Raw genomic sequence first — 83,717 nt, 5'->3', positions numbered from 1 at the left:
CGGCTTCTGGTCGCGCTCGATCTGTGCCGGGCGGCGCTGGTCCTGCTGCTGCCCTTCGTCACCGAAATCTGGCAGATCTATGCGCTGGTCTTCCTGTTCCAGTCCTTCTCCGCCGCCTTCACGCCGGCCTTCCAGGCGACCATTCCCGACATCCTGCCCGAGGAGCGCGACTATACCAGGGCGCTCTCGCTGTCGCGGCTGGCCTATGACCTCGAATCGCTGCTGAGCCCGCTGCTGGCCGGGCTGCTACTCACCCTCATCAGCTTCCACTGGCTGTTCCTCGGCACGACGCTCGGCTTCCTCGCCTCCGCCGTGCTGGTGGTCTCGGTGCGGCTGCCCTCGCCGCAGCCGGCAGCGGAACAGGCGAGCTTCGGCCAGCGCCTCACGCGCGGCTGGCGGCTCTATCTCGCTACGCCCCGGTTACGCGGGCTGCTGGCGCTCAACCTTGCGGTGGCGGCGGCCGGCGCCATGGTGATCGTCAACACTGTCATTCTGGTGCGCGAGACGCTCGGCGGCAGCGACCGCGATGTCGCGCTGTTCTTCGCCGCCTACGGGCTGGGATCGATGATCGTGGCGCTGACCCTGCCGCGCCTGCTGGAAAGTCTGTCCGCGCGGCTGGTGATGCTGGCGGGCGGCGTCGGCCTTGCGGCCCTGCTGCCTGTCGCGGCGATAAGCCAGGGTTACGCCGCTGCGCTGGCCCTCTGGCTGCTGCTGGGCGCGGCCTCGGCGCTGGTGCAGACGCCGGGCGGGCTGCTGCTGAAACGTTCCTCCCATGCCGAGGACCGGCCGGCGCTGTTCGCCGCGCAGTTCGCCCTGTCGCATGCCTGCTGGCTGCTGACCTATCCGCTGGCCGGCTGGCTCGGTGCCGTGTTCGGGTTAGAGGCCGCTTTCTATAGTCTGGCAGCGATCGCGGCGGTGGGAACAATGATCGCCGCGCTGGTCTGGCCGGCGGGCGATCCCAGCGTGCTGCCGCACGATCATCCCGAACAGGCGCATACCCATGCGCATGTCCATGACGCGCACCACCAGCATGATCATGAAGGCTGGGAAGGGCCGGAGCCGCACAGCCACCCGCACCGGCACGCACCGCTGCGGCACAGCCATGAACTGGTGATCGACGATCATCACCCGGTCTGGCCACGGTGATTTCCGGGAAACAGACAGGCCTGTGACCCAGGCGAAACTGCCCGGGCCACGGGTCGTCGCATGCCGTCACGGAGCGGTCAGGACAAATCCGCCTTTCGCTGCAGATAATCGTCGCGGTCGATCTCCCCGTGAGCATAGCGTGCCTTGAGGATGTCTAGCGCGCTGTTATGAGACGGTGTTGCCGAATGCGTCCGATGCCCTACCCCCAGCCATCGGAACAGCAGGCTGAGGACCACCGCCAGCACGGCGATGAACAGGATGGCCGAGAGGCCGTGGAAGGCCATTCCCCAGAACCATCCGCCACCGTCATAGCCCATCATCGCACCGGGCTGGTGCCAGTTCTGCCACATGGCGTTCTCCTTTCCTTCAATCGACCTGGCGCAGGGCGCCGGTCCGGCGGTCGATCGCCAGCCGCTGGACCAGCGAGCCCTCCCGGGTGACGATATCGGCCAGAATCTCGCCATGCTCGGTCGGCTTGATCTCGCCGAGCTTCAGCCGCGGATTGCCGTGCCAGTCGAGGCGGCGCTGCAGCATCTCCCTGACCTGTTCCGGCGCGATCTCCTGCTCGTAACGGCCCGGCATGCCATAGATCATGCCCGGATGCATCATGCCCTGGCCCATCATTCCGGGGCCCATCATTCCGGGGCCCCTCATGCCCGGATGCAACATGCCCTGGCCCATCATGCCCGGCATGCCTTGCCCCTGCATCATGCCTTGTCCCTGCATCATGCCTTGTCCCTGCATCATGCCTTGTCCCTGCATAATGCCGGGGCCCATACCCATCCCAGAACCCATTCCGGGTCCCATGCCGGAACCCATGCCGGAACCGGGCATGCGCTGACCCGGAACAGCGGTGTCCGCCTGATTGCCTTGCCCGCTTCCCGTGCTTTGCGCCGAGGCAGTCCGGGTCACGTCAGCGCCATGGACGGCAAAGAGAAACGCCATTGAAGCCGCGCCGATGAGAGCGGGCCGGATTAACTTCCTCATGATCTTGTTCCTTTTCTGAGATCGTTCATTTGCCATCGCCATGACCGCCATGGCCCCGATGCATGAAGAAATGCAGGCCGATGCAGATCAGCAGGGGCAGGAAGAGAGGCAGCGCATCGGCGACCTGAAGCCGATATTCGACCCACAGAAAGATCGCCAGCGCCGCCAGCATGAGGCAAACCGCATAGCCTGCCGGCGTATTCAGAAAGCCCGATTGTTTGGTCTTCATGTGATTGCTCGCTTGTCGATGAGGGAAACGCCGTCCGCTTAAAGGCGGCGCCAAGGCCTCGCGACAAACGCGAGGCGCCATCAGACGAGAGCGAGCGACCTGGGAGGATGTTTGGCGGGGGAGAGCCCCGCACGCGCGACCCGGTAAGGTCTGGCGGAAATAGTGCCCGCCTTCCCGGCATCATCAATGCCTATCGCCGCCGGCAGCACGCCAAAAACAAGGCAGAGTTGAGTGCATCCGCAGTCGAGAAGATTTGCGGCGGTGGCCCTGTCACAAGGATGGGCAACGCTCCGCACGGAAACCGCATCCTCCGCCCCATAAGACTGCGTGGCCTGCCGCATGCCATCGCCCGGGCCAACATCCACAGCGAACGCGTGCGGGGCAAACACCAGCAGCAGGCAGCACAGGGCCGCCATCCGCACGATATTTGCCAGTCCGCGTTTCATACCGTCACGCCTATCCTTTTCCAGCACCGGCATCTTGCTTGCAATCCAGCGCCAGCACATTGATGCAGATCAACCGCCATCCTGGGCACAACACCCGCCTGCATGCCCCTTCGCCCGCGATTTCTGGATCGGCGGGCAAGGCGTGTCGCCATAGGAGCAGAACACGCAACAATCACCAGGCAGGGGCCGAAGCAGGCTTTTGCAGCCCCCGCACTCGTAGAAATACTGGCAAGCATTCTCCAGCATCGTCTCCACCGAGACATGCCCACATGTCGGACAGGTGATCGTCGATTGCAGCACCGTCATCTTGCATGTCCTCAATCGCGCAGCCTGACGGCACGCAACCGCAAGGCATTGCCGATGACGCTGACCGAGGACAGCGCCATGGCGGCGGCGGCGACGATCGGTGACAGCAGGATGCCCAGGAACGGATAGAGGATGCCCGCCGCGACCGGCACGCCGGCCGCATTGTAGATGAAGGCAAAGAACAGGTTTTGCCGGATGTTCCGCATCGTCGCCTCGGACAGGCGCCGTGCCCTGACAATGCCCATCAGATCGCCACGCAGCAGCGTCACGCCAGCGCTCTCGATGGCGACATCGGTGCCGGTGCCCATGGCGATGCCGACATCCGCCGCGGCCAGCGCCGGGGCATCGTTCACGCCATCGCCGGCCATGGCGACCACCCGTCCCTCGTCGCGCAGCTGCTTGACGATTGCCGCCTTCTGTTCGGGCAGCACCTCGGCCTCCACCCTGTCGATGCCGAGCTTCTTGGCAACCGCCTGTGCCGTGGTCTTGTTGTCGCCCGTCAGCATGACAACGGCGATGCCATCGGCGTGCAGCGCTTTTATGGCTGCCGGCGTCGATTCCTTTACCGGGTCGGCGATCGCGACGACTCCGGCAGGTTTACCGTCAACTGCCGCCAGAATCGCCGTCGCACCGTCCTGGCGCAGCGTGTCGGCGATTTCTTCAAGCGGACCGGTTTCGACTTCGTGCTCGGCGAGGAACCGGGCATTGCCCACCACGAGCTTTCGTCCATCGACCGTACCCAGCACGCCCTTGCCGGTCGGCGAATCGAAGTCGCCGGCCTGCAGCAGATCGAGCGAACGCTCCCTGGCGGCGGCCACGATGGCGGCGGCGAGAGGGTGCTCGCTGCCCTGTTCGAGGCTGGCGAGCAGGCGGAGCAGATCATCTTCCGCGAACCCGCTGAGGGTCTTGATCGCGGTGACCTTCGGCCGGCCTTCCGTCAGGGTGCCGGTCTTGTCCACGATGACGGTATCGACCTTCTCCATGCGTTCCAGCGCTTCGGCATTCTTGATCAGGACGCCCTCCTGGGCACCCCGGCCGACGCCCACCATGATCGACATCGGCGTTGCCAGTCCGAGCGCGCAGGGACAGGCAATGATCAGTACGCTGACCGCGGCGATCAGCGCATAACCCATTGCCGGCGCAGGGCCCCAAAGGGTCCAGGCTGCGAAGGCCAGCAGCGCGGTCAGGATGACCGCCGGCACGAACCACGACGAGACCACATCCGCCAGCCGCTGGATCGGTGCTCGCGAGCGCTGCGCCTCGGACACCATGCGCACGATCTGCGCCAGCATCGTGTCGCGGCCGACCTTTTCCGCCCGCATGATGAAGCTGCCCTGGCCGTTGATCGTCCCGCCGATGACCTTGTCATCCGGCTGTTTGCGGACCGGCATGGATTCGCCGGTCACCATCGATTCATCGACGCTGGAGCCGCCTTCGGTGACCATCCCATCGACCGGCACCCGGTCTCCCGGGCGGACCCTGAGCCGGTCGCCGGCCTCGACGCGATCCAGATCGACTTCCGCTTCCGTACCATCATCCGACAGCCGGCGCGCCGTCGTCGGCGACATGCCGAGCAGCGCCTTGATCGCCCCGGAGGTCGTCTCCCGCGCCCGCAGTTCCAGCACCTGCCCCAACAGCACCAGAACGGTGATGACCGCCGCCGCCTCGAAATAGACGGCCACCGCCCCCTCTGCATTGCGAAACGCCTCGGGGAAGATGCCTGGCGCCAGAGTGGCGACGATGCTGTACAGCCAGGCAACGCCGGTTCCCATGGCGATCAGGGTGAACATGTTGAGCGACCGGTTCACCACCGACCGCCAGCCCCTGACGAAGAACGGCCATCCCGCCCAGAGCACGACCGGCGTGGCCAGGACGAGCTGGACCCAGTTCGATATCTGCGCCGGAAGCAGATGCGACAATCCCGTCAGATGGCCGCCCATTTCCAGCAGGAAGACGGGTGCGGCCAGTGCGAGACCGATCCAGAACCGCTTGGACATGTCGGCAAGTTCCGGGTTCGGGCCTTCGTCCAGCGAAGCCTCCGCCGGCTCCAGCGCCATGCCGCAGATCGGGCAGTTGCCGGGGCCGATTTGGCGGATTTCAGGGTGCATCGGGCAGATGTAGATGGCCCCCGTATCCGGCTCCTTGCCGGAAGGCTGCTCTTCAAGATAGCGCTCCGGCGCCGCCACGAACTTGTCGTGACAACCTGTGGAGCAGAAGTAGTAGGTGCGCCCGGAGAAAGCGGCACGGTGTTTCGTCGTGTGCGGATCGACACGCATGCCGCACACAGGATCGATTGCGGTCAGGGCGCCATTGTCTTTAGCACGCGCATGGTCGCCGTGATCCTGATGGCCGTGATGGTCCATGTCAGTTCCTCTTGGGGGAATGGCATATTGCCACGCCGCAGAGTTTCCGGGCTGCGAATGGCCGCAGTTCACCGGGCATCGCACGCGCTACCGTCAAGATAGGGCTTCCAGTGCCGGGAAGGTCAAGCCTATCTATCGGCAATTCATGAAAGTCAGGGTTGCACCTCACGGATAGTGCGCTGGAAATGGAAAGTTAGCGTCCGCGGAAGTGGTGTAATTTCATCGGCGCTGCCGATGTAATCCGGGTGACCATCGAGGTGTATGGTCGAGGTGGAGTCTCGCGTCGGGACATAGTGGGACTCCTTCTTGCCCATTATGCCCGCCCACACACGAAATTCCTGACAGTCCCGACCGTCTGTTCGCGCAGAAATGACGAGTGGCTGATCTCCAGCCGCTACATGATGGTTGAGGCCTTCGCAGACATCAACAAAGAGGAGATTGACCCTATTCTCAGCATAACCACCAAAGCCGCCTGATCATGACCTCAGGCCATCCGTAAAATTACAACACCTTGACGGACGTGACCCCGGGAAGCGCGCGAATCAGGTCTGCCGGCTCAATATCCTCTCTGTAGGCTAGCCGACGCTCACCCGCCTTTCTCAGCCAATATTCATAAACGAAGCGGGTCAGCTCCGGGCAGCTGTCCAGAAAACCTGCGCCGATGAAGATACGGTCCAAATTGCTGCCCCACGGTCTGCAGGCCCAGTTGGTCACAACGATACCCTACAATGCATTCTAATATTAGCTCGATTGCATCCCCGATGATCGACTATCCGGACACCCTTCAGCAGATAAAATCCGGAACGGCTGGTTCCAGCGGAACTCCGCGACACAGAAATGGCCGTCCGCGCAGGGCGGACGGCCATCGTCTCTGTCGGACGGTAAATTATTATCCGATGATCTCGAAATTATCGGCGGTCAAGCTGCCCTCTGCCACCCCCATAAGGGTTACAGAGTCGCCGTCGGAAAACTCGATGACAGCGCCTTCGTCGGTATAGAGCACTGCATCCAGCAGCGATGCGGCATCATACAACATATCCCCATATTCAGCCTGAAGGAGCAGGCGGTCAGACATCTGGAAATCCAGAATGACGTCCTCGCCCTGTCCTTCCAGATGCAGGAATCTGTCGGCACCATCACCGCCGGTCATCGTATCGTTGCCGCGCCCACCCACGAGGTAGTCATCACCGGCGCCGCCCTGGATGGAATCATCGCCGCTGCCACCGCGCAATACGTCCGCTCCATCGCCGCCGGTGAGGGTGTCATTGCCGGCCGCACCGAACAAGGTCTCGGCACCTTCGGCACCTTCGAGAAGGTCATCCCCTTCGGTTCCGACCGAAACCTCGGGCTCGGGTGTTTCTCCGGAACCGTCATCGCTCTCGTCATCGTCGGTGAAGACGATGAAGTTATCTGCAGTCAGGGAATCAGCCGCCACGCCCTCCAGGGTGATGCGATTGCTTCCGCCCAGGTCGAGCATGGCATTGCCATCGGCATAGGTGACCAAGGCAAGAACGTCAGCCCCCGTCGCAATCCCGGTACCGTTGAAGTCGCTAACGACCTTGATGAAATCCGCGGAAGCGTCGAAATCGGTGATGATATCCGCCCCGCTCTCCTCATAGAAAACGAAGGTATCGGCGCCGTCACCGCCGGTCATGATATCTTTGCCTTTGCCGCCGATAATGATGTCGTCGCCAGCGCCGCCATCGATGGAATCATGCCCCTGGCCGCCGCCAAGGGTCTCGCTGCCACCTCCACCGAAAATCGTGTCGCCCTGCTTGCCACCCTGGACCTCATTCGCGCCGGAACTGTCCGCGCGGAGATCGATGAAGTCGAACCCGATGCCGGTGGAGATCGTGTCGTTGCCTGCGGCGCCGATTACCGTGTCGAAGCCGACACCGGTTTCGATGAGATTGTCGCCATCATCATCGAAGATCTCTTCACCCTGGCCATTCGCCTGGTTCATCATTGCCATTGTCCCAACTCCTGATTCTTGTACACTTTGCGGGCCGCCTGACGCGTGCACCCAATGAGTAACGAAGCATGTTGGAGTTTGTTGCAGGCACTGAATCAATCAGGCGAAATGAATTTGACATCGCTTCGATCATCGCGCGGGCGCCGTGCCCGAGACGGCCACCAGCACGCTGCATGGCGCATGGGCGAGCAGCGAAGCGCCGACGGAACCGCCCCACCACCGGGCAAGCGCGCTCTGTTCGCGGTGCCCGACGACGACCAGGTCCGCGCCGATCTCGCGGGCCATTCGGCCGATCTCCTCGGCGGGGTTGCCCGCGCAGAGACGCGTTTCGACGGAGAGGCCTACCCGCCGCAGCTCTTCCGCGCCCGCCGTTAGCACGCGGCGCACTTCCTGATATTCACGCTCTGGCAAGTCTGAGGGGGCCGCCGCCTCAGCGAGTGCGACACCCAACTCGTGTGCGACGACGGCGAGGAGATAGACACGAGCCTGGCAAAGCGAGGTCAGTTCGGCCCCTTGATCCAGTGCCTCACGACCGTGCTGGCTGCCGTCATAGGCCAAGAGGATCGTCCGGTACATTGTGGTTCTCCTTCAATGAGTGCCGTGGAATGCCTTTTCCGAGCCAGGCTGCGGACAGAGCAGGTGGGAGGACTTTAATCTCTACCTCTGGACATTCAATAGGTAGCCACCTATTAGTGTAACCAAAGAGAACCATGCAGGCAATGAGATGATGAATCCTCTCAACGATCAGGAACAATTCGGCCTTCGCCTCGGGCTGGTCGCCCGGCTGTGGCGCGCCGAGATCGACCGGCGGCTGGCCACCTTTGGCCTCACCGAGTCCCGCTGGTTGACCCTGTTACATCTCTCTCGCCTGCCCCAAGCGGCAACCCAGCGTGAATTGGCTGAGGCGGTCGGGGTGCGGGGGCCGACCCTGGTGCGCACGCTGGACCGGCTTGAAGCCGAGGGGCTGATCGAACGCCGGACAGAAGCTAGCGACCGCCGCACCAAATCGGTTCATCTGCGCGCGGAGGCCGCCCCTGTCCTGGAACGGATCGAAGCAACCGCAGCGGCGGTGCGCGCGGAAATCTTCTCCGACATATCCCATCCCGAGGTAACGACTTGCCTGAAGGTCTTGGAGCAGATCGCCGGCAAGTTGGGCGGCGTGCCAAGGGCGATGTGGCCTACGGACGAAGACCGATGAGGGGTAGGCCGTGGACCAGCATGTGACCCGTCTCGAACGCCAGGGCGACGATCCAGAAACCGATCTGCGCACAGCCCCCGACAAGGAGACGGGGGCTGGGTCAGAGGCGGCTTCACCTCCTGCCCGCACCCGGCCATGGCGACTGTATGGCGCGATCCTGGCGGCGCTGATCGTTCTCGGAGGCGGCGGCTGGTGGCTGTATCAGCAGTTCACCCATGTCTTTGTGACGGACGCCCGTGTCGCCGCCGACATCGTTGCCATGAGCAGCCGGGTTCCCGGTTGGGTGACGGCGCTCGAAGTGACCGAGGGCGATGCCACGCAGAGAGGCAGGGTTTTGATCCGGATCGACGACCGGGAAAGCCGCCTCCGCGTCGAGGAGCTTGACGCGCAACTCGCCGGGATTGCCCGCCGCCGCGAGGGAATCGAAGCGCGCATCGCACTCACCGACCGTCAGACGCAAAGTCGTATTACCGCCAAACAGGCAGCGGTGAGGGCTGCGGAGGCCGCGTTGGCAGGAGCGACGGCGCAACGCGATCTAGCCAGACAGGACAATGACCGGGCGGAGAAGCTGGCGCCGAGCGGCGCCATTACCCGTGCGCGCCTGGATCAGACGCGGGCGGCGCTGGAGACGGCAAAACAACAGGCGTTGAGCGCCCAGGCGGACTTGGAAAATGCCCGCGCCGCCCTTGCCGAGGCTGAAGCCGCGCGCGGGGAACTCACGGTGCTCCGCACCCAGCTCGCCGAACTCGGCCCGGAGGAACAGCGGCTGCGTGCACAAAAGGCCCGGGCGGCGCTCGACCTTGAAGACCGCACCATCGTCATGCCATTCGACGGCGTTGTGGACCGGGTCTTCGTGGACAAGGGCGAATACGTCACCCCCGGCCAGCGCTTGCTGATGGTGCATGACCCGCAGCGGGTGCGCGTCGAGGCGAACGTCAAAGAGACCGACATCCGCTTCTTCCGGCCGGGAAAGACCGTGACGATCACTGTCGATGCCCTGCCGGGGCGGCGCTTCGAGGGCGCGGTCACGCGCGTTGGGCAGTCCGCCACCAGCGAGTTCGCCCTGCTGCCCAACCCCAACCCGAGCGGCAATTTCACCAAGATCACTCAAAGGCTACCGATACGCATTGCCGTTGAACAAGAGAGCGGCGAACTCAAGCCGGGTATGATGGTGGAGCTGGAGGCCAAAGCCGGTGACTAGCGCGCCCCGGCCGGACAGTATCGAGGGGCTGTTTGCCCGTTTCGGCCCGTCCTATCGCTGGCTGGTCACGGCGACGGTCATGATGGGCACGATCGCCACCATCCTGACCGCCACCATCGTCAATGTAGCCCTGCCGGATATCATGGGCGCTTTCGGCATGGGCCAGGACAAGGCGCAACTTCTCTCCACCGGCTTCCTCGCCGCGATGACCGGGACCATGCTGCTGAATGCCTGGATGGTCGAGACCCTCGGCCAGCGCGCGACCTTTATGCTGGCGCTAACAGTCTTTATCGCCGCCTCCGTCATGGGCGGGCTCGCCCCCGCCGAGGGCGTGCTGATCCTGGCCCGCGTCCTTCAGGGCGGGGCGGCCGGCATCCTTCAGCCGCTCGCCATGCAGGTGATCTTCCAGGTCTTCCCACCGGAAAAACGCGGCTCGGCCATGGGCATCTACGGCATCGGCGTGGTGCTGGCCCCGGCGCTCGGCCCCACGCTGGGCGGCATCATGGTGGATAGCTTCAGCTGGCGCTATGTGTTCTTCATGGCCGTGCCGTTCTGCCTTGTCGGACTGTTCCTCGCCACCCTCTTCATGCCGGGACGGACAACATCGGGACCGCCGCGCAAATTCGACTGGATCGGGTTCGGACTGATGACGGTGTTCCTCGTGACCTTGCTCAACGGCCTGTCGAATGGACAACGTGACGGATGGTTCGCCGATTCCATCCTGCGCGACTTCGCCGTCGCCTTTATCTCGGGCATCGGCTTCATCGTCTGGGAACTGCGCACGCCCGCGCCCATGCTCAATCTCAAGCTCTTCACGAACCGGGTCTATGCGGGCGCGTCCGTGGTGGCCTTCATCTTCGGGGCGGGAATCTACGGTTCGACCTTCTTGATTCCGCTGTTCGCGCAGACGATCCAGGGCTACACGCCGACCCGCTCCGGCCTGCTGCTGATGCCGGCGGGGCTCATCCTGGCGCTCGTCTTCCCGATAGCCGGGCGTCTCACCGACAAGACGCCGGCCTATGTCACGGTCATGTTCGGCTTGGTGGTCTTCGCGCTGTCATCGTTTCTAATGACTGGCGTGGATACTAATACCTCGTTCTGGCTATTCGCCTGGTGGATCATGCTGGGGCGTATCGGCCTTGGTTTCATCATGCCGAGCCTGAACGCCGGCGCCCTCAAGGCGCTGCCGATGACGCTGCTCGGTCAGGGCTCCGGGGCGATCAACTTCGTGCGCCAACTCGGCGGCGCCTTCGGCGTCAACCTGCTTTCAATTGCCCTCGAAAGACGCTCGCAGCTTTACGTGGATAGCTTCACGGCGGCGCAGCACGCGGGCAACAGCGCGACGACCGGCTTGTTGCGCGATGTGACCGGCTTGCTCGCGCAGGCCGGGGTACCGGAAGCGATTCTTCAGGCCGGGGCGATGAACTATCTCGGCCGCGTGATCTACGCCCAAGGCAATATGCTGGGATATCGCGACAGCTTCTTTATCGTCGGCGCGATCTTTCTGGCCGCGCTTCTTCCGACGCTGATGATGCGCCGAAGGTCCACGCCTCCGGCGCTACAGGCAAGTGACGCCATGCGTCACCCGCCATCGTCGCAGAACGCGATCCAGCAGGGCCGGTGAAGCCCGGGATTTGGCGTAGATGTTGGCAAGCCCAACATCTAGCAATACTTTGTCAGATCTAGTTTGATGGGGTGGTTCAGAGCGATCCGTTGGGATTGCTCCAGAGAGGGGCGGGCCATCCCATAATCACAGATCCACCGACGCCAGAATTCCCTTATTGAGTACCTACCCTAAGGTAGCAACCCAGCGGCAGGGTCAACAACGACAGGGACGACGAGATGCGCAAACCGATTAGAACTTGGCTGTGGCGAATCGCCCTTATCGCGCTTGCTGGTGGCGCTGCTGTCGCTGCTTGGTGGCATTTTCAACCGCAGGACTTGCCGGACGGGTTTGCTGGCGGAAACGGTCGGATCGAGGCGGTCGAGATCGATATCGCGGCCAAGACCGCGGGCCGGATTCGGGATATCCTGGTTAACGAGGGCGACTTCGTCCGTGCCGGCCAGATCTTGGCGAAAATGGACACGGCCGTCCTGGAGGCGCAGTTCCGGGAGGCCGAAGCGCATCTGCGGCGGGCGCTCATCGGCATCGAGACCGCGCAAAGCCGGGTGACCCAGCGCGAAGCCGAGAAGCAGGCCGCCGAGGCGCTCATAGCCCAGAGGAAGGCCGAATTCGACGCCGCGCAAAGGAGGGTCGCGCGCTCGGAGGAGCTCTCCCCGAAAGGCGCCGTCCCCGTCTCGAAGCTGGACGACGACCGCGCCGCCTTTCAGGCGGCGAAGGCTGCGGTCGGCGCCGCGGAGGCGCAGGCGGCGGCCGCGCAAGCCGCCATAGGGGAAGCCAAGTCGGATGTCATTGCCGCGGAGGCCTCGGTGGAAGCGGCGCGGGCCACCATCCAGCGCATCCAGGCCGATATCGACGACAGCGTGCTGAAATCGCCGCGTGACGGGCGTGTCCAGTACCGCGTCGCTCAGCCCGGCGAGGTCCTCTCCCCGGGCGGCGTGGTGCTGAACATGGTCGATCTCACCGATGTCTACATGACCTTCTTCCTGCCGACGGAACAGGCCGGGCGGGCCGCGCTGGGAGCCGAGGCACGGCTCGTGCTCGACGCCGCCCCACAATACGTGGTCCCGGCCGAAATCTCCTTCGTGGCGGACGTCGCGCAGTTCACGCCCAAGACGGTGGAGACGGAAGAAGAACGCCAGAAGCTGATGTTCCGCATCAAGGCGCGGATCGCCCCGGACCTGCTCAGAGAGCACCTCCTCCAGGTCAAGACCGGCCTGCCGGGCATGGCCTATGTGCGGCTCGACCCGCGGGTGGATTGGCCGCCTGAACTGCAGACGAGGCTGCCGCAATGAGCCGGGATGTACATGCACAGATCGAGGATGGCGGGGACGGTACCCCGCCGGTTGCCCGCCTGCGGGATGTGTCCCTGCGCTACGGCAAGGTGCGTGCGCTCGACGAGGTCACGATCGACATCCCGGCGGGCTGCATGGCCGGGCTGATCGGCCCGGACGGGGTCGGCAAGTCGAGTCTGCTGGCGCTGATCGCGGGCGCCCGCGCGGTCCAGACGGGACAGGTCGAGGTGTTCGGCGGCGATATGGCCGATGCGCGTCATCGCCGCGGAGTCGGCCCGCGGATCGCCTACATGCCGCAGGGTCTGGGGCGCAACCTCTATCCGACGCTCACGGTGTTCGAGAACCTCGACTTCTTCGGCCGTCTGTTCGGGCATGATGGCGGCGAACGGGCGCGCCGCATCGAGGCGCTGACCCAGGCCACCGGGCTCAAGCCGTTTCTCGATCGGGCGGCAGGCAAGCTATCCGGCGGCATGAAGCAGAAGCTCGGCCTCTGCTGCGCGCTGATCCACGATCCGGACCTGCTCATCCTCGACGAGCCGACCACCGGCGTCGATCCGCTCTCACGGCGGCAGTTCTGGGATCTGATCGCCGGCATCCGTCGTTCCCGGCCCGGCATGAGCGTGCTGGTGGCCACGGCCTATATGGAGGAGGCGGCGCGCTTCGACTGGCTGGCGGCAATGGACGGTGGGCGGGTGCTGGCCAGCGACACGCCCCAAGGCCTGCTGCGGAGCACGGGGGCGGATTCGCTGGAGGCGGCCTTCATCCGGCTGCTGCCGGAAGACAAGCGCCGGGATTATCGGGCGGTCGAGATTCCGCCGCGGCCGGCAGACGATGGCGATACCGCGATCGAGGCCCGGGATCTGACCATGCGCTTCGGCGAGTTCACCGCGGTCGATCATGTGAACCTGCGTGTCCCACGGGGTGAGATCTTCGGTTTTCTCGGCTCCAACGGCTGCGGCAAGACCACGACGATGAAGATGCTGACCGGCCTCCTGCCGCCGAGCGAAGGCCGGGCCTGGCTGTTCGGACACGAGGTGGACCCGCACGACCTCGCGACCCGCCGCCGCGTCGGCTACATGTCGCAGTTTTTCTCGCTCTACACCGAGCTGACGGTACGGCAGAACCTGGAGCTGCATGCCCGGCTGTTCCACGTGCCCGCTGCCGAGATTTCAGGGCGGGTGGACGAAATGGTCGAGCGATTCGATCTGGCCGCGGTGATCGACACCCTGCCGGACAAGCTGCCGCTGGGCATCCGCCAGCGCCTGTCGCTGGCGGTCGCCATGATCCACGAGCCGCAGATGCTGATCCTGGACGAGCCCACCTCGGGCGTCGACCCGGTGGCGCGCGACGCCTTCTGGCGCAGGCTGGTCGAACTGTCGCGCCGCGACGGGGTGACCATCTTCATCTCGACCCATTTCATGAACGAGGCCGAGCGCTGCGACCGCATCTCGCTGATGCATGCGGGCCGGGTGCTGGTCACCGACACGCCGGCGAATATCGTGCAGCAGCGGGGCGCGGAGACCCTGGAAGAGGCATTCGTGGCGCATCTGGAGGAGGCGTCGCAGGAAGGCGGAGCCGCCGAAAGGCAACCAGGTGGGGCAGCTTCGCTCGGTTTGGTTGGCGCGTCGGCAGGCCATGTCGAACCGCAGGGCTGGCGGCGCCAGTTCGACCCCCGACGCATGATCAGCTATGCCCGGCGCGAAGCGCTGGAGCTGCGCCGCGATCCCATCCGGCTGACGCTGGCGCTGCTCGGCAGCGTCATCCTGATGTTCGTGATGGGCTATGGGATCAACCTCGATGTCGAGGATCTCACCTTCGCGGTGCTGGATCGCGACCAGACCACCGTCAGCCGCGACTATACGCTCAACCTCGCCGGCTCCCGGTACTTCGTCGAGCGGGCGCCGATTACCGGTTATGGCGATCTCGACCGGCGAATGCGCGAAGGCGACATCAGTCTGGCGATCGAGATCCCGCCGGGCTTCGCGCGCGACATCGCCCGCGGCCGGCGGGTCCAGATCGGCGCCTGGATCGACGGCGCCATGCCGACACGGGCAGAGACCGTCCGCGGCTATGTGCAGGGGATTCACGCCCACTGGCTGGCGACCAGGGCGCGCGAGGCCGGCTACGGCGAGGCCTTGGCGGGGCTGGTCAATATCGAGACCCGGTTCCGCTATAACCCTGACGTCGAGAGCCTGGTGGCGATGGTGCCGGCGGTGATCCCGCTGCTGCTCATGCTGATCCCGGCCATGCTCGCGGCGCTCAGCGTGGTGCAAGAGAAGGAGCTCGGCTCGATCACCAACTTCTACGTCACGCCGACCACGCGGCTCGAATTCCTGCTCGGCAAGCAGTTGCCCTATGTGGTGCTGTCCTTCCTGAGCTTCCTGCTGCTCACGCTGCTGGCGGTGACCGTCTTCGGCGTGCCGCTGAAGGGCAGCTTCCTGACGTTGGCGGCGGGCGCGCTGCTCTATGTCGGCGCCGCGACGGCCGTGGGGCTGCTGATCTCAACCTTCATGCGCAGCCAGATCGCGGCGATCTTCGGCACGGCGGTGCTCACCATCCTGCCCGCGGCGAACTTCTCGGGCATGATCGACCCGGTCTCGTCCCTCGAAGGGGTGGGCCGAGTGATCGGCGAGATCTACCCGACCACGCATTTCCTGACCATCGCGCGCGGCACCTTCTCGAAGGCCCTCAACTTCTCCGACCTGCATGCCGCCTTTGTGCCGCTGGCGCTGGCGGTGCCGATCCTGATCGGGCTGTCCGCGGCGCTGCTCAAGAAGCAGGAGCGGTAGTCCATGCGCCCGGCCAATATTCTCCATCTCGGTGTCAAGGAACTGCGCAGCCTGGTCCGCGACCCGATCATGCTGGTGCTGATCGTCTACGCCTTCACCCTGTCGGTCTACACGGCGGCCACGGCCATGCCGGAGACCCTCAACAAGGCGCCGATCGCGGTGGTGAACGAGGATCGCTCGCCGCTGTCATGGCGCATCGTCAGCGCCTTTTACCCGCCGTACTTCGTTCTCCCCGAGGTGATCGACCAGGCCGAGATGGACGCCCGCATGGATGCCGGCGTCGACACCTTCGCCCTCGACATCCCGCCTAACTTCCAGCGCGACCTGCTGGCGGGGCGGCGGCCAACGGTCCAGCTCAACGTCGATGCCACGCGCATGAGCCAGGCTTTCACCGGCAGCGGCTATATCCAGACCATCGTGAGCGACGAGGTGCGCGCCTTCGCGCAGCGTTATCGCGAGGTTCCGGAGTTGCCGGTCGATCTGGCGCTCCGGGTGCGCTTCAATCCCCAGCTGAACAAGTCGTGGTTCGGTGCCATCATGCAGGTCATCAATAACGTGACCATGCTCTCTATCGTCCTCACCGGCGCGGCGCTGATCCGCGAGCGCGAGCACGGCACCGTCGAGCATCTGCTGGTCATGCCGGTCACGCCGTTCGAGATCATGACGAGCAAGGTGTGGTCGATGGGGCTCGTCGTCCTTGCCGCCACCGCCTTCGCGCTCACCGCCGTCGTGCAGGGCTGGCTGTCCGTGCCGATTCAAGGCTCGCTCGCGCTATTCCTGGCCGGGGCGGCGCTGCATCTGTTCGCGACCACCTCGATGGGCATCTTCCTCGGCACCGTCGCCCGCTCCATGCCGCAGTTCGGCCTGCTGCTCATGCTGGTGCTGCTGCCCTTGCAGATGCTCTCCGGCGGCTCGACGCCGCGCGAGAGCATGCCGGAGGCGGTGCAGTACCTCATGCTCGCCGCGCCCAACACACACTTCGTGATGCTGGCCCAGGCGATCCTCTATCGCGGCGCGGGCTTCGCGGCGGTCTGGCCGCAGTTCCTCGCCATCGCCGCGATCGGAGCCGCCCTGTTCAGCCTCGCCCTGATCCGCTTCCGACGTACCATCAGCACCATGGCTTGAGGATGCAAATGAGACAGGGACAAAAGGTCAGGACACCCTCGCCATTGAGAAGATGGTTATCCACCTTGGTGGTGGCTGCCGCGGGTTCTGTAGGGTCTCATCCGGCTGTTGCGGCCGACGAGACGGAACCCGGCACCCTGAGCCTGGTCTTCGAGAACGATCTCTTCTACGACACGGACCGCAACTACACGAACGGTGTGCGCGCCTCCTGGCTGTCCAATCCGGACGGGACGCCCGACTGGGCGCTGGGCGCGGCCCGCTGGTTCCCCTTGTTCCCGGAGGGCGGCACCGTGCGGACGAGCTATGCGATGGGCCAGAACATGTACACGCCGGAGGACATCGCGCTGCGCGATCCGCCCCTCGACGACCGCCCCTATGCCGGCTGGCTGTACGGCTCGGTCGGGCTGATCGCCGAGACCGGCCGTCGGCTCGACCAGCTGGAGCTCACGCTCGGGGTCGTCGGACCGGCCTCGCTCGCCGAGCAGACGCAGACGCTTATCCACGAGATCACGGGCTCGCAGGAGCCGCGCGGATGGGATACCCAGCTTAAGAACGAGCCCGGTGTCGTCCTGACCTACCAGCGCAGCTGGCGCGGCTTCATCTCGCAGCCGGTCTCCGGCTTCGGTTTCGACGTGACGCCGCATGCCGGCGGTGCCCTCGGCAACGTCTTTACCTACGCCAACGCCGGGATGATGCTGCGCTTGGGCCAGCGCCTGCCGCTCGACTATGGGCCGCCGCGCATCCAGCCCAGCTTGCCGGGCTCGGGCTTCTTCGTGCCGCAGGACGGCTTCGGCTGGTACCTGTTCGCCGGCGTGGAGGGGAGGGCGGTCGCGCGCAACATCTTCCTCGACGGCAACACGTTCCGCGACAGCCGCAGCGTGGACAAGGAGCCGCTGGTCGGCGACCTCCAGTTCGGCATCGCCCTGACCTGGAGGAACGTGCGCCTCAGTTATACACACGTGCTGCGCACGCGGGAGTTCGAGACCCAGGACGAGGCCGACAATTTCGGAGCCTTCAGCCTCTCGGTACGGTTTTGATGTCTGATCTTCGGCGCGCGTCGGTGAGTTTTCCCGGAAGTCACAGAAGCGTATCTCATATTCCTCGGCGATGCGGTTCAGCCGGAGTCGCAACATCAAGTGCTGCGGAACACCTTTGCATGGTCGCGTGCAAATTCCTGAAACGTGCGGACGGGGCGACCGGTGATCTGCTCGACCGTATCGAGCACACCTTCCAGATGCCCGGCAGAGGAGCGGCGTATAATTCGTTCATCGCATCAGCCAGCATCTCCGTCATTCCCATGGCGGTCATCGCTTGCTTGGCCTGGTCCGGTGAGGTGAGGACATAGTGACTGAACCGCGCCAGGCCGCCTCGGATACCGGGGCGGCGTCGAACCAACTGCTCTCCTCCTCCAGCGATCTTTGGCGCGGGGCGGATGCGTTACGCGCCCAGGTCGCCCAGTTCCTGGCCAGCATCCGCGGCGATACCAGGAAAGCGTAATCCAGAGCGCCCCTGCCGGTCCGTCGGCCGGCAGGGGGTGCACCGATTTCCATTGGGTGTATTTTATGTGCGCCTCGTGTCTTGTGCGGGTGGACTATGTTGGATAGTGTCGGTAGATAAATAAAAAAGACCGAATAAGTCGTGCGGTCAGATTCCGGAAACCGGGGCATTTCGACGGGCAGAGAAATTTGCCGGCCGAAGCAGCACGAGAAGGTCAGGGAAGCAAGGTCCGGGTCATTCTCAGTGCCGCCGATTTCGGGGGCACACCGCCATCGCGTGGCAAGGAATGTCCGGGCGCGCAGGGAGCGAAACGGGAATGGCGTCAGGCGAATTCGTCCTGGAGACGGACGACCTCAGCAAGGAATTCAAGGGTTTCTTCGCGGTGCGCGGCGTGAGCCTGCGTGTCCGGAAGGGCGATGTTCATGCCCTGATCGGTCCGAATGGCGCCGGCAAGACCACTGTGTTCAACCTGCTGACGAAATTCCTGACACCGTCATCGGGGCGCATCCTCTACAAGGGCGAGGACATCACGCGAACCAGCCCGGCCGATATTGCGCGCAAGGGCATGGTGCGGTCCTTCCAGATTTCCGCCGTCTTCCCGCATCTGTCGCTGCTGGAGAATGTGCGCATCGCTTTGCAGCGCGAATTGGGCACCTCCTTCCATTTCTGGAAATCCGACGCCAGCCTGGCGGCGCTGAACGACCGGGCGGAGGTACTGCTGGAGGCGGTCGGACTGACCGAATTCCGCAGCCATATGGCCGGCGACCTTCCCTATGGCCGCAAGCGGGCGCTGGAGATCGCCACCACCCTGGCGCTGGACCCGGAGATGCTGCTGCTCGACGAGCCGACGGCCGGCATGACGCATGAGGATATCGTGCGGATCACCGACCTGATCGGCAAGGTGGCGCAGAACCGCACGGTGCTGATGGTCGAGCATAATCTCAGCGTCGTCTCCAATCTGTCGAATGTCATCACGGTGCTGCAGCGCGGCGAGATTCTGGCCGAGGGATCGTATGATGAGGTGTCGAAAATGCCCGAGGTGATCAGCGCCTATCTGGGGACCGGCAATGGCTGAGGCGCTGCTGAAAGTCACGGATATGCAGGCCTTCTATGGCGAATCGCATATCCTGCATGGCATGAACCTGGAGGTCGGACAGGGCGAGGTCGTCACCCTGCTGGGCCGCAATGGTGCGGGCAAGACCACGACCTTGCGGGCGATCATGGGCATGGTCGCGCAGCGCAGCGGCTCCATCGCCTTCGAGGGCACGGAGACCATCGGCCTGCCATCGAACAGGATCGCCCGGCTGGGCGTCGCGCTCTGCCCGGAAGAGCGCGGCATCTTCGCCAGCCTGAATGTCGAAGAGAATTTGCTGCTGCCGCCGGTGGTGAAGCCCGGCGGCATGCCGCTTGAGGAAATCTTCGATCTGTTCCCCAATCTGAAGACCCGGCTGAAAAGCCAGGGCACCAAGCTTTCCGGCGGCGAGCAGCAGATGCTGGCGATTGGCCGCATCCTGCGCACCGGCGCCAATCTTCTGCTGCTCGACGAACCGACCGAAGGCCTGGCCCCGGTGATCGTGCAGCAGATCGGCGCGGTCATCCGCAAGCTGAAGGAAAAGGGGCTGACGATCCTGCTGGTCGAACAGAATTTCCATTTCGCAGCCACAGTGTCCGACCGGCACTACATCGTCGAACATGGCAGGGTGATCGACATGATCCCCAACGCCGAAGTCGAGACACAACTCGACAAATTGCACACCTATCTGGGTGTCTGATAACCAAGGGAGGTTACGATGAAACATAGTACAGCGTTGCTTGCGGGCGTTGCGGCTCTGGCGCTTTCGGCCGGTTCGGCCCTGGCGCAGGTTTCCGATGATGTGGTGAAGATCGGCGTGCTGAATGACCAGTCCGGCACCTATGCCGATCTGGCCGGCCCCGGTTCCACCCTGGCCGCGCAGATGGCAGTCGATGATTTCGGCGGCACCGTGCTCGGCAAGAAGATTGAGGTGGTCTTCGCCGACCACCAGAACAAGCCGGATGTCGGCTCCAGCATCGTCAATCGCTGGATCGATGCCGAACAGGTCGATGTCGTGGTTGACGTGCCAACCTCCTCGGTGGCGCTCGCCGTTCAGGAAATCACCAACCGCAAGGGCAAGGTGCATCTGAATTCCACGGCAGCCACCTCCGACCTGACCGGCAAGGCCTGCTCGCCGACCGGTGTACACTGGACCTACTCCACCACGGCGCTGGCCAATGGCACCGGCAAGGCCATCGTGGCCCAGGGCGGCAAGAACTGGTTCTTCCTGACCGCCGACTACGCCTTCGGCCATGCGCTGGAGCGAGACGTTTCCAAGGTGGTGAAGGAGGCCGGCGGCGAGGTGAAGGGCGTTGTGCGCCATCCCTTCCCGAACCAGGACTTCTCCTCCTTCCTGCTGCAGGCTCAGGCCTCGGGCGCGCAGGTCATCGGCCTGGCCAATGCGGGCGCCGATACCATCAACTCGATCAAGCAGGCCGGCGAATTCGGCATCACCCAGGCCGGGCAGAAGCTGGCCGGGCTGCTGGTCTTCCTGTCCGACATCCACAGCCTCGGCCTGGACACCGCGCAGGGCCTGCAACTAACCACCGGCTTCTACTGGGACATGGATGACGAGGCCCGCGCCTGGTCGAAGAAATTCGCCGCCAGGCATAATGGCGCCATGCCCACCATGGCCCAGGCCGGCGTCTATTCCGCCGTCGCACATTATCTGAAAGCGATCAAGGAAGCCGGTACCGATGACGGCAAGAAGGTCGTCGACAAGATGAAGGAATTGCCGGTGAAGGATTTCTTCGCCCGCAATGCCAGCCTGCGCGCCGATGGCCGCATGGTGCACGACATGTATCTGGTCGAGGTGAAGAAGCCGTCCGAATCCAAGGGTCCGTGGGATTACTACAAGGTCCTGCGTACTATTTCGGGCGAGGATGCCTATGGCCCGATGAGCCCCGCCTGCCCGCTCGTCAAGGGCTGAGCGTCACCTGAACGGACCGACGGGGATTGGGATGTTCGAACTGCTCGGCATACCGCCGCAAGTGTTGTTCGGCCAGCTGCTGCTGGGGCTCATCAATGGCGCGTTCTACGCCACGCTGAGCCTTGGCCTGGCCCTTATTTTCGGGCTGCTGAACATCATCAACTTCGCCCATGGGGCGTTGTACATGATGGGGGCCTTCGTGGCCTGGCTGCTGCTCAACATGCTCGGCATCGGCTACTGGCCGTCGCTGTTCCTCGCCCCTGTTCTCGTCGGTCTTTTCGGCATCCTGCTTGAAAAGACGATGCTCAGCCGGCTGTACAAGCTGGATCACCTCTACGGGCTGCTGCTGACCTTCGGCCTGGCATTGATGATCGAAGGCCTGTTTCGGCAGATGTATGGCGTCTCCGGCCTGCCTTATCCGATCCCGGATGCGCTGAAGGGCGGGCAGAATCTGGGCTTCATGTTCCTGCCCAATTACCGGGGCTGGGTGGTGGTGGCCTCGCTGCTGATCTGCTTTGCCACCTGGTTCCTGATCGAGCGTACGAAGCTCGGTTCCTACCTACGGGCCGCCACGGAAAATCCGGCGCTGGTGCAAGCCTTCGGCATCAATGTGCCGCGCATGATCACGCTGACCTATGGCTTCGGCGTGGCGCTGGCCGGTTTTGCCGGGGTGCTGGCGGCGCCGATCTATTCGGTCAATCCTCTGATGGGCTCCAACCTGATCATCGTCGTCTTCGCCGTGGTGGTGATCGGCGGCATGGGATCGATCATGGGCGCGATCCTGACGGGATTCGGCCTCGGCATGGTCGAGGGCCTGACCAAGGTCTTCTATCCCGAGGCCTCGAACACAGTGATCTTCATCATCATGGCGATCGTGCTGGTATTGAAGCCGGCCGGCCTGTTCGGCCGCGCACGGTAAGAGGAGCCGCCGCATGATCCGCATACTCGGTCTCGTCGTGCTGGTGGCCGCCTCCTTGGCGGCCCCCTATTTCTTCTACCCGATCTTCCTGATGAAGGCGTTGTGCTTCGCGCTGTTCGCCTGTGCCTTCAACCTGCTGCTGGGCTATGTCGGGCTGCTGTCTTTCGGGCATGCCGCCTTTCTAGGGACGGCGGCCTATATCACCGGTCATTCGATGAAGGTGCTGGGGCTGCCCCCGGAGCTGGGCATCTTGGCCGGCACCGCGGCGGCGGCACTGGTCGGGCTGGTCTTCGGCTGGCTGGCGATCCGCCGACAGGGCATCTATTTCGCGATGATCACGCTGGCACTGTCGCAGATGATCTTCTTCTACGCCCTGCAGGCGCCGTTCACCGGCGGCGAGGACGGCATCCAGGCCATTCCGCGCGGTCATCTGCTGGGCTTCATCGATCTGACCAGCGAGATTGCGCTGTATCACTTCGTTCTGGCGATCTTTGTGTTCGGCTGGCTGGTGATCTACCGCACTATCCATTCGCCCTTCGGCCAGGTGCTGAAGGCAATCCGCGAGAATGAGCCGCGCGCCATCTCGCTCGGCTACCGCACCGATCACTACAAGCTGGTGGCCTTCGTGCTGTCGGCGGCGCTATCGGGCATGGCAGGATCGACCAAGACGCTGGTGTTCCAGCTGGCCTCGCTGACCGATGTGCACTGGCACATGTCGGGCGAGGTGGTGCTGATGACCCTGCTGGGCGGTATGGGCACCGTGTTTGGCCCGGTCGTCGGCGCCTTCCTGGTGGTCAGCATCCAGAATTATCTGGCGCAGATGGGGTCCTGGGTGACGATCATCCAGGGCGGCATCTTCGTGGTCTGCGTACTGCTGTTTCGCCGAGGCATCGTCGGCGAAGTGCTGGCGCTGATCCGCAAGCTGCGCGAGAAGCAGGCCCGGACCGGCTGATCTGGAGAGTGACGCGGCGGGGACAGACTCCCCGCCGCCGATAGCGCCGCCGTGGCCGGGATCGCCTTCGCCGCCGGGGACGCGCCGCATCCTCGGCGATGGCGGTGCGGCGGTGAGCGGCATGCCGGGCGCCATTTCCATGCGCACATGCAGCCCCTTCAGCCAGCTGCTGCTCAGCGCCAGAACTAGCAGCCTGTCGGACTTGAGCCGAGGGCCGGGATGAGATTCACTTTCATTGATTGATTCTTTCGGAGTTGAGGGGGGCGACGATGAGCAATTTCCGCCAGGTGGACAGGGAGACCGGCTTTTTGCTGCCGCCGTCGGTTGACGAGTGGCTTCCCGAGCGACATCTGGCGCGCTTCGTTGTGGAGGTGATCGAGCGACTGGACGTGTCGGCGATGGTCAAGGCCTATCGCGGCTCGGGCTCGGCGTCGTATCACCCGAGCATGTTGCTGGGGCTTCTGGTCTACGGCTACGCGACGGGGGTGTTTTCGAGCCGCAAGCTGGAGCGGGCGACCTACGACTCGGTTGCGTTCCGTTTCATCGCCGCTAACGACCATCCCGACCACGACACCATCGCCACGTTCCGGCGGCGCTTTCTGGCGCAGATCGAGGAGCTGTTCGTTCAGGTTCTGGCTGTGGCGCGCGAGGTGGGGATGCTGCAGCTGGGCACGGTGGCGCTGGACGGCACCAAGGTGCACGCCAATGCCAGCCGGCACAGCGCGTTGTCGTGGGAGCATGCCAACAGGATCGAGGCGCAGCTGAAGGCCGAGGTGGCCGAGCTGCTGGCGCTGGCGGAAGCGGCCGATCGGGCCGACGTGCCGGACGGCATGTCGGTGCCGGAGGAACTGGCCCTGCGCGAGGCCCGGCTGGCCCGCATTGCCGAGGCCAAGGCGAAGATCGAGGCGCGCGAGGAAAAGGCGAAGCGGACGGGCAAGAAGCCGGGCGGCAAGCCGCCGGCGCCGGAGAACCCGACCGCCTTGCGGGCGATGATGCATCGCCTGGCAACGCCCGAGGGCCGCAAAGCCTATGGCCTGCGCAAGCAGACCCCGGAACCGGTGTTCGGCATCATCAAATCGGTGATGGGCTTCCGGCAGTTCTCCCTGCGCGGCCTCGACAAGGTCAAAGGCGAGTGGAGCCTCGTCACCATGGCCTGGAACATGAAGCGCATGTTCGCTCTCAGCCCAACCTGAACGCGCAGTTTCACTGCGCCGTCGCATCGAAAGTGCCGGAACCATGATAACTTCACTTCTCACAGCCTTCGAACCTCGTTTCGTCAACCCGAGTCCGACAGGCTGCTAGGAAGCTTCGCTTGGCGAGGTCGGTCGTCAGGATATGCACGTTAGACATGGTCTCTCCTCCTTCGACAGCGCCACAACGGCGCAGCTGGCATCATACTATGCCCGGTGAAGGTGGCAGCCACCCCATCAGCTCACCGGAATTTACAATGCATCATCAGCGTCACACAGGCTTGAGGGGGACGAAGCGAAGAGCCTTGCTGGGTTAGAAAATATAAAAACCGTAAAAGCGGCCATTCGGGAGGATGTAACGATGCAGCGAATACCGATGGAAAGCTACGAGGCCGCCCGCGACGCCTTCCGCTGGGACGTGCCCGAGAGCTTCAATTTCGGCGCCGATGTGATCGACGCCTGGGCGCGCGAGCGGCCCGATCATCCGGCGCTGATCTGGTGCGACGACCGGGGGTGCGAGCGGCGTTTCAGCTATGCCGACATAGCCGAACTATCGAACCGGGTCGCCAACGCGCTGGCGGTGCGCGGGGTAAAGCGCGGCGACCGCGTCATCATCATGCTGCCGCGCATCCCGGAATGGCAGATGGCGATGGTCGGCTGCCTGAAGCTGGGCGCGATCCCGATCCCCTGCATCGACATGCTGACCGAGCGCGACATCGCCTATCGCCTGAAGAATTCGCAAGCATCGGGTGCCATCACCACCCTGCCCAATATCGGCAAGTTCGCTTCCGGCGAGCATCTGCTGGCCTGCCTGTCGGTCGGGGCGGCAGAGGGCGATTGGGAGGATTTCGACGCGGTGCTGGCCGATGCGTCGGACCAGTTCGAACCAGCCCGGCTGGCCGCCGACGAGCCAGCGATCATGTACTATACGTCGGGATCGACCGGGCATCCCAAGGGTGTGCTGCATGCCAGCCGGGGCATTTTCGCCTGGCGCGTCTCGGCCTGGTACTGGCTGACGCTGACGCCCGACGATGTGATGTGGTGCACGGCGGATACCGGCTGGAGCAAGGCCGGCACCTCGATCATCTTTGGGCCGTGGAGCTGTGGATCGACCGTGGTTTTCTATAATGGCCGCTACGACCCGAAGCTCCGGCTTGAAACGCTGGCGCGGCACCGGGTGTCGGTGTTCTGCGCGGCGGCGACCGAGCTGCGCCGGCTGGTGCAGGAGGATGTGTCGGGCCATGATCTGTCGGCGCTGCGTCTCACCGTTTCGGCCGGCGAAAGCGTGAATCCCGAGATTGTGCGCGGCTGGAAGCGGCTGACCGGCGTCGATTTGCTGGACGGCTACGGCCAGACCGAAACGCTGATGACGGTGCTGAACTATCCGCCGTTGGCGGTGAAGCCCGGCTCCATGGGCAAGCCGCTGCCGGGCACCGAGGCGGCAGTAATCGACATGGAGGGAAGATTCGCCCCCGCTGGTACACCCGGCCGGCTGGCGATCCGCGCCGATAACCCGCAGATCATGCTGGGCTACTGGAAGGAGCCGGAGCGCACGGCGGCCAATTACATGAAGATCGGCGGCGCGGACTGGTTCCTGACCGGCGATCTCGCCCGCATGGACGAGGATGGCTATCTGTTCTACGAGGGACGCTCGGATGATGTCATCAACTCCGCCGGCTACCGCATCGGCCCGATGGAGGTGGAGAATGTGCTGATGGAGCATGAATGCGTCGCCGAATGCGCCGTCGTCGCCAGCCCGCATGAGGAACGCGGCGAGGTGGTGAAGGCGTTCATCGTGCTGAAGGCCGGACATGTCGGCGAGGATACCCTCGTGAAGCTGCTGCAGGATCACTGCAAGCGTCTGACCGGCCCGTACAAATATCCGCGCCGCATCGAATTCACCGCCGACCTGCCGAAGACCGCATCAGGCAAGATCAGGCGGCGCGCGCTGCGTGACCGTGAATTTGCAGCGCAGAGCTTCTTGGCGAAGAAAGAAGAGGCATGAAACTCGGTAAATTTGACTGTGCTCGGCTGCCGGATTCTCGCCGAGACCGTGAATCAGGAAATCCTAGCGGCTGGTGAGTTTCGCATTCGCGAAGGTGCATTGCACAAAAAATGATTTATGACTCGCAGTTCATTTTTTATTGACGACGTTGCTTTCCCAACCCCAAACTCCTGTTGCCCGTCAGGCGTAGCGGCGGGCTACCCAAACAAGAGGGGCCGGCGTGCGAACCTCCTTTCGCCCGAACGGCCTGAGGGAGGAAATCAATGGCCAGTAAAAAGAGCGGCGTGTCGCGTCGCACGATTCTGAAAGGCGCCGGCTCCGCCGCAGCGGCCGGCGCCTTTGCCACCACCATCACAGGCTTTCCGCATATCGCCGGCGCCCAGGCGAAGGTGATCCGCGTGGGCATGCCAACCATCCTGTCCGGTCGCGTCGCCATCCTCGGCACCTCCAGCCGCGCCGCCGTGCAGCTGGCGGTGCAGGAATTTAACGCCGCCGGCGGCGTGAACGGCCGCACGGTCGAACTGATCGACCGCGATTCCAAGGGCCGCCCGGACGAGGCCGCCAAGGTCACGCGCGACCTGATCAACAATGACGGTTGCGAGATCATCATTGACGGCGAGGCCTCCTCCGGCTCCTTCGCGGTGCATGAGGTGATTCGCGATTTGTCGGTGCTCTGCCTGCATACCTGCTCGGAATCCTCGACCCTCACGGCCGATCCGAAGCTGCATGTGAAGACTGCCTTCCGCAGTGCGCGCCAGGGCATCCACGACGCGGTGGCGGGCGGCAAGTATGCCTCCGTCATCTCCAAAGCCAAGGGCCTGAAGAAGTGGATGACCTGTTCGCCGGATTACGCCTATGGCCGCGATAACACGGCGGAGTTCCTGGAATACCTGAAGGTCTTCGATCCCAATGTCGAGGTTGTCGATCAGGTCTGGCCGAAGCTGTTCCAGCCAGACTACACCGAGAACATCACCAAGATCCTGCAGGTGAAGCCGCAGGCGATGTATTCGGCGCTTTGGGGGGGCGATCTCGTTGCCTTCATTGAGCAGTCGAACCTCTACAGCCTGTTCAACAACATCACCTTCTTCTCTGGCGGGCTCGGTGATCCGCCCGTGCTGACCGCGATCAAGAACCTGCCAGCCGGGCTGAACACGGTCTATCGCTACAACCGGTTCTACCCGGACAAGCCGGGCAATCAGGCCTTCGCCGAGGGCTATAACGGCATCGCCAAACAGGAGCCGACCAACTGGTCCTGGCAGAACCGCCTGGCCTGTCATTTCATCTTCGAAGCCCTGAAACGGACCAACGGCAAGACTGACGGTGCGGCGCTGGCGGCCGAGGTGAAAGGCATGGAGCTGGATTCGCCCTTCGCGGTGGAAGATAAGATCACCATGCGGGCGGACGATCACACCATCATCGGCTATCCGGCCGCCTGGGGTGTGACGAGCAGCAAGTTCCCGTATGTTGAGAACTTCACCGCGCCTGCGTGGTCGGAAATCATCCAGCTCGAAACCGAGTGGAAAAAGCGGAAAGGGTACGCCTGACGCACCTTGCGGCACCCGGGGAAGGGATTCCCCGGGTGCCGCTCCTTTTTTCCACGGAATTTACGGGAGAACGGCCTTGGAGTTGGAAGCACTCGCGGGCTGCCTGTCATCAATGTCCTGTGCGGTTACACAGGTATCGACCGGGCTGATCATCGGTATGTTGTTGTTCCTGGTGGCATCGGGCCTGTCGCTGATCTTCGGAGTGCTCGGCGTCATCAATTTCGCCCATGGCTCGTTCTATATGATCGGGGCGTATTTCGCCTTCAGCGCCTATCAGCTGACCGACAGTTTCACCCTGGCAATCCTGTCCGGCGCGCTGGGCGTCGGCATTTTCGGCATGGCCTTCGAACGGCTGTTCATGAGCAAGGTTTATGGCCGTGACGTGCTGATGCAGCTGCTGGTCTGCTATGCCTTCATCCTGATCCTGGATGACATGGTTAAGATCCTCTACGGTGCCGAATACAAGCTGATGGGCATGCCGCAGGCCTTTGCTTTGCCGCCGTTGCAGATCGCCGGCGGGTATATCCCCTCCTATTATGTGTTCATGATCGGCATTTCGGCGGTCGTCGGGCTGGTGCTCTGGATCGGCATCGCCAAGACCCGTTTCGGCAAGGTGGTGCGCGCTGCCGCGATCAATCCCACCATGGTCGGCGCGCTCGGCATCAACACCACGCTGCTCTATGCGTGCGTCTTCGGCATCGGCAGCCTGCTGGCCGGCACCGCCGGTGCGCTGGCCGCGCCGATCCGCACGCTGACGCCGGGCATGGGGCTGTCGATCCTGATTGAAAGCTTCATCGTCACCGTGATCGGCGGCATGGGCTCCATCGCGGGCGCCTTCGTCGCGGCATTGCTGATCGGCCTGACGCGCTCCTTCGGCTCAATGGGCTTCCCGCTGTTCGTCGATGGCATGATGTTCGGCATCATGGCCCTGGTCCTTATCGTGAAGCCGAGTGGCCTGTTCGGCCGGCCGGTGCAGTGATGCTGGGCCGGTCTTCCTTGCGTGACCTCGCCTGGGCCGGCTTGCTGCTGGCCGGGCTGCTGGTGCTGCCCATTCTGGTGCCGCACCCGGCGATGCGCGATTTCGTCATCTATGTCATTGCCTATGGCCTGCTGGCGATGTCCTTGAATCTGCTGGTCGGTTTCACCGGGCTGGTGTCCTTCGGCCATGCCGCCTATTTCGCCTCCGGCGCCTATATCTTCGGCCTGCTGATGCAGTCGGGCGACGTGTCGATCCCGGTGGCGATGCTGGCGGCGGTCGGCGGCACGGCGCTGCTGGCGCTGGTCATCGGCGCGATCTGCGTGCGGTTGAAGGATATCTATTTCACGTTCCTGACGCTTGCCTTCCAGATGTTCATCCACTCGATCATCCTGACCTGGGTGTCGCTGACCGGTGGCGACCAGGGGCTGATGGGCGGCATCCCGCGCCCCGCCTTCCTGGGGATCGACCTGAACGACAGCATGACGCTCTATATGTTCTGCTCGGTGGTCTTCGTCGCCTGCATGGTGATCATGCGGCAGATCGTGCAATCGCCCTTCGGCTATACACTGCGGATGATCCGCGACAACCCGCTGCGCGCCAATTTTCTGGGCGTGAACGTGGTGCGCATGAAGCTGGCGATCTTTGTTGTTGCCGGGACCATGGCTTCGGTCGGCGGAATCATCCTGGCGCTGTTCGTCTCCGGCGCCTACCCGGAATTCGCCTTCTGGACCATGTCCGGCGAGGCGATCTTCATGATCATGCTGGGTGGCACGCAGCTTTTCCTGGGCCCCTTCGTCGGCGCCATTCTGCTGCAGACCCTCAACCATTTCGTGACGATCTATACCGAACATCACGGGTTGGTGCTGGGCGCCGTCATTCTGGTCTTCGTACTGGGGTTGCGGCGCGGCCTGGCCGACTTCGTCTTCCACTGGTTGCTGGATCGCCGGACCCGGCGTAGCGAGAAGGAGGGAGGCCGATGAACCGAGCGCTCGACGGCAGGGTCGCCGTGGTCACCGGCGGTGCCAGCGGCATCGGCGAAGCCTGCGCCCGCGACATGGCGGCGCGCGGCGCGCGGCTGGTCATCGCCGACATCAATGAAGAGCTGGCGCAACGGGTGGCGGCCGATCTGAAGGGCGCCATCCACGCCCGGCTGGACGTGACCAGCGTGGAGGAGACCGAGGTACTGGCCGAACGGGTTGCCCGCGAGATCGGGCCGGTCGATATCCTGGTCGCCTCGGCCGGCGTGCTGCAGCCGCCCTTGCCGCCGGAGGAACTGCCGATGGCGGTCTGGGACCGCGTCGTCGCGGTCGATCAACGCGGCGTCTATGTCAGCAATGTCGCCTTCGGCAAGCGCATGGCGCAGCGGGGGCAGGGCGCCATCGTCAACATCGCCTCGGTGACGACCTTCCGTTCGACACCGCTGCATGCCTACGGGCCGGCGAAGGCGGCGGTCGCCTCGATCACCGCAGGCCTGGCCGCCGAATGGGGCCGTTCCGGCGTACGGGTAAACGCCATCGCCCCCGGCTATGTGGCGACGCCCGCCCTGCAGGCGGCAATCGACGATGGCAAGCGCGACCCGGCGGCGCTGATGGAGAACTCCGCCTTCGGCCGGCTGGTCGGCGTGGAGGAGGTGGCGAAGGCGTGCAGCTTCCTGGTTTCCGACGATGCCTCGGGGATCACCGGCGTCACCCTGCCGGTCGATGCCGGCTGGCTGGTGGCGACGCCATGGAACACCTATGGCGGCGTGCCGCCGAAGCGGAGTTAGCCGCGATGCTGAAAGTCGAGAATCTATACAAGGCCTTCGGCGGCGTCGTGGCGATGAACGATGTCTCGCTGGACTTCCCGACCGGCTCGCTGACTGCGATCATCGGGCCGAACGGGGCCGGCAAGACGACCTTTTTCAACCTGATTTCCGGCCATATCCGTCCGGATCGCGGGCGCGTGCTGTTCGATGGCGAGGATATCGTCGGCCGCTCCAGCCTGGAAATCGTGCGCAAGGGCATTGGCCGCGCCTTCCAGGTAGCTTCGATCTTCCCGAGTCTCACCCTGCACGAGAGTCTGATGGCGGCCGTCATTTCGCACCGCCGGCAATCCACGCAGGTGCTGACTCGCTTCCCGCTGCAGAGCGCCGAGGCGCGGGTGGAGGAGATCATGGCGCTGCTGGGGCTTTCGGCGAAGGCGGCGGTGCTGTCGCGCAACCTGTCGCATGGCGACCAGAAGCTGCTCGATATCGCGCTGGCGCTGGCGATGGAGCCGAAGGTGCTGCTGCTCGACGAGCCGACGGCGGGCATGGGGCCGGAAGAGCGCTGGCAGATGATCGACAAGGTCTATCGCCTGTGGGAGGCGGAGAAGATGACCCTCATCTTCATCGAGCACGATATGGATATCGTCTTCAAGATCGCCCAGACCATCCGCGTGCTGAAGTACGGCGCAGTCCTGGCCGAGGGCACGCCCGACGACATCCGCCGCAACAAGGATGTGATCGACGCCTATCTCGGCACCGACCATCACATCACCGAATCCGTCGGGGAGGACTGAGGGATGGCCGAGATCATGCTGGAAGTGAAGGGCATCGACGTGTTCTACGGCGCCAGCCAGATTCTGTTCGGCCTCGACCTGACGGTGGAGAAGGGCCAGACCATGGCGCTGCTTGGCCGCAACGGCGCGGGCAAGAGCACGACCTTCAAGGCCATCGCCGGGATCGCCCCGCCACGCCGGGGCGAGATCAATCTGGCCGGCGTGACAGTCTCGGGCCGCAAACCTTTCCGCATCGCCCGCGCCGGCATCGGCTACGTACCGGAAGACCGGCAGGTGTTCCCGGAACACAGCATCGAGGACAATCTCGTCATTGGCACCAAGAAAGGTCCGAATGGCGAGGATTACTGGACTCTGGAGCGGGTCTATGAGGCGTTCCCGATCCTCGCCGGCATGCGCCACCGCATGGCCGGCCGCCTGTCCGGCGGCGAGCAGCAGATGCTGACCATCGCCCGCACCCTGATGGGCAATCCGGAAATCCTGCTGCTGGACGAGCCGTCCGAGGGGCTGGCACCAATCATCGTCCAGGCCATCGGCGATCTGATCCGGCGATTGCGGGACATGGGGGCGACCATCCTGCTGGCCGAACAGAACATGCATTTCTGCCTCGGCATCGCCACTCATGCGACCGTGGTCGATAAGGGGCAGATCGTCTATCGCGATACAATCGAGGGGTTGAGGGCGAACGATGCCATCAAGCAGCGCTATCTCGCCATCTAAAGCCCGGAATGGGGCCCGGAAAGGCAGCAACACGCCGGAGGCGCTGCTGGCGCTGTACCGGCAGATGCTGCTGATCCGGCGCACCGAGGAGAGGCTGTCCCAGCTTTTCGCCGATGGCGAGGTGCCGGGCTTCATCCATCTCTCCATCGGGCAGGAGGCGATTGCCGCCGGGCTGGGATCGGTGCTGGAGCGCAAGGACACCATCGCCTCGACCCATCGCGGCCACGGCCACGCCTTGGCCAAGGGCGTCGAACTGAATGGCTTCTTCCAGGAAGTGATGGGAAGGGAGACCGGCGTGTGCAAGGGGCGGGGCGGCTCGATGCATGTTGCCGACATGTCGGCCGGCATGCTGGGCGCGAACGGTATCGTCGGCGCCGGCATGCCGATCGCCGTCGGCAGTGCGCTGGCCCATCAGGTGCGCAAGACCGGCGGCGTCGGCGTGGTCTTCTTCGGCGATGGCGCGCTGGCCGAAGGCGTGCTGCATGAGAGCCTGAACCTGTCCGCCCTGTGGAAGCTGCCGGTGCTGTTCGTGTGCGAGAATAATGGCTGGTCGGAATTCTCGCCGACATCGAAGCAGTTCGTCGCTCCGCTGGCGAAGCTGGCTGACGCCTTCGGCATCCCGGCCGAGACCATCGACGGCAATGATGTCGAGATCGTCGCCGAAACGGCGGGCCGGCTTGTCACCGAAATCCGCAAGGGTGGCGGGCCGCGTGTGCTGGAATGCATCACCCAGCGCGTGCGCGGTCACTATGAGGGCGACGCGCAGAAATACCGCGATCCGGCAGAATTGCACGACCGCGACAGGCTCGATCCGCTGCAGCGTGCCACCCGCCGGCTCGTCTCCCTGGGCGTGGAGCAGGCAATGCTGCTGCGGATCGAGAGCGATATCATGGCCGAGATCGACGCCGCGACCGCGGCGGCGCGCGCCGCACCCCTGCCGGAATTCGCGGCAGCGCAGGCCGATGTCTATACCCCGGCAGGAGCGTAGCGATGGCAGAGCTTCGCTACGTCCGTGCGCTGAACCAGGCCCTGTCGGACGCCATGGCGGCCGATCCGTCCGTGATCGTGTTCGGCGAGGATATCGCAGCCGCCGGCGGCCCCTTCGGCGTGACGCGCGGCTTGCTGGAAGCTTATGGCGAGGACCGGGTGCGCGACACGCCGATCTCGGAAGCCACCATCGTCGGTGCCGCCGTGGGCGCGGCGATGACCGGGCTGAGGCCGGTGGTCGAAATCATGTTCATGGATTTCGTCGCCATTGCGATGGATGCCATCGTCAATCAGGCGGCCAAGGCGCGCTTCATGTTCGGTGGCCAGGGCAGCGTGCCGATGGTGGTGCGCCTGCCGCATGGCGGCGGCGTTTCCGCCGGGCCACAGCATTCGCAATGCCTGGAGGCGTGGTTCGCGCATATCCCTGGCCTGAAGGTGGTGTGCCCGGCCAGCGTCGCCGATGCCTATGGGCTGATGCGCGCCGCCATCAACGATCCCGATCCGGTGATCATGGTGGAGAACAAGGCGCTCTATGCCCGCAAGGAGGATGTGCCCGACGATCTGCCTGCCGTGGAGATCGGCAAGGCCCGCATCGCCCGGCCCGGCCGGGATGCGACCATCGTGACCTATGGCGCGGCGGTTCACACCGCGCTGGACGCCGCCGACACACTGGCGGGCGAGGGGGTGGAGGCCGAGGTGCTGGACCTGCGCTCGCTGCAGCCCTGGGACGAGGCGGCGGTACTGGAGTCCCTGTCGCGCACCCACCGGCTGGTGGTCGCGCATGAGGCGGTGGAGGCCTTCGGCATCGGCGCGGAGATCGCGGCGCGCATGGCGGATATCGGCTTCGACGAGTTGGACGGCCCGATTGTCCGTGTCGGCGCGCCCTTCATGCCCGTGCCGTTCGCCAAGACCCTGGAGCAGGGCTATCTGCCGGATGCCGGCCGAATCGCCGATGCCGTCCGCAAGACCCTGGCCTGAAACCGTAACGAGGATCATTCCCGATGAGCGAGCAGACAGTCCTGACCGAAGTGAAGGGGGCAATCGGCATCATCACGGTGAACCGGCCGGCGGTGATGAACGCGCTCGACGTGCCGACCGTGCTGGCGCTGGAACAGGCGCTGGACGGGCTGGAGAAGAATGCGGATGTGCGCGTTATCGTGGTCACCGGCGCAGGCGAGAAGGCCTTTGTGGCCGGCGGCGACATCGCCGACCTGAATTCCCGGCAGGGGCTGCCGCATTATCAGGAATTCGCCGAGATCATTCACCGCGTATTCCGCCGCTTCGAGACCAGCGACAAGCCGACCATCGCCGCGATCAATGGCTGGGCGCTGGGCGGCGGGACGGAGTTTCTGCTGTCGCTGGATATCCGGATCGCCGCCGATACTGCGCGGCTGGGCCTGCCGGAGATCACGCTGGGCCTGTTCCCCGGCGCAGGCGGCACCCAGCGCATGATCCGCCAGGTGCCGCTGTGCAAGGCGAAAGAACTGATGTTCGCGGGAACGCATGTGACCGCCGCAGAGGCGGCGGCGATGGGTCTCATCAACCGCGCCGTTCCGAAGGAAAATCTGATGGAGGAGGTGATGGCGCTGGCCGAGCGCATCGCCCACAAATCCCCGCTGGTGCTGAAGATGCTGAAGCGCACGCTGAACAACGGCGCCGACATGGCGCTGCCCTCCGCGCTGGCGCATGAGCAGGCGATGGTCAGCCTGGTGTTGGACAGCGCCGACGCGCATGAGGGATGCACCGCCTTTGTGGAGAAGCGGAATGCCGTCTTCACCGGCAAATAACGCGCCCGTGCTGACCGATCTGGTGATGCCGAAGCTGGGCCTCACCATGACGGAAGGCGTGCTGGCGGACTGGAAGGTGAAGCCCGGCGACAATGTGCCAGCCGGGGCGGTGATCTTCGTCGTCGAGACCGACAAGATCGCCAATGAGGTCGAAGCGCCCAGCGCCGGCACAATCGCCGAGATTCTGGTCCAGGCCGGCGAGACGGTACCGGTCGGCACGCCTGTCGCCCGCTGGACCGGGAAAGGGTTCATCGCCGAGGCGCCAGATGCGCCCGGGCCGGCTGTGGAAGCGCCAAAGCCGCGGGCCAGAGGGGAAAATCTGCCGGTAGCCTCTGGCGAGCGCATCCGCGCGACCCCGCTCGCGCGCCGCATCGCCAGGGCGCAGGGCGTCGATCTGACGGGCATCATCGGCAGTGGGCCGGATGGGCGCATCAAGGCGGCCGATGTCGAGGCGGCGGCGAAAACGGCTCCAGCCGCTCCACCGTCTGCCGAGGGCGAGCGTATCGCGCTGCCGGCCAGATACCTGTCGATGGTGCGCCGGGTCGTGACGGCCAGGCGCGAGATTCCGGATTTCCAGGTGGTCCGCGCCGCCGATATCGGCGCGCTGCTGGATCTGCGCGGGCAGCTGAACCAGTCCGGCGGTCGGAAGATCAGCGTCAACGACATGGTGCTGAAGGCGGTCGGCCGGGCGCTGCTCGCCGTGCCACGGGCCAACCGCATCTGGGATCACGACGCCCATATTGCCTTCGCCGCCACCGATGTCGGCATGGTGGTGAACAGCGAGGACGGGCTGTTCATCCCCATCCTGCGCGATGCCGGGCGCTTGCCGCTTGACCGGCTGGCGGGCGCCAGCGCCGCCGCTGCCGCCAAGGCGCGCGAGGGCCGGCTGAACGCTGCCGACATGACGGGCGGGGCAATCAGCGTCTCCAACCTCGGCATGTTCGGCGCGAAGGCACTGACGCCGATCATCAGCCCGCCGCAATCCGCCATTCTGGGGGTCGGCGCGGTGGAGCAGATCTTCCGCCCGGACAGTATGGGCAGGCCGGTGCTGCGCCAGGAAATGACGCTCACCCTGTCCTGCGATCACCGCGTCTATGACGGCGTTCTGGCGGCCCGGCTGTTGCAGGCCGTTGCCGAGGCGCTGGAGGCCCCGCATTCGCTTCTTCTCACCGAAGGTTGAGGCACTGACCATGGATTTCCTGCTTAACGAGCAGCAGAAGATGATCATCGAGACCGCCCGCAAGGTGGGCGGGGAATATGGTCTGGAATACTGGCGCGAGATTGACGCCAAGAAGCAGTTCCCCACTGAAATCTGGAAGGCGATCTGTTCTTCCGGCCTCGCCGCCGCGGCCCTGCCGGAAGAACATGGCGGCAGCGGCCTGGGCATGCTGGAACTGGCGATGATCGTCGAGACGCTGGCTGCCAGCGGCGCTGGCTCGACCGTCGGGCAGCTGTTCATGAACAACCCGATCTTTGGCGGCGTCGGCATCTCGCGCTTCGGCACGGCGCAGATGAAGCGCGACTACCTGCCGAAGCTGGTCAGCGGCGAGATGCTGTTCTGCATGGCGCTGACGGAACCCGATGCCGGCTCCAACAGCCTGGAAATCCAGACCTTCGCCAGGCGGGAGGGCAATGGCTTCCGCATCAATGGCCGCAAGATCTGGATTACCGGCGTGCCTCAGGCCGACAAGGTGCTGGTGATCGCCCGCACCCAGAAGGCCGAGGATGTGAAGCGCCGCACCGACGGCATCACCATGTTCCTGCTCGACCGCGACCGCGAGGGGCTGAGCCACACGCCGATCGAGAAGGTGGGCACCAACACGCTGACCTCCTCCATGGTGTTTCTGGACGATGTCTGGGCCGGGCCGGACGAGATCGTCGGCACCCTCGACATGGGCTGGCATGAGTTGCTGGACGTGCTGAACACGGAGCGCATCGTCACCACCGCCTGCCTGGTCGGCACGGCGCAACTGGCCATCGAGCTGGCGGTGAAATATGCCGGCGAGCGCAAGGTGTTCCGCGGCGCGCCCATCGGTTCCTACCAGGGCCTGCAGTTCCCGCTGGCCGAGGCTTATGCCCAGACCGAGACCGCGCGGCTGATGAACTACAAGGCGGCCAGCCTGTTCGACAGCGGCCTGCCCTATGGCAGCGAGGCGAATATCGCCAAGCTGATTGCCGGCCATGCCAGCGCCCAGGCGACAGACCGCGCGATGCAGACCATGGGCGGCATGGGTTATGCCAAGGAAAGCTATGTCGAGCGGCTGTGGCGCGACGCCAGGCTGTTCCGCATCGCGCCGATCTCGGAAGAGATGATCCTGAATTTCATCTCCATCCATAACCTCAAGATGCCCCGTTCCTACTGAGCAGACGGCCATGGTCAATCTCAGCGCCTTCATCCGCTTCCATGCCACCCGTACCCCGGACCAGCTGGCGCTGATCTATGAGGACCAGCGCATCACCTATGCCGATCTGTGGGCACGCATCCAGGCGCTGGCGGCGTGGATGGACGGGCAGGGTATTGGCGCGGGCGACGTGGTGGCGGTGTTCATGAAGAACTCGTCTTCCTTCATTGAGATCGCCTTCGCCACCTCCTATCTGGGCGGCGTCTTCCTGCCGGTGAATTTCCGGCTGGCGGCGGATGAGGTCGCCTATATCACCGGCAATGCCGAGGCAAAGCTGGTCTTCGCCGACGCGGAATTCCAGCCGGTGGTGCGCGATCTGCCGAAAACAGTGCTGCTGGACGCGGCGGCACAGAAGGATATCCGCGCGCTGACCGGCATACCGTCCGTCATCCCGCCGCAGCGGCCGCGCCAGCCGGGCGATCTGTTCCGGCTGATGTACACGTCGGGCACGACCGACCGTCCCAAGGGGGTGATGCACAGCTACGACAATTACTATTGGAAGAACATGGAGCAGGCGATCTTCCTGGGATTGACCCGGGATGACCGCATCCTGACCGTTGGACCGCTCTACCATGTCGGCGCCTTCGACCTGCCGGGCACGGCGGTGCTGTGGGTTGGCGGAACCATGTGCATCCTGCGCGATTTCGATCCGGCCTGGATGCTGGCCGCTATCGAGCGCGAGAGGCTGACCTGCGCCTGGATGGCCCCGGTCATGCTGGGCCGCGCGCTGACTCTGGACGGGCGGCAGAAATACGACCTCACCAGCCTGCGCTGGACCATCGGCGGCGGCGAGAAGACGCCGGAATCCCGCATCCGCGCCTTTACTGAGCTGTTCCCCAATGGCCGCTATATCGATGGCTATGGCCTGACCGAGACCTGCAGCGGCGACACGCTGATGGAGGCTGGCATGGAGATCGCCAAGATCGGTTCCACCGGCCGGCCGACGCCGCATTGCGAAATCCGCATCACTGATGATGAGGGCCGGGAGGTTCCGGCGGGCCAGCAGGGCGAAATCTGCGTGCGCGGACCGAAGGTCACCAAGGGTTACTGGAAAGACCCGGAGAAGACCGAGGCCAGCTTCTACCCCGTGGGCTGGTTCCGCAGCGGCGATGTCGGCTATGTCGATGCCGACGGCTTCCTCTACATCACGGATCGCAAGAAGGACATGATCCTGTCCGGCGGCGAGAACATCGCCTCGTCGGAGGTGGAGCGCGTGATCTACCAGATGCCGCAGGTCAGCGAGGTCGCCGTGATCGGTGTGCCGGACGAGCACTGGGGCGAGAAGCCGGTGGCCGTGATCGTGCCGAAGCCGGGCCAGACCCTGGCCTATGAGGTGATGCGCGACCATTGCCGCCAGCATCTGGCCAGCTTCAAGGTGCCGAAAGAACTGCATCTGCGCGAGGCACTGCCGCGCAACCCGTCCGGCAAGATTCTGAAGCGCGTGCTGCGCGACGAATTTATGCCGGACCAGGCTGACCGGCAACAAGCCGAATAGGAGGAGGACGCCATGACACTCTCCCGCACACTCGCCGATTTCGTTGTCTCCCTCGAGCTTGCGACGCTGCCGCCGGAAGTGGTGGAGAAGGCGCGGGTCTGCCTGCTGAATGGCTACGGTATCGGCCTTGGTTGTCACAACACGCCTTATGCCCCGGTCGCGCGCCGGGCGGCGCTGGCAATGGATGGCGAGCGGGCCGATGGCGCGACGCTGCTGGGCGACGGCCGCAAGACCTCTATCACCGGCGCGGCGCTGGCTAATTCTGCGTTGTTCCATGGAAGAGCGCAGGAGGATACCTGCGGTGCGGCGCATCTGGGCGCGATCATGATCCCGCTGCTGACGGCGATCACCGAGGCGCGCAACTACCCCGTCGCCCGGCTGCTACCGGCGCTGATCGCCGGCTATGAGGTTGGCGGACTGCTGGAAAAGGCCTATGCCGGCAAGACCACGCCGGCCGGGCTGCGCGCCTCGCCGATCTACGGCACGCTGGCGGCAGCGGCGGCGTCGGCGAAGCTGATGGGCCTCGATGCGGCGCAGACCCAGGCGGCCATCGCCAATGCGGCCAGCTTCGCCGGCGGCATATTGCAGAGCTTCGCCGACGGCACGGACGAATGGCGCTATCAGGTGGGCATGGCCGGCCGAAACGGGTTCGTTGCTGCTGAGCTGGCGCGCGCCGGTTCCGTCTCCGCGCCACATGCCATCGAGGGCAAGGCGGGCTTCGTGCGCGCCTTCGCCCGTACCGACTGCGACGTCGATGCGCTGGCGGCGGCGCTTGGCACGGATTGGGCGATCCTGCGCGTGACCTTCAAGCCTTTCCCGGTCTGCGCCTTCAACCAGACTCCGGTAACGGCGGCGCTGGAAATGAAGCAGGAAATTGCCGGCCGGAAGATCAAATCGGTGACGGTGACGATGAATCCTTACGAGACGGGCTATGCCGGTATGGATTCGGCGGGGCCGTTCACCTCCATCTCCGGCACGCTGATGAGCATCCCGTTCTGCATCGCCGCCACGCTGGAGCGCGGCACGCCGACCATGCGGATGATGACGACCTATGACGATGCCACCGTGAACGCGCTGGTCGGGCGTGTCACGCTGGTCAGCGACGAGGCCGTGCCGACGCTGTGCTGCCGCATTGCGGTGACGCTGGAGGATGGCGCGATAATCGAACGGTACGAGAGCAAGACCACCGACGATTTCGCCTATGACCGGGCGACCGATTCGGCGCTGATCCGCCGGGTCGGGGCGGAGACGGATATCCCGTCCGCCGTGTATGATCGGCTGGAGGCTTTTGTCTGGGGGCTGCCGGATGGCGATATCGGCGAGGTGCTGCGCTGCTTTGCCGCGCTGCCCGGCCTGCGCAAGGCGGCCTGATGTATGCGCAAACGCTTGATCTTCGGCGCGTGGAATATATGGTCGCACGCCATCGCGTAAATGGCGGTGCAGCGGCTTTCAACGAGGGGTATGCGTGAGCGCGACCAAGGAAAAGGAACAGCAAACGGACAAGCCGCGGCGCCGTTCGCGCGCCGAACGCAGCGAGGAAACACGCCAGGCGCTGTTCCAGGCGGCGGCCGAAATGGTCGGCGAGCATGGGTATGCCGAGGCGTCGATTTCCCGCATCACGGCGCGGGCCAAGGTGGCGCAAGGTACCTTCTACAATTATTTCGACTCGCGGCAGGATCTGTTCGACCAGTTGCTGCCGGCGCTCGGCGATAAGATGCTCGCCTATATTCGCAGCCGGATGGGCGAGGCGACCGGTCCGGAACGCGAGGAGCGGCGCATCCGCGCCTATTTCGACTTCCTGCGCGACTATCCGGAATTCTACCGCATCCTGTATGAGGCTGAGACGCTGGCGCCGAAGGCGCACCGCCAGCATATCGACGCGATCGCCGGTGGCTATGCCCGCGCGCTTTCGCGCAGCTGGGAACGCGGCGAGATGCCGGGCTACGAAAAGCGCGAGCTGGAGGTGGTCGCCTTCATGCTGCTGGCGGCGCGCGGCTATCTGTCCATGCGCTACGGCTTTAGCGGGGATCGCCCCGGCGCAATGCCGGACTGGGTGATCGAGGCCTATATGAAGTTCGTGCGGCACGGCCTGTACCACGTGCAAGCGCCGGACAGCAACCGGTGTAAATAGCTGAAACCATCACGAAGAAAACCTTCTGCGCAATCTGACTGACAGCCTGGCTATTTTACCTGCGAGGGCAACCAGAGCAGGATTTCCGAGTAAAAACAGCTCAGCGTCAGGAAGCCGAAGGGTTGATCCGCTTGAGCGGGAGATGGCGGCGCTGAGCAGGAGGCCTTAGGTGTTTAGTCCCACAATGTGATGGCGTATCATTATCTCCGTTGGAGAGGGAGATGCTATGGGCCAGATTCTTCACGGGAGCGCCAAGATCAATCTGACTGGACCGATGGCGGGCCACTTTGCGGAAGGGGGCGGAATCCTACGCTAGAGTCTTTCTGATTCATATTGATGCATAACTGGCCCCACGAATGTAGTTTTTGCATTCAGCGGGCGAGAAGTGATCGAGCAGTTTGCCGATGCGCCTCCATGTGGCCTCGACTGTGCGCTCATTTGCCTTGCGCAGGAGGCGTTTGAGCTTGGAGAACATCTCTTCGATGGGGTTCAGATCGGGCGAGTAAGGCGGCAGGAAGAACAGCCTGATGCCCGCCGCCTTGAGCATCTTGCGCACCGCCTGTCCCTTGTGGCTGCCGAGGTTGTTCGACGACGACGATGCTGCCTGGTTCCAGCACCGGGATCAGGAACTGCTCGACCCATGCGGTAAAGCTCTCGCCGTTGATCGGGCCGTCGAGGACGCAGGGGGCAACGATACCATCGTGCCGCAGCCCGGCAATGAAGGTCAGCGTTTTCCAGTGCCCATGCGGCACCTTGTCGATCAGCGCCTCGCCCTTTGTGCACCAGCCATGGGTGCGGGTCATGTTGGTCTTGGCCCAGGTTTCGTCGATGAAGACCATGCGTCTGGGGTCTACCCAGCGCTGGACCCAGCTCCAGCGATTGCGGCGCCGGACGACGTCGGGGCGATCCTGCTCCTTGGCGAAAAGCGTCTTTTTTTAAATGTCTTGCCGCAGCGCCGCAGGAACCGCCACAGCGTGTCGCAGCAAACCACAACGCCCCGCTCGTTGCGAAGCTCGGCCAGCAACTCGTGCAGCGTCAGGTCCTTCTTCTGTTCGATCCGCGCCATCAGCCAGTCGCGTTCGGCCTCCAACAGAACGGGCTTGCCGCCTCCGATCTTGTTCGCTGCAACTGATCCCGTCGCGCGCCGTCGCTGTGCCCATTTGACCGCCGTGCTCGCGCTCACCCCAACCACTTGCCCCGCCGCTCGCGCGGACATGCCCTCATCCAGATAACGGCAGAAAAGTGCCCGCAAATCCGCAGAATATGGCCTCATCCATGCTGGCCTCCTAACCAGTGGATAGTTTGAATCACAAAATTACCCCTCGGGGAAACCCTCAGATTCAATTACAAGCAGAAAAACTCTAGGCAATGGCGGCATAATGTTCAGGTGCTCAGCATACCTTCGGGAGGTGAATGGCATGCTTCAGGCCATCCGCAGCCGGCTCCCCGGCTACAGCCAGGAGCTGGACCCGAGGCGGAACTTCCTGGGGGAACCCGTGAACGTCCCGGCGGGCTTCGGCCCGGACTGGCTCTCGCCCTTCGCCTATTCCGAGTTCAGGAACGAGGCGGTGAAGACGGAGCTTGCCCGGCTGGCAATCGTCCATGAGGGCGGCTTCCGGCAGCCCAGGCCGGAACGCTATGGCGTGGACCTTCGGGAAATCGCCATGCCGGCTTTCTCCGGCCTGCCCGGCACCAGTCATCGGCAATCCGCCTTTGACCGCTGGCTGGAGCTGACGGGGACCCTCCGTGTTGGCGGGCGGACCCTGAAGGAGACCCTGGAGGCGGTCATTCAGTCTGCCGCTTATTATCGCCTTAGCGATGGGGATGCGGACTTCTCCGGGGGGCGGTTGATCGCCGTCCAGCGGATCGTGGAGCAGTACCGCAAGGCCGCCGAGGTGCAGCTATGGCGGGAGAACCCGGCGGTGCATCAAGCGTACCGGGAGTGGAAGCTGAACCAGGCCCGAGCGCGGACCATCGGGGTTCAGTGAGGGCGCATAGGGGAGCGGGGGCAATCACCTCCGTTCTCCACACGAACCGGCGCGGTGCCGGCTAGATCACCACCGCACACCATCACAACCAACCGTAAGAGCCGTCTGGAGAAATCCAGGCGGCTTTTTGCGTTTCCAGGAAAGGAACCATCATGCGCAAGAAGCGCAAGCGTACCCCCATGCCCGAAAGCTGCCGCCCGGAGGGCCGGGGCTGATGGCGGAGAAGACCGCAGCGGAACTCCAGGAGTACCTGAAGACGCGGGTCGCCATCGACCCGGAGACCGGCTGCTGGAAATGGCAAGGTGCTGCCACCAAGGCCGGCTACCGCCAGCGCTCGCAGACCGTTCTGTCCGAAAGCGGTCTCTACAAGCTCATAATGCGCAGCAACCGCCCGAACGCCCGTCCCTTCCAGGATTGGGTTACCCGTGAAGTCCTCCCGGCGATCCGCAAGACGGGCACCTACACGATGGAGAAGGGCGAGACCATGCCGCTGCCTGCCGACATCGCTTCGGCGTGGCAGGAGGTGGCCAAGGCCAAGATGGCCGAGGCCCTGGCCCGCGTGGCGGAAGCCGAGGCGTACAGCATCGTCGCCAAGGAGGAAGCCGAGAAGCTGCTGCCCAGCCGTGAAGCGCTCGTGAAGGGCTGCAATGTTCCCCTGTTCGTCCTGATGGTCGGGGCGGTCCTCCGGCTGCCGACAGCGCCCGAGAGCGCGGGCAATCACCACCAGATCGTCTTCTTCCAGCTCTAGGCTGAAGCGGCGGCTAACGGAGGTGGCGTCGTTGAGAAGCGTGAGCATGGATAAACCCCTTCTGTGAGGGGCCGACCGCCCAGGTACCGGCAGGCCGCGTCATAGCAATCTGTCATAGCAACCTGTACTAGCAGGTGCCTGTCAAAGTGCTCTATGGTGCTGATTTTAAAGGGAAAATTAGAATTGGCTGGGGGACCTGGATTCGAACCAGGGTTGACGGAGTCAGAGTCCGTAGTCCTACCGCTAGACGATCCCCCAACCGTGGGGCGGGAAGCTGCGCCGAAAAGCGCTGCGGTATGCCTCCGCCCGATTAAGAGGGCGCTTCTCTATCATATCAATCTGGTGCTGTTAAGCCCTTCTCTGTCCCGGTGGCGCGAATTTTCGCCCAATTCGGCCCAAGGTCTGGTGGGGTGGCTGGCCCAAGTTCTGGCCCGGGGTTTGAAGGGGCCCAGACGCGCGACGCGGCGGGGTGCGGCACCGCAGCGTCTGGACGGCGGCTTGCCGGTCTGTGTACGATGGCTCTGGAAATCCCGCAGGATGGAAAATCATGGCAGGGTTTCACTTTATATGGCGGCCAGCCTTGTGCTGAACACCATATATAATACAGACTAAGCTGATGGAGTGTGACGGCCCGTCGGCGCGGAAGCGGCCATCGCCAGTTCAGAGAACGGAGTGCGTGTCATCAACAAGCCTTATCGCCCCGAGAATGCCCGGATGCCGGCGGCTTTGCCGCCGGCCTCGGACACGCTCGTCCGCGATGAGGCGGCGTTCAGGCCAGCCCCGCCGGTATTCGCGGCACTCGATCTCGGCACCAACAATTGCCGGCTGCTGGTCGCCCGCCCGGCGCGGCGCGAGCGCGGCTGCGAGGGCTTCAAGGTGATCGACGCCTTCTCGCGCGTCGTGCGGCTGGGCGAGGGCGTGTGTTCCAGCGGCCTGCTGTCGCCCGCCGCGATGGACCGCACGGTGGAGGCGTTGCGCGTGTGCGCGCAGAAGATGGAGCGCCGCCAGGTGACATCCTTCCGCGCCGTTGCCACCGAGGCCTGCCGCCGCGCCGCCAACTGCAACGAGTTCATGGTCCGGGTGAAGGACGAGACCGGCCTCGCCATCGAGATCATCGACACCGAGGAGGAGGCGGCGCTGGCCGTCGCCGGCTGCGTGCCGCTGCTCGACCGTGACACGCCCTACGGCCTGGTCTTCGATATTGGCGGCGGCTCGACCGAGGTGTCCTTCTTCAAGCTGGAGGAGGGCGGCGGGCACGAGCTGCGCAAGATCATTTCCATCCCGCTGGGCGTGGTCAGCCTCGCCGAACGCTTCGGTTGCCAGGATATTGGCCGCACCGTCTATGAGGCGATGATCGCCGAGGTGGCGCCGCATCTGGAGAAGTTCGAGGCGATCTGCTCCATCGGCCAGCGCATCAAGGCCGGCGAGGTGCAGATGCTCGGCACCTCGGGCACGGTGACCACGCTGGCCGGTATGTCGATGGGCCTCGCGCGCTATGACCGCTCCAAGGTGGATGGCACCTTCCTGGGCTTCGATCAGGTGCAGGAGATGACCACAAGGCTGGTCTCGCTGGATTATGCCGGCCGCGCCGCACAGCCCTGCATCGGCCATGACCGCGCCGACCTGGTGCTGGCCGGCTGCGCCATCCTGGATGCGATCTGCCGGCGCTGGCCGGTCGGGCGCCTGCGGGTCGGCGATCGCGGCGTGCGCGAGGGTATCCTGTTCGGCCTGCTGGAACGGCATGAGACCGGCCGGGTGCGCCACGCTACCGGGCCGCATTACCGGCGCCTGACGCTTTAGGAATTCATCAACGTGATAGCGGGAAGATACTCATGAGTCGCGGCAGCGGCCCCTCCGGGCGTAGTGGACCGGCGGTACGGGTGAAGACGGCGCGCAAGCGCTCGCTCTCCTCGACACTGTGGCTGCAGCGCCAGCTGAACGACCCCTATGTGGCGGAGGCGAAGCGCCAGGGCTATCGCTCGCGCGCGGCCTTCAAGATCGCCCAGCTGGACGACAAGTTCCACTTCTTCAAGGGGGCGAAGCGTATCGTCGATCTGGGGGCGGCGCCGGGCGGCTGGACCCAGGTGGCGGTGGAGCGCGCGCCGAACGCCGTCATCGTGGCGCTGGACATCCTGCCGATGGACGAGATGGGCGGGGTGACCGTGCTGCATATGGATTTCCTGGCCGACGACGCGCCCGACCGGCTGAAGGCAGCGCTGGGCGGCAAGGCGGATCTGGTGCTGTCCGACATGGCGCCGCCGACCACCGGCCACACCAAGACCGACCATCTGCGCATCATCGGCCTGTGCGAGAGCGCGCTGGCCTTCGCGGAAGAGGTGCTGGCGCCCGGCGGCACCTTCGCCTGCAAGGTGTTCCAGGGCGGCACCGAAGGCACGCTGCTGAACCGCATGAAGCTGTGCTTCACTACAGTGAAGCATGCCAAGCCGCCCTCCAGTCGCTCTGACTCGGCGGAGCTTTACGTCGTCGCCAGCGGCTTCCGCGGCGCGCCGGAGGAGCCGGAGGCGGAGTAGGGGGCAAAAAACCCTCTCCCCTCGCGGGAGAGGGTGGTGAGCGTCAGCGAACCGGGTGAGGGGGGCGTTGGTCGTGCAACTCCCCCTCACCCAGCTTCGCCTAATCTCGGCTTACGCCTCGATAAGGCTGCGCAACCCTCTCCCGCGTTGGGGAGAGGGATGATTTAGTAAGATGAGCGAAGGTATAGAACCGCCATTTTGGGCAGACGCATCGTCCTCGATCCGCTATATCAGGCGGCATGTCCATGACCACGCCTTCCTCCCCCGATTTCCGTCCGGCCGCGTCCCGGCCCGCCTATCTCGACACGCTGAACGCGGCACAGCGCCAGGCCGTGGAGACGCTCGACGGACCGGTCCTCGTGCTGGCCGGCGCCGGCACCGGCAAGACCCGGGTGCTGATTACCCGGCTCGCCCATCTGCTGGTCACCGGCCGGGCGAAACCTTGGAATATCCTGGCCGTCACCTTCACCAACAAGGCGGCGCGCGAGATGCGCGAGCGCATCGCCGCGATCATCGGCCCGGCGGCGGAGCAGATCTGGCTCGGCACCTTCCACGCGATCTGCGTGCGTATTCTGCGCCGCCATGCCGAGCTTGTGGGGCTGAAGAGCAATTTCACCATCCTCGACGCCGACGATCAGGTGCGGCTGCTGAAGCAACTGCTGCAGGCCGAGGGCATCGACGACAAGCGCTGGCCGGCCCGCGTGCTGATGGGCACGATCCAGCGCTGGAAGGACCGCGCGCTCAGCCCCGACCGGGTGCCGGCGGAAGACGCGATGGAGCTGGCCGGCGGCAAGATCGTGCAGCTGTACCGGCAATACCAGGAACGCTTGCTGACTCTGAACGCCGCCGATTTCGGCGATCTGATGCTGCATTGCGTGGAGCTGTTCCAGAAGCATCCGGAGGTGCTGGCGGAATATCACGACCGCTTCAGCTACATGCTGGTGGACGAGTATCAGGACACCAACGTCGCGCAGTATCTCTGGCTGCGGCTGCTGGCGCAGAAGAACAAGAACATCTGCTGTGTGGGCGATGACGACCAGTCGATCTATGGCTGGCGCGGCGCCGAGGTCGGCAACATCCTGAAGTTCGAGAAGGATTTCCCTGGTGCTGCGGTTATCCGGCTGGAGCAGAATTACCGCTCCACCCCGCATATCCTGGCCGCCGCCGGCGGGCTGATCGCGAAGAATGAGGGGCGGCTCGGCAAGACGCTGTGGACCGAGGCCAATGAGGGTGAGAAGGTCCGCGTGCGCGGCGTCTGGGACGGCGAGGAGGAGGCCCGCACCGTCGGCGAGGAGGTCGAGGCGCTGCAGCGCGCCGGCAACTCGCTGGCCGAGATGGCGGTGCTGGTGCGTGCCGGCTTCCAGACCCGTGAGTTCGAGGAACGTTTCATCACGCTGGGCGTGCCCTATCGGGTGGTTGGCGGGCCGCGCTTCTATGAGCGGCTGGAGATCCGCGACGCCATCGCCTACCTGCGCATCATCGCGCAGCCGGACGATGACCTCGCCTTCGAGCGGATCGTGAACACGCCCCGGCGCGGGCTGGGCGATGCCACCCTGCAGGCCGCGCACCAGCTGGCGCGCGCGCAGGGGACGTCGCTGATGACCGCCTGCCGGCAGCTGGTCGGCACCGACGAGCTGAAGCCGAAGCCGCGCAAGTCGCTGTCCGACCTGATCCGCGATTTCGACCGCTGGCGCGCCGAGCTGACCCATATGCCGCATCCCGACCTGGCGCAGCTGGTGCTGGACGAGAGCGGCTATACCGCCATGTGGCAGCTCGACAAATCGCCGGAAGCGCCGGGCCGGCTGGAAAATCTGAAGGAGCTGATCCGCGCCATGGAGGAGTTCGAGAGCCTGGCCGGCTTCCTCGAACATATCAGCCTGGTGATGGAGAATGCCGAGGACAGCTCGCTCGACCAGCTCTCGATCATGACGCTGCACAGCGCGAAGGGGCTGGAATTCGACACCGTGTTCCTGCCCGGCTGGGAGGAAGGGCTGTTCCCGCACCAGCGCGCGCTGGACGAAAGCGGTGCCTCCGGGCTGGAGGAAGAACGTCGCCTCGCCTATGTCGGGCTGACGCGGGCGCGTAAACGGGCGGATATCCTCTATGCCGCCAACCGGCGGGTGCATGGGCTGTGGCAGAATTCGCTGCCCTCGCGCTTCGTCTCCGAACTGCCGGCCGATCATGTCGAGCAGGATGTCGAGGGCGGGTTGTTCGGTGGCGGCGCGCGGCAGACCGACTGGGGCGCGGCCAGCCGCAGCGGGGCCTATGCCTCCAGCCCGCCGCGCGAGAGTGGCGGCTATTTTGAAGGTGGCAGGCGCTTTGCGCGCCGCGAGCAGCCGACCCTGGAAGGCGTGCCCTACAGCGTGGCGACCAACAAGCCGAATGCCGACGGGGTGAAGCGCGGTACCCGTGTGTTCCACCAGAAATTCGGTATGGGCACGGTGCGCAGCGTCGAGGCCGACAAGCTGGAAATCGAATTCGACAAGGCCGGCACCAAGAAGGTGCTCGCCGCCTTCGTGGAGAAGAAATGAGCGATCAGAAACGCATTGGCGGTTACCGCGTCGAGCTTGAGGTTCCGGCCGAACTGGCGCTGGATTTCGCCGAGGCCATCGAGCCCTTCGTCAGCGCCGTGGCGATGGTGGAGCTGGGCGAGGGCGTGACCTGGAAGATCGAAGGGTTCGGCGAGAGCCAGCCGGACCGTGCCGGCGTGATCTCCGCCGTGGCGGTGACCGCGCTGACCAATGGCGTCGCCGAGCCGGAGACGCGGATCGAAGTGCTGCCCTGGACCGACTGGCTGAAGGAAAACCGGCGCCGCTTCCCGCCGATCCAGATCGGTCGTTATTTCATCCATGGCTCGCATCACCAGAAGCAGCCGCCCTCGGGCAGCATCCCGCTGCTGATCGACGCCGCCATCGCCTTCGGTTCTGGCGAGCATGCCACCACGCGCGGCTGCCTGATGGCGGCCGGCGATATGGCGAAGCGCCGGCACCGGCCGTTCCGGGTGCTGGATATGGGCTGTGGGTCGGGGATTCTGGGCGTGGCGGCGGCGAAGAGCTGGCCCTGCCGGGTGCTGCTGTCGGATATCGATCCGCAGGCGCGCGACGTGGCGCGGGAGAATACGCGCCTCAACCGCGTGCCGGCCGTGCGCGCGATCTCCGGGCCGGGCTACCGCAACCCGCTGGTGACGCGCAAGGGACCCTACGATCTGATCTTCGCCAACATCCTGGCGCGGCCGCTGTGCCGTATGGCGAAGGATCTGAAGCGCCATCTGGCGCCGGGCGGCATTGCCGTGCTGTCGGGCCTGACCGCGCGGCAGGAGAAATGGGTGCTGTCCGCGCACCGCGCCCAGCGCCTCTATCTGAAGCGCCGGATCCCGCAGGATGGCTGGCACACGCTTGTGATCGGCTGAATTCCGCACAAAATAAAACCGGCGGCTCTCAGCAGATCCCAGGGAGGAAAAGGATCGCGAGAGCCGCCGGCCCTGTGAGGCGCGTAGAGGGGGGAGTTTACGCTGCCTTCGGGGAACGGTTGGTGTTGGCGGCGATGCCGGCATCGACGTCGCTGTCATAGGCCACGCTGCGCACCTGGGTGCGATGCAGGCCGATATCCTCGAGCATGCGGTCGTCCAGCGACATCAGCTCGGAATAGGTGCGGTTCTTGCGCTGCCAGTCCAGGACCGGCTGCACCAGCCACACGGCACCGCGGGCAATCGCGCGGGCCACGAAGATCGTGCCCTTGCGGACAGCGGCAGCCTGCAGGGAGCGGGCATAGGTGATGTTCGACAGAACGTCGATCTGCGGCATGGTGTAGGCACCATTGTGCGCCGCAGCATTGGCAGTGTTGTTCAGAGCGGTGTTGCTCGACATGGCGGTCATCCTCATCTTTATCATCATGGACGCCTCAGTCGCTCAATCCCTTATGGACCGTGGGCTGGCCGGGCGCTCCGTTAAAATCACGAGATATAAATATGCCTGTCCGGGCCTGAGGAAACGCGCATTTCGTGCACCGCAGCAATGATATTAGTGCATATCTAATCGTTGCTCATGCGTTAACCGGGATGCTTGGCCGGAAAGCCGCAGGAATGCTTGTTTCCGGCAGGGGGAGGGCCTAGCTTCTGGGGTGTAATCGCAACCGAAAGTCCTGCCATGTCCGCTGTCAGCCCCTCCACAGCGCCCCTGAAGACGCATAGCGCGCCGCACGAAACCCGCCTCCGCGCCCTGCGTGCCGAACTGGCGCGGCGCGGGCTGGACGGGTTCCTGGTGCCGCGCGCCGACGAGCATCAGGGCGAATATGTGCCGGCCCGCGCCGAGCGGCTGGCCTGGCTGACCGGCTTTACCGGTTCGGCCGGCAATGCGGCGGTGCTGCGCGACGCGGCGGCGGTGTTCGTCGATGGCCGCTACACGCTGCAGGTGGCGGCACAGGTCGATGGCGGGCTGTTCGCGCGCATCCACAGTGCCGACCAGTCGATGCCCGACTGGATCGAGGCCAACCTGACGGCGGGGGCGAAGCTGGGCTACGATCCCTGGCTGCACACGCCGAACGATCTGGAAAAGCTGAAGGTGGCGGTGGAGAAGGCGAAGGGCGCGCTGGTCGCTGTCGAGGGCAACCCGCTGGACGCGGTCTGGGCTGACCAGCCGGCGCCGCCGGCCACCCCCGCCGTGCCGCACGAAATTGCCCATGCCGGCATGGCCTCGGCAGACAAGCGCCGCCAGATCGCGGCGGACCTGGCGAAGGCGGGCGAGGATGCGGCGGCACTGACCCTACCGGAATCCATTGCCTGGCTGCTGAACATTCGCGGCACGGACGTGCCGCACACGCCGCTGCCGCTGTCCTTCGCCATTCTGAACGCCGATGCCAGCGTCAGCCTGTTCATCGATCCGGCCAAGCTGGGCGAGGCAACGCGCTGTCACCTCGGCAACGAGGTCGCGCTGGCCACGCCCGACGCTTTCCTGCCGGCACTGGCGGCGCTGGGGACGGCGGGCAAGCGGGTCCGCGTCGATCCGGCGACAGCGCCGGTTGCGGTGCTGGAACAGCTGCAGACGGCAGGGGCGAAAGTGACACGCGCCGCCGATCCCTGCCTGCTGCCCAAGGCCTGCAAGAACCCGGTGGAGCTGCAAGGCAGCCGTGAGGCGCACCGGCGCGATGGCGCGGCGGTGACGCGCTTCCTGGCCTGGCTGGCGCGCGAGGCGCCGAAGGGCACCGTGGACGAGCTGACCGCCTCCGACCGGCTGGAAGCCTTCCGCGCAGAGACCGGACTGCTGCGCGACCTGTCCTTCGACACCATCTCCGGCTCCGGCCCGAACGGCGCCATCGTGCATTACCGTGCGACCGAGGCGACGAACCGGGTGATGCAGCCGGGCGAGCTCTATCTGGTCGATAGCGGCGCGCAATATCTGGACGGTACCACGGACATCACCCGCACTATCGCCATCGGCCAGCCCTCGGCGGAGATGCGCGACCGTTTCACCCGTGTGCTGAAAGGCCATATCGCCATCGCCACGGCGCGCTTTCCGCAGGGCACGACCGGCAGTCAGCTGGACGTTCTGGCGCGGCTTTCGCTCTGGCAGAGCGGTTTCGATTTCGACCATGGCACCGGCCATGGCGTCGGCAGCTACCTGTCGGTGCATGAGGGGCCGCAGCGCATCTCCAAGGCCGGCAACACAATCGCGCTGCAGCCGGGCATGATCGTCTCCAACGAGCCCGGCTACTACAAGACCGGCGCCTATGGCATCCGCATCGAGAATCTGGTGGCGGTCACGGAAGCCGTCGAGGTGCCGGGCGGCGAGCGGCCGATGCTGGGCTTCGAGACGCTGACCCTGGCGCCGATCGACCGCACGCTGATCGATCTGCCGCTGCTGACGCCGGAAGAGCGCGGCTGGATGGATGGCTACCATGCCCGCGTGCGCGAGACGCTGGCGCCGCTGCTGGACGAAGAGACCCGCGGCTGGCTGGAAGAGGCCACCCGGCCGCTGTGAGGGGGACTATTCCGGCAGTGCGTCGGAAGGCGGAATGGGCGCCGCCGGGACACGGTTGAGGATCGCCTGGAATGTCTGCTCATCCGCCTTGGCGGCCATGCGCTCGAACACACGCTTGGTACGTTCGGTGCCGACACGCTCGGCAATGGCGGCCAGGAAGAACTGGTTCAGCGACGTGTCGTTCCTAGCGGCCAGTTTCTTGGCCTCTTCCATCAAATCATCCGGGATGCGCAGAGAATAAGTGCTCATTGCTTGTCCTCCATTAATTCCGGTTGCTGGCGCAACAATTCGGCAGGTGTAATAACCTCAATGCCGAAGCGAAGCGTATTCGGAATGAAGTCCGAGGTATTGTGGGTGACAATTGCCCTCGCAGCGGCATTGATCGCCGTTTCAAGCACCTTCTCGTCGCCCGGATCGGTGAGCTGTGGCCGCCATTCGAAATGAATGGGTGTGGGATACAGCTTGCTGGCCAGCACGCCGAGAAGGGTATCGATCTCCGTTTCATCCAACCAGAAGGCGCTCAGTTGATCGTCGCGCCGCAGAACAGCCTCATATTCGAAAAGTAACGCTGCGGAGGCCGCCGCCAGAAGCCGTCCTTCGCCTAACGCCTTCAGAATATGAAAGCTTGCGCCGTTCCTTGAGCGCAGTCCCGCGACAAGAACATTCGTGTCAATCACCAACATGATGTCGTATATGACATCATTCAAGTGAGGTCACGTCAAGCCGCCGTCGCGCCGCCTTCTACCGTGTCCGCGCCCTGTGCGTCCTTGGCCGGTGCGTCCTCGACGGCATCGTGATGCGCCAGCACCAGCATCGGCGGCTCGGTGCCTTCGCAGCGGGCCTTCAGCGCCGCGTTCATCGCCTCAAAGCGCAGCCGCAGCGCCGCGAGGCTACCCGCGCCGATGAAGATGGAGAACAGCCCGCTGACCTCCTCCTGCTGGTAGAAGCTGCAGCCCATCGCCCCGCGGCTGATCATGCGGAACACAAGCTCGCGGCGCAGCAGGCCGGGCAACAGGGCGCTGGAACGCAGCCGCAGCTCACGCCGGACATCCAGCTTCACGACCCGGTAGCGGATGGACCGCGTCCGCCCGTCGGGCAGTGTCTGGGTCAGGCGCAGCCGATGGCCGGGGGTGGCTGTGCCGGTGATCTGCTGGATGAAGGGGTTCCACTCCGCATAGGCGGGGAAATCCATCAGCACACGCCACGCTTCACCCGGCGAGCAGGCAATCTCGATCGATGTTTTCACCAGACGCATCGTTTTGTCCCTTCAACGCCCGCTGGCCGATTTCAGGCCGGCCTTGTTGTTGTTAAATCACACCCGGCGCTGCCACGCACCGGCGATCACGCGCCGATGAGATCGAACCAGCCATCCTCGTCCAGGATCTGCTCGGGGGCCAGAAGTTCCTCGGCCTTTTTCGCCTTGGAACCGGCATCCGCGCCGATCACCACATAGTCGGTTTTCTTCGACACCGAACCGGCGACCTTGGCGCCCAGCGCCTCGGCCCGCGCCTTCGCCTCGTCGCGGGTCACGCGGGTCAGCGTGCCGGTGAACACCACGGTCTTGCCCATGATGGGCGAGTCCGTGGCGACGCGGCTGACATAATCCTCGACCGCCACCTGATCGCGCAGCGCGCCGACCGTCTCTCGATTATGGTCCTCGGCGAAGAAGGCGATCAGATCCTTCGCCACCGCCGGGCCGATCTGGTCGATGTTCACCAAATCGCGATAGGCATCGCCTTCCGGGTTAGCGGCGGCATCCTTCAGGGCGTCGGTCAGCGCGTCCAGCGATCCGTAATGCCGGGCCAGCAGCTTTGCCGTGGCCTGGCCGATCTGGCGGATGCCCAGCGCATAGATGAAGCGCTCCAGCGGCACGCTGCGGCGCTGCTCGATGGCAGCGAACAGCTTGTCCGCCGACAGCTTGCCCCAGCCCTCGCGGTTGCGCAGCGGCGTCAGCGACTGGCCGTCGCGCGACTGCAGGGTGAACAGGTCGGCGGGGCTTTTCACCGTGCCGTCCTCGAAGAAGGCCTGGATGGATTTCTCGCCCAACCCTTCGATGTCGAAGGCGTCGCGGCTGACGAAATGGCGCAGCCGCTCGACCGCCTGTGCCGGGCAGGTCAGGCCGCCGACGCAGCGCCGCACCGCCTCGCCCTCTCCGCGCACCGCGTCGCTGCCGCAGGCCGGGCATTTGTCGGGGAAGATAAAGGGCGCCGAGTCCGCCGGCCGCTGTTCCAGCACCGGACCCAATATCTGCGGGATGACGTCGCCGGCGCGCTGCAGGATCACGGTATCGCCCACGCGCACATCCTTGCGGGCGATCTCGTCCTCATTATGCAGGGTGGCGCGGCTGACCATGACGCCGCCGACATTCACCGGCTCCAGATTGGCGACCGGGGTCAGGGCGCCGGTGCGGCCGACCTGGATTTCGATGTCGAGGATCCGGGTCTGTGCCTGCTCGGCCGGGAATTTATGGGCAATCGCCCAGCGCGGCGCGCGGCTGACCATGCCGAGGCGCTGCTGCAGGGCGATGGAATCGACCTTATAGACCACGCCGTCAATATCGTAGGGCAGGCCGGAGCGCTGCGCCGCGATCTCGGCATGATAGGCGATCAGCGCGTCCGCCGAATCGAGCGTCTTCCAGAGCGGGTTGGTGCCGAAGCCCCAGCCTTTCAGCCGCTCCATGAAGCCCGACTGGGTCTCGGAAACCGGATCGCTCAGCTCGCCCCAGCCATAGCCGAAGAAATGCAGCTTGCGCTTCGCGGTGATCGTGGAGTCGAGCTGGCGCAGCGAGCCGGCCGCCGCGTTGCGCGGGTTGGCGAAGATCTTCTCGCCCTTCTCGCCCTGCTCGATGCGCGCCCTAGCGGCCTCGTTCATCGCCAGGAACTCGTCCTTGCGCATATAGACCTCGCCGCGCACCTCCAGCACGTCGGGCGCGTCGCCGGTGAGGCGTTCGGGAATGCCGGATACCGTGCGCAGATTGGCGGTGATGTCCTCGCCCACGGCACCGTCGCCGCGCGTCGCCCCCTGCACGAAGCGGCCCTTCTCATAGCGCAGCGAGGCGGACAGCCCGTCGATCTTCGGTTCCGCCACCATCGCCACTGGCGCGTCGGCGGCCAGCCCCAGGAAGCGCCGCACGCGGCCGACGAAGTCGCGCACATCCGCCTCGTCGAAGGCATTGGCCAGCGACAGCATGGGCCTGGCGTGCGTCACCTTGGCGAAGGCGGAGGAGGGGGCGGAACCGACCTGCAGCGACGGGCTGTCCTCGCGGATCAGCTCCGGGAATTTCGCCTCGATCTGCTGGTTGCGCCGGAACAGCGAATCATAGGTGGCGTCGGATATCTCCGGCGCATCCTTCTGGTAATAGAGCGCATTGTGATGCGCGATCTCGCTGGCCAGCCGCTCCAGCTCCAGCGCGGCCTGTTCCAGGGTCAGCGAATCGACGGGGATGTGTTCAGTGCCGGTCTTGTCGGTCATGCTCGTGTCGCTTAGCGGGCGCTCAGGGGGGCGGTCATCAGGCGGTTGGCGGCGGCGCGCGCCTCGTCGGTGATCTCGGCACCGGACAGCATGCGGGCGATCTCCTCGCGGCGCTCCCCATCGCCCAGCGGCACAACAGTCGTGGTGGTGGCGTCGCGTCCGGCCCGCTTCTCGACGCGCAGATGCTGCCCGCCGCGCGCGGCGACCTGCGGCGAATGGGTGACGACCAGCACTTGCAGCCCGTCGCCCAGCCGGGCCAACCTTTCGCCCACCGCATCCGCCGTGGCACCGCCAACGCCACTATCGACCTCGTCGAACACCAGCGTCGGGACGGGCGATACCTGGCTCAGCACCACCTTCACCGCCAGCATGAAGCGCGACAGCTCGCCGCCCGAGGCGATCTTGTTGATCGGTCCCGGCGCCTGGCCCGGATTGGTGGCAACCTCGAAGGCTACCCGGTCCATGCCCTGCGGCCCCCATTGCGCCTCCGGCAGGGGTTCGACGCGGGTGGCGAAGCGCGCCTTGTCCAGCCGCAGCGGCGGTAGTTCCGCGCCCACCGCCTTGTCGATGCGGCTGGCCGCCTTGCGCCGTGTCTCGCCCAGTTTTTCCGCCGCCGCGATATAGGTCTCGCGCGCGGCCTTCGCCGCCGCTTCCAGCGCCACCAGCCGCCCGCCGCTGTCGTCGATGGCGGCCAGCCGCCCGGCCAGCGTGTCGCGCAGGGCGGCCAGATCATCCACCCCCACCCCATGCTTGCGGGCGACGTCGCGCAGCGCGTACAGCCGGTCCTCCGCCTTCGCCAGCGCGGCGGGGTCGGTTTCCAGCTCGCTGGCCACTGATTGCAGCAGATGCACGGCTTCCTGGGCTTCCGCCGCTGCCCGGTCGATCGCCGCCATCGCGGGGTCCAGAATGGGGCCGGCCTTCCCGGCGATCCGGCCAAGCTGGCGCGATGCGCCGGCCAGCCCGGATTCCGCGCCATTGTCGCCGCCCAGATGGTCCAGCGCGGCGGTCATGGCCTCGGCGATCTGCTCGGCATTCATCATCAGGCTGCGCTGTTCGGCGAGCCTTTCCTCCTCGCCCGGTTCGGGGGAGAGCGCGTCCAGCTCCTCCACCGAATGGCGCAGGAAGGCCTCGTCGGTGCGGGCCTGCGCCGCGTCCGCCTTTGCCTGGTCCAGCGCGTCGGCGGCTTGCCGCCAGCCGGCATGGGCGGTGGCGGTTTCCCGCAACAGGGCAGCGCTGCCGCCGAACGCATCCAGCGCGGTGCGGTGGGTCGCCGGGTCGAGCAGCCCGCGATCGTCGAACTGGCCGTGGATTTCCACCAGCAGGTCGCCCAGCCGGCGCAGCAGGCCGACACTGGCCGGCTGGTCGTTCACGAAGGCGCGGCTGCGGCCATCGGCGGTCAGCACCCGGCGCAGGATCAGCGGCGTCTCGGCCTGCATCTCCTGTTCGAGCAGTACATCGAGGGCAGGATGGCGGTCCGCGATCTCAAAGCAGGCGGTCACGCTGGCCTGTTCGGCGCCATGGCGCACCAGCCCGCTGTCGCCGCGCGCGCCCAGCGCCAGGCCCAGCGCGTCCAGCAGGATCGACTTGCCGGCACCGGTCTCGCCGGTCAGCACCGACAGGCCGGCGCGGAAGTCGAGGTCCAGCCGGTCGATCAGAACGACGTCGCGAATGGCGAGGCTGGTCAGCATGCGCGGGTCAGAAAATATTCCGCAGCCGACCGAACCAGCCCTTCTTCTCCCGATTCTCGGAACCGGGGCCGCCGGTCAGATTGGCATAGCTGTCCTGGTACCATTCGCTGCCGGGGAAATTATGCCCCAGCACGGCGGCGGCCTTTTCCGCTTCCGCGGTCAGGCCCAGCGTGTAATAGGCCTCGGTCAGCCGGTGCAGGGCTTCGGGAACATGGGTCGTGGTCTGGTAGTCATCGACCACCTTGCGGAACCGGGTGATCGCGGCGAGGTAATGGCCGCGCGTCAGGTAATAACGACCGATTTCCATCTGCTTGCCGGCGAGATGGTCGTTGGCGAGGTCGATCTTCAGCCGGGCGTCGCGGGCATATTTGCTGTCCGGGAAGCGGCGCACCACCTCGTCGAAGGCGGTAAGCGCCTGGCTGGTCATGCGCTGGTCGCGGCCGACATCGACGATCTGCTCGTAATAGCACAGCGCCTTCATATAGTAGGCATAGGCGACATCCGGGCTGGCCGGGTGCAGGTCGATGAAGCGCTCCAGCGCGATCACCGCGTCGTCATACTGGTTCTGCTGGTAATAGGAATAGGCCGCCATCAGCTGCGCCTTGGTCGCCCAGCTGGAGTAGGGGTGCTGGCGCTCCACCTCCTCGAACAGCGGGGCTGCCTGGAAATAGTCGCGCGCCAGCAGCGTATTCATCGCATCGTTATAGATGGTCTCGGCCGGCCGCTCGACATAGGGGGTTTCCTCCTTGTCGGAACAGGCGGCGAGGAGGGTAAGGGCAAGGCAGCCGGCAAACCGGGAAGCGCGAAGAAATGACGTCATGATGTCCGGACACGGGTTGCGGTCTAATGCGCCGCGCGGGCGACACGCCACAGTATAGCCCGGCACGGGCGTTCGCTACAACGGTGGCACAGCCTGTAGCCGGAAAGCCGAGGCTGAAAGACTCAGGTCAGGCGACCAGGATTACGCCGAAAGCGCCAGCGCCGCGTTGCCGTGTGCGTTGTTGCCGTCCAGCGTCACCATTTCCCAGGCATCGGGATCGGCGAACAGCGCGCGCAGCAGGCGATTGTTGAAGGCATGGCCGGTCTTGCGGCCCTGGAAGCGGCCAAGGATCGGCGCCCCGGCGAGATACAGGTCGCCGACGCAGTCCAGCACCTTGTGACGCACGAACTCGTCGTCGAAGCGCAGCCCTTCCGCGTTCAGGATGCGGTCGCCATCGACCACCACGGCGTTCTCCAGCGAGCCGCCACGGCCGAGGCCGGCCTTGCGCATCGCCTCCACCTCATGGGCGAAGCCGAAGGTGCGCGCGCGGCTGATGTCGCTCTTGAACACGCCATTCAGGGCCGGGCCGCTATAGGTCTGGCGGGCGATGGCCTTGCTGTCGAAATCGATCTCCAGCTCGATGGAGAAGTCGGTGTCCGGCTCCAGCCGCGCCCAGACATCGCCCTCGCGCACCTCGACCGGCTTCAGCACGCGGATGACGCGGCGCGGCGCCTCCTGCACACTGATATCGGCGCTTTCGATCAGCGAAACGAAGGGGTGGGCGCTGCCATCCATGATTGGCACTTCCGGGCCGCCGACCTCGACGATGGCATTGTCGATGCCGCAGCCGGCCAAGGCGGCCATCAGATGCTCGACAGTGGAAATCGTGGTGCCGTCCGCATTGCCCAGCAGGGTACACAGGCGGGTATCGACGACATTGGCGTAATGCGCGGGAATGGTCGCCTCGCCGCGGCTCACATCGGTGCGGCGGAAGAGGATGCCGGTATCGGGTGCGGCGGGCAGCAGGCTCAGCACCACCTCGGCGCCGGAATGCAGGCCGACGCCGACGCAGGAAACCGGGTTGCGTAGGGTCTTCTGAAGCTGCACGGTGCGGGCGCGGCCCGTGTGAGGGCCGGTATATGGATGGTCAGCCCCATGCATGTGTGCGGAGCCGCGAACCTGATCCATGAGTGCCGTGTCAATACGCATTGGCGCGAAGGCCTTTCGTCCGTGCAATAAAATCGCTTTGTCTATTAAGAACTTTTATCAGTGCCGGACGGTTGCCTCAAATCACCTTTTGTAACGAATTGTTACGGGAAAAGCCTTTTGCTTCCAAAATCTTGCAGTGCTTTTTTGAAATCGTGAAACGGTCCGTCCGGGCGAGGCGGAGTCTCGCCCGGACGGGTGCCGTTCGACGCTGGGAACCGGACTGCCGGGGATAATCGCCCGGCGGCCGGCTTAGTTGGCCTGACGACGCAGGAAAGCCGGGATTTCCAGCATGTCCTCGTCGGCCTGCGAGCTGCGCAGACGGTCAGCCGAATCGAGCCCGCCAAGGCGCGGCTGCGCGGCTGGTGCGGCCGGCGGCAACGGTGCCGAGGCGCGCGGTGCGGCGGCTGCCGGCATTGCCGGCTTCTGCGCTGCGGGCTGCTGCGCCGCCGGGGCGGTGCCGCTGTCCTGGCCACGCATCATGCCGGTGACCTTCTGGAACAGGCTGGGGCCACGCTTTTCGGCGGCCGGCCTTGCGCCATTGGCCATCGCGGCCTCGGCGAACGGGTCGGCCCTGCCGGCGGCTGCAGCCGGACGGTTCGCCGGGGTGACCGGGCGTGGGGCGATGAACGGCGCCGCCGCCTTGGCTTCTGCCGTGGCCGGGGCGGTCGCCGGAGCGCTTGCCGGGGTGCTTGCCGCAGCTTCGGTCTCGTTCCGCACCGGTTCCGCCGTGGCGCTGGCCTGCTCGGCAGGTTTCGCTTCGGCGGGAGCGGCCTCGGCGACACCGAGATCCAGTGTCTCCTCCTCGTCCAGCTTGTAGGCCAGTGCGGTGGCATGGTTGCCCATGCTGCCGCCCATGCCCGCACTCAGGCTGCCGCTGTTCAGCGGGATGCCGGCGAAGCCGGTGGCGGTAGCGGCCGCGGGGGCGGCCGCCGGTGCGCCAGCGGCGGTGCGGTTGCGCGAGGCGACCACACTGAGCTGCGGGCGGGCCGCCGGACGGTTCAGGGTCTGCGCCTCCGCCTCGATGCCGGTGGAGACGATGGAGACCCGCATCTGGCCTTCCAGCGTGTCGTCGAAGGTGGCGCCGAAGATGATGTTGGCGTCGGAATCGACTTCCTCGCGGATGCGGTTGGCCGCCTCGTCAACCTCGAACAAGGTCATGTCCGGGCCGCCGGTGACGTTGATCAGCAGGCCGCGTGCGCCCTTCATTGAGGTGTCGTCGAGCAGCGGGTTGTTGATCGCCGCCTCGGCCGCGTCGATGGCCCGGCGGTCGCCGGATGCCTGGCCGGTGCCCATCATCGCCTTGCCCATCTCGCTCATGACCGTGCGGATGTCGGCGAAGTCCAGGTTGATCAGGCCCGGCATGACCATCAGGTCGGTTACGCCGCGCACGCCGGCATGTAGCACATCGTCGGCCATCTTGAAGGCGTCGGCGAAAGTGGTCTTCTCGTTCGCCACCCGGAACAGGTTCTGGTTCGGGATGATGATGAGGGTATCGACATATTGCTGCAGTTCCTCGATGCCGGCTTCGGCAAGGCGCATGCGGTGATGGCCCTCGAAATGGAACGGCTTGGTGACCACGCCAACCGTCAGGATGTCGCGCTCACGCGCTGCCTGGGCGATGACCGGCGCCGCACCGGTGCCGGTGCCGCCGCCCATGCCGGCGGTGATGAAGCACATGTTGGAGCCTTCGAGATGCTCCAGAATCTCGTCGATGGAGGCTTCCGCCGCCGCACGACCGACTTCCGGCCGCGAACCCGCGCCCAGACCCTGCGTCACCGAGGTGCCGAGCTGGATACGCCGCTCGGAAACCGACTGCGCGATCGACTGCGCATCGGTGTTGGCAACCACGAACTCGACCCCGGTGAGGTTCGAGCGGATCATGTTGTTGACCGCGTTACCGCCGGCACCGCCGACACCGATCACGGTGATCCGCGGCTTCAGGTCCGGCTCGTTCGGTAGAGAGATATTGATGGTCATTGTGCCCTCCGCTTGCTCATACCATCGTTGAAAAAAGACTGCGTCGAACCCCTGTTTCCCAGCATCAGAAGTTCTCCCGCAGCCACGACCCGATCCGGCCCATCAGGCCGGCGGGTGCCTCGTTGTCGCCGCGCTTCAGCAGCGCGACGTCGATCTGTTCGTTGACCGCGTAGGTCAACAGTCCGGCGCAGGTGGCGAAAGCCGGCCCGCCCGTGGAATCCGCCAGCCCGTGCGCCCGTATCGGCCGGCCCATGCGGACCTGCTTGTCGAGCACCAGCTGCGCCATGTCGCGCACGCCCGGCAGCTGGCTGGCGCCGCCGGTCAGCACCACGCGCCGGCCGGCCAGCTTGTCGAAGCCGGAAATTTCCAGGCGTGAGCGCACATGCTCGAAGGTCTCCTCCAGGCGCGGCTGGATGATCGAGACCAGGAAGCTTTTCGGCACATGGTTCGGGCTGGTGTGGCGGTCCTCGCCAACCAGCGGCACGTCGATCACCTCGCGGTCGTCGAGCGGCGAGGAGATCGCGCTGCCATACAGCGTCTTCATGCGCTCGGCCTCGGCCAGCGGCGTGGTCAGGCCGCGCGCGATGTCGCTGGTCACATGGCCGCCGCCGATCGGCACCATGTCGGTGAACACCACCTGGCCCTCGAAGAACACGGCGACCGTGGTGGTGCCGCCGCCCATGTCGATGACGGTGACGCCCAGCTCCATCTCGTCCTCGACCAGGGCCGCGAGGCCGGAGGCGTAGGGCGAGACGACCAGCGCCTCAATGTCCAGATGGCAGCGCTGCACCACGGTGGTCAGGTTGCGCAGCACGCCGGCCTGGGCGGTGACGACATGGATGTCGGCGCCAAGCCGCTGGCCGAACATGCCACGCGGATCCTTGATGCCCCGGCTGCCGTCGATGGAGAAGCCGATGGGGATGGAGTGGATGAGTTGCCGGTCTTCCGGCTCCTGCTGGGTGCGGCCCTGACTCAGCACGCGGCGTACGTCGCGCTCGCCGATTTCCTGGCCGCCCAGCGCCACCTCGACGCCGATGGTGTGCGAGGCGGGGTGGCCGCCCGATACGTTCACCACCACCTGGCGCACCGTCTCGTTCGCCATCTTCTCGGCGGCATGAACGGCGTTCAGGATGGATTCCTCGGCCGCCTCCATATCGACGATGGCACCGGAGCGCAGGCCGCGGCTGACCTGATGGCCGATGCCGACGACGCGCGGCACGCCATGATCGATGCGCGCGATGAAGCAGGCGATCTTGGTCGTGCCGATATCCAGCGCGGCGACCAGTCCGGTGCGGGGTTTGGTGAGGCTCTTGCTCATCAGGTATTTTTCCCGGGGTTACGCAGACGCTTCGCCGTGTCGGGGGCCACCCGCACGACCAGCCGGTCGGCGAAGCGCAGATCGATGGCAATGACATCCTTGGCCAGCACCTTGTGCTCGCGCTCCAGCGCGGCGAGGCGGGTCCAGGCACCCATCGGATTTTCCTCCGGCAGGCGGACGTCGATGCCATTGTCGAACAGCAGGTTCCAGCGCCGCTCCCCGACCAGGGTGGCGGCCCGCACACGGGCGCGCAGCTCCGGCGCGGTCTCCAGCATCGCCAGCAGGGCCGGCGCTTCCAGCGGCGCATCGTCACCGACCAGCACCGGCAGGTGGCCAAAGGCGGCAATGTTGTCGCGCAGGATCACCACGCCCTCGGCATCGACCAGCACCAGCCGGTCGTCGCGCTGCCACAGCGCCATCGGCTGGCGTTCCTCGATGCGGACATACAGCGTGTGCGGCAGGCGGCGCTCGATCACCGCGCTGCGCACCCAGTTGATCGCTTCCAGCCGCTCGCGGGCGGCGGCCACGTCGATGCCCAGCAGCGCGTCGCCGCGCTTCACGTCGAGGACGGCCAGCAGCAGCCCGGCATCGGTGCGCTCGCGGCCTTCCAGCAGCACGTCGGCAACGGCGAGGCCGGCCTCGCGGCTCAGTTCCAGCGCATCGGCACGCAGCTCCATCGCCGCTTCCGGGATGGTGTCGCTGGACCACAGATACCAGCCGCCGCCGGCCAGCCCGGCCAGCAGCGCCAGAACGGCGCTGGTCCGCGCCACGGGCTTCACCCAGCGCGGCTGGACCCGGCGGCGCGGGGCCGCCCGGCGCTTGCTGGTGCTGGCGATGGTGCCGGTCAGGAGTCGCATCGCGCCTCCTCGACCATGCGGGCCACCAGTTCGGGGAAGGAGATGCCGAGATGGGCGGCCTGTTCGGGCACCAGCGAGGCCGGTGTCATGCCGGGCTGGGTGTTGACCTCCAACAGGTACAGCGTGCCGGTCTCTTCCTTGGTGTCGTCATAGCGGAAATCGGCGCGGCTCACGCCCCGGCAGCCCAGCACGGCATGCGCCTCCTCGGCCATGCGCAGCGCCTGCTCATAGACCGGACGCGGCAGTTCCGCCGGGACGATGTGCCGGGTCCGGCTGGTCGCGGCGTATTTGTTCTCGTAATCGTAGAAGCCGTCGTCGGTCACCAGCTCGGTCACCGCCATTGCCTTGCCGGACATCACGCCGACGGTCAGCTCGCGACCGGGGATATAGGTCTCCACCAGCACTTCCTCGCCGAACGGCCAGTCGCCGTTCAGCATCGGCGCGTTGCTGCCCTTCTCGACGATGCGCACGCCGATGGAAGAACCCTCGTCGATCGGCTTCAGCACGTAGGGCGGCTGCATCGGATGCTCCAGCACCACGTCCTTCTTGCCGACGATGCGGCCTTCCGGGCAGCGCAGCCCGACACCGGCGAACAGCTGCTTGGCCGCCGGCTTGTGCATGGCGATGGACGAGGCCAGGACGCCGGAATGGGTGTAGGGGATGCCCAGGATGTTCAGCAGGCCCTGCACATTGCCGTCCTCGCCGATCGGGCCGTGCAGCGCGTTGAACACCACATCCGGCTTCAGCTTGCCCAGCACCTCGGCGATCTTGCGGTCCATGTCGATCTCGGTGACGCGGTAGCCGGCCTGGCGCAGCGCCTTGGCGCATTCGCGGCCGCTGACCAGCGACACTTCGCGCTCGGCCGACCAGCCGCCCATCAGCACGGCGACGTGGGTGTCGGCGCGCGTCTTCATGCCGGCTCTCCCGCTTCGACCACGGCGCCGGGGCCGCGCTGCGACGGCACGCCGATGCGGCGGATTTCCCAGTCCAGCCGGATGCCGGAATTCTCGAACACGCGGCGGCGCACTTCCTCGCCCAGCGTCTCGATGTCGGTGGCGGTGGCCGCGCCGGTGTTGATCAGGAAGTTGCAATGCTTGTCCGACACCATGGCGTCACCGATGCGCAGGCCGCGGCAGCCGGCCTTGTCGATCAGCTGCCAGGCCCGGAGCGCCCCTGGATGCCCTTCCGGGTTCTTGAAGGTGGAGCCGCCGGTGCGCGCGCGGGTCGGCTGCGTTTCCTCGCGGCTCTTGCGGATATCGGCCATGCGCTGGGCGATGGCGGCGGGGTCGCCGGGTCGGCCCTGCAGCAGGGCGGACAGGAAGATCCAGCCCGCCGGTACGGTGGACCGGCGGTAGGAGAAGCCCATCGCCGCCGCGTCCAGCCGGTGCCGCTTGCCGAACGGATCGACCGCCTCGGCCTCGATCAGCACGTCCTTGATCTCGCCGCCATAGGCGCCGGCATTCATGCGCAGCGCGCCGCCGACCGTGCCGGGGATGCCGGAGAAGAATTCAAGGTCGGTGAGGCCGGCCTGCTGCGCGGTCAGCGCCACATTCAGGTCCAGCGCGCCGGCGCCGGCGCGGAGCTGTTCGCCCTCGACGCTGACCTCGGTGAAGCCGCGGGCCAGCCGGATCACCACGCCCGGCACGCCGCCGTCGCGGATCAGCAGGTTGGAGCCGACGCCGATCACCGTCACCGGCACATCGGCCGGGCGGCTGGCGAGGAACTCCACCAGATCGTCGGCATCGGCCGGGCGGAACAGCACCTCGGCCGGGCCGCCGCAGCGGAACCAGGTGGTCTTGGCGAGGTCGGCATCCTCGGTATAGCGGCCCCGGACCGCCGGCAGACGTTCGATCAGACTGGTCATGGCTTTGCGCACCGCCTTCATGAGCGTGCCCTCCGGCTGGCCTCGACGCCGAACACGGCATCCAGTTCGGTCGGCAGGGCGTTGGCCCAGTTGGTGATCGACCCGGCGCCGAGGCAGACCACCATGTCGCCCGGCCTGGCGATGGCGGCGATCCTCTTCGCCAGCGACTCAGGCCCGGACAGCGGGGAGACGCTGCGATGGCCATGGGCCTGCAGGCCGGCCACCAGCCGGTCCTTGTCCATGCCCTCGATGGGCTGCTCGCCGGCGGCATAGACATCGGCCACCAGCACCGAATCGGCGTCGTTGAAACAGGTGCAGAATTCCTCGAACAGGCTTTCCAGCCGGCTGTAGCGGTGCGGCTGCACCACGGCGATCACCTTGCCGTCCGGGCAGGCACCGCGCGCGGCGGCCAGCACGGCGGAAATCTCCACCGGGTGATGGCCGTAATCGTCGATCACCGCGATGCCGTTCGACTCGCCGGTGCGGGTGAAGCGCCGCTTCACGCCGGCGAAATTCGCCAGCGCCCGGCGGATCGTCTCCTCCTCCAGCCCCATCTCGGCGGCGATGGCGACCGCGCCCAGCGCGTTCTGCACATTGTGCATGCCGTACATCGGCAGGATCAGATCCTTGAAGGCGCGGCCCTCATTGCGCGAACGCGGCCCGAAGATGACCGAGAAGCGCGCACCGGCCGGGCTGATCTCGATATCGACGCCGCGCACCTCGGCCTGCGGGCTCATGCCGTAGGTGACGATGCGGCGGTCGGGAATCTGGCCGATCAGCGACTGCACCACCGGATGGTCGAGGCACATGGCGGCGAAGCCGTAGAACGGGATGTTCTCGATGAAGGTGCGGAACGCCTCCTGCACCTTCTCGAAGCTGCCGTAATGGTCGAGATGCTCGGGGTCGATGTTGGTGACCAGGCCGATGGTCGCCGGCAGCTTGGTGAAGGTGCCGTCGCTCTCGTCCGCTTCCACCACCATCCAGTCGCCGGTGCCGAGCCGGGCATTGCTGGCCCAGGCGTTGATGATGCCGCCATTGATGACCGTCGGGTCGAGTTCGGCGGTGTCCAGGATCGAGGCGACCAGCGAAGTCGTCGTCGTCTTGCCATGGGTGCCGGCAATCGCGATGGACCATTTCAGGCGCATCAGCTCGCCCAGCATTTCGGCGCGGCGCACCACCGGGACGAAGCGGGCGCGGGCGGCCACCACCTCGGGATTGTCCTGCTTCACCGCCGAGGAGATGACGACCACGGCGGCGTCGCCGATATTCTCCTCGCGGTGGCCGATATGGACGGTTACGCCGCGCTCGCGCAGGCGCTTCACATTGGGGCTGTCGGCGAGATCGCTGCCCTGCACCTCATAGCCCAGATTCAGCAGTACCTCGGCGATGCCACTCATGCCGATACCGCCGATGCCGACGAAATGCACAATGCCGATATCGAGTGGAAGCGCCCTCATGCCGCCTTCTCCTGCGGTTCCGGGGAGGTATGGCGAAGGCTGTCGCCATTCGCGGGAAGTTCCGCCGTCACCAGATCGGCCAGCCGCTCGACCGCGTCCGGCGTGCCGGCCTCACGCATCTTCAGCGCGGCGGCGTTCAGCTTCTGCGGCATGGTCAGCAGCATCTCCAGCCGGTCGGCCACCGCCTTGGCGCAGAACGCGTCCTGCGGCATGACCCAGGCGCCGCCGGCCGTCTCGACGGCATGGGCGTTGGCGCTCTGGTGGTCGTCCATGGCGTGCGGGTAGGGCACCAGGATCGCCGGCCGCCCGGCCGCCGTCAGTTCGGCCACGGTGGAGGCGCCGGACCGGCAGATCGCCAGATGCGCGCGGGTCAGCCGTGCCGGCATGTCGGAGAAGAAGGAGGCGACCTCCGCCTGGAAGCCGATACCGCTGTAGGCGGCCTCGACACGGGCCACATCTTCCGGCCGCGCCTGCTGCTCGATGCGCAACCGGCGGCGCACCGTCTCGGGCAGGAGCGCGATGGCGGCGGGCATCACGTCGGAGAACACCGTGGCGCCCTGGCTGCCGCCGGTGACCAGCACCGTCAGCTTGCCGTCGATCTCGGCCGGCGGGTAGGGGGTCTGGCGCACCGCGACGATGTCCGGCCGCACCGGGTTGCCGGTGAAGCGGAGGCGGTCGCGCAAGGCTTCCTTCACACCGGAAACCTCTGCGAAGGAGGTGGCGATACGCCTGGCGCGGCTGGCCAGCAGCCGGTTGGCGCGGCCCAGCAGGGCGTTCTGTTCATGCAGCAGGATGGTGATGCCCTGCAGACCGGCGGCGGTCACGGTCGGCACCGAGGGGTAGCCGCCGAACCCCACCACCATGGCGGGCTTCAGCCGGCGCAGCAGGAGCAACGCGTCCAGCGTGCCGAGACCCAGCGAGACCATGCCGCCCAGCTTGGCCGCCAGGCCGGGCCTGCTGATGCCCTCGGCGCGGATGCGGTGCACGCTGAAGGCGGCGTTTTCCGGTGCCTCGAACGCCTTGCCGCGGCGGTCGGTGACCAGTGCCACGGCATAGCCGCGCGCCAGCAGCGCATGGGCCAGCGCCTGCGCCGGGAACAGATGCCCGCCGGTGCCGCCGGCAGCCAGCACGATGGTCTTCTTCACGGTCGTCCGGGGGGCGCTCATGACTGGCCTCCGCCGGCGCGGCGGCGGGTCAGCGCCAGCGCCATGCCCATGCCGATGGCAAGCGCCAGCAGCGAGGAACCGCCATAGGAGACGAAGGGCAGGGTCATGCCCTTGGTTGGCATCATATGCAGGGTGGAGCCCATATTGATGATCGCCTGGATGCCGAACTGCGCCAGCAGGCCGGAGGCCGCCAGCATGACGAACAGATTCTGCTCGCTGAGCACGCGGGCGAAGCCGCGCAGCACCACGAAGGCGAACAGCACCAGCACCAGCAGGCAGGCGATCAGCCCCAGCTCCTCCCCGGCGACGGCGAACACGAAATCGGCGTGCGCGTCGGGGATATAGGCCTTCACCGTGCCCTCGCCGGGACCGCGCCCCAGCAGGCCGCCATTCATGAAGGCCTCCATCGAGCGGTTGACCTGGTAGCTGTCACCCGAGGCCGGATCGAGGAAGCGGTCGATGCGGCTGGCCACATGATCGAAGGCGAAATAGGTGCCGATCAGGCCGAACACGCCGAACAGCAACGCGCCGCCGACCCAGGCGATGGGCATGCCGGCCAGGAAAAACTGGCCGAAGAAGATCGCGCTCAGCACCACGGCCTGGCCGAGATCGGGCTGCATCAGCAGCAGGCTGACGACCAGCAGATACAGCGCACCGGCGGCGATATGGCCGGGGAAGCCCTCGCCGCGCCGCCATTCGGCGAACAGCCAGCCGGCGATCACCGCGAAGAACGGCTTGGCGAATTCGGAGGGCTGCAGCGAAAAGCCGGCCAGGTTGATCCAGCGCCGCGCACCCTTGATTTCCGGGCCGCCCAGCAGCACCGCCACCAGCAGCAGGAGGGTCCCGGCAAGGCCGATCAGCGCCAGCCGGCGCACGGTGCGCGGCTGCATCAGCGACACACCGATCATCATGGCGATGGCGACCGGCAGCAGCGCGAAATGGCGGCGCACGAAATAGAACTGGTCGAGGCCGATGCGTTCCGCCACCGGCGGGCTGGCGGCCAGGATCATCAGCGCGCCGAAGCCTATGATGAGACCCAACGCCGCCAGGCTCCAGCGGTCGATGGTCCACCACCAGCGGCCGAACAGGCTGGTATCGTTGCGGGAGAGCGCGCTCATGCGGCACCTCCCGTCAGCGTGGCGGCGGCATCGCTGGCCAGCGCCTTCACCAGATCGCGGAAGCGGTCGCCGCGCTGCTCGAAATTGTCGAACTGGTCGAACGAGGCGGCGGCCGGCGACAGCAGCACCACGCCGCCCGTGCCGCGTGCGTCCTTCGCGGCAGCGGCCAGTGCCTCCTGCAGCGTGCCGCATTTGGAATAGGCCAGCTTGCCGTCCAGCGTGGCGGCGAAACCATCGGCCGATTCGCCGATCAGATAGGCATGGCGCACGCGCCCGAACTGCGGGGCCAGCGCGTCGATGCCGCCTTCCTTGGCGCGCCCGCCGGCGATCCAGTAGATGCGCTCGTAGCAGGCCAGCGCCTTCCCGGTCGCCTCGGCGTTGGTCGCCTTGGAATCGTTCACGAAGGTCACGCCATCCAGCACCGCGACCCGCTCCTGCCGGTGGGCGAGGCCGGGGAAGCTGCGGATACCGGCGATGATCGCCTCGGCCGGCACGTCGAGGGCGGTGCAGATGGTGTAGGCGGCCGCCGCGTTCTGCCAGTTGTGCGATCCGGGCAGGGCCGGCGCCTCGGCCAGGTCGAGGATCGTGCGCGCGCTGCCGTTGCGGGCATCGATCAGCCGCCCTCCACCGATGCTGCCATCGACATAGACGCCGCCGACCACCGGCCGGCTGACCGAGATGCCGACAACGCCCCGGCTCAGGATGCCGCGGCCCAGTGCCCGGGCGACGCCGCGCGTGGTCTCGTCGTCTAGCCCGATGACGGCGGTGCCGTCTGCCGGCAGCTGGTCGAACAGATGGCGCTTGGCGGCGACATAGCCGTCGAAGCCGCCATGCCGGTCGAGATGGTCCGGCGTGATGTTCAGCAGCGCGGCCACATCGAAGCGCGCCTCGCGCAGCAGCTCGATCTGGTAGCTCGACAGTTCCAGCACATAGATGCCGTCGGCCCCCAGCGGCGTCAGCGTCAATGCCGCCATGCCGAGATTGCCGCCGATCTCCGCCATGCAGCCGGCCTGCTTCAGGATATGGCCGACCAGCGCCGTGGTGGTGGATTTGCCGTTGGTGCCGGTGATGCCGACGAAGCGTGCCTGTGGGTTGGCCAGCGCCAGTAGCTCGATGTCGCAGACCAGCGCCACGCCGGCCGCCTTCGCGGCAAGGGCGGCGGGGTGCGGCACCGGGAAGCTGTGCGGGATGCCGGGGCTCCACACCGCGAGGGCGATGCCGGACCAGTCGGCGGTGGCCAGGTCGGTGACGGCAGCGCCCAGCTTTTCCGCCTCGGCGCGGCGGTCCGCGTTGTCGTCCCAGGCCAGCACCTCGGCGCCGGCCTGCAAGAGGGCGGACACGCTGGCGAGGCCGGAGCGGGCGAGGCCCATCACGGCGATACGACGGTTGGCGAAGCGGGAGAGATTGATCATGCCGTCCCCCTCACCGCAGCTTCAGGGTGGACAGGCCGGCGATCGCCAGCACCACGGCGATGATCCAGAACCGGATCACGATGGTCGATTCGGCCCAGCCCTTCTTTTCGTAGTGATGGTGCAGCGGCGCCATGCGGAAGACGCGCTTGCCGGTCAGCTTGAAGGACAGCACCTGGACGATGACCGAGACGGTCTCCAGCACGAACAGCCCGCCGATGATGGCCAGCACCAGCTCGTGCTTGGTGGCGACGGAAATCGCGCCCAGCCCGCCGCCCAGCGCCAGCGAGCCGGTGTCGCCCATGAACACCATGGCAGGCGGCGCGTTGTACCACAGGAAGCCAAGGCCGGCGCCGACCAGCGCGCCGCACAGCACCGCCAGCTCGCCGGTGCCCGGCACATGCTGGATCTGCAGGTAATTGGCGAACACCGCATTGCCGGCCAGATAGGCGATCAGCGCGAAGCAGGAGGCGGCGATCATCACCGGCACGATGGCCAGCCCGTCCAGCCCGTCGGTCAGGTTGACGGCGTTGGAGGATCCCACCATGACCAGTGCCGCGAAGATGATGAAGAACCAGCCTAGGTCGATCAGCAGCGCCTTGAAGAACGGCACGGTCAGGCTGGTCGAAAGCGGGTCTTCGCTGATCCAGGCGAACATCAGGGCGGCGGCCAGGCTGACGGCCAGCTGGCCGGCCAGCTTGAGGCGGCCCGGCAGGCCCTTGGCGTTGCGCTTGGTCAGCTTCAGGAAATCGTCGAAGAAGCCGATCAGCCCGAAGCCGCAGGTCACCAGCAGCACGGTCCAGACATAGAGGTTGCGCAGATCCGCCCACAGCAGGGTGGAAACCGCCAGCGCCAGCAGGATCAGGGCGCCGCCCATGGTCGGCGTGCCCTTCTTGGTCAGCAGGTGGCTTTCCGGCCCATCCTCGCGGATCGGCTGGCCCTCGCGCTGCTTGGCCTTCAGCCAGCCGATGACGGCCGGGCCCATCAGGAAGGCGATGGCAAGCGCGGTGATGACCGCGCCGCCGGTCCGGAACGTCAGGTAGCGGAACAGGTTGAAGGCGCTGAACATGTCCGCGAGCGGGGTGAGGAGAAGCGGCAGCATCGGTCAGTTCTCCCCCGTGCGCAGCGCCAGCAGGGCATCCACCACGCGCGCCATCTTCATGCCAAGGCTGCCCTTCACCAGAACCACGTCGCCGGCATGCACCAGCGCGCCGACCAGCGGCGCCAGCGCCTTTGTGTCGTCGCCGCTGCCGCCCTGCAGGCCGCGCGGCAGGCTTTCTGCCATGCGGTTCATGTTCGGTCCGGCGGTGAACACCAGATCGGCGCCGGCGGCCTGGATCGGCTGCGCCAGCGCGTTGTGCGCCTCGGCCGCGCCGTCGCCCAGTTCCAGCATGTCGCCCAGCACCAGGATGCGCCGGCCACCGGGCTTCGGCTTGGTCATCGCCAGCACGTCCAGCGCCGCGCGCACGGCGGGCGGGCTGGCATTGTAGCTCTCGTCGATCAGCAGCAGCGTGCCGCCGGGGATGGCGATCTCGACCTGCCGGCCCCGGCCTTTCGGCGCCTCGACCTGTTCCAGCGCCGCCGCGGCCACCGTCACGTCACCGCCGAGTGCGGCGATGCCGGCCAGCACGCCCAGGCTGTTCAGCACCCAGTGCCGGCCCGGCACGGCCAGCCGGTAGCGCAGCCGGCGCTGGGCGACGATGGCCTGCACCAGGCTGTCGGTACGGCGCAGTTCGGCGTTCAGCAGGCAGGCATCGGCGGAAAGATCGGTGCCGAAGCTGACGATGGTACGGATGCCGGCCTTCCGGGCGCGCTCCCACAGCCGGCCATAATGCCGGTTGTCGCGGTTCAGCACGGCGGTGCCGCCTTCCTTCACGCCCAGCAGGATGTCGGCCTTTTCCTCGGCGATCTCCTCCTCGGAGGCAAAATGCCCGGCATGCACCGCTTCCACATTGGTGATCAGCGCCACGTCCGGCTGCACCATGCGCGCCAGCGGCGCCAGCTCGCCGCGATGGTTCATGCCGAGTTCGGAGACCAGATACTCGGCATCCAGCGGCAGGCGGGCCAGCGTCAGCGGCGCGCCGATATGGTTGTTGAAGCTGGCCACGCTGGCGTGGGTCTTGCCCAGCGCGGACAGGCCGACGCGCAGCATCTCCTTGGAGCCGGTCTTGCCGACGCTGCCGGTGACGGCAATCGCCTTCGCCCCGCTACGGCCGCGCTGGAAGCGCCCGAGTTTCTCGAGCGCTTCCAGGGTCGAGGCGACCTCCAGTACCGGCGTCTCCGCCGATACCCCCTCCGGTCGCCGCTCGACCAGCAGCGCGGCCGCCCCCCCACCCAGGGCGTCTCCTACATAGTCATGGCCGTCGAAAGCATCCCCCTTCAGGGCGACGAACAAATCGCCCTCCGCCACTGTCCGGCTGTCGATGGACACGCCGAAGGCCTGCCAGTCCCGGCTGTTCTTCCCGCCGGTGGCGGCAACGGCATCAGCGGAGGTCCAGAGCGGCCTGGTCATCTGAGGTTCGGTCATGCCGCACCCCCAAGGCCCAGCGCCTGCACGGCGGCCCGCGCCACCGCCACATCGTCGAACGGCCGGGTTTCGCCGGCGATCTCCTGACCCTGCTCGTGACCCTTGCCGGCGATCACCAGCACGTCGCCGGCACCCAGGCCGCTGATGGCGGCGTGGATCGCCTCGGCCCGGTCGCCGATCTCGGTGGCGTCCGGGCAGGCCTGCATCACCTCGGCGCGGATCGCTGCCGGGCTCTCGCTGCGCGGATTGTCGTCGGTCACGATCACGCGGTCGGCAAGGCGCTGGGCGATCTCGCCCATCATCGGCCGCTTGCCGCGGTCGCGGTCGCCGCCGCAGCCGAACACCACCCAAAGCTGGCCGGTGGTGAAGGGGCGGATTTCCGTCAGCACCGCTTCCAGCGCGCCCGGCTTGTGCGCGTAATCGACATAGATGGCGGCGCCATTTTCCAGCGTGGCGACGCGCTGCAGCCGGCCCGGCACGCCTTGCAGGGTTTCCAGCGCGGCCAGCGCCTCGTCCAGCTTTGCCCCGGTCGCGGTGACAAGGCCCAGGGCGGCCAGCGCGTTCATCGCCTGGAAGCCGCCGGCCAGTGGCAGGTCGATCTCGCGCGCCCTGGCGTTCAGGATCAGCCCGAGTGTCTGGCCATCGGGGCGTGGCAGCCGGTCCACCAGCCGGAAATCGGCACCGGCCGAGCGGCCGAAGCTGAGCACGCGGTGGCCGCGCCGGGCGCAAATCTCGACGAGGGCAGGGAAGTGGGGGCTGTCGGCATTCAGCACCGCCGTGCCGCCGGGCGCCATCACCCGGTCGAACAGCTGCGCCTTGGCGGCGAAATAGGCCTCCATGGTGCCGTGATAATCGAGATGGTCGCGTGCCAGATTGACGAAGGCGGCGGCCCGCACCCGGACCCCGTCCAGCCGGAACTGGTCGAGCCCGTGGCTGGAGGCTTCCATCGCCAAAAAGCCGACCCCGGAACCGGCAAGCTCCGCCAGAACGCGGTGCAGCTCCACCGGGTCCGGGGTCGTAAGCCCCTTGCTGCTCGGCAAGTCAGGGGCAATCACGCCAAGGGTGCCCATGCTGGCGGCCTTGCGGCCCAGCCGGGTCCAGATCTGACGGGTGAAATCGGCAACGGAAGTCTTGCCGTTGGTGCCGGTCACGGCGACCACGGTTTCCGGCTGCTGGCCGAAGAAGCGCGCCGCCATGCGGGCCAGCCGCAGCCGCGGGTTGGCGTCGGCTATTACGGGAACCGGACTGTCCAGCGTAATGCCGGCGGGGGCCAGCACGGCGCGCGCGCCGCGCCCGATGGCGTCGGCGATGAAGCTGCTGCCATCTTCCTTGGTCCCGGGCAAGGCGGCGAACAGAAAGCCGGGGCGGACCTGACGGGAATCCGCCGTCAGCCCTTCGATATCAATGTTCAGGCTGGCGGCGATGGCCGCGTCGGCTGGCTTGTCGCCATTCATGAGGTCAATAAGACGCAAGGCGCTTGCTCCCGTTCTGAGAGGGGTCGCGGGGCGCGATATCGACCACCAGATCACGGCGGATTTCTGGCGTGTTTTCGTCAATTGGGGGAATTCCGTACATCGGCGCCATGCGCGCGACAATCCGGCTGACCACCGGGGCGGCAACCCAGCCGCCGGTGGCATAGCCGAAGGTACGCTTGTTGCCGACCGGCTCGTCGATCATCGCCAGCACGACATAGCGCGGGTCGTTGATCGGATAGGCGCCGATGAAGGAGGAAATCCGGGCCTTGCGGTTATAGCCACGGCCGCTCAGCTTCTCCGCCGTGCCGGTCTTGCCGCCGACCAGATAGCCCTCGGCGTCGCCATTGCGGCCGGTGCCGGTCTGGACCACCAAGCGCATCAGCTTGCGCATCTGATTGGAGGTGCGTTCGGCGATCACGCGGCTGCTCTGCAACGCCGCGTCGGGCTCGCGCCGCAGCAGCGTCGCCGGATGCAGCAGGCCGCCATTCACCAGCGCCGACACGCCGCTCGCCAGATGCAGCGGGCTGACCGACAGGCCATGCCCGAAAGAGATCGTCATCACATTGATGTCGCGCCAGGGGCTGGGCGCCAGCGGCAGGCCGGCCTCGGGAATCTCGATCGGCTGGCGGGCCAGCATGCCGATCTTTTCCATGAAGGCGCGCTGACCGGCGGCACCGACTTCCAGCGCCATCTTGGCGGAGCCGATATTGGAGGAATGAACCAGGATTTCCGGCACGCTCAGCCAGCGGTTCTTGCCGTGATAGTCGTTGATGGTGAAGCGCGCGATGCGGATCGGGTGGCTGGCGTCGAAGCCGCCGCCCATGCGCACCTTGCCGCTGTCCAGCGCCATCGCGTGATTGAACAGCTTGAAGGTGGAGCCCATCTCGTACACGCCCAGCGTGGCGCGGTTGAACTGCTGTTCCTCGGTGATGCCGCCGGGCTGGTTCGGGTCGTAATCCGGCAGCGAGACCATCGCCAGCACTTCGCCGCTGCGCACATCCATGACCAGGCCGGCCGCGCCGATGGCCTTGAATTCCTCGATCGATTCCAGCAGCGAGTCGCGGACGATCTGCTGCAGCCGCACATCGAGCGAGAGCTGCACCGGCTGGCTGCCGCTGCGCAGCACCTCGTCGAAGGATTTCTCGATGCCGGCAATGCCGCGCCCGTCCACATCGGTATAGCCCAGCACATGGGCCGCGGCGGCGCCCTGCGGATAGAACCGGCGCTCCTCGCGCTGGAAATAGAAGCCGGGGATGCCCAGCCGGTTCACTTCGTATTTCTGGCGCGGCGTCAGATTGCGCTTCACCCAGACGAAGCGGCGCTCGGTGGCCAGCTTGGCGATCAGCTCCGGCTCGCTGAGGTCGGGCAGCACGGTGGCCAGCTTGCGCGCGGCCTCGGCAGGGTCCAGCACGGCCTGCGGATCGGCATAGAGCGACGGCGTGGCCAGGCTGGTCGCCAGCAGCAGGCCGTTGCGGTCGATGATCTCGGCCCGGCCCGACGGGTTGGCGTTGGCGCGCGGCGTCTCGGCCAGGCGCGGCTCGCTGGCGCCGGACAGCACGCTGACATCGACCAGCCGCAGGCCAACGGCGGCGAACACGGCGGCAAACAGCGCAGCGGCGATGACCAGCCGGGTGCGGCCGGTTTCCAGCGCCTGCTTGACCACGCCTTCCAGCGCCACATGATGCGCGGGCGGCGGCGCCTCCGGATTTGCCGGGCGCGTGAAGGGCGTGCGGAAGAGGCGGGTCATTGGACGCTCCGTTGCGCGGCCAGCAGCGGCTGTAACGTGTCCTGGCGGGGCTTATCGAGCGGGGCATAGACCAGCGGATCGCCGGCGCGCGGCTTGGTTGCCAGCGGCAGGCCATCGGGCGTGATCACCGGGCGGGCCTCCGGCACGGCAGTCAGCGACACGGCAATCTGGCGGCCGGAAGCCGGCACCAGGTCGAGATGGCGCGTCGCCAGATCGGCCAGCCGGTCCGGGCGGTTCAGATAGCTCCATTCGGCGCGCAGGACCTGGATCGCCTCCTGCGTGCGGATGATCTCGGCATTGATCCGGGCCAGCCGTTCCTCGCGTGCCTGCACTTCATATTTCAGCAGGAACAGCGCGACGCCGGCGCCGCCGACCAGCAAGACCCAGAAGAGGAAGCCCTGGCGGATCATGCGGCCTCCTCCCATGCCGGCGCGTCGGTGCGTTCGGCGACACGCAGCTTGGCGGAACGGGCGCGCGGGTTGGCGGCGGTCTCGGCGTAGTCGGCCACGACAGGCTTGCGGCCGATCAGCCGGAAGCTGGGGGCGCGTGGGGCGGTCGCGGCCACCGGCATGTGGCGCGAGGGCTGCGAGGCTTCGCCGCAACGCGCCTTCAGGAAGCGCTTGACCTGGCGGTCCTCCAGCGAATGGAAGGTGACGACGGCCAGCCGTCCGGCCGGGTTCAGCGCGCGTTCGGCGGCGGCGAGGCCGCGGTCCAGCTCGCCCAGCTCGTCATTCACATGCAGGCGCAGCGCCTGGAAGGTGCGGGTGGCAGGGTCGATGCCGTCCTTCGATTTCGGTACGACGCTGCGCACGATGGAGGCCAGGCGTCCGGTGCGCTCGATCGGCGCCTCGGCACGGGCGGCGACGATGGCGCGCGCCACACGGCGGGCCATCCGCTCCTCGCCCAGATGGAAGACGATGTCGGCCAGCTCCGCCTCGCCGGCCTCATTCACCAGATCGGCGGCGCTGGGGCCGGCCTGCTCCATGCGCATGTCGAGCGGTCCGTCGGCGCGGAATGAAAAGCCGCGACCGGCCTCGTCGAGCTGCGGCGAGGAGACGCCAAGATCCAGCGCCACGCCATCGACGCCATCGACGCCGCGGTCGGCCAGCAGCCGGTCCATCTCGCCGAAGCGGCCCTCGATCAGGATCAGCCGGCCGGCATAGCGGGTCACCATCGCCTCGGCGCGGCGGATCGCGTCGGGGTCGCGGTCGATGCCATAGACGCGGCAGTCGGCGGCCTCCAGCAGCGCGCCGGCATAGCCGCCGAGACCGAAGGTGCCATCAACGAAGACGGCGCCGTCACGCGGCGCCAGGGCGGCGACCACCTGGTCGCGCAATACGGGAATGTGCAGGGGCCGGGATGCGTTGGTCATCCGCCGCCCCCCTTATCGTCGTCGCGGCGCAGCTTCAGCGTGACCTCGCCATCCTTGATTCGCTGGCGTGCCTCTTCCTTGCGCCGGCTGTAGGTCTCGGGCGACCAGATCTGGAAGGTCGAGCCCTGGCCGACGAAGAGCGCGGTCTCGTCGATGCCCATCTCGTCCAGCAGGTCGCGCGGCAGCATGATCCTTCCTTCGCCGTCGAAGGGGAGTTCGCGGGCTTCGGCAAGGATCGTGGCGGCCAGATCGTCGGCCTTGTCGGAGAGCATGTCGAGATCGTCCAGGCTGGCGGCGATCTGCTCGATACGGCGGAAACTGCAGCCTTCCAGCGCCTGAAACTTGGGGGAGGGGTACACGACCACGCCCTGGAAATCTTCCTTGGCGAGCTGGGCACGGAACTTCGACGGAACGGAGACACGCCCCTTCCTGTCGATCTTGTTCTCGTGCTGGCCAATGAACGTCGCCACCGAAAGCTCCCCTCGAAAATCCCCACCCGGGCGGTGCGCCGGTCGCGATCCGGCAGCGCCTTTGGGTGGCGATGGCATCCCATGGGTCTCGTATGGGATAAAATGGGATATCATGGGAATATATGGTGGTCAATGGGATTGACTGGTGGTTTCCTGGGTTAGTTCTTGATTTATTCCGGTTTTTCGGCACGACAGGACACCCGCTGACAGTCATCGCCAGTACAGCGCGGGCTGTGGATAAATATTCGCGGGATTCTATTGTGTTGCCATAATGTTCTCATTTTGGCGCGAGAGAAAACCCAAGCGATATCAGGTGCTAAAGGGAGATAAGAGGGGGTCAGGCGGTCTGTAAGCCGGGTTCTGTCCCCGCCGGCGCTTGCGCGCGGTTGGCGGGAGATGGCCATTCATCTGGGACGCCCGTTACCGGACGCCTCGCGCGACCAACCCGGACAGCGGCGCGGAACCCGCCTGCCAGCCTCGCATCGCTGCGACCTGGCGTGCCATCCCTATTCGGTCTTGCTCCCGGTGGGGTTTACCGTGCCGTTCCCATTGCTGGGACCGCGGTGCGCTCTTACCGCACCCTTTCACCCTTACCTGCCGCCTGTCCTAAGACAGGGGGCGGGCGGTCTGCTCTCTGTGGCACTTTCCCTAGGGTCGCCCCCGCCGGGCATTACCCGGCACCGTGTTTCCGTGGAGCCCGGACTTTCCTCCCCCCGGTTGCCCGGAAGGCGGCCATCCGACCGTCTGACCCCGCGCGGATAGGTAGGGGGTCCGGGCGGGCGGGTCAAGCAAGATGGCGGAGTGCGCTGCCGCTACTTCGCCTCCAGCGCATCCTGGCGCGGCAGCATGCCGGCAAGCCCGTTGATCAGGCCGGCGGTTTCGCGGTCCAGCTGGCCGTCGATCAGCGACGGCCGGTAGCGGCGCTGGAAGGCGGCCAGGGCTGCGGGCAGGTCGGTGATGTCATAGCCGATCTCGGCCAGCAGGAAGGCGGCCTCCATCACCGTGACGGGTGCTGCTTTCTGGTTCGGCTTCGGCCATAGGCCGAAGCCCTGCTGGGCCATGTATTTCCAGGGAAACAGCTCGCCCGGGTCCTGCTTGCGTGCCGGGGCCACGTCGGAATGGCCGACGATGCGGTGGGGAAGGATCCCATGCCGGACGCGGATTTCGGTACAGATCGACAGCAAGGCGGCGATCTGCGCATCGGGGAAGCCGCGATAGCCATGCTCGTGCCCCGGATTGACCAGCTCGATGCCGATGGCGGCGGAATTCACGTCGCGCTCCCCGGCCCAGCAGGCGGCGCCGGCATGCCAGGCGCGCATTGCCTCGTCCACCAGGCGGTGGCAGGTGCCGTCCTCGTCGATCATGTAATGCGCGCTGACCTCCGAGGCCGGGTCGCGCATCCGCTCCAGCGCCTCGGCGGCGCTCTTCATGCCGGTATAATGCAGCACCAGCAGGTCGGGCCGCCTGCCGTCGCGGCGCGGCCCGAAATTCGGCGAAGGGCTGTCGATGATGGTCACGACCGGGGCGCCGTCATGATCGTGGTCCCGCGGGCTGCGCCTGCTGTGGCCGGCGGATGGTGATGATGGCGACACCGCAGATGGTGATGGCACCGCCCAGCAGCTTCAGCAGGGTCAGGCCTTCGCCCAGCATGACGATTCCGGCCACCACGCCGAACATCGGGGCCAGCAGCGTGAAGGGCATGACCTGGTTCACCTGATAGCGGCTGAGCATCTTCATCCAGATACCATACCCGAAAATGGTGACGACGACCGCCATATAGGCAACCGCCCCCCAGCCTTTCCAGCCGGCGCCGGCAATGGCCTCCAGCTGCCCGTCCTCCAGCAGCCAGGAGCCGATCAGCAGCTGCGGCGCCGCGAACAAGGCCATCCAGCCGTTCAGCGTCAGCGCATCGACATCGGCGAGCTGCTTCATCTGGATCGCCGCCACCGCCCAGATCATCGAGCTGGTGAGGATCATGCCGAGATACAGGATGTTGCTGCTGGTCTGCGGTTCGCCGGCCAGCAGCACCACGCCGGCGATCGCCAGCGCCATGCCCAGCGCCCGGCGCCAGCCCAGCCGGTCCTTGAAGAAGATGGCGGCCAGCAGGGCGGAAAACGGCACCTGGATCTGCGCGGCGATGGCCGCGGTGCTGGCGTCCACCTGGCGCAGCCCGGTGAACATCAGCGCGAAATGCAGGAAGCCCAGCGACGCGCTGAGCATCAGCACCGGCAGCATCTTGTCGCGCGGCAGCCTTGTGAAGGGCACCAGGAACAGCGCCGTCAGCGCGAAGCGCAGCCCGACTAGCAGCAGCGGCGGCAATTCCTGCAGGCCCAGCTTGCTGACGCCGAAATTGGCACCCCAGACAGCCATGACGATGATGATGAGGGCGACATCGCGCAGGGTCATCGTCATGCGGTCTTCGTCTGCTCCAGCGCCTCGCGCGCGGCTTCCAGCTCCAGCCAGCGATCCTCCGACCGGGCGAGTGCCGCCTGCGCGCGTTCCAGCAGGGCGCTGGTCTTCTGGAAGCCGTCCGGGTCGCGGCGGAACAGGTCGGGATCGGCCAGCTTCTCCTCCAGCTTGGCGATCTCCGTGCCCAGCTTGTCGATCATGCCGGGAAGCTGGTCCAGTTCGCGCTGGTCCTTATAGCCGAGCTTGACCGCCGCCGCCTTCGGGCGCTCCTGCTTCGGCGTGGTTGCGGATTTCGCGGCTTTCGGCGCTTCGTCAGCGGGGGCCGGGCGCTGGGCCAGGTAATCGCGGTAGCCGCCGGCATATTCCGTCACCTTGCCCTCGCCCTCGACCGCCAGCATGGCGGTGACGGTGCGGTCCAGGAAGTCGCGGTCATGGCTGACCAGCAGCACCGTGCCCTCGTAATCGGCGATGACTTCCTGCAGCAGGTCCAGCGTCTCCATGTCGAGATCGTTGGTCGGTTCGTCCATCACCAGGAAATTATGCGGCTGGCTGAACAGCTTGGCCAGCAGCAGGCGGTTGCGCTCGCCGCCCGACAGGCTGCCGACCGGGCTGCGGAACTGGCGGTCCTGGAACAGGAATTCCTTCAGATAGGTCGCCACATGCTTGGGCTTGCCGTTGATGAAGACAGTGTCGCCGCCGGGCGCCAGCGTCTCCCACAGGCTGGTGGCGGGATTGAGCTGCTCGCGTTTCTGGTCGAAATAGGCGATCTCCACGCCGAAGCCGATCTTCACCCGGCCGCTGTCCGGCTTCGTCGCGCCGATCAGCATCTTCAGCAGCGTGGTCTTGCCGGCACCGTTCGGGCCGATCAGGCCGATGCGGTCGCGGCGCAGGATGCGGGTCGAGAAATCCTTCACCAGCAGCTTCTCGGTGCCGTCCGGCTGCGGGAAAGATTTGCTGATGTGGTTGGCCTCGATGATCGCCGTGCCGGCACCATCGGCGGTCTCCACCGAGACGGTCATGCGGCCGGACGGGCGGATGCGCTCGGCACGCTCCCGCCGATTGACCATCAGCGCCTTCACCCGGCCCATATTGCGCTTGCGCCGGGCGGTCAGCCCCTCGCGCAGCCATCGGGTTTCCTCGGCGATGCGGCGGTTCAGCTTCTGCGCCTGCATCTCCTCATCGGCCAGCAGCTTGTCGGCCCAGTCCTCGAAATGCGCGAAGCTCTGGTTGGTGCGCCGCAGATCGCCGCGCTCCAGCCAGTAGGTCTTCTGCCCCAGCCGCGTCAGGAAGGCGCGGTCATGGCTGACCAGCAGGATGCCACCGCGAAAGCCGGCCAGTTCCTGCTCCAGCCATTCGATGGTCGGCAGGTCCAGATGGTTGGTCGGCTCGTCCAGCAGCAGCACATCGGGGTCGGAGACCAGCGTGCGGGCCAGCGCCGCGCGCCGGCTCTCGCCGCCCGACAGGCGCTCGGTCGGCGTTTCCGGGGCAAGGCCCAGCTTGCGCACGACGGATTCGATCAGATGATCGCGTGGCGCATTGTCCTGCACCGGCGGCAGCCCCTCGGCGACATACTGGCCGACGGTGCTGCCTTTGGTGAAGTTCGGCTCCTGCTGCAGATAGGCGATGCGCGCGCCGGGCTGCCGGAAGCGTTCGCCGGAATCGATGTCGATGAGGCCGGCCAGCGCCTTCATCAGGGTCGATTTGCCGCTGCCATTGCGGCCGACCAGGCACAGCCGGTCGCCGATGGCCACGGGCAGGTCGGCATTCTCGAACACCGGATTGCCACCGAAGCTCAAACTGGCGCCGCGCAGTGCCACGATGGGGGGATTGCTCGCCATATTTATGACTGCCGGCCGGGAAGGGCCGTCCGTTTGCGAAGGCTCATTTCATCCCGCGATGTTTGCGGATGCGGTCATAGGCGGCATTGATCGCCGAGACCTTCTCGTTGGCGATCTCGATGAATTCCTGCGGCAGGCCCTGTGCCATCAGCCGGTCGGGATGGTTCTCGCGCATCAGGTCGCGATAGGTCTTCTTCACCGTCTCGTCATCGACGTCGGCGGCGATGCCCAGCACCGTGTAGGGATCGCCGGACGCCTCGCCGGTATGCTGGGCGCGGATCCGCTCGAAGGCGAATTCGTCGAAGCCGAAGATGCGCGCCACCTCCTTCAGATAGCTGATCTCGGCATCGTGCAGCCGTCCGTCCGCCTTGGCGATGTGGAACAGGCTGGCCAGCAGTTCCTCCAGCACCGGCGAGCCGGGCTCGAACAGACCCGCGATCTGCCGTGCATAGGGTTCGAAGCCGCGCGCGTCGCGCTTGGCCAGGTTGAAAACCCGGGCGACATTCTTGATCTCGTCGGGCGGGACGCGGAACACTTCCTTGAAGGCGCGGATCTCGCGCTCGCTGACGATGCCGTCCACCTTCGCCATCTTGGCGCCCAGCACGATCACGCCGATGGTGAAGGCGATCTTGCGTGTGCCATCTTCGTCGCGCTGCGGCGACGGCTCGACGGTGTCGATGGCGCGGATCTTGTCCACGGCATGGCCGGCCAGCGCGCCCAGCAGCGCGCCCAACGGTCCGCCCAGCGCGAATCCTGCCGCGCCGCCAATGATCTTGCCCCAAATGCTCATATATTTCGCTCAGTCTTCCGCTTTGCCCCGACCCTACCCAGAAATGCCGCAGGGCACCAGTACCGGTTGCCACGAGATACTCGTTGACATGGGCGCGCGGACACAACATTTATGTATCGTCTATTGTGCAGTGCAACATTGCTCCGCACAGCAACGTATCGCAGAAGCGACGATACGATACAAGCCGTCCGCCGGGCTTTGGCCTGAAGGATGGTCGCGGCCGCAAGGCCCAGGGAGGGTACCCGCAGCAGGTTAGGTGCCCCAATGATTGTTTACAGACGTCTCTGGCCGACCGATTCCACCGCTTACGCCGATCATCTGGCGCGGCTGACGCGCGAACAGCGCTATTACCGCTTCGGCGGCTTTGTCGATGACGGCTATCTCTCCAACAAAACCAAGAGCATCGACTGGCTTCGCTGCATCAGTTTCGGCTGTTTTGTCGATGGCGTGCTGCGCGGCGCCGTCTTCGTCATCCGCGCCCATAATGGCTGGATGGACGAGGCCGAGCTGGCGATCACCGTCGAGTCGGAATTCGAGGGGCGCGGCATCGGCACGCAGCTGATGCGCCGCGTCGTCACGCTGGCCCGCAATCGCGGGGTGCGCCGGGTGACTTTGTTCTGCCTGTCCGACAATCGCCGGCTGATGGCGCTGTCGCGCAAGTTCGACCCGAAAATGCGGTTCGATCATGGCGAAGCGGAGCTGACTGTCGATCTCGGCCTGCCCGACCAGA

General features: G+C 65.9%; 74 protein-coding genes, 1 tRNA gene, 1 other RNA gene and 1 pseudogene (1 of these 77 only partly in view). 38 read left to right on the top strand and 39 right to left on the bottom strand.

From position 1 onward, the window contains the following. On the top strand, positions 1–1,146 hold a 1,146-nt coding region (locus BKM74_RS14700; protein ID WP_086466464.1), incomplete at its 5' end, for an MFS transporter. A gap of 77 nt (positions 1,147–1,223) precedes the next feature. Here the strand turns inward: BKM74_RS14700 and BKM74_RS14695 are convergent. From BKM74_RS14695 to BKM74_RS14655, 8 genes are all read right to left on the bottom strand, one after another. After that, complete coding sequence (locus BKM74_RS14695) at positions 1,224–1,496, bottom strand: SHOCT domain-containing protein (protein WP_086466463.1); 273 nt, start codon at positions 1,494–1,496, stop codon at positions 1,224–1,226. A gap of 16 nt (positions 1,497–1,512) precedes the next feature. Beyond that, positions 1,513–1,893 (bottom strand): hypothetical protein, encoded by a 381-nt coding sequence (locus BKM74_RS18440; protein WP_140056096.1) that lies wholly within the window; start codon positions 1,891–1,893, stop codon positions 1,513–1,515. Positions 1,894–2,158: 265 nt separating this feature from the next. Next, a complete protein-coding gene (locus BKM74_RS14685; protein ID WP_086466462.1) occupies positions 2,159–2,362 on the bottom strand; it encodes a DUF2933 domain-containing protein in 204 nt (67 codons plus the stop codon). Positions 2,363–2,442: 80 nt separating this feature from the next. Next, entirely contained in the window at positions 2,443–2,841 is a 399-nt protein-coding gene (locus tag BKM74_RS14680) for a hypothetical protein (protein ID WP_086466472.1), read from the bottom strand. A gap of 36 nt (positions 2,842–2,877) precedes the next feature. After that, complete coding sequence (locus BKM74_RS19100; RefSeq protein WP_086466461.1) at positions 2,878–3,114, bottom strand: GDCCVxC domain-containing (seleno)protein; 237 nt, start codon at positions 3,112–3,114, stop codon at positions 2,878–2,880. An 11-nt stretch (positions 3,115–3,125) separates the two neighbouring features. Then, a complete protein-coding gene (locus BKM74_RS14670; RefSeq protein ID WP_086466460.1) occupies positions 3,126–5,477 on the bottom strand; it encodes a heavy metal translocating P-type ATPase in 2,352 nt (783 codons plus the stop codon). Positions 5,478–6,366: 889 nt separating this feature from the next. Further along, a complete protein-coding gene (locus BKM74_RS14660) occupies positions 6,367–7,449 on the bottom strand; it encodes a calcium-binding protein (RefSeq protein ID WP_086466458.1) in 1,083 nt (360 codons plus the stop codon). Positions 7,450–7,578: 129 nt separating this feature from the next. Continuing rightward, on the bottom strand, positions 7,579–8,025 hold the full coding sequence (locus BKM74_RS14655; RefSeq protein WP_086466457.1) for a universal stress protein: 447 nt from the start codon (positions 8,023–8,025) through the stop codon (positions 7,579–7,581). Between the two features lie 148 nt (positions 8,026–8,173). Here BKM74_RS14655 and slyA point away from each other — a divergent pair, with 148 nt between their 5' ends. The 29 genes from slyA (at position 8,174) to BKM74_RS14510 (ending at position 40,823) form a co-directional block, all read left to right on the top strand. Continuing rightward, positions 8,174–8,647 (top strand): transcriptional regulator SlyA, encoded by a 474-nt coding sequence (gene slyA, locus BKM74_RS14650; protein ID WP_086466456.1) that lies wholly within the window; start codon positions 8,174–8,176, stop codon positions 8,645–8,647. A 10-nt stretch (positions 8,648–8,657) separates the two neighbouring features. Further along, the gene (locus tag BKM74_RS14645; RefSeq protein WP_217895494.1) at positions 8,658–9,848 is read left to right on the top strand and encodes an HlyD family secretion protein; all 1,191 of its coding nucleotides are present in this window, start codon (positions 8,658–8,660) and stop codon (positions 9,846–9,848) included. Further along, the gene (locus tag BKM74_RS14640; protein ID WP_086466455.1) at positions 9,841–11,472 is read left to right on the top strand and encodes a DHA2 family efflux MFS transporter permease subunit; all 1,632 of its coding nucleotides are present in this window, start codon (positions 9,841–9,843) and stop codon (positions 11,470–11,472) included. Before BKM74_RS14645 ends, BKM74_RS14640 begins: the two co-directional genes overlap by 8 nt. A 218-nt stretch (positions 11,473–11,690) precedes the next feature. Next, positions 11,691–12,764: an HlyD family secretion protein gene (locus BKM74_RS14635; protein WP_086466454.1), complete on the top strand. Its 1,074-nt coding sequence runs from the start codon at positions 11,691–11,693 to the stop codon at positions 12,762–12,764. Next, a complete protein-coding gene (rbbA, locus tag BKM74_RS14630) occupies positions 12,761–15,553 on the top strand; it encodes a ribosome-associated ATPase/putative transporter RbbA (protein WP_086466453.1) in 2,793 nt (930 codons plus the stop codon). The genes BKM74_RS14635 and rbbA overlap by 4 nt, the downstream gene beginning before the upstream one ends. A 3-nt stretch (positions 15,554–15,556) precedes the next feature. After that, positions 15,557–16,678 (top strand): ABC transporter permease, encoded by a 1,122-nt coding sequence (locus BKM74_RS14625; RefSeq protein ID WP_086466452.1) that lies wholly within the window; start codon positions 15,557–15,559, stop codon positions 16,676–16,678. A gap of 68 nt (positions 16,679–16,746) precedes the next feature. Next, positions 16,747–17,715: a lipid A deacylase LpxR family protein gene (locus tag BKM74_RS14620; protein ID WP_245825953.1), complete on the top strand. Its 969-nt coding sequence runs from the start codon at positions 16,747–16,749 to the stop codon at positions 17,713–17,715. Positions 17,716–18,022: 307 nt separating this feature from the next. Then, positions 18,023–18,175 (top strand): hypothetical protein, encoded by a 153-nt coding sequence (locus BKM74_RS18780; RefSeq protein ID WP_176342550.1) that lies wholly within the window; start codon positions 18,023–18,025, stop codon positions 18,173–18,175. Between the two features lie 316 nt (positions 18,176–18,491). Continuing rightward, entirely contained in the window at positions 18,492–19,250 is a 759-nt protein-coding gene (locus BKM74_RS14610; RefSeq protein ID WP_086466449.1) for an ABC transporter ATP-binding protein, read from the top strand. Then, positions 19,243–19,947 (top strand): ABC transporter ATP-binding protein, encoded by a 705-nt coding sequence (locus BKM74_RS14605; protein WP_086466448.1) that lies wholly within the window; start codon positions 19,243–19,245, stop codon positions 19,945–19,947. Before BKM74_RS14610 ends, BKM74_RS14605 begins: the two co-directional genes overlap by 8 nt. Positions 19,948–19,965: 18 nt before the next feature. After that, positions 19,966–21,177, top strand: a complete 1,212-nt coding sequence (locus BKM74_RS14600; RefSeq protein ID WP_176342549.1) for an ABC transporter substrate-binding protein — start codon at positions 19,966–19,968, stop codon at positions 21,175–21,177. 31 nt (positions 21,178–21,208) lie between these two features. Beyond that, the gene (locus BKM74_RS14595; RefSeq protein ID WP_086466446.1) at positions 21,209–22,096 is read left to right on the top strand and encodes a branched-chain amino acid ABC transporter permease; all 888 of its coding nucleotides are present in this window, start codon (positions 21,209–21,211) and stop codon (positions 22,094–22,096) included. Positions 22,097–22,109: 13 nt separating this feature from the next. Further along, positions 22,110–23,048, top strand: a complete 939-nt coding sequence (locus BKM74_RS14590; protein ID WP_086466445.1) for a branched-chain amino acid ABC transporter permease — start codon at positions 22,110–22,112, stop codon at positions 23,046–23,048. Between the two features lie 269 nt (positions 23,049–23,317). Then, on the top strand, positions 23,318–24,241 hold the full coding sequence (locus BKM74_RS14585) for a transposase (RefSeq protein WP_086466444.1): 924 nt from the start codon (positions 23,318–23,320) through the stop codon (positions 24,239–24,241). 358 nt (positions 24,242–24,599) lie between these two features. Continuing rightward, positions 24,600–26,243, top strand: coding sequence for an acyl-CoA synthetase (locus tag BKM74_RS14580; protein WP_245825952.1), 1,644 nt, complete (start codon positions 24,600–24,602; stop codon positions 26,241–26,243). Positions 26,244–26,506: 263 nt separating this feature from the next. Further along, complete coding sequence (locus tag BKM74_RS14575) at positions 26,507–27,787, top strand: ABC transporter substrate-binding protein (protein WP_086466442.1); 1,281 nt, start codon at positions 26,507–26,509, stop codon at positions 27,785–27,787. A gap of 112 nt (positions 27,788–27,899) precedes the next feature. Next, positions 27,900–28,766, top strand: a complete 867-nt coding sequence (locus BKM74_RS14570; protein ID WP_245825951.1) for a branched-chain amino acid ABC transporter permease — start codon at positions 27,900–27,902, stop codon at positions 28,764–28,766. Beyond that, the gene (locus tag BKM74_RS14565; RefSeq protein ID WP_086466440.1) at positions 28,766–29,746 is read left to right on the top strand and encodes a branched-chain amino acid ABC transporter permease; all 981 of its coding nucleotides are present in this window, start codon (positions 28,766–28,768) and stop codon (positions 29,744–29,746) included. The genes BKM74_RS14570 and BKM74_RS14565 overlap by 1 nt, the downstream gene beginning before the upstream one ends. Continuing rightward, positions 29,743–30,531, top strand: a complete 789-nt coding sequence (locus BKM74_RS14560) for an SDR family NAD(P)-dependent oxidoreductase (RefSeq protein WP_086466439.1) — start codon at positions 29,743–29,745, stop codon at positions 30,529–30,531. Before BKM74_RS14565 ends, BKM74_RS14560 begins: the two co-directional genes overlap by 4 nt. 5 nt (positions 30,532–30,536) lie before the next feature. Beyond that, positions 30,537–31,304, top strand: coding sequence for an ABC transporter ATP-binding protein (locus BKM74_RS14555; RefSeq protein WP_086466438.1), 768 nt, complete (start codon positions 30,537–30,539; stop codon positions 31,302–31,304). 3 nt (positions 31,305–31,307) lie between these two features. Continuing rightward, positions 31,308–32,021 (top strand): ABC transporter ATP-binding protein, encoded by a 714-nt coding sequence (locus tag BKM74_RS14550; RefSeq protein ID WP_086466437.1) that lies wholly within the window; start codon positions 31,308–31,310, stop codon positions 32,019–32,021. Continuing rightward, the gene (locus tag BKM74_RS14545) at positions 31,990–33,009 is read left to right on the top strand and encodes a thiamine pyrophosphate-dependent dehydrogenase E1 component subunit alpha (protein ID WP_245825950.1); all 1,020 of its coding nucleotides are present in this window, start codon (positions 31,990–31,992) and stop codon (positions 33,007–33,009) included. The genes BKM74_RS14550 and BKM74_RS14545 overlap by 32 nt, the downstream gene beginning before the upstream one ends. Positions 33,010–33,011: 2 nt before the next feature. After that, positions 33,012–33,986: an alpha-ketoacid dehydrogenase subunit beta gene (locus BKM74_RS14540; protein ID WP_086466436.1), complete on the top strand. Its 975-nt coding sequence runs from the start codon at positions 33,012–33,014 to the stop codon at positions 33,984–33,986. A 23-nt stretch (positions 33,987–34,009) separates the two neighbouring features. Next, complete coding sequence (locus BKM74_RS14535; protein WP_086466435.1) at positions 34,010–34,795, top strand: enoyl-CoA hydratase/isomerase family protein; 786 nt, start codon at positions 34,010–34,012, stop codon at positions 34,793–34,795. Then, a complete protein-coding gene (locus BKM74_RS14530) occupies positions 34,773–35,975 on the top strand; it encodes a dihydrolipoamide acetyltransferase family protein (protein WP_176342548.1) in 1,203 nt (400 codons plus the stop codon). The genes BKM74_RS14535 and BKM74_RS14530 overlap by 23 nt, the downstream gene beginning before the upstream one ends. A gap of 10 nt (positions 35,976–35,985) precedes the next feature. Next, complete coding sequence (locus BKM74_RS14525; protein ID WP_086466433.1) at positions 35,986–37,158, top strand: acyl-CoA dehydrogenase family protein; 1,173 nt, start codon at positions 35,986–35,988, stop codon at positions 37,156–37,158. A gap of 10 nt (positions 37,159–37,168) precedes the next feature. Beyond that, the gene (locus tag BKM74_RS14520) at positions 37,169–38,692 is read left to right on the top strand and encodes an AMP-binding protein (RefSeq protein ID WP_086466432.1); all 1,524 of its coding nucleotides are present in this window, start codon (positions 37,169–37,171) and stop codon (positions 38,690–38,692) included. A 12-nt stretch (positions 38,693–38,704) separates the two neighbouring features. Continuing rightward, a complete protein-coding gene (locus BKM74_RS14515; RefSeq protein ID WP_086466431.1) occupies positions 38,705–40,063 on the top strand; it encodes an MmgE/PrpD family protein in 1,359 nt (452 codons plus the stop codon). Between the two features lie 94 nt (positions 40,064–40,157). After that, on the top strand, positions 40,158–40,823 hold the full coding sequence (locus tag BKM74_RS14510) for a TetR/AcrR family transcriptional regulator (protein WP_086466430.1): 666 nt from the start codon (positions 40,158–40,160) through the stop codon (positions 40,821–40,823). Between the two features lie 328 nt (positions 40,824–41,151). On the opposite strand, the pseudogene BKM74_RS14505 reads toward BKM74_RS14510, so the two are convergent. Continuing rightward, positions 41,152–42,096, bottom strand: a pseudogene (locus tag BKM74_RS14505) (IS630 family transposase). A gap of 145 nt (positions 42,097–42,241) precedes the next feature. Here BKM74_RS14505 and BKM74_RS14500 point away from each other — a divergent pair. Both BKM74_RS14500 and BKM74_RS14495 read left to right on the top strand, forming a co-directional pair. Further along, the gene (locus tag BKM74_RS14500) at positions 42,242–42,811 is read left to right on the top strand and encodes a hypothetical protein (protein ID WP_140056094.1); all 570 of its coding nucleotides are present in this window, start codon (positions 42,242–42,244) and stop codon (positions 42,809–42,811) included. Positions 42,812–43,025: 214 nt separating this feature from the next. After that, on the top strand, positions 43,026–43,559 hold the full coding sequence (locus BKM74_RS14495; protein WP_086466428.1) for a BRO-N domain-containing protein: 534 nt from the start codon (positions 43,026–43,028) through the stop codon (positions 43,557–43,559). Positions 43,560–43,743: 184 nt separating this feature from the next. Here BKM74_RS14495 and BKM74_RS14490 read toward each other — a convergent pair. Then, positions 43,744–43,817 (bottom strand) — tRNA-Gln (locus tag BKM74_RS14490). A gap of 414 nt (positions 43,818–44,231) precedes the next feature. Between BKM74_RS14490 and BKM74_RS14485 the strand changes: the two genes are divergently transcribed. The 4 genes from BKM74_RS14485 (at position 44,232) to BKM74_RS14470 (ending at position 49,499) form a co-directional block, all read left to right on the top strand. Further along, entirely contained in the window at positions 44,232–45,359 is a 1,128-nt protein-coding gene (locus BKM74_RS14485) for a Ppx/GppA phosphatase family protein (protein WP_245825949.1), read from the top strand. Positions 45,360–45,391: 32 nt separating this feature from the next. Continuing rightward, on the top strand, positions 45,392–46,090 hold the full coding sequence (locus BKM74_RS14480) for an RlmE family RNA methyltransferase (RefSeq protein ID WP_086466426.1): 699 nt from the start codon (positions 45,392–45,394) through the stop codon (positions 46,088–46,090). 239 nt (positions 46,091–46,329) lie between these two features. Beyond that, positions 46,330–48,621, top strand: a complete 2,292-nt coding sequence (locus BKM74_RS14475) for an ATP-dependent helicase (protein ID WP_086466425.1) — start codon at positions 46,330–46,332, stop codon at positions 48,619–48,621. Then, positions 48,618–49,499, top strand: coding sequence for a 50S ribosomal protein L11 methyltransferase (locus BKM74_RS14470; RefSeq protein WP_086466424.1), 882 nt, complete (start codon positions 48,618–48,620; stop codon positions 49,497–49,499). The genes BKM74_RS14475 and BKM74_RS14470 overlap by 4 nt, the downstream gene beginning before the upstream one ends. 97 nt (positions 49,500–49,596) lie before the next feature. Here BKM74_RS14470 and BKM74_RS14465 read toward each other — a convergent pair whose 3' ends face one another. Continuing rightward, on the bottom strand, positions 49,597–49,956 hold the full coding sequence (locus BKM74_RS14465; RefSeq protein ID WP_245825948.1) for a DUF1127 domain-containing protein: 360 nt from the start codon (positions 49,954–49,956) through the stop codon (positions 49,597–49,599). A 279-nt stretch (positions 49,957–50,235) separates the two neighbouring features. Here BKM74_RS14465 and BKM74_RS14460 point away from each other — a divergent pair, with 279 nt between their 5' ends. Further along, a complete protein-coding gene (locus tag BKM74_RS14460) occupies positions 50,236–52,065 on the top strand; it encodes an aminopeptidase P family protein (RefSeq protein ID WP_086466422.1) in 1,830 nt (609 codons plus the stop codon). Between the two features lie 6 nt (positions 52,066–52,071). On the opposite strand, the gene BKM74_RS14455 is transcribed toward BKM74_RS14460, so the two are convergent. The 28 genes from BKM74_RS14455 to BKM74_RS14320 all read right to left on the bottom strand — a co-directional run bounded on the left by BKM74_RS14455 (position 52,072) and on the right by BKM74_RS14320 (position 82,987). Further along, positions 52,072–52,314: a ribbon-helix-helix protein, CopG family gene (locus BKM74_RS14455; protein ID WP_086466421.1), complete on the bottom strand. Its 243-nt coding sequence runs from the start codon at positions 52,312–52,314 to the stop codon at positions 52,072–52,074. Further along, the gene (locus BKM74_RS14450) at positions 52,311–52,748 is read right to left on the bottom strand and encodes a putative toxin-antitoxin system toxin component, PIN family (protein WP_086466469.1); all 438 of its coding nucleotides are present in this window, start codon (positions 52,746–52,748) and stop codon (positions 52,311–52,313) included. Before BKM74_RS14450 ends, BKM74_RS14455 begins: the two co-directional genes overlap by 4 nt. A gap of 35 nt (positions 52,749–52,783) precedes the next feature. After that, positions 52,784–53,320 carry an SRPBCC domain-containing protein gene (locus BKM74_RS14445; protein WP_086466420.1) on the bottom strand — a complete coding sequence of 179 codons (537 nt, stop codon included), beginning with the start codon at positions 53,318–53,320 and terminating at the stop codon, positions 52,784–52,786. A gap of 86 nt (positions 53,321–53,406) precedes the next feature. Further along, complete coding sequence (ligA, locus tag BKM74_RS14440; RefSeq protein ID WP_086466419.1) at positions 53,407–55,536, bottom strand: NAD-dependent DNA ligase LigA; 2,130 nt, start codon at positions 55,534–55,536, stop codon at positions 53,407–53,409. Positions 55,537–55,547: 11 nt separating this feature from the next. After that, complete coding sequence (recN, locus tag BKM74_RS14435; protein ID WP_086466418.1) at positions 55,548–57,224, bottom strand: DNA repair protein RecN; 1,677 nt, start codon at positions 57,222–57,224, stop codon at positions 55,548–55,550. A gap of 7 nt (positions 57,225–57,231) precedes the next feature. Further along, positions 57,232–58,044, bottom strand: coding sequence for an outer membrane protein assembly factor BamD (locus BKM74_RS14430; protein ID WP_086466417.1), 813 nt, complete (start codon positions 58,042–58,044; stop codon positions 57,232–57,234). 141 nt (positions 58,045–58,185) lie between these two features. After that, positions 58,186–59,091 (bottom strand): UDP-3-O-acyl-N-acetylglucosamine deacetylase, encoded by a 906-nt coding sequence (gene lpxC / locus BKM74_RS14425; protein WP_086466468.1) that lies wholly within the window; start codon positions 59,089–59,091, stop codon positions 58,186–58,188. Positions 59,092–59,442: 351 nt separating this feature from the next. Further along, entirely contained in the window at positions 59,443–61,170 is a 1,728-nt protein-coding gene (gene ftsZ / locus BKM74_RS14420; protein WP_086466416.1) for a cell division protein FtsZ, read from the bottom strand. Between the two features lie 64 nt (positions 61,171–61,234). Then, positions 61,235–62,488, bottom strand: coding sequence for a cell division protein FtsA (ftsA, locus tag BKM74_RS14415; RefSeq protein WP_086466415.1), 1,254 nt, complete (start codon positions 62,486–62,488; stop codon positions 61,235–61,237). Then, entirely contained in the window at positions 62,488–63,345 is an 858-nt protein-coding gene (locus BKM74_RS14410) for a cell division protein FtsQ/DivIB (RefSeq protein WP_086466414.1), read from the bottom strand. Before BKM74_RS14410 ends, ftsA begins: the two co-directional genes overlap by 1 nt. After that, a complete protein-coding gene (locus BKM74_RS14405; RefSeq protein ID WP_086466413.1) occupies positions 63,333–64,259 on the bottom strand; it encodes a D-alanine--D-alanine ligase in 927 nt (308 codons plus the stop codon). The genes BKM74_RS14410 and BKM74_RS14405 overlap by 13 nt, the downstream gene beginning before the upstream one ends. After that, the gene (gene murB / locus BKM74_RS14400) at positions 64,256–65,230 is read right to left on the bottom strand and encodes a UDP-N-acetylmuramate dehydrogenase (RefSeq protein ID WP_086466412.1); all 975 of its coding nucleotides are present in this window, start codon (positions 65,228–65,230) and stop codon (positions 64,256–64,258) included. Before murB ends, BKM74_RS14405 begins: the two co-directional genes overlap by 4 nt. After that, on the bottom strand, positions 65,227–66,666 hold the full coding sequence (gene murC / locus BKM74_RS14395; RefSeq protein ID WP_086466411.1) for a UDP-N-acetylmuramate--L-alanine ligase: 1,440 nt from the start codon (positions 66,664–66,666) through the stop codon (positions 65,227–65,229). The genes murB and murC overlap by 4 nt, the downstream gene beginning before the upstream one ends. Beyond that, positions 66,663–67,832, bottom strand: coding sequence for an undecaprenyldiphospho-muramoylpentapeptide beta-N-acetylglucosaminyltransferase (murG, locus tag BKM74_RS14390; RefSeq protein WP_086466410.1), 1,170 nt, complete (start codon positions 67,830–67,832; stop codon positions 66,663–66,665). Before murG ends, murC begins: the two co-directional genes overlap by 4 nt. Continuing rightward, on the bottom strand, positions 67,829–68,950 hold the full coding sequence (locus tag BKM74_RS14385) for an FtsW/RodA/SpoVE family cell cycle protein (protein WP_086466409.1): 1,122 nt from the start codon (positions 68,948–68,950) through the stop codon (positions 67,829–67,831). The genes murG and BKM74_RS14385 overlap by 4 nt, the downstream gene beginning before the upstream one ends. Further along, a complete protein-coding gene (gene murD, locus BKM74_RS14380; protein WP_086466408.1) occupies positions 68,947–70,362 on the bottom strand; it encodes a UDP-N-acetylmuramoyl-L-alanine--D-glutamate ligase in 1,416 nt (471 codons plus the stop codon). The genes BKM74_RS14385 and murD overlap by 4 nt, the downstream gene beginning before the upstream one ends. Before the next feature lie 10 nt (positions 70,363–70,372). Continuing rightward, a complete protein-coding gene (mraY, locus tag BKM74_RS14375) occupies positions 70,373–71,461 on the bottom strand; it encodes a phospho-N-acetylmuramoyl-pentapeptide-transferase (protein ID WP_086466407.1) in 1,089 nt (362 codons plus the stop codon). Between the two features lie 3 nt (positions 71,462–71,464). Continuing rightward, positions 71,465–72,886: a UDP-N-acetylmuramoyl-tripeptide--D-alanyl-D-alanine ligase gene (locus BKM74_RS14370; protein WP_245825946.1), complete on the bottom strand. Its 1,422-nt coding sequence runs from the start codon at positions 72,884–72,886 to the stop codon at positions 71,465–71,467. Beyond that, positions 72,883–74,340: a UDP-N-acetylmuramoyl-L-alanyl-D-glutamate--2,6-diaminopimelate ligase gene (locus BKM74_RS14365; protein WP_086466405.1), complete on the bottom strand. Its 1,458-nt coding sequence runs from the start codon at positions 74,338–74,340 to the stop codon at positions 72,883–72,885. The genes BKM74_RS14370 and BKM74_RS14365 overlap by 4 nt, the downstream gene beginning before the upstream one ends. A 4-nt stretch (positions 74,341–74,344) precedes the next feature. Beyond that, positions 74,345–76,108 (bottom strand): peptidoglycan D,D-transpeptidase FtsI family protein, encoded by a 1,764-nt coding sequence (locus BKM74_RS14360; protein ID WP_086466404.1) that lies wholly within the window; start codon positions 76,106–76,108, stop codon positions 74,345–74,347. Further along, complete coding sequence (gene ftsL, locus BKM74_RS14355; RefSeq protein ID WP_086466403.1) at positions 76,105–76,518, bottom strand: cell division protein FtsL; 414 nt, start codon at positions 76,516–76,518, stop codon at positions 76,105–76,107. The genes BKM74_RS14360 and ftsL overlap by 4 nt, the downstream gene beginning before the upstream one ends. Further along, entirely contained in the window at positions 76,515–77,480 is a 966-nt protein-coding gene (rsmH, locus tag BKM74_RS14350; RefSeq protein ID WP_086466402.1) for a 16S rRNA (cytosine(1402)-N(4))-methyltransferase RsmH, read from the bottom strand. The genes ftsL and rsmH overlap by 4 nt, the downstream gene beginning before the upstream one ends. Continuing rightward, positions 77,477–77,950 (bottom strand): division/cell wall cluster transcriptional repressor MraZ, encoded by a 474-nt coding sequence (locus BKM74_RS14345; RefSeq protein ID WP_086466401.1) that lies wholly within the window; start codon positions 77,948–77,950, stop codon positions 77,477–77,479. The genes rsmH and BKM74_RS14345 overlap by 4 nt, the downstream gene beginning before the upstream one ends. Positions 77,951–78,283: 333 nt before the next feature. Continuing rightward, positions 78,284–78,698: RNase P RNA component class A (rnpB, locus tag BKM74_RS14340), an RNA gene on the bottom strand. Positions 78,699–78,762: 64 nt separating this feature from the next. Continuing rightward, complete coding sequence (locus tag BKM74_RS14335) at positions 78,763–79,467, bottom strand: N-acetylmuramoyl-L-alanine amidase (protein WP_086466400.1); 705 nt, start codon at positions 79,465–79,467, stop codon at positions 78,763–78,765. Positions 79,468–79,480: 13 nt separating this feature from the next. Further along, complete coding sequence (locus BKM74_RS14330; RefSeq protein WP_086466399.1) at positions 79,481–80,362, bottom strand: DMT family transporter; 882 nt, start codon at positions 80,360–80,362, stop codon at positions 79,481–79,483. Continuing rightward, positions 80,359–82,197, bottom strand: a complete 1,839-nt coding sequence (locus BKM74_RS14325) for an ATP-binding cassette domain-containing protein (protein WP_086466398.1) — start codon at positions 82,195–82,197, stop codon at positions 80,359–80,361. Before BKM74_RS14325 ends, BKM74_RS14330 begins: the two co-directional genes overlap by 4 nt. Positions 82,198–82,240: 43 nt before the next feature. After that, positions 82,241–82,987 (bottom strand): TerB family tellurite resistance protein, encoded by a 747-nt coding sequence (locus BKM74_RS14320; protein ID WP_086466397.1) that lies wholly within the window; start codon positions 82,985–82,987, stop codon positions 82,241–82,243. Between the two features lie 264 nt (positions 82,988–83,251). Between BKM74_RS14320 and BKM74_RS14315 the strand changes: the two genes are divergently transcribed. Beyond that, on the top strand, positions 83,252–83,717 hold the 5' portion of the coding sequence (locus tag BKM74_RS14315; protein WP_176342547.1) for a GNAT family N-acetyltransferase. Its footprint extends 83 nt past the window's final position; 466 of the gene's 549 nt are visible here — the first part of the coding sequence; the start codon lies at positions 83,252–83,254; its stop codon lies off the right edge, out of view.

Source organism: Oceanibaculum nanhaiense (genome assembly GCF_002148795.1).
GTDB classification, from domain to species: Bacteria; Pseudomonadota; Alphaproteobacteria; order Oceanibaculales; family Oceanibaculaceae; genus Oceanibaculum; species Oceanibaculum nanhaiense.
This window is presented reverse-complemented; position numbering and strand designations above follow the sequence as displayed.

Bases quoted from the DNA above. Each gene is read 5' to 3' on its own strand.
- BKM74_RS14695 (WP_086466463.1), bottom strand. From the start codon at position 1,496: ATGTGGCAGAACTGGCACCAGCCCGGTGCGATGATGGGCTATGACGGT.
- BKM74_RS18440 (WP_140056096.1), bottom strand. From the start codon at position 1,893: ATGATGCAGGGACAAGGCATGATGCAGGGACAAGGCATGATGCAGGGG.
- BKM74_RS14685 (WP_086466462.1), bottom strand. From the start codon at position 2,362: ATGAAGACCAAACAATCGGGCTTTCTGAATACGCCGGCAGGCTATGCG.
- BKM74_RS14680 (WP_086466472.1), bottom strand. From the start codon at position 2,841: ATGCCGGTGCTGGAAAAGGATAGGCGTGACGGTATGAAACGCGGACTG.
- BKM74_RS19100 (WP_086466461.1), bottom strand. From the start codon at position 3,114: ATGACGGTGCTGCAATCGACGATCACCTGTCCGACATGTGGGCATGTC.
- BKM74_RS14670 (WP_086466460.1), bottom strand. From the start codon at position 5,477: ATGGACCATCACGGCCATCAGGATCACGGCGACCATGCGCGTGCTAAA.
- BKM74_RS14660 (WP_086466458.1), bottom strand. From the start codon at position 7,449: ATGGCAATGATGAACCAGGCGAATGGCCAGGGTGAAGAGATCTTCGAT.
- BKM74_RS14655 (WP_086466457.1), bottom strand. From the start codon at position 8,025: ATGTACCGGACGATCCTCTTGGCCTATGACGGCAGCCAGCACGGTCGT.
- slyA (WP_086466456.1), top strand. From the start codon at position 8,174: ATGATGAATCCTCTCAACGATCAGGAACAATTCGGCCTTCGCCTCGGG.
- BKM74_RS14635 (WP_086466454.1), top strand. From the start codon at position 11,691: ATGCGCAAACCGATTAGAACTTGGCTGTGGCGAATCGCCCTTATCGCG.
- rbbA (WP_086466453.1), top strand. From the start codon at position 12,761: ATGAGCCGGGATGTACATGCACAGATCGAGGATGGCGGGGACGGTACC.
- BKM74_RS14625 (WP_086466452.1), top strand. From the start codon at position 15,557: ATGCGCCCGGCCAATATTCTCCATCTCGGTGTCAAGGAACTGCGCAGC.
- BKM74_RS14610 (WP_086466449.1), top strand. From the start codon at position 18,492: ATGGCGTCAGGCGAATTCGTCCTGGAGACGGACGACCTCAGCAAGGAA.
- BKM74_RS14605 (WP_086466448.1), top strand. From the start codon at position 19,243: ATGGCTGAGGCGCTGCTGAAAGTCACGGATATGCAGGCCTTCTATGGC.
- BKM74_RS14600 (WP_176342549.1), top strand. From the start codon at position 19,966: ATGAAACATAGTACAGCGTTGCTTGCGGGCGTTGCGGCTCTGGCGCTT.
- BKM74_RS14595 (WP_086466446.1), top strand. From the start codon at position 21,209: ATGTTCGAACTGCTCGGCATACCGCCGCAAGTGTTGTTCGGCCAGCTG.
- BKM74_RS14590 (WP_086466445.1), top strand. From the start codon at position 22,110: ATGATCCGCATACTCGGTCTCGTCGTGCTGGTGGCCGCCTCCTTGGCG.
- BKM74_RS14585 (WP_086466444.1), top strand. From the start codon at position 23,318: ATGAGCAATTTCCGCCAGGTGGACAGGGAGACCGGCTTTTTGCTGCCG.
- BKM74_RS14580 (WP_245825952.1), top strand. From the start codon at position 24,600: ATGCAGCGAATACCGATGGAAAGCTACGAGGCCGCCCGCGACGCCTTC.
- BKM74_RS14575 (WP_086466442.1), top strand. From the start codon at position 26,507: ATGGCCAGTAAAAAGAGCGGCGTGTCGCGTCGCACGATTCTGAAAGGC.
- BKM74_RS14570 (WP_245825951.1), top strand. From the start codon at position 27,900: ATGTCCTGTGCGGTTACACAGGTATCGACCGGGCTGATCATCGGTATG.
- BKM74_RS14565 (WP_086466440.1), top strand. From the start codon at position 28,766: ATGCTGGGCCGGTCTTCCTTGCGTGACCTCGCCTGGGCCGGCTTGCTG.
- BKM74_RS14560 (WP_086466439.1), top strand. From the start codon at position 29,743: ATGAACCGAGCGCTCGACGGCAGGGTCGCCGTGGTCACCGGCGGTGCC.
- BKM74_RS14555 (WP_086466438.1), top strand. From the start codon at position 30,537: ATGCTGAAAGTCGAGAATCTATACAAGGCCTTCGGCGGCGTCGTGGCG.
- BKM74_RS14550 (WP_086466437.1), top strand. From the start codon at position 31,308: ATGGCCGAGATCATGCTGGAAGTGAAGGGCATCGACGTGTTCTACGGC.
- BKM74_RS14545 (WP_245825950.1), top strand. From the start codon at position 31,990: ATGCCATCAAGCAGCGCTATCTCGCCATCTAAAGCCCGGAATGGGGCC.
- BKM74_RS14540 (WP_086466436.1), top strand. From the start codon at position 33,012: ATGGCAGAGCTTCGCTACGTCCGTGCGCTGAACCAGGCCCTGTCGGAC.
- BKM74_RS14535 (WP_086466435.1), top strand. From the start codon at position 34,010: ATGAGCGAGCAGACAGTCCTGACCGAAGTGAAGGGGGCAATCGGCATC.
- BKM74_RS14530 (WP_176342548.1), top strand. From the start codon at position 34,773: ATGCCGTCTTCACCGGCAAATAACGCGCCCGTGCTGACCGATCTGGTG.
- BKM74_RS14525 (WP_086466433.1), top strand. From the start codon at position 35,986: ATGGATTTCCTGCTTAACGAGCAGCAGAAGATGATCATCGAGACCGCC.
- BKM74_RS14520 (WP_086466432.1), top strand. From the start codon at position 37,169: ATGGTCAATCTCAGCGCCTTCATCCGCTTCCATGCCACCCGTACCCCG.
- BKM74_RS14515 (WP_086466431.1), top strand. From the start codon at position 38,705: ATGACACTCTCCCGCACACTCGCCGATTTCGTTGTCTCCCTCGAGCTT.
- BKM74_RS14500 (WP_140056094.1), top strand. From the start codon at position 42,242: ATGCTTCAGGCCATCCGCAGCCGGCTCCCCGGCTACAGCCAGGAGCTG.
- BKM74_RS14495 (WP_086466428.1), top strand. From the start codon at position 43,026: ATGGCGGAGAAGACCGCAGCGGAACTCCAGGAGTACCTGAAGACGCGG.
- BKM74_RS14480 (WP_086466426.1), top strand. From the start codon at position 45,392: ATGAGTCGCGGCAGCGGCCCCTCCGGGCGTAGTGGACCGGCGGTACGG.
- BKM74_RS14475 (WP_086466425.1), top strand. From the start codon at position 46,330: ATGTCCATGACCACGCCTTCCTCCCCCGATTTCCGTCCGGCCGCGTCC.
- BKM74_RS14470 (WP_086466424.1), top strand. From the start codon at position 48,618: ATGAGCGATCAGAAACGCATTGGCGGTTACCGCGTCGAGCTTGAGGTT.
- BKM74_RS14465 (WP_245825948.1), bottom strand. From the start codon at position 49,956: ATGTCGAGCAACACCGCTCTGAACAACACTGCCAATGCTGCGGCGCAC.
- BKM74_RS14460 (WP_086466422.1), top strand. From the start codon at position 50,236: ATGTCCGCTGTCAGCCCCTCCACAGCGCCCCTGAAGACGCATAGCGCG.
- BKM74_RS14455 (WP_086466421.1), bottom strand. From the start codon at position 52,314: ATGAGCACTTATTCTCTGCGCATCCCGGATGATTTGATGGAAGAGGCC.
- BKM74_RS14450 (WP_086466469.1), bottom strand. From the start codon at position 52,748: ATGTTGGTGATTGACACGAATGTTCTTGTCGCGGGACTGCGCTCAAGG.
- BKM74_RS14445 (WP_086466420.1), bottom strand. From the start codon at position 53,320: ATGCGTCTGGTGAAAACATCGATCGAGATTGCCTGCTCGCCGGGTGAA.
- ligA (WP_086466419.1), bottom strand. From the start codon at position 55,536: ATGACCGACAAGACCGGCACTGAACACATCCCCGTCGATTCGCTGACC.
- recN (WP_086466418.1), bottom strand. From the start codon at position 57,224: ATGCTGACCAGCCTCGCCATTCGCGACGTCGTTCTGATCGACCGGCTG.
- BKM74_RS14430 (WP_086466417.1), bottom strand. From the start codon at position 58,044: ATGACGTCATTTCTTCGCGCTTCCCGGTTTGCCGGCTGCCTTGCCCTT.
- ftsZ (WP_086466416.1), bottom strand. From the start codon at position 61,170: ATGACCATCAATATCTCTCTACCGAACGAGCCGGACCTGAAGCCGCGG.
- ftsA (WP_086466415.1), bottom strand. From the start codon at position 62,488: ATGAGCAAGAGCCTCACCAAACCCCGCACCGGACTGGTCGCCGCGCTG.
- BKM74_RS14410 (WP_086466414.1), bottom strand. From the start codon at position 63,345: ATGCGACTCCTGACCGGCACCATCGCCAGCACCAGCAAGCGCCGGGCG.
- BKM74_RS14405 (WP_086466413.1), bottom strand. From the start codon at position 64,259: ATGAAGACGCGCGCCGACACCCACGTCGCCGTGCTGATGGGCGGCTGG.
- murB (WP_086466412.1), bottom strand. From the start codon at position 65,230: ATGAAGGCGGTGCGCAAAGCCATGACCAGTCTGATCGAACGTCTGCCG.
- murC (WP_086466411.1), bottom strand. From the start codon at position 66,666: ATGAGGGCGCTTCCACTCGATATCGGCATTGTGCATTTCGTCGGCATC.
- murG (WP_086466410.1), bottom strand. From the start codon at position 67,832: ATGAGCGCCCCCCGGACGACCGTGAAGAAGACCATCGTGCTGGCTGCC.
- BKM74_RS14385 (WP_086466409.1), bottom strand. From the start codon at position 68,950: ATGAGCGCGCTCTCCCGCAACGATACCAGCCTGTTCGGCCGCTGGTGG.
- murD (WP_086466408.1), bottom strand. From the start codon at position 70,362: ATGATCAATCTCTCCCGCTTCGCCAACCGTCGTATCGCCGTGATGGGC.
- mraY (WP_086466407.1), bottom strand. From the start codon at position 71,461: ATGCTGCCGCTTCTCCTCACCCCGCTCGCGGACATGTTCAGCGCCTTC.
- BKM74_RS14370 (WP_245825946.1), bottom strand. From the start codon at position 72,886: ATGACCGAACCTCAGATGACCAGGCCGCTCTGGACCTCCGCTGATGCC.
- BKM74_RS14365 (WP_086466405.1), bottom strand. From the start codon at position 74,340: ATGAATGGCGACAAGCCAGCCGACGCGGCCATCGCCGCCAGCCTGAAC.
- BKM74_RS14360 (WP_086466404.1), bottom strand. From the start codon at position 76,108: ATGACCCGCCTCTTCCGCACGCCCTTCACGCGCCCGGCAAATCCGGAG.
- ftsL (WP_086466403.1), bottom strand. From the start codon at position 76,518: ATGATCCGCCAGGGCTTCCTCTTCTGGGTCTTGCTGGTCGGCGGCGCC.
- rsmH (WP_086466402.1), bottom strand. From the start codon at position 77,480: ATGACCAACGCATCCCGGCCCCTGCACATTCCCGTATTGCGCGACCAG.
- BKM74_RS14330 (WP_086466399.1), bottom strand. From the start codon at position 80,362: ATGACGATGACCCTGCGCGATGTCGCCCTCATCATCATCGTCATGGCT.
- BKM74_RS14325 (WP_086466398.1), bottom strand. From the start codon at position 82,197: ATGGCGAGCAATCCCCCCATCGTGGCACTGCGCGGCGCCAGTTTGAGC.
- BKM74_RS14320 (WP_086466397.1), bottom strand. From the start codon at position 82,987: ATGAGCATTTGGGGCAAGATCATTGGCGGCGCGGCAGGATTCGCGCTG.